At 66.2% G+C, this 115,343-nt stretch carries 92 protein-coding genes (2 of these 92 running past the window's edge); 57 read left to right on the plus strand and 35 right to left on the minus strand.

Annotated features, from left to right (window positions below; all coding sequences use genetic code 11):
• Positions 1–143, minus strand: partial view of an acyl-CoA dehydrogenase gene (locus ACPTTC_RS04250; protein WP_046545018.1) — the start only. 1,045 nt of this gene lie to the left of the window's left edge; 143 of the gene's 1,188 nt are visible here — the first part of the coding sequence; it begins with the start codon at positions 141–143; the stop codon falls past the left edge of the window.
• A 213-nt stretch (positions 144–356) separates the two neighbouring features.
• On the opposite strand from ACPTTC_RS04250, the gene ACPTTC_RS04255 reads away from it, so the two are divergent.
• Complete coding sequence (locus ACPTTC_RS04255) at positions 357–1,148, plus strand: IclR family transcriptional regulator (protein WP_423391643.1); 792 nt, start codon at positions 357–359, stop codon at positions 1,146–1,148.
• A gap of 141 nt (positions 1,149–1,289) precedes the next feature.
• Positions 1,290–1,700, plus strand: a complete 411-nt coding sequence (locus ACPTTC_RS04260; protein ID WP_423391644.1) for a GFA family protein — start codon at positions 1,290–1,292, stop codon at positions 1,698–1,700.
• Positions 1,701–1,884: 184 nt separating this feature from the next.
• Here the strand turns inward: ACPTTC_RS04260 and ACPTTC_RS04265 are convergent, their stop codons facing one another.
• Complete coding sequence (locus tag ACPTTC_RS04265; protein ID WP_175957954.1) at positions 1,885–2,688, minus strand: EAL domain-containing protein; 804 nt, start codon at positions 2,686–2,688, stop codon at positions 1,885–1,887.
• 364 nt (positions 2,689–3,052) lie between these two features.
• Between ACPTTC_RS04265 and ACPTTC_RS04270 the strand changes: the two genes are divergently transcribed.
• Genes ACPTTC_RS04270 through fahA form a run of 5 tightly spaced genes read left to right on the plus strand, consistent with a single transcriptional unit; the run spans position 3,053 to position 8,994 of the window.
• Positions 3,053–4,714, plus strand: coding sequence for an FAD-dependent oxidoreductase (locus tag ACPTTC_RS04270; RefSeq protein WP_423391645.1), 1,662 nt, complete (start codon positions 3,053–3,055; stop codon positions 4,712–4,714).
• Between the two features lie 40 nt (positions 4,715–4,754).
• The gene (locus tag ACPTTC_RS04275) at positions 4,755–4,985 is read left to right on the plus strand and encodes a DUF2783 domain-containing protein (RefSeq protein WP_021157152.1); all 231 of its coding nucleotides are present in this window, start codon (positions 4,755–4,757) and stop codon (positions 4,983–4,985) included.
• Positions 4,982–6,343, plus strand: coding sequence for an MFS transporter (locus tag ACPTTC_RS04280; protein ID WP_423391646.1), 1,362 nt, complete (start codon positions 4,982–4,984; stop codon positions 6,341–6,343). Before ACPTTC_RS04275 ends, ACPTTC_RS04280 begins: the two co-directional genes overlap by 4 nt.
• Before the next feature lie 15 nt (positions 6,344–6,358).
• Positions 6,359–7,693: a homogentisate 1,2-dioxygenase gene (gene hmgA / locus ACPTTC_RS04285; RefSeq protein ID WP_423391647.1), complete on the plus strand. Its 1,335-nt coding sequence runs from the start codon at positions 6,359–6,361 to the stop codon at positions 7,691–7,693.
• Positions 7,690–8,994 (plus strand): fumarylacetoacetase, encoded by a 1,305-nt coding sequence (fahA, locus tag ACPTTC_RS04290; protein WP_423391648.1) that lies wholly within the window; start codon positions 7,690–7,692, stop codon positions 8,992–8,994. The genes hmgA and fahA overlap by 4 nt, the downstream gene beginning before the upstream one ends.
• Positions 8,995–9,145: 151 nt before the next feature.
• Here the strand turns inward: fahA and ACPTTC_RS04295 are convergent, their stop codons facing one another.
• From ACPTTC_RS04295 to ACPTTC_RS04315, 5 genes are all read right to left on the minus strand, one after another.
• Entirely contained in the window at positions 9,146–10,306 is a 1,161-nt protein-coding gene (locus ACPTTC_RS04295; RefSeq protein WP_175957959.1) for an MFS transporter, read from the minus strand.
• A 93-nt stretch (positions 10,307–10,399) separates the two neighbouring features.
• Positions 10,400–11,569 (minus strand): MFS transporter, encoded by a 1,170-nt coding sequence (locus ACPTTC_RS04300; protein ID WP_423391649.1) that lies wholly within the window; start codon positions 11,567–11,569, stop codon positions 10,400–10,402.
• A 238-nt stretch (positions 11,570–11,807) separates the two neighbouring features.
• The gene (bluB, locus tag ACPTTC_RS04305) at positions 11,808–12,584 is read right to left on the minus strand and encodes a 5,6-dimethylbenzimidazole synthase (RefSeq protein ID WP_423391650.1); all 777 of its coding nucleotides are present in this window, start codon (positions 12,582–12,584) and stop codon (positions 11,808–11,810) included.
• 181 nt (positions 12,585–12,765) lie between these two features.
• Entirely contained in the window at positions 12,766–13,764 is a 999-nt protein-coding gene (locus tag ACPTTC_RS04310) for a 2-hydroxyacid dehydrogenase (protein WP_423391651.1), read from the minus strand.
• A 30-nt stretch (positions 13,765–13,794) separates the two neighbouring features.
• Positions 13,795–14,778 (minus strand): LysR family transcriptional regulator, encoded by a 984-nt coding sequence (locus ACPTTC_RS04315; protein WP_423391652.1) that lies wholly within the window; start codon positions 14,776–14,778, stop codon positions 13,795–13,797.
• Here ACPTTC_RS04315 and ACPTTC_RS04320 point away from each other — a divergent pair.
• Together ACPTTC_RS04320 and ACPTTC_RS04325 are read left to right on the plus strand one after the other, a co-directional pair.
• Positions 14,777–15,082: a hypothetical protein gene (locus ACPTTC_RS04320; protein WP_423391653.1), complete on the plus strand. Its 306-nt coding sequence runs from the start codon at positions 14,777–14,779 to the stop codon at positions 15,080–15,082. The two genes, ACPTTC_RS04315 and ACPTTC_RS04320, sit on opposite strands and share 2 nt — an antisense overlap.
• A 453-nt stretch (positions 15,083–15,535) precedes the next feature.
• Positions 15,536–16,747 carry a pyridoxal-phosphate-dependent aminotransferase family protein gene (locus tag ACPTTC_RS04325; RefSeq protein WP_175966747.1) on the plus strand — a complete coding sequence of 404 codons (1,212 nt, stop codon included), beginning with the start codon at positions 15,536–15,538 and terminating at the stop codon, positions 16,745–16,747.
• A 27-nt stretch (positions 16,748–16,774) separates the two neighbouring features.
• On the opposite strand, the gene ACPTTC_RS04330 is transcribed toward ACPTTC_RS04325, so the two are convergent.
• Positions 16,775–17,710 (minus strand): AraC family transcriptional regulator, encoded by a 936-nt coding sequence (locus tag ACPTTC_RS04330; protein ID WP_175966749.1) that lies wholly within the window; start codon positions 17,708–17,710, stop codon positions 16,775–16,777.
• A 137-nt stretch (positions 17,711–17,847) separates the two neighbouring features.
• Between ACPTTC_RS04330 and ACPTTC_RS04335 the strand changes: the two genes are divergently transcribed.
• Positions 17,848–18,738, plus strand: a complete 891-nt coding sequence (locus ACPTTC_RS04335) for a DMT family transporter (RefSeq protein ID WP_226195476.1) — start codon at positions 17,848–17,850, stop codon at positions 18,736–18,738.
• A gap of 121 nt (positions 18,739–18,859) precedes the next feature.
• Here the strand turns inward: ACPTTC_RS04335 and ACPTTC_RS04340 are convergent, their stop codons facing one another.
• Positions 18,860–20,074: an MFS transporter gene (locus ACPTTC_RS04340; protein WP_423391654.1), complete on the minus strand. Its 1,215-nt coding sequence runs from the start codon at positions 20,072–20,074 to the stop codon at positions 18,860–18,862.
• Between the two features lie 337 nt (positions 20,075–20,411).
• On the opposite strand from ACPTTC_RS04340, the gene xdhA reads away from it, so the two are divergent.
• The 4 genes from xdhA to ACPTTC_RS04360 all read left to right on the plus strand — a co-directional run bounded on the left by xdhA (position 20,412) and on the right by ACPTTC_RS04360 (position 25,660).
• Positions 20,412–21,962, plus strand: coding sequence for a xanthine dehydrogenase small subunit (gene xdhA / locus ACPTTC_RS04345; protein WP_423391655.1), 1,551 nt, complete (start codon positions 20,412–20,414; stop codon positions 21,960–21,962).
• Between the two features lie 18 nt (positions 21,963–21,980).
• Positions 21,981–24,344, plus strand: coding sequence for a xanthine dehydrogenase molybdopterin binding subunit (gene xdhB / locus ACPTTC_RS04350; protein WP_423391656.1), 2,364 nt, complete (start codon positions 21,981–21,983; stop codon positions 24,342–24,344).
• Positions 24,345–24,476: 132 nt separating this feature from the next.
• Positions 24,477–25,094, plus strand: coding sequence for a xanthine dehydrogenase accessory protein XdhC (gene xdhC, locus ACPTTC_RS04355; protein WP_423391657.1), 618 nt, complete (start codon positions 24,477–24,479; stop codon positions 25,092–25,094).
• Positions 25,095–25,258: 164 nt separating this feature from the next.
• A complete protein-coding gene (locus ACPTTC_RS04360; protein WP_423391658.1) occupies positions 25,259–25,660 on the plus strand; it encodes a polyketide cyclase in 402 nt (133 codons plus the stop codon).
• A 28-nt stretch (positions 25,661–25,688) separates the two neighbouring features.
• Here the strand turns inward: ACPTTC_RS04360 and ACPTTC_RS04365 are convergent, their stop codons facing one another.
• From ACPTTC_RS04365 to ACPTTC_RS04375, 3 genes are all read right to left on the minus strand, one after another.
• Complete coding sequence (locus tag ACPTTC_RS04365) at positions 25,689–26,636, minus strand: LysR family transcriptional regulator (RefSeq protein WP_423391659.1); 948 nt, start codon at positions 26,634–26,636, stop codon at positions 25,689–25,691.
• Positions 26,637–26,703: 67 nt separating this feature from the next.
• Entirely contained in the window at positions 26,704–27,342 is a 639-nt protein-coding gene (locus ACPTTC_RS04370) for a DsbA family protein (RefSeq protein WP_226195483.1), read from the minus strand.
• Between the two features lie 94 nt (positions 27,343–27,436).
• The gene (locus ACPTTC_RS04375; protein WP_423391660.1) at positions 27,437–28,882 is read right to left on the minus strand and encodes a TAXI family TRAP transporter solute-binding subunit; all 1,446 of its coding nucleotides are present in this window, start codon (positions 28,880–28,882) and stop codon (positions 27,437–27,439) included.
• A gap of 438 nt (positions 28,883–29,320) precedes the next feature.
• Between ACPTTC_RS04375 and ACPTTC_RS04380 the strand changes: the two genes are divergently transcribed.
• From ACPTTC_RS04380 to ACPTTC_RS04390, 3 genes are all read left to right on the plus strand, one after another.
• The gene (locus tag ACPTTC_RS04380) at positions 29,321–29,686 is read left to right on the plus strand and encodes a BON domain-containing protein (RefSeq protein ID WP_175957974.1); all 366 of its coding nucleotides are present in this window, start codon (positions 29,321–29,323) and stop codon (positions 29,684–29,686) included.
• Between the two features lie 136 nt (positions 29,687–29,822).
• A complete protein-coding gene (locus ACPTTC_RS04385; protein ID WP_423391661.1) occupies positions 29,823–31,913 on the plus strand; it encodes a D-(-)-3-hydroxybutyrate oligomer hydrolase in 2,091 nt (696 codons plus the stop codon).
• Positions 31,914–32,527: 614 nt separating this feature from the next.
• The gene (locus ACPTTC_RS04390) at positions 32,528–34,363 is read left to right on the plus strand and encodes a S10 family peptidase (RefSeq protein ID WP_423391662.1); all 1,836 of its coding nucleotides are present in this window, start codon (positions 32,528–32,530) and stop codon (positions 34,361–34,363) included.
• 157 nt (positions 34,364–34,520) lie between these two features.
• Here the strand turns inward: ACPTTC_RS04390 and ACPTTC_RS04395 are convergent, their stop codons facing one another.
• The 5 genes from ACPTTC_RS04395 to ACPTTC_RS04415 all read right to left on the minus strand — a co-directional run bounded on the left by ACPTTC_RS04395 (position 34,521) and on the right by ACPTTC_RS04415 (position 39,908).
• Positions 34,521–35,309 (minus strand): sulfite exporter TauE/SafE family protein, encoded by a 789-nt coding sequence (locus ACPTTC_RS04395; protein WP_226195487.1) that lies wholly within the window; start codon positions 35,307–35,309, stop codon positions 34,521–34,523.
• A 317-nt stretch (positions 35,310–35,626) separates the two neighbouring features.
• Positions 35,627–37,066: a DHA2 family efflux MFS transporter permease subunit gene (locus tag ACPTTC_RS04400; RefSeq protein ID WP_423391663.1), complete on the minus strand. Its 1,440-nt coding sequence runs from the start codon at positions 37,064–37,066 to the stop codon at positions 35,627–35,629.
• Between the two features lie 136 nt (positions 37,067–37,202).
• On the minus strand, positions 37,203–37,934 hold the full coding sequence (locus tag ACPTTC_RS04405) for a DsbA family oxidoreductase (protein ID WP_423391664.1): 732 nt from the start codon (positions 37,932–37,934) through the stop codon (positions 37,203–37,205).
• A gap of 208 nt (positions 37,935–38,142) precedes the next feature.
• Complete coding sequence (locus ACPTTC_RS04410; protein ID WP_423391665.1) at positions 38,143–38,937, minus strand: helix-turn-helix transcriptional regulator; 795 nt, start codon at positions 38,935–38,937, stop codon at positions 38,143–38,145.
• The gene (locus ACPTTC_RS04415) at positions 38,934–39,908 is read right to left on the minus strand and encodes an ornithine cyclodeaminase family protein (RefSeq protein WP_423391666.1); all 975 of its coding nucleotides are present in this window, start codon (positions 39,906–39,908) and stop codon (positions 38,934–38,936) included. Before ACPTTC_RS04415 ends, ACPTTC_RS04410 begins: the two co-directional genes overlap by 4 nt.
• 378 nt (positions 39,909–40,286) lie before the next feature.
• On the opposite strand from ACPTTC_RS04415, the gene ACPTTC_RS04420 reads away from it, so the two are divergent.
• The 6 genes from ACPTTC_RS04420 to ACPTTC_RS04445 all read left to right on the plus strand — a co-directional run bounded on the left by ACPTTC_RS04420 (position 40,287) and on the right by ACPTTC_RS04445 (position 47,775).
• On the plus strand, positions 40,287–41,066 hold the full coding sequence (locus tag ACPTTC_RS04420) for an ABC transporter substrate-binding protein (RefSeq protein ID WP_423391667.1): 780 nt from the start codon (positions 40,287–40,289) through the stop codon (positions 41,064–41,066).
• Between the two features lie 67 nt (positions 41,067–41,133).
• Positions 41,134–42,378, plus strand: a complete 1,245-nt coding sequence (locus ACPTTC_RS04425) for an NAD(P)/FAD-dependent oxidoreductase (RefSeq protein WP_423391668.1) — start codon at positions 41,134–41,136, stop codon at positions 42,376–42,378.
• A gap of 485 nt (positions 42,379–42,863) precedes the next feature.
• Entirely contained in the window at positions 42,864–46,112 is a 3,249-nt protein-coding gene (locus ACPTTC_RS04430) for a beta strand repeat-containing protein (RefSeq protein WP_423391669.1), read from the plus strand.
• A 63-nt stretch (positions 46,113–46,175) separates the two neighbouring features.
• A complete protein-coding gene (locus ACPTTC_RS04435; RefSeq protein ID WP_423391670.1) occupies positions 46,176–46,586 on the plus strand; it encodes a quinol oxidase in 411 nt (136 codons plus the stop codon).
• On the plus strand, positions 46,583–47,215 hold the full coding sequence (locus tag ACPTTC_RS04440) for a LolA family protein (protein ID WP_423391671.1): 633 nt from the start codon (positions 46,583–46,585) through the stop codon (positions 47,213–47,215). Before ACPTTC_RS04435 ends, ACPTTC_RS04440 begins: the two co-directional genes overlap by 4 nt.
• A 44-nt stretch (positions 47,216–47,259) precedes the next feature.
• Positions 47,260–47,775 carry an SRPBCC family protein gene (locus tag ACPTTC_RS04445; protein WP_423391672.1) on the plus strand — a complete coding sequence of 172 codons (516 nt, stop codon included), beginning with the start codon at positions 47,260–47,262 and terminating at the stop codon, positions 47,773–47,775.
• A 46-nt stretch (positions 47,776–47,821) separates the two neighbouring features.
• Here ACPTTC_RS04445 and ACPTTC_RS04450 read toward each other — a convergent pair whose 3' ends face one another.
• The 6 genes from ACPTTC_RS04450 to ACPTTC_RS04475 all read right to left on the minus strand — a co-directional run bounded on the left by ACPTTC_RS04450 (position 47,822) and on the right by ACPTTC_RS04475 (position 55,600).
• Entirely contained in the window at positions 47,822–48,871 is a 1,050-nt protein-coding gene (locus ACPTTC_RS04450) for an ABC transporter ATP-binding protein (protein WP_423391673.1), read from the minus strand.
• Positions 48,872–48,899: 28 nt separating this feature from the next.
• The gene (locus ACPTTC_RS04455) at positions 48,900–50,498 is read right to left on the minus strand and encodes an ABC transporter permease (protein ID WP_423391674.1); all 1,599 of its coding nucleotides are present in this window, start codon (positions 50,496–50,498) and stop codon (positions 48,900–48,902) included.
• A gap of 2 nt (positions 50,499–50,500) precedes the next feature.
• Positions 50,501–51,535, minus strand: a complete 1,035-nt coding sequence (locus tag ACPTTC_RS04460) for an iron ABC transporter substrate-binding protein (RefSeq protein ID WP_174939444.1) — start codon at positions 51,533–51,535, stop codon at positions 50,501–50,503.
• A 65-nt stretch (positions 51,536–51,600) separates the two neighbouring features.
• Positions 51,601–52,923, minus strand: coding sequence for an iron uptake transporter deferrochelatase/peroxidase subunit (gene efeB / locus ACPTTC_RS04465; RefSeq protein WP_423391675.1), 1,323 nt, complete (start codon positions 52,921–52,923; stop codon positions 51,601–51,603).
• 11 nt (positions 52,924–52,934) lie between these two features.
• Entirely contained in the window at positions 52,935–54,068 is a 1,134-nt protein-coding gene (locus ACPTTC_RS04470) for a hypothetical protein (protein WP_423391676.1), read from the minus strand.
• Positions 54,069–54,133: 65 nt separating this feature from the next.
• Complete coding sequence (locus tag ACPTTC_RS04475; protein ID WP_423391677.1) at positions 54,134–55,600, minus strand: carbohydrate porin; 1,467 nt, start codon at positions 55,598–55,600, stop codon at positions 54,134–54,136.
• 1,074 nt (positions 55,601–56,674) lie between these two features.
• On the opposite strand from ACPTTC_RS04475, the gene ACPTTC_RS04480 reads away from it, so the two are divergent.
• A complete protein-coding gene (locus ACPTTC_RS04480) occupies positions 56,675–58,243 on the plus strand; it encodes a tetratricopeptide repeat protein (protein ID WP_423391678.1) in 1,569 nt (522 codons plus the stop codon).
• 1,221 nt (positions 58,244–59,464) lie between these two features.
• Here the strand turns inward: ACPTTC_RS04480 and ACPTTC_RS04485 are convergent.
• Positions 59,465–60,175 (minus strand): response regulator transcription factor, encoded by a 711-nt coding sequence (locus tag ACPTTC_RS04485; protein ID WP_175966830.1) that lies wholly within the window; start codon positions 60,173–60,175, stop codon positions 59,465–59,467.
• 361 nt (positions 60,176–60,536) lie between these two features.
• On the opposite strand from ACPTTC_RS04485, the gene ACPTTC_RS04490 reads away from it, so the two are divergent.
• The 3 genes from ACPTTC_RS04490 to ACPTTC_RS04500 all read left to right on the plus strand — a co-directional run bounded on the left by ACPTTC_RS04490 (position 60,537) and on the right by ACPTTC_RS04500 (position 68,329).
• On the plus strand, positions 60,537–60,845 hold the full coding sequence (locus tag ACPTTC_RS04490) for an H-NS family nucleoid-associated regulatory protein (protein WP_423391679.1): 309 nt from the start codon (positions 60,537–60,539) through the stop codon (positions 60,843–60,845).
• A 609-nt stretch (positions 60,846–61,454) separates the two neighbouring features.
• Entirely contained in the window at positions 61,455–67,430 is a 5,976-nt protein-coding gene (locus ACPTTC_RS04495; protein ID WP_423393314.1) for a YadA-like family protein, read from the plus strand.
• 35 nt (positions 67,431–67,465) lie between these two features.
• Positions 67,466–68,329 carry an EAL domain-containing protein gene (locus tag ACPTTC_RS04500; RefSeq protein WP_423391680.1) on the plus strand — a complete coding sequence of 288 codons (864 nt, stop codon included), beginning with the start codon at positions 67,466–67,468 and terminating at the stop codon, positions 68,327–68,329.
• Positions 68,330–68,600: 271 nt separating this feature from the next.
• Here ACPTTC_RS04500 and ACPTTC_RS04505 read toward each other — a convergent pair whose 3' ends face one another.
• Positions 68,601–69,284: a GntR family transcriptional regulator gene (locus ACPTTC_RS04505; protein WP_423391681.1), complete on the minus strand. Its 684-nt coding sequence runs from the start codon at positions 69,282–69,284 to the stop codon at positions 68,601–68,603.
• 557 nt (positions 69,285–69,841) lie between these two features.
• Between ACPTTC_RS04505 and ACPTTC_RS04510 the strand changes: the two genes are divergently transcribed.
• From ACPTTC_RS04510 to groL, 3 genes are all read left to right on the plus strand, one after another.
• Positions 69,842–70,612 (plus strand): response regulator transcription factor, encoded by a 771-nt coding sequence (locus ACPTTC_RS04510; protein ID WP_423391682.1) that lies wholly within the window; start codon positions 69,842–69,844, stop codon positions 70,610–70,612.
• A gap of 489 nt (positions 70,613–71,101) precedes the next feature.
• Positions 71,102–71,395, plus strand: coding sequence for a co-chaperone GroES (gene groES, locus ACPTTC_RS04515; RefSeq protein ID WP_175951513.1), 294 nt, complete (start codon positions 71,102–71,104; stop codon positions 71,393–71,395).
• Between the two features lie 46 nt (positions 71,396–71,441).
• Positions 71,442–73,082, plus strand: a complete 1,641-nt coding sequence (gene groL / locus ACPTTC_RS04520; protein WP_423391683.1) for a chaperonin GroEL — start codon at positions 71,442–71,444, stop codon at positions 73,080–73,082.
• A gap of 191 nt (positions 73,083–73,273) precedes the next feature.
• On the opposite strand, the gene ACPTTC_RS04525 is transcribed toward groL, so the two are convergent.
• On the minus strand, positions 73,274–74,140 hold the full coding sequence (locus tag ACPTTC_RS04525) for a hydroxymethylpyrimidine/phosphomethylpyrimidine kinase (protein WP_175966839.1): 867 nt from the start codon (positions 74,138–74,140) through the stop codon (positions 73,274–73,276).
• Between the two features lie 254 nt (positions 74,141–74,394).
• Between ACPTTC_RS04525 and ACPTTC_RS04530 the strand changes: the two genes are divergently transcribed.
• From ACPTTC_RS04530 to ACPTTC_RS04565, 8 genes are all read left to right on the plus strand, one after another.
• A complete protein-coding gene (locus tag ACPTTC_RS04530; RefSeq protein ID WP_004186709.1) occupies positions 74,395–74,565 on the plus strand; it encodes a rubredoxin in 171 nt (56 codons plus the stop codon).
• 104 nt (positions 74,566–74,669) lie between these two features.
• Positions 74,670–75,971, plus strand: coding sequence for a hypothetical protein (locus ACPTTC_RS04535; RefSeq protein ID WP_423391684.1), 1,302 nt, complete (start codon positions 74,670–74,672; stop codon positions 75,969–75,971).
• A 182-nt stretch (positions 75,972–76,153) separates the two neighbouring features.
• Complete coding sequence (locus ACPTTC_RS04540) at positions 76,154–76,732, plus strand: YqgE/AlgH family protein (protein ID WP_011351143.1); 579 nt, start codon at positions 76,154–76,156, stop codon at positions 76,730–76,732.
• A complete protein-coding gene (gene ruvX / locus ACPTTC_RS04545; RefSeq protein WP_027788201.1) occupies positions 76,729–77,178 on the plus strand; it encodes a Holliday junction resolvase RuvX in 450 nt (149 codons plus the stop codon). The genes ACPTTC_RS04540 and ruvX overlap by 4 nt, the downstream gene beginning before the upstream one ends.
• A complete protein-coding gene (gene pyrR / locus ACPTTC_RS04550) occupies positions 77,165–77,677 on the plus strand; it encodes a bifunctional pyr operon transcriptional regulator/uracil phosphoribosyltransferase PyrR (RefSeq protein ID WP_175966846.1) in 513 nt (170 codons plus the stop codon). The genes ruvX and pyrR overlap by 14 nt, the downstream gene beginning before the upstream one ends.
• 73 nt (positions 77,678–77,750) lie before the next feature.
• Positions 77,751–78,782 (plus strand): aspartate carbamoyltransferase catalytic subunit, encoded by a 1,032-nt coding sequence (locus ACPTTC_RS04555; RefSeq protein WP_423391685.1) that lies wholly within the window; start codon positions 77,751–77,753, stop codon positions 78,780–78,782.
• 52 nt (positions 78,783–78,834) lie between these two features.
• The gene (locus ACPTTC_RS04560) at positions 78,835–80,112 is read left to right on the plus strand and encodes a dihydroorotase (RefSeq protein ID WP_423391686.1); all 1,278 of its coding nucleotides are present in this window, start codon (positions 78,835–78,837) and stop codon (positions 80,110–80,112) included.
• A 19-nt stretch (positions 80,113–80,131) separates the two neighbouring features.
• A complete protein-coding gene (locus tag ACPTTC_RS04565) occupies positions 80,132–80,989 on the plus strand; it encodes a lysophospholipid acyltransferase family protein (protein ID WP_423391687.1) in 858 nt (285 codons plus the stop codon).
• A 32-nt stretch (positions 80,990–81,021) separates the two neighbouring features.
• On the opposite strand, the gene ACPTTC_RS04570 is transcribed toward ACPTTC_RS04565, so the two are convergent.
• A complete protein-coding gene (locus ACPTTC_RS04570; RefSeq protein ID WP_423391688.1) occupies positions 81,022–81,861 on the minus strand; it encodes a symmetrical bis(5'-nucleosyl)-tetraphosphatase in 840 nt (279 codons plus the stop codon).
• 334 nt (positions 81,862–82,195) lie between these two features.
• On the opposite strand from ACPTTC_RS04570, the gene rfbB reads away from it, so the two are divergent.
• The 12 genes from rfbB to ACPTTC_RS04630 all read left to right on the plus strand — a co-directional run bounded on the left by rfbB (position 82,196) and on the right by ACPTTC_RS04630 (position 97,557).
• Positions 82,196–83,257: a dTDP-glucose 4,6-dehydratase gene (gene rfbB, locus ACPTTC_RS04575; protein ID WP_423391689.1), complete on the plus strand. Its 1,062-nt coding sequence runs from the start codon at positions 82,196–82,198 to the stop codon at positions 83,255–83,257.
• An 11-nt stretch (positions 83,258–83,268) separates the two neighbouring features.
• Positions 83,269–84,150 carry a glucose-1-phosphate thymidylyltransferase RfbA gene (rfbA, locus tag ACPTTC_RS04580; RefSeq protein ID WP_423391690.1) on the plus strand — a complete coding sequence of 294 codons (882 nt, stop codon included), beginning with the start codon at positions 83,269–83,271 and terminating at the stop codon, positions 84,148–84,150.
• A complete protein-coding gene (gene rfbC, locus ACPTTC_RS04585; protein ID WP_423391691.1) occupies positions 84,147–84,698 on the plus strand; it encodes a dTDP-4-dehydrorhamnose 3,5-epimerase in 552 nt (183 codons plus the stop codon). Before rfbA ends, rfbC begins: the two co-directional genes overlap by 4 nt.
• A gap of 10 nt (positions 84,699–84,708) precedes the next feature.
• The gene (rfbD, locus tag ACPTTC_RS04590) at positions 84,709–85,641 is read left to right on the plus strand and encodes a dTDP-4-dehydrorhamnose reductase (protein WP_423391692.1); all 933 of its coding nucleotides are present in this window, start codon (positions 84,709–84,711) and stop codon (positions 85,639–85,641) included.
• A gap of 55 nt (positions 85,642–85,696) precedes the next feature.
• A complete protein-coding gene (locus ACPTTC_RS04595) occupies positions 85,697–86,374 on the plus strand; it encodes a hypothetical protein (protein ID WP_423391693.1) in 678 nt (225 codons plus the stop codon).
• 178 nt (positions 86,375–86,552) lie between these two features.
• Positions 86,553–89,861 (plus strand): glycosyltransferase, encoded by a 3,309-nt coding sequence (locus tag ACPTTC_RS04600; RefSeq protein WP_423391694.1) that lies wholly within the window; start codon positions 86,553–86,555, stop codon positions 89,859–89,861.
• Positions 89,862–90,098: 237 nt separating this feature from the next.
• Positions 90,099–90,911: an ABC transporter permease gene (locus ACPTTC_RS04605; protein WP_423391695.1), complete on the plus strand. Its 813-nt coding sequence runs from the start codon at positions 90,099–90,101 to the stop codon at positions 90,909–90,911.
• An 18-nt stretch (positions 90,912–90,929) separates the two neighbouring features.
• Positions 90,930–92,324 carry an ABC transporter ATP-binding protein gene (locus tag ACPTTC_RS04610; RefSeq protein ID WP_423391696.1) on the plus strand — a complete coding sequence of 465 codons (1,395 nt, stop codon included), beginning with the start codon at positions 90,930–90,932 and terminating at the stop codon, positions 92,322–92,324.
• 26 nt (positions 92,325–92,350) lie between these two features.
• On the plus strand, positions 92,351–93,022 hold the full coding sequence (locus ACPTTC_RS04615) for an acyltransferase (protein ID WP_423391697.1): 672 nt from the start codon (positions 92,351–92,353) through the stop codon (positions 93,020–93,022).
• Complete coding sequence (locus tag ACPTTC_RS04620) at positions 92,994–94,166, plus strand: glycosyltransferase family 4 protein (RefSeq protein ID WP_423391698.1); 1,173 nt, start codon at positions 92,994–92,996, stop codon at positions 94,164–94,166. The genes ACPTTC_RS04615 and ACPTTC_RS04620 overlap by 29 nt, the downstream gene beginning before the upstream one ends.
• Positions 94,167–94,418: 252 nt before the next feature.
• Complete coding sequence (locus ACPTTC_RS04625; protein ID WP_423391699.1) at positions 94,419–95,327, plus strand: class I SAM-dependent methyltransferase; 909 nt, start codon at positions 94,419–94,421, stop codon at positions 95,325–95,327.
• A gap of 10 nt (positions 95,328–95,337) precedes the next feature.
• Positions 95,338–97,557, plus strand: coding sequence for a glycosyltransferase (locus tag ACPTTC_RS04630; RefSeq protein ID WP_423391700.1), 2,220 nt, complete (start codon positions 95,338–95,340; stop codon positions 97,555–97,557).
• A gap of 83 nt (positions 97,558–97,640) precedes the next feature.
• On the opposite strand, the gene ACPTTC_RS04635 is transcribed toward ACPTTC_RS04630, so the two are convergent.
• The 3 genes from ACPTTC_RS04635 to ACPTTC_RS04645 all read right to left on the minus strand — a co-directional run bounded on the left by ACPTTC_RS04635 (position 97,641) and on the right by ACPTTC_RS04645 (position 101,234).
• Positions 97,641–98,513 (minus strand): Stf0 family sulfotransferase, encoded by an 873-nt coding sequence (locus tag ACPTTC_RS04635; RefSeq protein ID WP_423391701.1) that lies wholly within the window; start codon positions 98,511–98,513, stop codon positions 97,641–97,643.
• A 74-nt stretch (positions 98,514–98,587) separates the two neighbouring features.
• Positions 98,588–99,706 carry a glycosyltransferase family 4 protein gene (locus ACPTTC_RS04640; protein WP_423391702.1) on the minus strand — a complete coding sequence of 373 codons (1,119 nt, stop codon included), beginning with the start codon at positions 99,704–99,706 and terminating at the stop codon, positions 98,588–98,590.
• Between the two features lie 82 nt (positions 99,707–99,788).
• Positions 99,789–101,234, minus strand: coding sequence for a mannose-1-phosphate guanylyltransferase/mannose-6-phosphate isomerase (locus ACPTTC_RS04645; RefSeq protein ID WP_423391703.1), 1,446 nt, complete (start codon positions 101,232–101,234; stop codon positions 99,789–99,791).
• Positions 101,235–101,637: 403 nt separating this feature from the next.
• On the opposite strand from ACPTTC_RS04645, the gene ACPTTC_RS04650 reads away from it, so the two are divergent.
• The 4 genes from ACPTTC_RS04650 (at position 101,638) to ACPTTC_RS04665 (ending at position 106,764) form a co-directional block, all read left to right on the plus strand.
• A complete protein-coding gene (locus ACPTTC_RS04650; RefSeq protein ID WP_423391704.1) occupies positions 101,638–102,822 on the plus strand; it encodes a glycosyltransferase family 4 protein in 1,185 nt (394 codons plus the stop codon).
• Between the two features lie 68 nt (positions 102,823–102,890).
• Positions 102,891–103,856, plus strand: a complete 966-nt coding sequence (locus ACPTTC_RS04655; RefSeq protein ID WP_423391705.1) for an NAD-dependent epimerase/dehydratase family protein — start codon at positions 102,891–102,893, stop codon at positions 103,854–103,856.
• A 4-nt stretch (positions 103,857–103,860) separates the two neighbouring features.
• Positions 103,861–104,877 (plus strand): MraY family glycosyltransferase, encoded by a 1,017-nt coding sequence (locus ACPTTC_RS04660; protein WP_423391706.1) that lies wholly within the window; start codon positions 103,861–103,863, stop codon positions 104,875–104,877.
• Positions 104,878–104,889: 12 nt separating this feature from the next.
• On the plus strand, positions 104,890–106,764 hold the full coding sequence (locus ACPTTC_RS04665) for a polysaccharide biosynthesis protein (protein WP_423391707.1): 1,875 nt from the start codon (positions 104,890–104,892) through the stop codon (positions 106,762–106,764).
• A 92-nt stretch (positions 106,765–106,856) separates the two neighbouring features.
• Here ACPTTC_RS04665 and ACPTTC_RS04670 read toward each other — a convergent pair whose 3' ends face one another.
• Genes ACPTTC_RS04670 through ACPTTC_RS04690 form a run of 5 tightly spaced genes read right to left on the minus strand, consistent with a single transcriptional unit; the run spans position 106,857 to position 112,294 of the window.
• Positions 106,857–107,963 (minus strand): MraY family glycosyltransferase, encoded by a 1,107-nt coding sequence (locus ACPTTC_RS04670; RefSeq protein WP_423391708.1) that lies wholly within the window; start codon positions 107,961–107,963, stop codon positions 106,857–106,859.
• Between the two features lie 27 nt (positions 107,964–107,990).
• Complete coding sequence (gene galE, locus ACPTTC_RS04675) at positions 107,991–109,013, minus strand: UDP-glucose 4-epimerase GalE (RefSeq protein ID WP_423391709.1); 1,023 nt, start codon at positions 109,011–109,013, stop codon at positions 107,991–107,993.
• A 15-nt stretch (positions 109,014–109,028) separates the two neighbouring features.
• A complete protein-coding gene (locus ACPTTC_RS04680; protein ID WP_423391710.1) occupies positions 109,029–110,165 on the minus strand; it encodes a glycosyltransferase family 4 protein in 1,137 nt (378 codons plus the stop codon).
• 51 nt (positions 110,166–110,216) lie between these two features.
• The gene (locus ACPTTC_RS04685) at positions 110,217–111,041 is read right to left on the minus strand and encodes a glycosyltransferase (protein WP_226195529.1); all 825 of its coding nucleotides are present in this window, start codon (positions 111,039–111,041) and stop codon (positions 110,217–110,219) included.
• A complete protein-coding gene (locus tag ACPTTC_RS04690; RefSeq protein WP_175951539.1) occupies positions 111,038–112,294 on the minus strand; it encodes a lipopolysaccharide biosynthesis protein in 1,257 nt (418 codons plus the stop codon). The genes ACPTTC_RS04685 and ACPTTC_RS04690 overlap by 4 nt, the downstream gene beginning before the upstream one ends.
• Positions 112,295–112,559: 265 nt before the next feature.
• Between ACPTTC_RS04690 and ACPTTC_RS04695 the strand changes: the two genes are divergently transcribed.
• The 3 genes from ACPTTC_RS04695 to ACPTTC_RS04705 form a co-directional block, all read left to right on the plus strand.
• The gene (locus tag ACPTTC_RS04695; RefSeq protein ID WP_423391711.1) at positions 112,560–113,954 is read left to right on the plus strand and encodes a phosphomannomutase/phosphoglucomutase; all 1,395 of its coding nucleotides are present in this window, start codon (positions 112,560–112,562) and stop codon (positions 113,952–113,954) included.
• A 174-nt stretch (positions 113,955–114,128) separates the two neighbouring features.
• The gene (gene waaC / locus ACPTTC_RS04700) at positions 114,129–115,124 is read left to right on the plus strand and encodes a lipopolysaccharide heptosyltransferase I (RefSeq protein WP_423391712.1); all 996 of its coding nucleotides are present in this window, start codon (positions 114,129–114,131) and stop codon (positions 115,122–115,124) included.
• A gap of 34 nt (positions 115,125–115,158) precedes the next feature.
• A protein-coding gene (locus ACPTTC_RS04705) for a Kdo hydroxylase family protein (RefSeq protein WP_089483544.1) crosses the window boundary here: on the plus strand, positions 115,159–115,343 show its 5' end (the start). Its footprint extends 700 nt past the window's final position; 185 of the gene's 885 nt are visible here — the first part of the coding sequence; the start codon lies at positions 115,159–115,161; the stop codon falls past the right edge of the window.

Here is a 115,343-nt window from a genome sequence, read left to right on the forward strand (position 1 = left end):
TCGTGGCGGAACGCTTCGGTGACGCGCGGTGCGAGCTTGTCCTGCGCGTACGCCTGCGCGGCATCGCGCACCATCCGCTCTTCTTCGGTCAGTTGCTGGTCGAGCAGCAGCGGATCGTCCCAATGAAAAGTAGCAGCACTCATCGTCTCATCTCCTGTCGACCCGAGTTAGCGCTTTAGCGCTTACTCGGGTCCCATGCTTTGCGGTCGTCCCGAGTTAGCGCTTTAGCGTTTGCCCGGATCCCATCCTTTACGGTCGGTCCCTGATTCAGCCGGGTTCCATGCCTGAGAGTTTGCTTGACTGAAGTTCCGCTGTGCGGAACAATGTTTTGCAAATCGACCTCAGTGTAGCACCAGATGACACTTTCAACCATCGACGAAACCACGATTGACGAACGCAAGTTCGTCGTCGCGCTCGCGCGCGGGCTCGACCTGCTGCGTGCATTCCGGCCCGGGGAGACGATGCTCGGCAACCGCGACTTCGCGGAGCGCACCGGACTGCCGAAGGCGACCGTGAACCGGCTCGCCTATACGCTGACCGTGCTCGGCTACCTGCGCTACGACGAGACGCTCGGAAAGTATGCGCTCGACGCCGGCGTGCTATCGCTAGGCTACGCGCTGCTGTCGGGCTCGGGGACGATCGACCTCGCGCGGCCGCACATGCAGGCGCTCGCGCGCGAGATCGGCGCGGCCGTGTCGCTCGGCTGCCGCGACGGGCTCGACATGATCTACCTGGAGACGATCCGCAGCGAGACCGCGCTGACGCTCGGGCTCGCGCCCGGCTCGCGGCTGTCGATGCTGACGAGCTCGATGGGGCGCGCGTACCTGGCCGTGCAACCGGAGGACGTGCGCCGCGCGCTTTATGCGGAGCTGCATCGAGCGGCCGGCGGCGCGGCCGACGCCGATGCGCTCGTCGCCGCCGCGCAGCAGGCAGTGGCCGAGTTCTCGGCGGGCGGCTGTTGCTATTCGTTCCGGGCGTGGCACATGGACGTCAACGCGGCGGCCGTACCGTTTCGCGAGCCGCGCGAGGGGCGCTGGCTGATCCTGAGCTGCAGCGGCCCGGCATCGTCGATGGACGAGGGCGTGTTCCGCACGCAGGTCGGGCCGAAACTGAAGGCGCTCGCGCAGCGGCTCGGGCAGACGGCCTGAGCCGTGCGGCGGGCGCTACGGGCCCGATTGCCGGTAGCAGGGGCGGGCGGTAGCGGACGAGGTGGCACCGCCACCGCGGGTTGTGCCACGGGCGAACCGCGCGCATGATCGATCGCCAGCTCATTCACGCAGAGGTTGGCCATGTCTCACGCAGAACCGATGGAAGGCGGATGCGCATGTGGGGCGATCCGGTACCGGATCACCCATGTTCCGGCCGACGCCGGTTTTTGCCACTGCCGGCTCTGCCAGCGCACGACCGGCGCGGCGGTCGTCGCGTCGGCATCGGTGCCGATCGACGCGTTCGAATACCTGCAAGGCGAGCCGACGGTCTATGCGTCGAGCGCGTGGGGCGAGCGGCGCTTCTGCGGCCGTTGCGGCGCGCAGCTCGAATATCGGCTCAGCGAGGCACCCAAGACGGTCGAGATCAATTACGCGACGCTCGACGAGCCGTCGCGGCTGCGTCCGGCCTGGCACGTCTGGTATGGGGATCGCTTCCCGGGCATCGAGATCGGCGACGATCTGCCCAAGTACGACGATGACGGAACGGCTTGAGCGGTAACCGCCGGCACTGACTGTGCCGGACACGAGGAGCGCACGCTTCCGTGAAGCCGGTCTTTCGACGAGGCCGGCAACCAATCGCCGGACATCGGATGGCGGGGCAGGCCAGGCGGGCCGATTCCCCTCCGCATCACCCGCATCCCGCATTCGGCACGCGGATCACCTCATCCACTCAGGCTCAGGCCGTCACGACCTTCGCAAACACGGGCCCCTGCATGAACCGCACGTCGTGCTGGCGCAGCAGCTCGCACTGCGTTTCGTCGACGACGCCGTCGAAGATCAGCGGAATCCGCACGCGCTGCGCATAGGCGACGAGCGCCTTGACCATCCCGTCGCGCAACGCGATGCCCGCATCCATCTTGATGTAGTCCGGGCGCGCCATCTCCGATTCGACCGCGAGGATGCGGCCCGGGTCCGGCAGCTTGTCCGCGACCTTGAAACCGTGATGCTGGTAGCTGCGCGTCAGGTAGCCGAGGAAGGTCTTGTGCGCGACGGCGACCGCCGGCAGCTCGATCACGATCCGCTCGGCCGGCAGCCCGAAGCGCTGCAGCACCGACGAGAAATGCTTGCCGTGGTCGTACTTCACGCTTTTCAGCAGCCGTTCGTGCACGCGCAGGAACAGCAGCCCATGGCGCTGTGCGCCAAAGAAATTGATCGCGTGCAGCGCGCGCGACAGGCGGTCGATCGCGACGAGCGTCTGGTCGTCGACGGCCGAGTCAACCGGATCGTGCGGCGCGCCCGTGACGACCGTGACGGCCTGGAAGCCGAGCTCGTCGCCGTAGCGCTCGATTGCGTCCGCGAACGACGTCGATTGCGGCGCACCGGGCATCGTCACGTCGTAGATCGGTTCGTAGGCGCTGCCGAGCGTGCGCTCGGGCAGGTTCGCGCTTGCGGTGCCGCCATCGGCGAGCGCGAGGTGATCCCGCAGGTACGGCAGTTGCCCGGCACGGGCGACCAGCTCGGGAATGGTGGGCGGAATCATCGGCGTAAGAAGGAAAAACGGCGGCCGAACGGGCCGCCTCGTAGCTTGATATTAGCAGTGCCGGCCAAGCTCGGCTCGGCGTTTCATTCATATGGTTATCCCGTCCTCGACGCGCCGCCTAGGGTTTACGTTTATTTCACTATTCGTAATTGATTTTACTATTCGTAAATTCAGGATTTGTCGCCGATCAAGAAATGCGGCATGCGGGCGCCGCGAAACGGCGCCGTTCACGAATCAACAGGAAGCAAGGAGCGAGACGTGGCGGTTGACAGGCATTGCACGCGGGAGAGCGGCGCGGCGCGCCGGCTGGCGACGAGCGGGATGACGGGCGTGCCGGCGAGCGCCCGGCGGGGCTGAGGGGCGGATGGCGACCATGAGCATCGATTACCAGACGCTGAAGTTCGAATACCGTCCGCGTGCGCAGGACACGATCGTTCACCCGGTGATCGTCGTCGGCGCGGGCCCGGTGGGCCTCGCGGCCGCGATCGACCTCGCGCAGCAGGGCGTGCCCGTCGTGCTGCTCGACGACGACGACACGCTGTCGACCGGCTCGCGCGCGATCTGCTTCGCGAAGCGCACGCTCGAGATCTTCGACCGGCTCGGCTGCGGCGAGCGCTTCGTCGACAAGGGCGTGAGCTGGCACGTCGGCAAGGTGTTCCTGCAGGACGAACAGCTGTACGCGTTCGACCTGCTGCCCGAGGAAGGACATGCGCGCCCTGCGTTCATCAACCTGCAGCAGTACTACGTCGAAGGCTACCTGGCCGACCGCGCGTTCGAGCTGCCGAACATCGACATCCGCTGGAAGCACAAGGTGACGGGCATCGACCAGTCGGCCGAACACGCGGTGCTGACGATCGAAACGCCGGACGGCGTCGCGACGCTGCGCGCGCAGTACGTGATCGCGGCCGACGGCTCGCGCAGCCCGATGCGCACGATGATGGGCCTCGAAAGCCACGGCCGCACGTTCAAGGACCGCTTCCTGATCGCCGACGTGAAGATGAAGGCGGAGTTTCCGACCGAGCGCTGGTTCTGGTTCGACCCGCCGTTCCACCCCAATCAATCGGTGCTGCTGCATCGCCAGCCCGACAACGTATGGCGCATCGACTTCCAGCTCGGCTGGGATGCCGACCCCGTCGCCGAGAAGCAGCCGGAGCGCGTGATCCCGCGCGTGCGCGCGCTGCTCGGGCCGGACGTCGAGTTCGAGCTCGAATGGGTGAGCGTCTATACGTTCCGTTGCCAGCGGATGGCGTCGTTCCGTCACGGACGCGTGCTGTTCGCGGGCGATTCCGCGCACGGCGTGTCGCCGTTCGGCGCGCGCGGCGCGAACAGCGGCGTGCAGGACGCCGACAACCTCGCATGGAAGCTGAAGCTCGTGCTCGACGGCCGTTCGGCCGACCGCCTGCTCGACACGTATGCGAGCGAGCGCGAGTTCGCGGCCGACGAGAACATCCGCAACTCGACGCGCTCGACCGACTTCATCACGCCGAAGAGCCCGGTGTCGCGCGTGTTCCGCGACGCGACGCTGAAGCTTGCGCGCGACTGCGAGTTCGCGCGCAAGCTCGTGAACAGCGGCCGTCTGTCGGTACCGGCGGTGCTGGCCGATTCGCCGCTGAACACGCCGGACCGCGAAGGCGACGCATTTGCGTGCGCGATGCGGCCGGGCGCGGCGGCCGCCGATGCGCCGGTGCGTGTGCAGGGCGTGTCGGGCTGGCTGCTGCAGCACCTGGGCGGCGGCTTCATCGGCGTGCTGTTCGGGTTGCCGGGCGATGCGGCCGCGCTCGCGCAGGCCGTCGACGGCCTCGCGCCGCCGGTGCGGCCCGTGCTCGTCGTGCCGGCCGGGCACGCGCAGCCGGTCGCGGGTGTCGACGTCGTGGAGGACGTCGACGGTTTTGCCGCGCAACGCTACGACGCGAAGCCCGGCACGTTCTACCTGCTGCGCCCCGACCAGCATGTCTGCGCCCGCACGCGCACGCTCGACCGTCAGGCGCTTGCCGACGCACTGGCGCGCGCGACCTGCGCACGCTGAAAACCGCATTGGACACGATAACGACATCGGAGACCCCGTCATGCCCTCACTCGACACCCGCCCGCGCCTGGCTGACCCCGACGCGTTCTACGAAGCGCTGATCGACATGCATCGCGACCTGTCCGACGCCGACAGCCAGCTCGTCAACGCGAAGCTGATCCTGCTGCTCGCGAACCAGATCGGCGACGCCGACGTGCTGCGCGAAGCGATGGCGCTCGCGCGCCAGGGCGTGACGCCGCCCGTGCATCCGGCCGCCGAGGTGGCGCAATGAGCGCGGCGCCGGCCGACGCGCGCGTGCTCGAAGTCGAGCGCGTGATCGACGAGACCCATCGCCCGGGCTTTCACTGGATGCTGCTCGCGTTGTGCGGGCTGTGCCTCGTGATCGACGGTTTCGATGCGCAGGCGATGGGCTACGTCGCACCGAGCGTGATCGCCGAATGGGGCGTGCCGAAGCAGGCGCTTGGCCCCGTGTTCAGCGCGAGCCTGTTCGGGATGCTGCTCGGCGCGCTCGGGCTGTCGGTGCTGGCCGACCGGATCGGGCGGCGCCCGGTGCTGATCGGCTCGACCCTGTTCTTCGCGGTGACGATGCTCGCGACGCCGTTCGCAACCTCGATTCCCGTGCTGATGGCGTTGCGCTTCGTCACGGGCCTCGGCCTCGGCTGCATCATGCCGAACGCGATGGCGCTGGTCGGCGAGTTCAGCCCGGCCGCGCATCGCGTGAAGCGGATGATGATGGTGTCGTGCGGCTTCACGCTCGGTGCGGCGCTCGGCGGCTTCATCAGCGCCGCGCTGATTCCGGCGCTCGGCTGGCGGTCGGTGTTCTTCGTCGGCGGCGCGGTGCCGCTCGTGCTGACCATCGCGATGGTCGCGCGGCTGCCCGAATCGCTGCAGTTCCTGGTGCTGAAAGGGCGCGTCGCGCAGGCGCGCGACTGGCTCGCGCAGTTCGCGCCTCAGGCGGGCATCGACGCGAACACGCGGCTCGTGGTGCGCGAGCGCGCCGCGACCGGTGCGCCGGTCGCCGAGCTGTTCAGCCACGGCCGCCTGCCGGTCACGCTGCTGCTGTGGGCGATCAGCTTCATGAACCTGATCGATCTGTACTTCCTGTCGAACTGGCTGCCGACCGTGATGCGCGACGCGGGCTATTCGCCGGGCACGGCGGTGATCGTCGGCACGGTGCTGCAGACGGGCGGCGTGATCGGCACGCTGTCGCTCGGCTGGTTCATCGAACGCTACGGCTTCGTGCGCGTGCTGTTCGCCTGCTTCGCGTGCGCGGCCGTGTCGGTCGGGCTGATCGGCTCGGTCGCGCATGCGCTGCCGTGGCTGCTGGTGGTCGTGTTCGCGGGCGGGTTCTGCGTGGTCGGCGGGCAGCCGGCCGTGAACGCGCTCGCGGGCCAGTATTACCCGACGTCGCTGCGCTCGACGGGCATCGGCTGGAGCCTCGGCATCGGCCGGATCGGCTCGGTGCTCGGGCCGCTCGTCGGCGGACAACTGATTGCGCTCAACTGGTCGAACGGTGCGCTGTTCCATGCGGCCGCGGTGCCCGTGCTGTGCTCGGCGCTGTTCGTCCTGGGCCTGGCCGCTGTAACGCGGCGCAACGGCGCGCAGGCGCCGAACGCCGCGATGAATTGAGGGAGAAAGGAAACGATGACGCTTGACCTGTCGAAACCGGCTACCGCCGGCTACCAGAGCGGTTTCGCGAACGAATTCGCGACCGAGGCGCTGCCCGGCGCGCTGCCGCACGGCCGCAACTCGCCGCAGCGCGCGCCGTACGGGCTGTATGCGGAGCAACTGTCGGGTACCGCATTTACCGCGCCGCGCGGCCACAACCGCCGCTCGTGGCTGTACCGCATCCGCCCGGCGGCCGTGCACCGGCCGTTCGAGCCGTATGCGGGCCCGCAGCGCCTCGTGTCGGAATTCGGCGACTCGGTTGACGTGCCGCCGACACCGCCGAACCAGCTGCGCTGGGATCCGTTGCCGATGCCGGTCGAGCCGACCGATTTCGTCGACGGGCTGGTGACGATGGCCGGCAACGGTTCGGCCGCCGCGATGAACGGCTGCGCGATCCACCTGTACGCGGCGAACCGCTCGATGCAGGACCGCTTCTTCTACAGCGCGGACGGCGAACTGCTGATCGTGCCGCAGCAGGGGCGGCTGTTCATCGCGACCGAATTCGGCCGGGTCGACGTCGAGCCGTTCGAGATCGCGGTGATCCCGCGTGGCGTGCGGTTTGCCGTCACGCTGCCGGACGGCGACGCGCGCGGCTACATCTGCGAAAACTTCGGCGCGCAACTGCGCCTGCCGGATCTCGGCCCGATCGGCTCGAACGGTCTCGCGAACCCGCGCGATTTCCTGACGCCGCAAGCCGCGTACGAGGACCGCGAAGGCGCGTTCGAGCTGATCGCGAAGCTGAACGGCCGCCTGTGGCGCGCGGACATCGGCCATTCGCCGCTCGACGTCGTCGCGTGGCACGGCAACTACGTGCCTTACAAGTACGACCTGCGCCTGTTCAACACGATCGGCTCGATCAGCTACGACCATCCCGATCCGTCGATCTTCCTGGTGCTGCAGTCGCAGAGCGACACGCCGGGCGTCGACACGATCGACTTCGTGATCTTCCCGCCGCGCTGGCTCGCGGCCGAGGATACGTTCCGCCCGCCCTGGTTCCACCGCAACGTCGCGAGCGAATTCATGGGGCTCGTGCACGGCGCGTACGACGCGAAGGCCGAAGGCTTCGTGCCGGGCGGCGCGAGCCTGCACAACTGCATGTCGGGCCACGGGCCCGACGCGGACACGTTCGAGAAGGCGTCGGCGAGCGACACGACGAAGCCGCACAAGGTCGACGCGACGATGGCGTTCATGTTCGAAACCCGCACGCTGATCCGGCCGACGCGCTACGCGCTCGACACCGCGCAGCTGCAGGCGGACTACTTCGAATGCTGGCAAGGCATCAGGAAACACTTCAACCCGGAGCAACGATGAGCGATACCCAAGACTGGCGTGCGACGCTCGACCCGGCCCGCAAGAGCTGGGTCGAGACGGCGAACGATCCCGCCTGCGATTTCCCGATCCAGAACCTGCCGTTCGGGATCTTCAGCGATGCGAAGCAGGCGTCGCGCCGTGCAGGCGTGGCGCTCGGCGACCAGATCGTCGACCTCGCGGCGCTCGCCCGCGCGGGCCTCGTGACGCTGCCGCCCGGCGCCGAGGTGTTCGCCGCACCGACGCTGAACGCGTTCATCGCGCTCGGCCGCGACGCATGGCGCGGCGTGCGCGTGCAACTGTCGGATCTCTTCTCGCGCGACAACGCGAGGCTGCGCGACGATGCGGCGCTGCGCGCGCAGGTGCTCGTCGCGCAGCGCGACGCGACGCTGCATCTGCCGGTCGAGATTCCCGGCTATACCGATTTCTATTCGTCGAAGGAGCACGCGACCAACGTCGGCTCGATGTTCCGCGATCCGAAGAATGCGCTGCTGCCGAACTGGTCGGAGATGCCGATCGGCTACAACGGCCGCGCGTCGTCGGTGATCGTGAGCGGTACGCCGGTGCGGCGTCCGAACGGGCAACTGAAGCTGCCCGACCAGGAGCGTCCGGTGTTCGGCGCATGCCGCAAGCTCGACATCGAACTGGAGACGGGCTTCATCGTCGGCCGGGGCAACGCGCTCGGCGAGCCGATCGCGTGCGAGGACGCGGAAGCGCATATCTTCGGGATGGTGCTGCTGAACGACTGGAGCGCGCGCGACATCCAGCAGTGGGAATACGTGCCGCTCGGCCCGTTCAACGCGAAGACCTTCGCGACGACGATCTCGCCGTGGATCGTCACGCTCGACGCGCTCGAACCGTTCCGCGTCGCGCAGCCGGAGCAGTCGCCGCAGCCGCTCGCGTACCTGCGGCACGCAGGCAAGCATGCGTTCGACATCGCGCTCGAAGTGACGCTGCGTGCGGAAGGGGCGGCCGAAGCAACGACGATCAGCCGTACGAACTTCAAGCACATGTACTGGACGATGGCGCAGCAGCTCGCGCATCACACGGTGGCGGGCTGCAACACGCGCGTGGGCGACCTGATGGGTTCGGGCACGATCAGCGGGCCGACGAAGGATTCGTTCGGCAGCCTGCTCGAGCTGACGTGGAACGGCAAGGAGCCGGTCGCGCTGAACGGCGGCGGCAGCCGCGCGTTCATCGAGGACGGCGACGAGCTCACGCTCGCCGGATGGTGTCAGGGCGACGGCTATCGCGTCGGCTTCGGCGCGTGTGTCGGCAAGATCCTGCCGGCGTTGAAGGCGTAACGCGTAACGTCGCGCGTTCGTGAGCACGACGGCCCGCATTGCGCGGGCCGTCGTCGTTTTTGCGGTGTGATCGATGTATCCGTGGCCGGGCGGCGCGTGTTCGCGCCGTCGTCGTTTGGGCGGAGCGCCATGGTGGGCTTGCGCGCCGGCATCAGACCGCGCGCTGCAGCGCAGTGCGGCGCTCCCACAGCGCGGCGGCGACGAACGCCGCGACGCAGACGACCAGCACGCCGACCAGCGCGTTGCTGCCCAGTTGCTCCATCAACGCGCCCGCGACCAGCGGGCCGCCGAAGCTCGCGGCGCTCCACGACGCCGACACGAGCGAACTCGCGGTGACGAGCGCCGCGCCGCGGAAGCGTTCGCCGCACGCGACGAGCGACAGCGTGTAGATGCTGCCGGCCGCCGCGCCGAGCACGAATAGCAGCGGCCAGCACAGCCACGGATTGGCGATCACGAGCGGCAGCAGCGGCAGGCCGGCGAGCACGATCCAGCCCGCGCCGAGGTGCACGCGTTCGCGGCCGAGCTTGTCCGCGAGCCAGCCGATCGGGAACTGCATCGCGGTATCGCCGAACAGCATGATCGACGCGAGCAGCACGGCGGTGGCGCTCGCGACGCCGTGATCCATCGCGTAGAGCGGCAGCAGCGACAGCGCGAGCGTGTCGAACAGTGCGAAGAAGCCGGTGCCGATGATCAGCGCGGGCATGCGCGGCAGTACGTCGAGCCAGCGGCCGTGCGCTTCGTGATGCGCGTCGTCGCCGGCGAGCGGCGCGCGCCGGATCGTCGCGAGCGTCGGCAGCGCGAGCAGGAACAGCGCGCCGCACAGCGCGAAGCGAATGCTCGTCGCACCGGCGATCTGGCTGACGAGCACCGGGCCCGCCATCTGGAACAGCGTGAAATTGGTCGCGTAGATCGCGACGACGCGGCCGCGCGTCGAATCGTCGGCGAGCTGGTTGACCCACGCCTCGCCGATCGTGAACAGCAGCATGAGCGCGGCGCCGCACAGCACGCGCAGCGCGCCCCACAGGATCAGGTTCGACGTGAACTGCATCAGCGCGGTGGCTGCGGCAAGCAGTACGACCGATACGACGATCGCGCGGCGCGAGCCGATGTGTCGCGCGAGCGCGGTGACGAACGGGACGATCGCGAGACCGCCGAGGGCCTGCGCGGCCGTCAGCATGCCGACGACGTTGGTGCCGTGTCCGGCCTCGGTCAGCGCGAGCGCGGTGAGCGGCAGTGTGGCGCCGGTGCCGAGACCGACGACCGCGACGCTCAGGATCAGTGCAAGGAAATCACGATTGAGAATGGCTTTCATCGGCGGGGATGCTACACCGCGGACCTTGAAAGGTCCATGAAGGCCATCAGGTCCGCGTGGCGTTGTGCGCGCAACGATTGCGGCAGGGTTGCGTTACACGTACTCGGTCGGCACGGCCACCGGCCGGCGTTCGAGCGACGCCGACCACAGCGTGAGCGCGAGCGCCGCGACGGCCATCGCGACGCCGACCCACGGCAGGTTCACGAGCGACACGCCCGAGCCGATCGCCATCCCGCCGAGCCATGCGCCGGTCGCGTTGCCGAGGTTGAACGCGCCCTGGTTCAGCGTCGACGCGAGGTTCGGCGCGTCGCTGGCGCGGTCGACGATCAGGATCTGCAGCGGCGGCACGATCGCGAACGCGAGGATGCCCCACACGAAGATCGTCGCGAGCGCGGCGAACGGCACGTGCATCGTGCCCGCGAACAGCGCGAGGACGATGCCGATCAGCGCGAGCGTCGCGATCAGCGACGGCATCCGGCGCCAGTCGGCGAGCTTGCCGCCGAGCGTGCCGCCAACCGTCAGCCCGAGGCCGAACAGCAGCAGCACGTAAGTGACCTGGCGCGGCGAGAAGCCCGTGACGTCTTCGAGGATCGGCGTGATGTACGTGAACACGCTGAACAGGCTGGCCGATGCGAGCACGCTGATGCCGAGCACCATCAGCACCTGCGGATGTTTCAACACGCTGAATTCGCGCGTGATGCTGGTGTCGGGCATCGCGAGGTTCTTCGGCAGGCAGACGGCCAGCGCGGCGGCCGCGGCGATGCCGATGCCGGTGACGGCCCAGAACGTCGCGCGCCAGCCGTACGCCTGGCCGAGCGCGGTGCCGAGCGGCACGCCGAGCACGTTCGCGAGGGTGAGGCCGGTGAACATCAGCGCGATCGCCTGCGCGCGACGGTTCGGTGCGACCAGGTTGCTCGCGACCACCGAGCCGATCCCGAAGAACGCGCCGTGGCAGAACGCGGTGACGACGCGCGCGGCCATCAGCACCGCGTAGCCCGGCGCGATCGCGCAGAACAGGTTGCCCGCGATGAACAGGCCGATCAGGCCCATCAGCGCGCGCTTGCGCGGCATCTTCGCGGTGACGATCGCGAGGATCGGCGCGCCGATCGTCACGCCGAGCGCGTAGCCCGACACGAGCATGCCGGCGGCCGGGATCGACACGCCGAGGTCGCGGGCGACATTGGGCAGCAGCCCCATGATCACGAACTCGGTGGTACCGATTCCAAACGCAGCGACGGCGAGGGCGAAAAGAGGTAGGGGCATCGCGGTAGGCTCGGGAAAAGCCGCCGCTCGGGCGGGCGCAGGATGCGCGGAACGGGCGGACGGTAAGGCGAACGACAGCCGCGATTCTACTTCAGTGAAAACCCCTATGCTTGGGGCCAAAACGGGTGTTGCCGGCGTGCGACGGGGCCGTGCGCGTGAAGCTCACAGTGTGGGATTCGGCGGGGATTGCGGCGCTGAATGGGTTGGGGGCGCAACGGCGGCGGCGGCGAGGTGCGCGTCAGGCGATGCGTTCGGGCGAGCCGTCGACGCTTGTGGTCGATGCGCTTGCCGGGTCGGCGCCGGTTGCCATTGCCGTGTCCGTGTCCGCGTCCGTCACGCCCGCGCGCGCCGACGGCGAGCCTGCAGCATCGATCGCGGCCGGATCGTCCCAGCCGTTTTCGAACAGGCACGCGTCGATCGGCATCCGCGCCGCCCAACGCTCCTGCTCGAGCATCGGCTTCGCGTAGAACGCGTCGACGTGCCCGACGCACAGCACGGCGATCGGCTTCGCGCCGTCGGGCATCCGCAGCAGCGCGCGCAGCGCGTCGACGTCGAACAGCGATACCCAGCCCATCCCGAGCCCTTCGGCGCGGGCCGCGAGCCACATGTTCTGGATCGCGCACGCGGCGGACGCGAGATCCATCTCCGGCAGCGTGCGACGGCCGAACACGTGGCGCTCGCGGCCGTCGGCGAGCGCGACGACCAGCAGCTCGCCGCATTCGCGCACGCCTTCGACCTTCAGCCGCATGAATTCGTCCTGGCGCTCGCCGAGCGCGTCGGCGGTCGCGCGGCGCTCGGCCTCGACCAGCGCATGGATCGCGGTGCGCAGCGTCGGATCGGTGATGCGGATGAAGCGCCACGGCTGCATGAAGCCGACACTCGGCGCGTGATGCGCCGCGCGCAGCAGGCGTGCGAGCACGGCAGGATCGACGGGCGCCGGCGTGAAGTGGCGCATGTCGCGCCGTTCGAAAATGGCGCGGTAGACGGCGGCGATGTCGGAGTCGTCGAAACGCATGGGCGGCACAAGCAGGGGATGACGTCGGCGCAACGATATCAGACCGCGCGCGGGCCGCGTTACATCATTCGAAACAAAATGCGGAATTGTTGATGTAAAAGATCGCGTTTTCAGCGTTGATCAAAAGCAAACGATTGCGGTCGCGCCGGCAACCATGAAATGAGCCGGTTTCGTCGATTTCTCAGCGATTCGCCGTCACGACGTTCTGCGGCGTGCCCGCATGCCACGCCTCGATGTTCAGCAATGTGGTGTGCGCGATCTCGGCGAGCGCCTCGCGCGTGAAGAACGCCTGGTGCGACGTGACGATCACGTTCGGGAACGTCAGCAGGCGGGCCAGTACGTCGTCCTGCAGCGGCAGGTCGGAGTGATCCTCGAAGAAAAGCCCGCTTTCCTCTTCGTACACGTCGAGCCCGAGATGGCCGAGCTGGCCGCTCTTGAGCGCGTCGACCAGCGCCTGCGCATCGACGAGGCCGCCGCGGCCGGTGTTGATCAGCATCGCGCCGTGCTTCATCCGCGCGAGTGTCCGTTCGTTGATCAGGTGGTGCGTCGACGGCAGCAGCGGGCAGTGCAGGCTGACGATGTCGGCGTGGTGCAGCAACGCGTCGAGCTCGACATAGCGCGCGCCGAACGCGATCAGCTCGTCGTTGTACGGCGGCACCGAGTGCGCGAGCACATGCATCCCGAAGCCCATCATGATCTTCGCGAACACGCTGCCGATGATGCCGGTGCCGATCACGCCGACGGTCTTGCCGTGCAGATCGAAGCCGAGCAGGCCGTTCAGCGAGAAGTCGCCTTCGCGGGTGCGCGCGACGGCGCGCGGCAGGCGGCGGTTGAGTGCGAGGATCAGCGCGACCGCGTGCTCGGCAACTGCGTGCGGCGAATAGGCGGGCACGCGCACGACCGTCATGCCGAGCCGCTCGGCGGCGGCCAGGTCGACATGGTTGAAGCCCGCCGAGCGCAGCGCGATCAGGCGCGTGCCGCCGTCCGCCAGCCGTTCGAGCACGGCCGCATCGACGGTGTCGTTGACGAACGGGCAGACGACGTCATAGCCATGCGCGAGGATCGCGGTTTCCGCGTCGAGGTGCGACGGCTGGAAGTGCAGCCGATAGCCGAACTGCCGGTTGGCGGCGACAAACGAATCGTCGTCGTACTGCCGGCTGCTGAACAGGATCACGCGCACGCTGCACCTCCAAAGGCTGACGCGCGCAGTTTACTGCAGCCCCGTGACGATGTCGGAGCGGTCGGGCCCGCGCGGCGGCCGCAGGAAGCCGTAGTCGGTGCGTTCGCGGGCCGGCTGCGCGCTGAAGTGATCGAGCGCGTGCTCGACGAAGCTGCGCGTGCGGGCCGGCACGTACTGGCGATTCGGGTAGACGAGCGACAACTGCGTGTCGGGATCGTCGATCCGGTAGCCGGCCATCAGCCGCACGAGCGTGCCGCTGGCGAGCGCATTGGCGACGCACGGCTCGGGCAGCACCGCGATACCCGCGCCGGCCACGGCGGCCGCATGGACGAGCGCGAGCTGGTTGACCGTGCAGGCCGGGCGCACCGTGACGGAATGCGCGACGCCGTCGTGGCCGACCAGCTGCCACGCGGGCGCATGCTGGTGCGGCGCGAGCGTGACCCAGTCGTGGCCCGGCAGGTCGTCGGGCAGGCGCGGCTCGCCGCGTCGCTCGAGATAGGCCGGCGCCGCGACCGCGACGAACGGGTTCGGTGCGAGCGCGTGGCCGATCAGCGCCGGGTTGCCGTCGAGCCGGTTGCCCGTGACGATGCCGACGTCGTAACCCGAATCGAGCACGTCGAGCGGCGCCTCGGCGACGGTCAGCTGCACGCGCAATTCCGGGTAGCGGTGCCGGAAGCTGCTGACGAGCGGCGTCAGCGCAAGCGGCGACAGCAGGCCCGACGCGACGACGCGCAGCGTGCCGGCCGGTTCGCGCACGGCATGCGCGACGGACGATTCGAGATGGTCGAACTCCTCGAGCAGCGCCCGGCACCCGTCGAGGTAGCGTACGCCGGCCTCGGTGAGCGACAGGTTCCGCGTGGTGCGGTGGATCAGCCGGGTGTTCAGGTGGCCCTCGAGCATCGCGATCGAACGCGTGACGAGTGCATTGGACACGCCGAGATGGTGCGCCGCGCGCCGGAAGCTCTGTTGCTCGGCGACGCAGACGAATACACGCATGGTCTGAATCTGGTTCATGGCTTGCGTATTTCTGGCCCGGTTGATTGATTATGGTTGTGGTTTTACGCCGCGCAACCTCGTAAGCGCATCGAGCGGCCCCAAGTTTTTCCTTCGTATCGAAAAATCGTTTTTTTCGATTCCGCAGACGATTGTTGAATACAGAAGCGATATCCGTCAACCTGAGAAAAGGGGCGGGTTGCGAAAAATCGAAATCGGGGGTAACGGGTTAAACGTTGCGCTGTCTTGCATGCCTGCCGTTCAAAGGCGGTGGAGTATTCGAATAAGCATGGCCGGTGCGAATATTTCTGATGATAATCAATAAGTTGTGAACTATTCGAGCAGGCTTGTTCCGGTATTTAAGGGAAGCGTACCCCAATAGATGCCGAAATAATGGATGTTTTTTGGTGATGCGGGAATTTTGCGTATCCGATTCCGTGCGGCGATTTTTAGCGGGGATCCGGTCTATTTCTTTCGATGCAGAAGTCATGCTGAAGCGGCGATGTCGGCGAATCGTGGTGTTATTGACGGAGAAAATCGTGCGCTTGACGCACGAATGGAACCGTTTCACAACCTGGCCGGCAATCCTATTTCAATCCGGACGACTGGCGTGCGCTCCGCGCACGGCTGGCTGGCCCGGTCCGGCGGCCGGGCCACCATCGCGCTGTCCGGCCGCGCGTGCCTCTTGCGCGAGGCGGCGGAACACGGAATGATCGATCAGTTCGCCATGCAGCGCGGCGGGCGTCCGTGCACTTCCTTTCCTCACCTGTTACCAACCATGTCCATCGATTACTCGCCGATTCCCTGTCCCGTCGTCGTGCCGCTCGACGCGATCCTGCCCGAAGAACCGCTGCTGATGATGGGGGCCGGCCCGGTTCCGATCCCGGCCGCCGTCGCGAAGGCGAACACGATCGTGATCAACCACCTCGGCGCGACGATGGCGAAGATCATCGAGCAGGTGAAGGAGATGGCGCGCTACGTGTTCCAGACCCGCACGAAGTGGGTGCTCGGCGTCGCGGGCCCCGGTTCGGCTGCGATGGAAATGGCGATCTCGAACCTCGCGTGGCGCGGTACGCGCGTGCTGTCGATCCGCAACGGCTTCTTCAGCGCGCGGATGGCCGAGATGGCCACGCGTGTCGGCGCCGACGTCGCGACGCTCGAAGTGGCCGACCGCGCGGTCGCGAGCCTCGACGAGATCGCGGACGCAATCGCGCGCGAGCGGCCCGAGATCGTCACGATCGTGCAGGGCGAGACGTCGAATACCGTGTGGAACCGCGACCTGCGCGACATCGCGGCGCTCGCGAAGGCGGCCGGCGCGCTGGTCGTGGTCGACGCGGTGTGCACGCTGTCGACGATGCCGCTCGAGATGGACGCGTGGGGCATCGACGCGGTGATCACCGGCGGCCAGAAGGGGCTGTCGTCGATTCCGGGCGTGTCGCTGATCGCGTTTTCCGACGCCGCGTGGGATCGCATGAAGCGGCGCCCGGAGCCGAATGCGCACTGGTGCCTCGACATGGCGCTCGCCGAGAACTTCTGGCACAACGCGGGCTATCACTACACGGCGCCCGTGTCGGGCGTGCTCGCGCTGCACGAGGCGCTGCGGCTCGTCTGCGCGGAAACGCTCGAAAGCCGCTTCGCGCGCCACCTGCGCTGCTCGCTCGCGCTGCAGGCGGGCGTCGAGTCGATGGGGCTCAAGCTCTATGCGCCGAAGGACTGCCGGCTGAATTCGGTGGTCGGGATCGAGACGCCGGAAGGACTCACGCCGGGGATGGTCTGCGGCCATATCTCGAAGCACTACCAGGTCGAGATTTCGGGCTCGTTCGGCTTGCCGATCGTACGGATCGGGCAAATGGGCGAGCAGTGCCGCGAACACAACCTGTTCCGCACGCTGCATGCGTTCGGCCGCACGATGGTCGACCTGAAGGTGCCGGTCGACCTGCCGGCCGGCGTCGCGGCGCTCGAACAGGAACTGTCGGGGCGCGGCGCGTAAGCAGGAAGACGAGGAAAGGGGCCGCGCTCAGCGGCCCTGCATCGCGCGCCGGTACGTATTCGGCGTCGTGCCGTGTGCGTCGCGAAAGCGATGGCTGAAATGGCCGGCGTTCGCATAGCCGCAGTCGGCCGCGATCTGCGCGAGCGGCAGCGCCGTCGTGCGCAGCAGCTCGCGCGCCCGCGCCAGCCGTTGCTCGGCCACCCACGCGTGCGGCGCGCGGCCGAACGACAGCCGGAACATCCGCGAGAAGTGGTATTCGGACAGTGCGGCGACGTCGGCGAGTTCGCCGAGCGTCAGCGGCTGCGTCAGGTACGTGTCGATGTAGTCGCGCACGCGGCGGCGCACGGCCGGCGCGAGCCCGCCGCGGAACGTCGTGTCGGTGCGGGCCGTGCTCTGCCCGCGCAGCAGCAGGCTCAGTACCTCGTGCGCGGTCTCGTTCACGCGCAGCCGCTCGTCGGCATCGTCCCAGCCGTCCAGCGCGAGCGAGCGCAGCAGCGCGGCGACGCGCGCATCCTCGAAATAGGTGCGGTCGGCAAGCTTCAGCTCGCGCGGCTCGCGGTCGAGTTCGCGGATCGCGCGCTGCGTGAAGTGCTCGGGCAGGAAATACAGGTGGATGAAGTGCATCTCGCCGCGCACCCACCAGCGCGATTCGTGGTCGCCCGGCAGCGCGCACAGCAGGCTCGGCGCGCCGTAGCGCGGCACGCGCTGGCGTTCCGTCCGGTAGCCGCCGTCGAGGTAGCACGACAGCGTGTGGTGGCCGGGCTGCTCGTAGACCGTCTCGCTTTCGTCGGTGATCCGGGTCCATTCGGCGATCGCCAGATGGTCGCCGAGCCATGCGAAGCGCTCGAGCGTCGCGTTCGCGTCGGCGAGCGTGCGACAGACCGACTGCAGGCCGAACGGCAGATCGCCGCCAGCCAGCGCGGCGGGGTGGTCGACGGGGGGCGCGGAGAGGGAGAAGCTCATGATGGGCCGAGTATAAGCGGGCGCGCCGCGCCGCGTGCGGCGGCCCGAAAAAGACCGCAATTCCGGACAATCGGCGCGCGCCGGGCGGCGGCATAGTCGGGATCCCGTTTCACCCGTTCTTTCGGATCGTTGCCGCCATGAACCTGTCGCTTTATTTCGTCACCGTGCTGATCTGGGGCACCACCTGGATCGCGATCAAGTGGCAGCTCGGCTCTGTGCCGCCGCCCGTGTCGATCGCATGGCGCTTCTGGCTCGCGGCCGCCGTGCTGTTCGCGCTGCTGCGCGTGATGCGCCGGCCGGTGCGCCCGCCGCGCGAAGCGTGGCGCTTTCTCCTGGCGCAGGGCTTCGCGCTGTTCTGCCTGAACTTCCTGTGCTTCTACTATTCGGAGCAGGTCGTGCCGAGCGGCCTCGTCGCGGTGATCTTCTCGACCGCGCCGCTGTTGAACTCGATCAACGGGCGGCTGTTCATGGGCCGTCCGCTGCGGCCGTCGGCGATCGCCGGTGCGCTGCTCGGGCTGGCCGGCATCGCGTGCCTGTTCTGGCAGCAGATGGCGGGCCACCTCGACGACCACGCGACCTGGATCGGGCTCGCGATCGCGTTCGCGGGCACGATGTGCTTCTCGGCCGGCAACCTGCTGTCGAGCCGGATGCAGTCGATGGGGCTGCACCCGCTCGTCACCAACGGCTGGGCGATGCTGATCGGCGCGACGATCCTGACCGTCGGCAGCGCCGCGGCCGGATTGCCGTTCACGCTCGACACGAGCCCGCGCTATCTCGGCGCGCTCGTCTACCTGGCCGTGCCGGGCTCGGTGATCGGCTTTACCGCGTATCTGACCCTCGTCGGCCGGATCGGGCCGGAGCGCGCCGCGTACTGCACGGTGCTGTTCCCGATCGTCGCGCTGGCCGTGTCGACGGTGTTCGAGGGCTATCAGTGGTCGCCGCTCGCGGTGGTCGGGCTGCTGCTGGTGGTCGCCGGCAACCTGGTTGCGTTCGACCTGACGCGGCGGTTGTTTCTCCGGGCCGCGTGACCGGCTGGCCCGCCGCACCGGCCTCGCCCGGATACAAAAACGCCCGCGCGATGCGGGCGTTTCTTTTGGGTGGCCGGCGGCGCGATGCCTGCGACCGGCTTGCTTGCAACGCGCCGCGCGATCAGGCCGCCGCGCCGCTCCCTGCGACCCGCGCCTGCCGCTGGTACAGCACCATCGACAGCGCGACGCCCGCGGCAGCCGCCACCGCCGCGAACAGGAACACCTGCGGATAGCCGAACGCACCCGCGACATAGCCGGCGAGCGGGCCCGTGATGCCGAGCGACAGGTCGAGGAACACCGAGTACGCGGACAGCGCCGCGCCGCGGCTCGCGGGCGGCACGAGCGCGACGGCCTCGACGCCGAGCGCCGGGAAGATCAGCGCGAAGCCGAAGCCCGTCAGCGCGGCGCCGACGAGCGCGACGTGGGGCACGGGCGCGAGCCACAGCAGCACGAGGCCCGAGCATTCGAACGCGAACGACACGATCGCGACGCGAAAGCCGCCGTAGGTCTTGATCGTGTTCGCGAACAGCAGGCGTGCACCGATGAACAGCGTGCCAAAGACGGTCAGCGACAGCGCGGCGTTCGGCCAGTGGCGCGCCGCGTAGTACAGCGTGACGAAGGTCGCGATCGAGCCGAAGCCGGCCGAGCCGAGCGCGAGGCCGAGGCCGTGCGGCAGCACGCGCGTGAACACGCTCGCATACGACATCCGTTCGCCGTGCACGAGCGGCACGGAAGCGATCAGGCGCGCGAGGTAGAAGCCGGTTGCGGCGAGTGCGATCACGATCACGCCGATCAGCGCCGGATTCAGCGTATGCGCGATCGCGACGCCGACCGGTGCACCGATCGCGAGCGCGCCGTAGGTCGCGATGCCGTTCCACGAGATCACCTTCGCGTTGTGCGTGACGCCGACCCGGCCGATGCCCCACAGGATCGCGCCGGTGCCGCACAGGCTTTCGCCGACGCCGAGCACGAGCCGGCTCGCGACCAGCAGCACGAGGCTCGCGACCGGCCAGTGCGCGAGCAGCAGCGCGACGAGCAGCAGCACGCCCGACACACCGCAACCGACCAGCCCGCGCAGCACCGTCTGCTTCGGCCCGAGCGTATCGGCCAGGCGCCCGGCGAGCGGACGCGACGCGAGCGTCGCGAAATACTGGACGCTGATCGCGCCGCCCGCGACGATCGCGGAAAAACCGAGGTCGTCATGGACGAAGCCCGGCAGCACCGCGAGCGGCAGGCCGATGGTCAGGTAGCAGATGAACGTGAAGCAGACGACGGACACGATTTGCAGCGTGACCGCGAACCCGCTGCGCGGCGGTATGGCGGAATCGGTGGACATGGGGACGGAACGAATGAACGAAACGAACGGAAGACGGCGAAAAAGGGAATCGGGATTTTCCCATGGAACCGGTTTTCACGCAGGTACCGTTTAGTTAATCGCGCCCTGTTTTCGACGCCGGCGGACGGTTGCGGCGGCGCAGGGAATGGGCCGTGAGCCCCGTGCGGAAAGGCCGCCGGGCGGCCCCGGCACTCATATCGCGGCAGTTATATGGGCCCCATGCGTGATGGGCTATGGGTTGAGGAATTTGATGGTGATAGCGTGCAAACTGTCAGAAAAACGTCGGTCAAGCGCACTGCGCACGCCGCCTTGCCCCCATTTGAAGAAACATCGAGACATGAGTGAGCCGATCCGCTTCTACCATCGTCACGCGATCCGCGAAGTCAGCGGCGCGGACGTTACCCGCACCGTGCTGCAGTACCTGCGCGAGGACGCGCATTGCACCGGCACCAAGGAAGGCTGCGCGGAAGGCGACTGCGGCGCGTGCACGGTCGTCGTCGGCGAGCTGACCGACGCCGGCGCGGTCGAGTTCAAGGCCGTCAACGCATGCATCCAGTTCCTGCCGACGCTGGACGGCAAGGCGCTGCTGACGGTCGAGGACCTGCGTCAGCCGGACGGTGCGCTGCATCCGGTGCAGCAGGCGATGGTCGATTGCCACGGTTCGCAATGCGGGTTCTGCACGCCTGGCTTCGTGATGTCGATGTGGGCGCTGTACGAGAAGCACGGCCACGAAGGCTGCGGCAGCGCCGGCACGTGCGCGAAGGCGAAGGACGTGCCGACGCGTACCGAAATCGCCGATGCGCTGACCGGCAACCTGTGCCGCTGCACCGGCTATCGCCCGATCGTCGATGCGGCCGTGCAGATGTTCGACGCCCCGGCGCCGTCGGCACCGGTCGACACGGCCGCGCTGGCCCGCACGCTCGCGTCGCTCAAGCGCGACGAGACGTTCGACTACACGACGATCGACGGCGCGCGCTTCGCGGCGCCGCGCACGCTCGACGCGCTGGCCGCGCTGAAGGTCGAGCGGCCCGACGCGCGCATTCTCGCGGGCAGCACCGACATCGGCCTGTGGGTCACCAAGCAGATGCGCCGGCTCGACGACCTGATCTACGTCGGCCAGATCGCCGAACTGCAACGCATCGCGGAGCGCGGCGACTGGATCGAGATCGGCGCGGGCGTGACGGTCGAGAAGGCATATGCGGCGCTGGCCGGCCAGTATCCGGAACTGACCGAGATGTGGAAGCGCTTTGCATCGCTGCCGATCCGCAACGCGGGCACGCTCGGCGGCAACGTCGCGAACGGCTCGCCGATCGGCGATTCGATGCCGGGCCTGATCGCGCTCGGCGCGCGCGTGGTGCTGCGCGGCGGCGACACGGTGCGCGAGCTGCCGCTCGAGGCGCTGTACACGGGCTACCAGCAGAAGGACATGGCGCCGCACGAATTCGTCGTCGGGCTGAAGGTGCCGACCCGCACCGGCGCGCGCGAGAAGCTGCAGTTCCGCACGTACAAGCTGTCGAAGCGCTTCGACTCCGACATCTCGGCCGTGTGCGCGGCGTTCGCGTTCATCGCGGACGGCGACACGATCCGCGAGCCGCGCGTCGCGTTCGGCGGGATGGCCGCGACGCCGAAGCGTGCAGCGCACACGGAAGCCGTGCTCGACGGCGCGCAGTGGCACGAAGCCACCGCGCAGGCCGCGATGCAGGCGCTCGAGCGCGATTACCAGCCGCTGTCCGACATGCGCGCGACGAGCACGTACCGCCTCGATACCGCGAAGAACCTGATGGTTCGCTTCTGGCTGGAGACGCGCCCGCATGACCCGCTGCCGCCGCAAGCGCTGAATGTGCGTGAAGTGGCCGCCGAACCCGGCACCGACGCGGCGCGCGTCTGAAGACGGAGAACACCGAACATGAACCAGCAAGCAGAACCGTTCCTGAGCACCCTCGACCCGCAAGCCGACGCCGCGCAGGTCCACGTATCGCGCGCGCACGAATCCGCGCATCTGCACGTGAGCGGGCGTGCCACCTACACGGACGACATCCCGATCGTCGCGGGCACGCTGCACGCGGCGCTCGGCCTGTCGGCGAAGCCGCACGCGAAGATCGTGTCGATGAACTTCGACGCGGTGCGCGCGACGCCGGGCGTGGTCGCCGTGTTCACGGCCGACGACATCCCGGGTGTCAACGATTGCGGCCCGATCATCCACGACGACCCGGTGCTCGCCAAGGGCATCGTGCAGTTCGTCGGCCAGCCGATGTTCATCGTCGTCGCGACGTCGCATGAAACCGCGCGGCTCGCCGCGCGCCGCGCACAGGTCGACTACGAGGAGCTGCCGGCGATCCTCACCGCGCAGGAAGCGCGCGCGGCCGAAACCTACGTGATCCCGCCGCTGAAGCTCGCGCGCGGAGACGCGGCCGCGCGGCTCGCCGTCGCTGCGCACCGCGAGTCGGGCGAAATGCTGCTCGGCGGCCAGGAGCAGTTCTACCTCGAAGGGCAGATCGCGTACGCGGTGCCGAAGGACGACGACGGGATGCACGTGTACTGCTCGACGCAGCACCCGAGCGAGATGCAGCACCTCGTCGCGCACGTGCTCGGCGTCGCGTCGCACAACGTGCTCGTCGAATGCCGCCGGATGGGCGGCGGGTTCGGCGGCAAGGAATCGCAGTCGGGCCTGTTCGCCTGCTGCGCGGCGCTCGCGGCGTGGAAGCTGCTGTGCCCGGTGAAGCTGCGTCCGGACCGCGACGACGACATGCTGATCACCGGCAAGCGGCACGACTTCCATTACCGCTTCGACGTCGGCTACGACGACGACGGCCGCATCGACGGCGTGGCGCTCGAGATGACGTCGCGCTGCGGTTTCTCGGCCGACCTGTCGGGCCCGGTGATGACGCGCGCGGTATGCCACTTCGACAACGCGTACTGGCTGGGCGACGTCGATATCGCCGGTTATTGCGGCAAGACCAACACGCAGTCGAACACCGCGTTCCGCGGCTTCGGCGGCCCGCAGGGCGCGTTCGCGATCGAGTACATCCTCGACGACATCGCGCGTTCGCTCGGTCGCGATCCGCTCGACGTCCGCTATGCGAACCTGTACGGCAAGACCGAACGCAACGTTACGCCATACGGGCAGACGGTCGAGGACAACGTGCTGCCCGAGCTGCTCGGCGAACTCGAAGCGACGAGCGATTACCGCGCGCGGCGTGCGGGCGTGCGCGCATTCAACGCACGCAACACGGTGCTGAAGAAGGGCATCGCGATCACGCCGGTGAAGTTCGGCATTGCGTTCAACGTCACGCACTTCAACCAGGCCGGCGCGCTGGTGCATATCTACACCGACGGCTCGGTGCTCGTGAACCACGGCGGCACGGAGATGGGGCAGGGGCTCAACACGAAGGTCGCGCAGGTCGTCGCGCACGAGCTCGGCATCCGCTTCGGCCGGATCCGCGTGACGGCGACCGACACCAGCAAGGTCGCGAACACGTCCGCGACGGCCGCGTCGACGGGCTCGGACCTGAACGGCAAGGCCGCGCAGGACGCGGCACGGCAGTTGCGCGAGCGGCTCGCGGTGTTCGCGGCGAAGCAGTTCGGCGACGGCAAGGTCGATGCGGCCGACGTGAAGTTCGGCAACGACGTCGTGTGGGTCGGTGGCAACGGTATTCCGTTCGGCGAAGTGATCGCGAAGGCGTACCTCGCGCGCGTGCAGCTGTGGTCCGACGGCTTCTACGCGACGCCGAAGCTGTACTGGGACCAGTCGAAGCTGCAAGGCCGGCCGTTCTACTACTACTCGTACGGCGCGGCCGTGTCGGAAGTCGTGATCGATACGCTCACGGGCGAGATGCGCACGCTGCGCGTCGATGCGCTGCACGACGTGGGCGCATCGCTGAACCCGGCGCTCGACATCGGCCAGGTCGAGGGCGCGTTCATCCAGGGGATGGGCTGGCTCACGACCGAGGAGCTGTGGTGGAACAAGGGCGGCAAGCTGATGACGCATGCGCCGTCCACGTACAAGATCCCGACGGTGAACGACACGCCGCCCGAATTCAACGTGCAACTGTTCAAGAACCGCAACGTCGAGGACAGCATCCACCGTTCGAAGGCGGTCGGCGAGCCGCCGCTGCTGCTGCCGTTCTCGGTGTTCTTCGCGGTGCGCGACGCGATCGCGGCGGTCGGCGACTACACGGTGAACCCGCCGCTCGACGCGCCGGCCACCGGCGAGTCGATCCTGCGCGCGATCGGCGCGGTGCGAGCGGCACGCGCCGCGCAGGCTGTCTGAGATGAAACGGCCCCCACGTTCGCTTCGTTCGCTGTCGACCGGAATTGGCGCTTCAGCGCGTACTCCGGTCCCGTGCACGGCTCCCTTCGTGGGGGCGGTCGGCCTCCTTCGGGCGGCCCGGCGGAGGCTGGCATGAACGGCCCCGCACGCACGCTCCGCAGCGCGTCAACCCCGGCGTTCGCGCAGGGCACCGGCCAGCGCAACCGCGCGACCGGTACGCCGGCGCCGATGCACATCGTGCTGTTCGGCGCCGGGCACGTCGGTCACGCGCTGGTCACGCTGCTTGGCGCGCTGCCGTGCGTCGTGCAGTGGGTCGACACGCGCGACGAGCTGTTCCCGGACGAATGTCCGCCGAACGTGCAGCCGGAGCCGACCGACACGCCGGAGGCCGTCGTCGACGCCGCGCCGCCCGGCGCGTACTTCCTCGTGATGACGCACAACCACGCGCTCGACTTCTCGCTCGCCGCGCAGATCATGCGGCGGCGCGACTACGCGTACTTCGGGATGATCGGCTCGCGCACCAAGCGCGTGAAGTTCGAGCGCCGGCTTGCCGCGCGCGGCGTCGATCCGGCGCGGCTCGTGGAGATGGTGTGCCCGATCGGCGTCGCGGGCATCGTCGACAAGGCGCCGGGCGCGATCGCGGTGGCCGTGTGCGCGGAGTTGCTGCAGGCGCGCTCGGGCATGCCGGTGGCCGATGCGAAGGCCGTCGCTTCGGGGCGTGCGCGCGACGACGTGTCCTGCTCGCGGTAACGCGGAGTGGGCAGCGCACGCTCCCCCGTTTGGAGAAAATCATTCGTGGGGCCGGCGCAAGCCCGTGATTAGCTGGACCCGCCCCTGGGGGCACGGCCGCGCGTTTTTGCATACACTGCACGACGACGCGCGGCACCGGGCCGCGCCTTTCCGTGCACACCACCATGTCCGATCACCAGATTTATCTCGACGCGCTGGATGCCAGCCTCGTCGCCATCGAGCGCTGGCTGTCCGGCGTCGATACCGCGCCCGAGGCGCTCGATGCGCTGCTCGCCGCGTTTTCCGCTGAATTCACGATGATCCTGACCGACGGCCGTGTCGTCGATCATGACGGTACGCGCGCGCTGTTCGCGAAGCTCGCCGGCGCGAAGCCGGGACTGCGCATCTCGCTGTCGGACACCCGCGTGCTCGCGAGCGGCGCGTCGCATGCGACGCTCACCTATCTCGAAGCACAGCACGCGGCTTCGGGCGAGCTGCCCGCGCGCCGTGCAACCGCCGTGTTCGAGCGCGACGCGGCGGGCATCGTGCGCTGGACCCATCTGCAGGAAACCTTCTGCACGGCCTGAGCGGCCGCACCCCGTCGTGTGCCGCGGCTCAGCGCCTGCGGCTGCGGGGAACCGTCAACTCGTCGGACACGCTCTGCATCAGCGCGCACAGCCACGCGATGTCGGTCGGGCGGTCGGGCTGCGGATGCGTGAGCAGGTAGCTCTTGATGCGCGGGAACGGCACGGGCGGCGCGACGACCACGAGCGGCAGCAACTGCGCATAGTGCGTCGCGAAGCGGCGCGTCGTCGTGAAGATCAGGTCCGACTGCAGCAGCACCTGCGGCACGATCCCGAAGTACGGCAGCGTCGTCACGATGCGCCGTGTGAGGCGCGCGCGGGCCAGGCCGATCTCGATCGCATTGCGCTTGTCGCCGGTGTACGGCGTCGGCGCGACGTGCGCGGCCGACGCGTACGCTTCGCGCGTGAGCGGCACGCGTGCGAGCGGGTGCGCATCGCGCATCAGGCACACGATCGTGTCGGAGAACAGGTCCTGGCGCGCGAACTGCGGATCGGGCTTCGGCCAGTTGCCGATCACGAGATCGAGCGCGCCCGATTCGAGTGCGCCCGCGTGATCGAGTGCGGGATTCAGCGAATCGATTTCCAGATGGGCATGCGGCGCCGCGTCGCGAAAGCGCTCGATCAGCGTCGGCATGAAGAAATCGTTCAGGTAATCGGGGGCGGCGACGCGGAACGTGCGCCGTGCGGACGACGGATCGAAGTCGCCGTGCGGCGTCGCGATGAAGTCGACCTCGCGCAGCGCGCGCTGCGCGGCCTCGAGCAGCGACGCGCCGTATTCGGTCGGCACCATCCCGGATTTGCCGCGCACGAGGATCGGGTCGTTCAGCGTCTCGCGCAGCTTGCGCAGCGCGGTGCTGATCGCGGGCTGGGTCTGGTTCAGCCGCAGCGCGGCCTGCGTGACGCTGCGCTCGAGCAGCAGCGTGCGCAACACGCGCACGAGCCAGATATCGAGCGAGGCGGTACGGTCGTCTTCTTCCATCGTTGGGGGGATTCGGGTGAAGCGTAACCTTACCGCAGCCGCGCGTTGGCGTGCGTGATACCGGCCATCACACACGGCCCTTCGGCAGCGTGCTGATCCGCTTGACCTCGCGCGATTCGAGCCAGTTCGGCGTGCGTGCGCAATACAGCACCATCGGCAGCGCGTCCTCGCCCCAGAACAGCTGCTGGTTCATCCAGAACGTCGGCACGCCGAACACACCGAGCGCGATCGCGTCGGCGTTGTTGCGGGCCAGTTGCGCGGTGGTCTCCTCGAATTCGATCAGCTCGTCGCCATGGCCGACGCCGACGCGCTCGCACAGTGCCGCGAAACCTTCCGGCGTCGACGGATCGTTGCCGTCGCGCCAGATGAAGCGGTACATCTCCAGCACCGTCGCGATATCGGCGCGCAGCGCGATCGCGAGGCGCAACACCTTGTCGGAATCGAACGGGTGCGCGGGCGGCATCTTGAAGCGGATGCCGAGCTGCTCCGCGCGAAACAGCGCGTGACGGTACGTGAACACGCGCTTGGCCGGCACGTCCGCGCTAGGGCGTTGGCCCCAGTGGCGCTGCAGGTCGAGCAGCGACACGGCGATGGGTTCGAACGGCACGTCCGGCCACTTGTCGTGCTGTTCGAGCAGCAGATAGGAGAACGGCGACACGAAGTCGAAGAACCAGGCAGGCTGGGCGGTGTCGAGGCCGGTTGTCATGACGATCTCCAGAGGGTGGGGCGTGCGGCGCCTGGCGGCGGCCTTCATGTTACGCGGCGGCGCGCGCATGCGGCAATGATCGCGGATCGTCCGCTCACGCGGAACCGGGAGTCGCCCGGGGGGGATCGCCGGCCGGTGTCGGTGCCGCGTCGGCGCGTGCCTGCGGCTGGCCGCTGGTGCCAGGCGGGGCCGCCGGCGTGTCCTGGTCGTGCGCGGTGAGCCGTTCGCGCACGAAGCCGATGTGCTCGCGCAGCACGTAGAACTGCCCGGCATAGGCCAGCGGCATCTTCATCCGGTTCACGGCTTCCTCGATGTCGTCGAGCTCGTCGAGCAACTGCACGCGTTCCTCGGCCGTGTGTTCGCCGAGCGCGCTGCGCTCGAGCGCGATCAGCGCGCCGTACCAGCGGTAGATGCGCGAACGCACGCGCCAGCCGTACAGCGACGGCACGAGCCGCAGCCCGGGGATCAGCACGACGATCAGCGGCACGACCACGACGAGCAGCCGGTCGACGAGGCTCGCGACCCAGAACGGCAGCCGCCGGTACAGGAAGGTCTTGCCTGATTTGTAGTAGCGCGCGGCATCGTCGGACAGCGGGAACCCGCGGGTGACGGACGACGGGAATTCGCCCGCGTGCTGCAGGATCGTCGCGTGGCCGTGCACCTCGCGCGCGGCCTCGATCAGCAGGTCGGACAGCGCGGGGTGCAGCGAATCGCGCGCGACGAGTTCGATGGTCGGCGCAACCGTGTGGATGTCGGCGGGCGGCAGGTTGCGGCCGAGATCGTAGACCCCCATCGGCAGCGTGATCGCGGTCAGGTACGGAAAGCGCCGCGCGTACGCCTCGGCCTGCGTGAACGAATACACATGCACGCCTGGCGCGCGGAACAGCTTCGCCATCACCGGGATCTGCGTCGAGTCGCCGGACAGGAAGGCCGCGTCGATCTTGCCGTCGAGCAGCGCGGTGGCCGCGTCCTCGCCGGCGGTCGGCAGCAGTTCGGTCGAGCCGCCCGGCACGATGCCGTTCATCTTCAGCAGCGCGAGGCTCAGCTCGCGCGCGCCGCTGCCTTCCGCGCCGAGCGCGAGCCGCTTGCCCTTGAAGTCGGACAGGCGCGCGACGACCGGGCCGCGATACATGATCGCGAGCGGCACGTAGCCGATGCTGCCGAGCGACACGAGGTGTTCGTCGCGCTCCTTCGGGCCGATGCCGCTCTGCACGAAGCCGACGTCGACCGGCGCGTTCGGGTTCGACAGCCGCGCGAGGTTCTGGGCGGACCCTTCGGACGACTGGACGTCGAGCGTGACGCCGTTCTTCGCGAGGATCGTCTTGTATTTCTGCGCGGCGTTCCAGTATGTGCTGCCGGGCGGCCCGGCCGAGATCACGAGCGTGGACGGCGGTGCCGGCTGGATCAGCTTGACCGCGAGCCAGACGGCCGCGGCCGCGAGCAGCACGGTGGGGCCGATCGACAGCGCGAGGTCGCGCCACGACACCGCGACGAAGCGGGCGAGGATGCGGCGGGGCGGGCGAGGGCGGACTGGCTTCATGGGGGCGGCGGATGACGCTGGCGTGACGTATCGGTGACGGCCGGACGGTTGTCATGGACGATGCCGATGCTCGCGGCGATGGTACCCGGTTTCGCCGTGCGTGCGCGAGTGGGGCGGCCCGGCGCGGCCCCGCGGCGACAGCGGCGGGCGGCCCCGCGTCAAAAACTTTGCGCTTCCGCGGGCGCTGGATTACATTGTGCGACGCAGCCGCGCCCGATTTGTGCGCGACCCGGCACGCAAGCAGACCGGGCGCGTCCGGCCGGCGGCTGTCCGGCGCGGCCGGCCCGCTTTCGCGTGCGCCGGCCGCCAGCCCGCCTTGCCTCTCTCGTATCGCCGTGGAAAACACCGGCTGTCCCGCCCGTTCGCGCGCGGGCCGGCTGTTTTTGGGGGTATTCGGCCGTACTGTGCACGGCCGTTCCGGAGTGATAAGGAGATAGCATGAAGTCGATCGTGTTGAGAGCGTTGGGCGTCGCCGCCGTGGCGGCCTGTCTGTCGGGCAGCGTGTATGCGCAGTCGAGCGATGCCGCGGCAATGGAAGCGCCCGCGGCCGCGACCAGCGCGCCGAAGGCCGCCGCGAAAACCGCGAAGAAGGCGAACCGCAAGCTCGGCTACGCGGTGCGCAAGGCGATTTCGAAGGAATCCGGCGTGAACGTGTCGAACCTCGTCGTGCGCTCGAAGGGTGGCGCGATCACGCTGGAAGGCACGATGCCGGCCCAGGATCAGATCGACAAGGCCGAAGCCGCAGCCAAGGGCGTGAAGGGCGTGACGTCGGTCACGAACAAGCTGACGGTTCAGCAGCAGTGATGCCGGGCAGCGGCGCGTGAGCGCCGCATGCGCCCGTTTTCAGGCGGGCCCCGGTACGCCGGGGCCCGTTTGCGCTTGAGAGGCCGCAAGCCGCACGAAGCGGTGGCGGACCGATAACGATATCGAGAGGGCGGCGATGACGAGGCTCGGGTGGGGCAGGCGGATGGTTTTCGGCGCGGCGCTGGCCGCGGTCGCGATACTCGGCGCCTGCAATGGCGACGAGTCGGCCGAGCGCAACCGGTTGCCCGGTTTCGTGTCCGGCAACGTGCGCACGACGGCCTATGACGGCACGAGCGACGACCTGCTGACGGCCGGCCTCGGCAAGACGGGCCTCGGCTCGGCGAGCGCCCCCGGCTTTGCGAATGCCGCCCGGCCGACGAGCGCCGAGCTGCGCCGTCTCGCGATCTGGTCGAACTACCGCGCGCTCGTCGACATGAGCGCGAACGGCGGCTACGGTCGCTTCTGGGGGCCGAACGTCGACCTCGACGGCAACGACACGCTCGGCGAAGGCAAGATCCCCGGCACCGAATATCTCGCGTACTCCGACGATGGCAGCGGCAGCAAGAACGTCACGCTGCTCGTGCAGGTGCCCGCCAGCTTCGATCCCGCGCAGCCGTGCATCGTCACCGCGACGTCGTCGGGCTCGCGCGGCGTATACGGCGCGATTTCCGCGGCCGGCGAATGGGCGCTCAAGCGCGGCTGCGCGGTCGCCTATAACGACAAGGGCGGCGGCAATGGCGCGCACGAACTCATGTCGGACACCATCACGCTGATCGACGGCACGCTCGCCAACGCGGTGCTGGCCGGCACCGCGAGCCTGTTCACCGCGAACGTCACCAGCGGCGATCTCGCCACGTACAATGCCCGCTTCCCGAACCGCTACGCATTCAAGCACGCGCATTCGCAGCAGAATCCCGAGCAGGACTGGGGGCGCGTGACGCTGCAGTCGGTCGAGTTCGCGTACTGGGCGCTCAACGAGCAGTTCGGGCCGCTGATCGACGGCTCGCATCACGGCGTGCGCTATCGCGCGGGCGACATCACGACGATCGCCGCGTCGGTCAGCAACGGCGGCGGCGCGTCGCTCGCGGCGGCCGAGCAGGATAACCGCGGCTGGATCACCGCGGTCGTGGTCGGCGAGCCGCAGATCAACGTGCGGATGGCGCCGAACGCGGTCGTGCGCTCGGGCGGCCAGCCGGTGCCGTCGTTCGGCCGGCCGCTGGCCGACTACGCGACGCTCGCGAACCTGCTGGAGCCGTGCGCGGCGGCATCGGCGTCGCTCGCCGGCGCGCCGTACCTGAGTGCGCTGCCGGCGGCGACCACGCAGTCGATCCGCACCCAGCGCTGCGCGACGCTCGCCGCGGCCGGGCTCGTGTCGGGCGCCGATACGCAAAGCCAGGCCGCCGACGCGCTCGCGCAGCTTCACGCGGCCGGCTACCTCGCCGATTCCGACCTGCTGCAGGCACCGATGTGGGATTCGCAGGCGATTCCGGCGATCGCGGTGACCTATGCGAACGCGTACACGCGCTCGCGCGTGACCGACAACCTGTGCAATTTCAGCTTCGCGACGACGAACCCGGCGACGGGTGCCGTGGCCGCGCCCGCCACGTCGCCGATGCCGGCCGTGTTCGGCGTCGGCAACGGCGTGCCCCCGACGGCCGGCATCGACCTCGTGTTCAACACGGGCGCGGGTGTCGACCACCGGCTCGCGACGCCCGATGCGAGCTTTGCGGGTGCGCTGTGCCTGCGCCAGCTCTGGACGAACGGGATGCTCGGAATGCCCGCGAACGTCGACGCGGTGCGCGTGAACGCGAACCTGCAGGGCAAGCCGGCGATCATCGTGCAGGGCCGCAGCGACGCGCTCGTGCCCGTGAACCACGCTTCGCGCGCGTACGTCGCGCAGAACGGCATCAGCGAAGGCGGACGCAGCCAGCTCGTGTTCTACGAGGTGACGAACGGCCAGCACTTCGACGCGTTCCTGCCGGTGCCGGGCTTCGACACGCGCTTCGTGCCGGTTCACTACTACAACCTGCAGGCGCTGAACCTGATGTGGAAGCACCTGAAGAACGGCGCGCCGTTGCCGCCGTCGCAGGTGATCCGAACGGTGCCGCGCGGCGGCACGCCGGGCGCCGCGCCCGCGCTGATGAGCGCGAACCTGCCGTCGATCTCGGCCGCGCCGGGCGCGAACGCGATCACCGTCGGCGCCGGCGCGATCGACGTGCCGCTCTGACGGCACCCGCCGCGCCGCCGTCACGAAGCCGGACAGTCGTCCGGCTTTTTCGTTTGGGCGCCGTGGAATCGGTCCCGTGGTGCCTTTTTTTTGAATGGCGAGCGCTGTAACAAATTATTACTTTACGGCGGTAAATCAGGACCCTAATATGCGCCGGTATTTTAACTTAATTTAATAAATTCCAGATACGAGATATTCCTTTCCGTTTAGTTAATCGATCCTTTCGATTTTATTAAATCGGCTCGAGTCGCGATTGATCGTCGTTTTGCGATTAATCGGCATCTCGCCGAGGGGGATTGTTCGTCTGTTCGAAGCGAGGCGCCCTGGTCTGGCGGGCCTGGCGGGGCATGTGTTTGCCGTCGATTTTGTGCGGATGCAAATTCGCGCAATGAATTCGTCTGGCTGCGGATTATTGAATTGTCGTTCGCAATGGAATTGATTCCATTGTGCGGTCGCAAAAAAATATGGGTGGGGTAAATCATGCCGATCGGCATTCGCTGATTCGGTAAAAAACTCGGAGTGCGTCGCATAACGAATGCATTCCTGGTGCGGAGCGTCGGCGCAAATGATCCTTTGCGGCCGGCGGTATTTATCGTTCTGTTCGAGAGGCAATAATGACGACACGGAAGTCCTTGAAAGACGGTTTCGCGCTATTCGGAACGACACTGAGCGTGCCGCTCGCCGCCGCCGCGGCCGCGGCGCTGCTCGTCACGGGGTGCGGCGGCGACGACGGGTCGAGCCCCGCCGCTTCGGCCGCCGCCGCGGCCGCGACGTCGGCCGGCGCCAGCACGTCGGCGAACACCAGTACCACGGCCGCGGCGGCCGACCAGCCGTACGTCGACAACGACGTGTACGGCACCGGGCCGAACGACGCGGTCACGGATGCCACGGAAGGGGCAGCCGTCGTGCACCGTACGGTCACGATCGGCGGCAAGTCCATCAAGTACACGGCCACCACGGGCCACCTGACGACGATCGACCCGACCACGTCGGCGCCGAACGCGAAGATGTTCTACGTCGCGTACACGCAGGACAATCCGGACCCGTCGAAGCCGCGCCCGGTCACGTTCTTCTACAACGGCGGCCCCGGCTCGTCGTCGGTCTACCTGCTGCTCGGCTCGTACGGGCCGAAGCGCCTGCAGTCGTCGTTCCCGAACTTCACGCCGCCCGCGCCGTACAAGCTGCTCGACAACCCGGACAGCCTGCTCGACCGCACCGACCTCGTGTTCATCAACCCGGTCGGCACCGGTTACTCGGCGGCGATCGCCCCGGCGAAGAACAAGGACTTCTGGGGCACCGACCAGGACGCCCGCTCGATCGACCGCTTCATCCAGCGCTACCTGACCAAGTACTCGCGCTGGAATTCGCCGAAGTTCCTGTACGGCGAGTCGTACGGCACCGCGCGCAGCGCGGTCGTGTCGTGGGTGCTGCATGAGGACGGCATCGACCTCAACGGGATCACGCTGCAGTCGTCGATCCTCGACTACGCGAATGCGCTGTCCGCGCCGGGCACGTTCCCGACGCTCGCGGCCGATGCGTTCTACTGGAAGAAGACCACGCTCAACCCGACGCCGACCGATCTCGACGCGTACATGGTCCAGGCCCGCAATTACGCGGACAACACGCTCGCGCCGCTGGCGCAGAAGCCGAACCCGCAGGACGGCGGCTTCGTGAACGTCCGCCTGAACCTGAACCTGCAGACCGCGCAGCAGATGGGTTCGTACATCGGCACGGATCCGACGTCGCTGATCCAGACCTTCGGCAACCCGGCGGCGCTCGGCAACGTGCCGTCGTCGGACGACAACCCGCCGTACACGTTCTTCCTGACGCTCGTGCCGGGTACGCAGATCGGCCAGTACGACGGTCGCGCGAACTTCACGGGCAAGGGCATCGCGCCGTACATCCTGCCGAACTCGGGCAGCAACGATCCGTCGATCACGAATGTCGGCGGCGCGTACACGGTGCTGTGGAACAGCTACATCAACACCGACCTCAAGTACACGTCGACGTCGTCGTTCGTGGACCTGAACGACCAGGTCTTCAACAACTGGGACTTCAGCCACACGGACCCGACCGGCGCGAACAAGGGCGGCGGCAATACGCTGTACACGGCCGGCGACCTGGCGTCGACGATGAGCGTGAACCCGGACCTGAAGGTGCTGTCGGCGAACGGCTATTTCGACGCCGTCACGCCGTTCCACCAGACGGAGCTGACGCTCGCGCAGATGCCGCTCGACCCGACGCTCAAGGCGCAGAACCTGACGATCAAGAACTACCCGTCGGGCCACATGATCTACCTGAACGACGCGTCGCGGACCGCGCTGAAGGGCGATCTCGCCAACTTCTACGACGGCATCCTGGCCAACCGCACTGCGCTGCAGCGCGTGCTGAAGCTGCAGATGCGCACGCAGCAGCTCAAGCAGCAGAAGTTGCAGCAGCAGGGGCAGTAAGCGCCGAGGGCGGCTTGCGCCGCCCCGGATGAACGACAGCCCGATCGGCGCAGGCCGGTCGGGCTGTTTTCATGAGTGGCGGGCGATGCGCCGGCGCGTCATGCGCCGGCAGCGAAATGGCGTCAAACCGTCGAGGACGCGGCGTTCGCGTCGCGTGTTACGCGAGCACGAGCCGGATGCCGACCGCGACGAGCGTCGCGGCGAGCAGGTTGCGCAGCAGCCGCTCGGGCGCGCGCGCCGACAACAGGCTGCCGAGCACGATGCCGGGCAGCGAGCCGAGCAGCAGCGACAGCAGCATCGACCAGTCGACCGAGCCGAGCAGCCAGTGGCCCATGCCCGCGACGAGCGTGAGCGGCACCGCGTGCGCGATGTCGGAGCCGACGATGCGGGTGGTCGCGAGCGCCGGATACAGCAGCAGGAGCACGGTCACGCCGATCGCGCCGGCGCCGACCGACGTCATCGACACGAGCACGCCGAGCACGGCGCCCGTCAGCACGGTCGACCACAGCGTGCGCGCGGGGCTCGGTGCGAGCGGGTTGCGCGCGGCGAACGCGGCGAGCTGCGGCCGGAAGATCAGCGCGAGCGACGTGAGCAGCAGCGCGACGCCGAGCACGAGCTGGATCATGCGCGCGGTGCCCGGCGCGTTCATCCCGTGCGTATGCAGCCACCACAGCGTGACGGCCGCGGCCGGGACGCTGCCCGCCGCGAGCCGGCCCGTGATGCGCCAGTCGATCGAACCCTTCAGGCCGTGGACGAGCGTACCGGTGGCCTTGGTCGCGGCCGCGTACAGCAGGTCGGTACCGACCGCCGTTGCGGGGTGGACGCCGAACAGCAGCACGAGGATCGGCGTCATCAACGAACCACCGCCAACGCCCGTCAGGCCGACGAGGATGCCGACGAACAGGCCGGACAACGAGTACAGCAGATCGATATGGGGAAGCGACATCGGAAGCAGGCGGTTATGCGGCGTTCGGCGGCGGCGCGCGGCCGCTGCGCGCGCGTCAAAGTCCGCCATTGTCGCAAATGTGGCGGGTGGATGTACGACTGCGTTAAAAATCGGCCGCGAAGGCCCGTGCGGCCGGCGGCCGGCCTGACGTAAAACAGGCGTTTGAGCGGAGCGGGGCGGGGTAGCAGGCCTCCTCGCGGCGATCGGTCCGAGACGCCTGATGGAACGGGCGCGCGTGCCGGCCCGGCACGCGTAAAAAAGGGCGCGACGGTGCGCGCCCCGGTTCGACGGTGGCGGTGGGCGCCGCCGGCTGCCGGTCAGTGCATCGCGGGGCCGACGCCTTCAACCGCATCCAGCCGCCGGATGCGCAGCGCAAGGCCGATCAGCGCGGCCGCGGCGGCGAACGCCGCGCCGAACGCGAAGGCCGCATGGTAGCCGCCGTTCAGTGCGTCGAGCGGCGTGGCCTGCGCGGCCGCGAGCGCGTCGGTGCGGGCGGCCGCGAGGCTCGCGAGCACGGCCAGGCCGAGCGCCCCGCCCATCATGAACGCGGTGTTGACGATCCCCGACGCGAGCCCGGAATCGGCCGGATCGACGTCGTTCATCGCGGCGAGCAGCACCGGGTTGAACGCGATACCCGCACCGATGCCGAGCAGCGTCATGCCGGGCAGCACGTGCCAGACGAAGCCGCCGTCCGCCGGGGCACGCGAGAACAGCGCGAGGCCGCAGGCCGCGATCAGCAGGCCGGCCGCGATCGGGCCGCGGATCCCGAAGCGCAGCACGATCCGCGCGGACAGTCCGAGCGAGAACGCGGCCATGATCAGGTTCGCCGGCAGGAACGCGAGGCCAACCTGCAACGGCCCGTAGCCGAGCACACGCTGCATGTACAGCGCGGACAGGAAGAACCACGCGAACATCGCGGCCGCCCACAGCACGGCGATCGCGTTCGCGAGCGCGACGTTGCGCGAGGCGAACAGCGAGAGCGGCATCAGCGGGTGCGCGGCGCGCGCCTCGATCGCGATGAACAGCGCGAGCAACGCGACGGCCGCGCCGATCAGCGCGACGGTCTGCGTCGACAGCCAGCCGGCTTCGTTGCCGCCGACGATCCCGTAGACGGCCAGCATCAGCGACGCAGTCACGGTGACCGCGCCCGCGACGTCGAGCCGCGCGGGGCCGGCCGGCGCGCGTACGCGCGGCAGCAGCGCGACGCACATCGCATAGACCGCGATGCCGATCGGCAGGTTGACGAGGAAGATCCAGTGCCACGACAGCGAACTCGTCAGCAGGCCGCCGAGCAGCACGCCGATGCTGCCGCCGCCCGCGCAGACGAACCCGTAGACGCCCATCGCACGCGCGCGCTCGCCGGGCTCGGTAAACAGGTTCATGATCAGCGACAGCGAAACGGCCGACACGACCGCACCGCCGAGCCCCTGCACCGCGCGCGCGGCGATCAGCATCGTCTGCGATGGCGCGAGGCCGCACGCGAGCGACGCGAGCGTGAACACGACGAGGCCGGCGAGGAACATGCGCCGCTGGCCGTACAGGTCGCCGAGCCGGCCGCCGAGCAGCAGGCAGCCGCCGAACGTCAGCAGGTACGCATTGACGACCCACACGAGGGCCGTCTCGGTGAAATGGAGGTCGGTGCTGATCGACGGCAGCGCCACGTTCACGATCGTGCTGTCGAGCACGATCATCAGCACGCCGAGGCAGAGCACGATCAGCGCGTACCAGCGCTTCTCGCCGTGAATCCCGTGGGTCATGGGCTTGCAGCCTTCCGATGGTGATTCGAAGGGATGCATTGTAGACCTCGTCCGCGCGGGTTTCCTGCCGGTTTGTGGCAGCAGCGAAGCGGGGTCGCGCGTCTGGTCGGCACGCGCGCGATGGATGCGACGCGCGTTACGAGCGCGCCGGCAGTTCGCAGCCGTCAGGGCCGCATGCGGCCGCGTCGCCGCCGTCGAGTTCGACGATGCCGTCGCGCCACGCCTGGTCGAGCGCCTGCGCGAACGCATCGGCCGGTTGCGCGCCCGACACCGCGTAGCGGCCGCCGAACACGAACAGCGGCACGCCGCGCCCGCCGATCTGCTCGGCGCGCGCGATGTCGGCTTCGACTTCGTCGCGGTACAAGTCACTGCGCAGCACGGCTTCGACGGCCGAACGCTCGAGCCCCGCTTCGACCGCGAATTCGGTCAGCTCGGCGTGATCGAACAGCGAGCCATGCTCGCAGAAATACGCGCGGTACAGCCGCTCGGTCAGCGCGTGCGCGCGGCCGGTCGATTCCGCGAGCTTCACGAGCCGGTGGCCGTCGAGCGTATCGCCGACGAGCGTGCCGGGCAGGTCGTAGCGCAGCCCGACGCTCGCGGCCGCATCGGTCACCTGGCGCAGCATCTGGTGGACCTGCGCGGGCGCCATCCGGTATTTGCCGGCGAGCATCGCCTCGACCGGCTCGACGGGCTGGCCGGGCATCAGCCGGTACGCGCGCAGCGCGACGTCGACGCGGTCGGCGTGCGCGAACGCGGCGAGCGCTTCGTCGAAGCGGCGCTTGCCGATCCAGCACCACGGGCAGATCAGGTCGGACCAGATTTCGACGGTGAGGGTCGGGCGGGCAGTCGGGGCGGGAGCGGTCGTCATGGGCGATTCCGGGCAGCAAAAAAATGTAACCGGGACTATATCATTTTGTGCATCGACGCTTGGTCTTGGCCGGACCCTGGCGGAACGGGCCCGCGCCCGACGTATCACGAAGCATAGACACGGACGGCACGGACCGATAGCGATTGCCGATGCCGGACGCGGCGAAAGGGTCCGGCGAACCGGTCCGCGGGGGCACGCCGCTTACCGCTTACGCGTCACCCTGCGTTTCCTTCAGGTGCTTGAGGTGCTTGTAGACGGTCGCGCGGCCCATCCCGAGCACGTTCGCGACGTAGTTCGCCGCGCTCTTGCCCCGGAACGCACCTTCCGCGTAAAGCGCTTCGACGAGCTCGCGCCGGTGCTCGCGCGTGAGCCCGTTCAGCCCGACCTGCCGCTCGCGCAGCCAGCCGTGCAGGAACGTGTTGATGCGCTCCTGCCAGTCGTCGCGGAACAGCTCGTCCGGCTGCGCGACGACGCCCGCGCCCTTGATGAACAGGTCGAGCGTCGCGCGCACCTCGTCGAACACCGCGATGTTGAAGTTGATGCACATCATCCCGGCCGGGCGGCCTTCGTCGTCGAACAGCACGTTGCTCACGCAACGCATCCGCCGGCCGTCCCAATTCAGTTTCTCGTACGGGCCGATCACGCGCTCGCGCGCGGAATGATCGATTTCCTCGAGCGCGGAATCGTCGCCGACCTCGCGCTTCGACAGGTTGTTCGCGAGATACAGCACGGTCTGGTCGTGCAGGTCGTGGATCACGACTTCCGCGTACGGGAAGAACAATGCGGCGATACCGTCGGCGATCGGCGCATAGCGGGTGAGCAGCAGGTCTTTGACGGGGGATTTCTTCTTGCGCATCGGATTCGCCATCTCGGGTGGGCGGGGGGCGGGCGGCGCATCGGGCCGGCGCGCCGGCGCACCGGTGGCCGGCATGCCCGTGCGCCCGCGCGCGGCCGCCGCGGCGGTTGCGCCATTGTATCGGCCCCGCGCGCGCGTGACGCTCATGCGCGCGTCAGGTGCGTGTACAGCGCGTGCGCGATCGCAATGTCCTCGAGCCCGAGGCCGATCGAGCGGAAGAAGGCGTGACGCGCGTACGACGGAGCCGGACAGGTGCCGGCGACGAGCGCGGGCAGGTCGCCGACGATCCGCGCGGGGTCCCAGCCGTGCTCGGCCACGGCGATCTGCATCTCGCCGGCGCTCGTGGGCGTCGTGTGCCGGTAGTCGCAATACACGTCCAGGTCGGGCAGCCAGGCGGGCGGGATCTCGTGTGCGCGCGCGACGTTCGTGCTGATCGACGTGACGAGCGCGGGGCGCGTGAGCATCCCGTCGCCGAGCACGGGCGTGCCCGACGACGTGCACAGCATCACCACGTCCGCGTCGTGCACGCAGGCTTCGACGCTCGCCGCGGCCCGTGCGCGCGGATCGCGCTGCGCGAGCGTCGCCTGTTGCGCCGCGTCGCCGGCGAGCGCGGGCGAGTACACGCGGATCGTCTCCCAGTCGCGCAATCCCGCCGTGTGCCGCAGGTGCGCGAGGCCGACCGCGCCCGCGCCGACGATCGCGAGACGGCGCGCGTCGCGCGGCGCGAGGCAGTCGACCGCGAGTGCGGTCGTGCCAGCCGTGCGCTCGACGGTCAGCAGGCCCGCGTCGCACCACATCAGCGGTTGCCCCGTGCACATCGACATCAGCGTGGTCCACGCGGTGACGATCGGTCTCCCGTCGGGCTTGCCGCCCGTCACGACATACGGCGACAGCTTCGCGCCGAACACCTGCGCGTCGGCGAGCGCGCCGAGATACGTGATGAAGTCGCCGGCCTGGTCGGGAAACAGCGTGAGCGTTTGCGGCGGCTGCACCGCGCGCGCCTCGGCGAGCGACGCGAACATGCTGCGCAGCGTGCCGAGCACGTCGAGCGACGGCAGGGCCGCGCGCACCGCGGCTTCGTCGACGGTCAGCGGCAGGGTCGGGGCGGTTTGCGTCATGCGGACATCTCCGGTCGGGGCCGGACAGGACAGTCTCGATCGACGGTGCCCGGCAATGTTTGTGATGGACGAAAAGTCTAATATAGACAAACGAAATCGGGATAATTTTTCTTTTCGAGACTTCGTATCGTCGCGTGGTTCGGAAAAAACGCCGGTAAATCAAGGAAATTTCTGGCGTGCGGCGAATTTTTGACGTCGCGTATCGGGCGCGATTCTCGTATCCCCTATAGTCTATAGTAGACTTTGAGTCTATATTTCGCGTGCAGGACACGACGCGTCGCCGCGTGGCGGCCGCCTGCTTCGAATGCCGACCCGGCGCGCGGCCGGGGCCGTCGTGTACCGATCTTCATCGCCTCAATCCGGAACGGAAGGACCGTCATGAACTGGAAGCTCTCCCTTTGCGCCGTTGCGGCGCTTGCCTGCGCGGCCGTCACGGCCCATGCGGAACAGACCACGTTGCGCTTCGGGATCGAAGCCGCCTATCCGCCGTTCGAGAGCAAGACGCCGGCCGGCCAGTTGCAGGGTTTCGACGTCGACATCGGCAACGCGGTGTGCGCGAAGCTGAACATGAAATGCGTGTGGGTCGAGAATGCGTTCGACGGCCTGATCCCGGCGCTGCAGGCGCGCAAGTTCGACGCGATCGACTCGGCGATGAACATCACGTCGAAGCGTCGGCAGAGCATCGATTTCACGCCGGCGATCTACGTGGTGCCGATCGTGATGATCGCGAAGCACGGCTCGCCGCTGCGGCCCGACGTCGCGAGCCTGCGCGGCAAGCACGTCGGCGTGCTGCAGGGCTCGTCGCAGGAGGATTTCCTGAAGGCGCACTGGGCCGATGCGGGCGTGGCCGTCGTGTCGTACCAGGATCAGGACCAGATCTACGCCGATCTCGTCGCGGGGCGCCTCGACGCGGCCGTGCAGGAAGCGCAGACCGCGCAGGACGGTTTCCTCGACAAGCCGGCCGGCCGCGACTACCAGATCGTCGGCGAGCCGCTGAAGGATCCGGCGACGCTCGGCGAGGGCACGGGCTTCGGGATGCGCAAGAACGACAAGGCACTGCAGGCGAGGATCGTCGGCGCGCTCGACGCGCTGAAGAAGGACGGCACGCTCAGCGCGCTGTCGCGGAAGTACTTCAAGCGCGACATCGTCGCGAAGTAATCACCGCCGCGCGCCGGCCGCCGCGCCGGCGCGTGTCGCATCGAATCTCGACGCAGTACGGGGAACCATGGATTTCGACGTCATCGTTCTGGGGGCCGGCATCGTCGGCGTGTCGTCGGCGCTGCATCTGCAGGATCGCGGGCTGCGCGTCGCGCTGGTCGACCGGCGCGCGCCCGGCGAGGAAACGAGCCACGGCAATGCGGGGCTGATCGAGCGCTCGTCGGTCGTGCCGTACGCGTTTCCGCGCCGGCTCGGCACGCTGCTGCGCTATGCGCGCAACCGCTCGGTCGATCTCTACTGGGACTACCGCGCGCTGCCCGCCTATGCGGGCTGGCTCGCGCGCTTCTGGCGCGAATCGTCGCCGCAGCGGCTCGCGGCCGCCGCGCGCGACCTGCTGCCGCTCGTCGCGGCGAGCGTCGTGGAGCACGACGCGCTGCTCGCGCGCACCGATGCCCAGCCGCTCGTGCACGACGGCGGGTGGATCGAGGCGTTCCGTTCGCCCGCGCTGTTCGATGCGGAAGCCCGTGCTCAGCAGCGCGTGGCCGACGCGCACGGGCTGCGAATGACCGTGCTCGACGCCCATGCGTTGCGGGCACGCGAGCCTGGTATCAGTGACGCGTTCTGCGGCGCATTCCACTGGCAGGACCCGAAGACCGTGTCGAGCCCGGGCGGGCTGACCAAGGCCTACGCGCGGCTGTTCGAGCGCGACGGCGGCAGGTTCGCGCTGGGCGATGCCAGGACGCTCGTGCAGGTGGATGGCGGCTGGCAGGTCGGCACCGAACACGGGCCGATTTCGGCGCGCTCGGCCGTGGTTGCGCTCGGGCCGTGGTCCGATCACGTCTTCGCGCCGCTCGGCTACCGGATTCCGCTGCGCGCGAAGCGCGGCTATCACATGCATTACCGGCCGACGCGCGCGCCGTTGAATGTGCCCGTGTGCGATACCGAGGCAGGTTTCGTCGTCGCGCCGATGGAAGGCGGCCGCCTGCGGCTCACGACGGGCGTCGAGATCGCGCTGCGCGGCGCACCGCCGACCGGCGTGCAGCTCGCGCGCGCCGAGCCGCTGGCGCGCGATGCGTTCGGCATCGGCGAGCGGCTCGATCCCGAGCCGTGGCTCGGGATGCGGCCGTGCACGCCCGACATGCGCCCGGTGATCGGGCCCGCGCCTCGCCATCGCCACCTGTGGTTCGCATTCGGCCATTGTCATCACGGGCTCACGCTCGGCCCCGCAACCGGACGCCTGCTCGCCGAAATGATGACGGGCGCGCCGACCTATATCGATCCCCGTCCGTACCGGCCCGCGCGCTTCGGCTGATCCGGCGGCGCGCGCCGCGTCACGTGCGCCGGTTTTCACAATGTTTCAATCTGCCATCCGAATGACCGGAAATCGCGCGATCGGAAATCATCTGCGTAATCGGCAAGAAAGATAATCGCGAAATAAAGAAAATAAGCAAATCGGCGATTTATCAATGCATTTTCATATTGCTGAAATGCGTAATAGGCGGTCGCTGATGACGGTGCGGCATGCCGTCGTGGCGGGTGTTCCGGTGTTACGCGGAATGTACCGGAACACGTTACCGCGGGGCTCGCAAACGTTACGTTACATCCGCGCTTCGTCGGCGTTTTTTCGTCAGATGATTGCGGTGTCCGGGCCGTGTATTTCGTCTGAAATCGATTAAAAAAGCGTTATTGCCCGCCAATAGGCAGACGAATCAATCCTGTTTTTTGAATTGGCACACTTCGTGCAATCCGTCCCCATGCTTTATCAACGTTGTGCCAACCGAGATGGGGAAAATAAAGATGGGACACAATCTGAAATTGACGGGTGTGGCGCTGTCGGTCGCGACGGTGTTCGGGGTGCTGGCTTCGGGTTCCGCGATGGCGGGGGCACTTGATTCGCTGCCGATTCCGCAAGTGATCGTCAACCCGCCGACGAACAGCGTGTCGGTCGGGTTGGTCGCGACGGGTACGTCGCCGCTGGGCTCGGTCACCGTGGCGGCAGGCGGGGCGGGCGCGATCCAGACGTCGCTTGGCGATCCCGGCCAGGTACTGTCGGGCGCAGTGGGGGCGGTGACGGGCGCACTCGGTGGTGGCGGCGGCACGGTGCAGCCGCTCGCGCCGGTCCAGGGCGTGCTGAATCAGGTGACGGGCGCGCTGAGCGGCGGCAACGCGGCGGGTGCGTTGACCGGTGCGCTGAATACGGCGACGGGGACGCTGAGCAATGCGGTTGGCACGGTAACGGGGGCACTGGGTGGTGTCGGCGGTGGGTCGAACCCGCTGGCGCCGGTTCAAGGCGTCGTCAATCAAGTGACGGGCGCGCTCGGTGGCGGCAACCCGGCGGGCGCGTTGACGGGTGCAGTCGGCACGGTGACGGGCGCACTGGGCGGTGTCGGCGGTGGGTCGAACCCGCTGGCGCCGGTTCAAGGCGTCGTCAATCAAGTGACGGGCGCGCTCGGTGGCGGCAACCCGGCGGGCGCGTTGACGGGTGCAGTCGGTACGGTGACGGGCGCACTGGGTGGCATCGGCGGTGGCTCGAACCCGCTGGCGCCGGTACAAGGTGTCGTGAATCAAGTGACGGGTGCGCTGGGTGGCGGCAACCCGGCAGGCGCGTTGACGGGTGCAGTCGGTACGGTGACGGGTGCATTGGGCGGTGTCGGCGGCGGCTCGAACCCGCTGGCGCCGGTTCAAGGTGTCGTGAATCAAGTGACGGGCGCGCTCGGTGGCGGCAACCCGGCAGGCGCGTTGACGGGGGCGCTCGGCACGGTGACGGGCGCACTGGGTGGCATCGGCGGTGGCTCGAACCCGCTGGCGCCGGTCCAAGGCGTAGTGAATCAGGTCACGGGCGCGCTCGGTGGCGGCAACCCGGCAGGCGCGTTGACGGGGGCGCTCGGCACGGTGACGGGCGCACTGGGTGGCATCGGTGGTGGCTCGAACCCGCTGGCGCCGGTTCAAGGTGTTGTGAATCAAGTGACGGGCGCGCTCGGTGGCGGCAACCCGGCGGGCGCACTGACCGGCGCACTCGGTACGGTGACGGGCGCACTGGGTGGTATCGGCGGTGGTTCGTACCCGCTGGGGGCGGTTCAAGGCGTCGTCAATCAAGTCACGACGGCCCTCAACAACGGCAACCCGGCTAGTGCATTGACGGGCGCACTCGGTACGGTGGCGGGTGAACTCGGTGCGGGCAATCCGGCAGGCACGGTGACCGGTGCGATCGGCAACGTGACGGGGGCACTGGGCGCATTGGGCGCTATCGGTGGCGGCGCGGATCCGCTGGCGCCGGTGCAGGGCGTCGTGAACCAAGTGACGGGCGCCCTGAGCGGCGGCAATCCGGCGGGTGCGCTGACTGGCGCGCTGAACACGGCAACCGGGACGCTAAGCAATGCACTCGGTACCGCAACGGGCGCGCTTGGCGGTATCGGCGGCGGTTCGAATCCGCTGGCACCGGTACAAGGTGTCGTGAATCAGGTCACGGGTGCGCTCGGTGGTGGTAACCCGGCTGGCGCGTTGACGGGTGCACTCGGTACGGTGACGGGCGCGCTGGGCGGTATCGGCGGCGGTTCGAACCCGCTGGCGCCGGTCCAAGGCGTCGTCAATCAAGTGACGGGCGCGCTCGGTAGCGGTAACCCGGCTGGCGCGTTGACGGGTGCACTCGGCACGGTGACGGGCGCACTGGGCGGCATCGGTGGTGGCTCGAACCCGCTGGCGCCGGTTCAAGGTGTCGTCAATCAAGTGACGGGTGCGCTTGGCGGTATCGGCGGCGGCTCGAACCCGCTGGCGCCGGTCCAAGGCGTCGTGAATCAGGTCACCGGCGCGCTCGGCGGTGGCAACCCGGCACGCGCACTGACCGGCGCACTCGGCACGGTAACGGGCGCTCTGGGCGGCATCGGTGGCGGCTCGAACCCGCTGGCGCCGATCCAGAATGTCGTCGACCAGGTCACGGGTACGCTCGGCAGCGGCAACCCGGCCGGCGCGCTGAGCAATGCCGTCAACACGATCACGGGCACGCTCGGCAACGTCGGCGGCGCGGGGAGCCCGCTCGCACCGGTGCAAGGTGTCGTCACGCAACTCGCGGGCACGCTCGGCAACGATCCGGCCGGTGGGCTGACGAACGCGCTGAACTCGGTGACGGGGGCACTCGGCGGCTCGAATCCGCTGGCGCCGGTGCAAGGCGTCGTGAACCAGGTGGTCGGCACGCTGTCCGGCGCCGGTGGCGGCAGCCCGATCACGCCGATCACGAACCTCGTCAACGGCCTGCAGAACGCGCTGCCGACGGGCGGCAACGCAGCCGGCGCGCTGACCGGCGCGCTCGGCTCGGTGACGGGCGCACTCGGCAACCTTGGCGGCTCGAACCCGCTGGCGCCGGTGCAAGGCGTCGTGAACCAGGTCGTCGGCACGCTCGGCAACAGCAACGCGGTCGGCACGGCCACGAACGCACTGGGTAATGCGGTCGGCTCCGTCGTGGGCGCACTCGGCAACCTTGGCGGCTCGAACCCGCTGGCGCCGGTGCAGGGCGTCGTGACCCAGGTTGTCGGTACGCTCGGCAACCTCGGCGGCTCGAACCCGCTGGCGCCGGTGCAAGGTGTCGTGAACCAGGTCGTCGGCACGTTGTCGGGCGCAGCGGGCAACAACCCGATCGCGCCGATCACGAACCTCGTGAGCGGCCTGACGGGCGGCAGCAACCCGGCCGGCGCACTGACCGGCGCACTCGGTTCGGTGACGGGCGCACTCGCGAATGGTCCGGTGGCCCTCGGGCAGGCGGCCGGCGCGCTGTCGGGCGCGGCCGGTTCGACGGCAGCGGCGGGCGGCAGCCTGCTCGGCTCGGGCGCGAACGCGGCCGGCGGCACGGCGGGTGCAGTCGGCTCGCTGCTGACGACGGGCGCCAACGCGACGGCGACGGTCGTCAACGCGGTCGGCACGACGGTGGGCACGGCACTCGGCTCCGCGCCGGGCCTGTCGGTCACGCCGCACTCGGGCAACAGCGCGCCGGGCAACCCGCTCGCACCGGTGTCGTCGCTGCTCCAGTCGCTGACGGGCGCACTGCCGAGGTAACCGGCCGGACACGCACGGCGGCGCCCGATTGGCCACCGTGCGCAACGGGTCGCGCAACGCGGCATGACAGGAATGTCATGCCGCGTTGTCTTTTTGGGGTGCGGCTTTTCTTTTGTCGCGCTACCGGACGCAGCGCGATGCACTGCAGGCGCTGTTCCCGCTGCCGGGCGTCGCGCCCGCGCTGTCGGCGGCAGCTATTTCTTCCGGCCGAACCACGTGATCGTGCATGCGCACGTGCCGGTCGAGCAGACCGTGTCGGCCGAGCCCGGCCTGCTGCCGCACAGCTTCGAGATCGATGCGCCGCAGGCCGGCATCGCGGTGCACACCGAACTCGGCACGACGCCGAAGACGTTTCGCTTCATGCCGGCACAGCCGGGCCGGTTCGCCTACTATTGCACGCATCGGCTGCTATTTTTCAGGAGCCGTCGCGAGCGCGGGGTGGAAGGCGTGATCGATGTCGAGGCGGCGCCGTGATCGCCGCGTTGCTGGCCGCGAGCCTGATAGGAGCGAGCATGACCGCCGATCCCGTGACCGTTGCGCAGGCGCATTTCGACCACGTCCGCTCGTACCGCGCGACGATCCGCTCGTCCGCGCGCAGCGGCGAACGGACGGAAATCCGTTACGCGTACCTGAAACCGGGCTTCGTCCGGATGGATTTCGTGTCGCCGCATCACGGCGCGGTGCTCGCGTACGATCCCGGCGACGGCAAGGTGCGGCTGCGCCCGTTCGGCGCGCATGCGCCGCCCGCGCTGACGCTGTCGCCGTCCAATCCGCTCGTGCGCGACCGCAGCGGCCACCGGGTCGACCGGTCAGACGTCGGCGAACTGCTGCGCAACGTCCATGCGCTGCAGGAAGGCGGCGCGACGGTGACCGAAGGCGAGGAGGCCGTCGGCGGCCGGACCGCGCTGCGCGTGTCGGTCACGGGCGCGCCTGCACATGCGGTCGACGGCGTGCATCGCTACCGGTTGTGGCTGGATACCGAGGACGGCTTTCCGCTGAAGGTCGTCAGCTTCGCGGACGATGACGACGTGCCGCTCGAAACCGTGACGCTCGACGACATCGAGATCGACGTCGCGTTTCCCGAACGCTTCTTCGCGCCCTGAACGGTGCGCTGACTCCTGCCCCTGACGGGCATGCCGGAGGCTGCATGGCGGAATACCGGTTCTCGACGATCTGGCGCGTGGACGCGCCGCTCGCGGTGGTGTGGGACGCGATCTACCAGGTCGACCGCTGGCCCGGCTGGTGGAAGGGCGCCGTGCGTACCGTCGAGATCGAACCGGGCGATGCGCGCGGCGTCGGCGCGCTGCACCGGTACACGTGGAAGGGGGCGCTGCCGTACCGGCTGACCTTCGACATGCGCGTGCGACGCGTCGAGCCGCCGCATGCGCTCGAAGGCCGCGCGAGCGGCGCGATCGAAGGTGACGGATGCTGGTCGTTCGTTGCCGACGGCGCACGTACGATCGTGCGCTACGACTGGCACATCCGCACGCACGCGCGCTGGATGAACCGGCTGGAGCCGTTCGGCCGCCCGCTGTTCCGTTGGAACCACGACGTCGTGATGCGTGCAGGTGCGAAGGGGCTCGCGCGGCTGCTGGGCGCGGCGGTCGAGACGGAGGGCCGGACGTTCCGGCCGTTGTCGGATGCGGGCTGCGCCGATGCCTGAACGCGTGTGAACGCGAGTAAAAGCGCGCAACGGCGGGCCGCGCCGCTCAGCGCGCGTACGCCATCACCGCGCCATCCACCACCAATGCGACGCGTTCGCCGACGGCCGGGCACCGGTGTCCCGGCACGCGTACGCGCACGAGTCCATCGAGATCGGCATCGAGGCGCACGAGCACGTCGGCGTCCTGGCCCGCGAACTGTGCGGCTTCGACGCGCGCCGTATGGCCGCGCGCCGCGTCGGCGTGCGTGACGGGCACGATGCCGATCTGCTCGGGGCGCAGCATCGCATCGGCCGGCCCGTCCGGCAGCGGCGCGACGAGCGGCAGTTCACCGAGCGCGCAGGCGATGTGCGTGCCGCGCACGTGACCGGCGAGCAGCACGGCCTGCCCGACGAACGACGCGACGTCGCGCGTGACGGGCTGCCGGTACAGCGTCTGCGGTGCGGCCGTCTGCACGAGCCGACCGTGCCACATCACCGCCACTTCGTCGCCGAGCGTCATCGCCTCGGGCTGGTCGTGCGTGACGAGCACCGATGTCGCGCCTGCTGCCGCGAGCGCATCCGCGACCGCGCTGCGGGTTTCGTGGCGCAGCGACGTGTCGAGCGCGGAGAACGGTTCGTCGAGGATCACGAGCGACGGCTCGGGTGCGAGCGCGCGAGCCAGCGCGACGCGCTGCTGCTGTCCGCCGGACAGCTGCTGCGGCGCACGGCTCGCATACGACGCGGGCAGCCCGACCATCTCGAGCAGTTCGTCGACGCGAAGATGGCGCCGCCGCGCCGCGCGCGGCAGACCGAACGCAATGTTGTCGGCCACCGACAGATGTGGAAACAGCGCGCCTTCCTGCGGCACGTAGCCGATCCGCCGCTGTTCGGGCGGCAGGTGCACGTCGGGCGCGGCCACGCGGCGGCCATCGATTTCGACGGTGCCGCGCTCGGCGCGCTCGAAGCCGCACAGCACGCGCAGCAGGGTGGTCTTGCCGCTGCCGGACGGGCCGAGCAGCGCGAGGCGCGAGCCGCGTCGCACCGTGAGGTCGATGTCGTGCAGGACGGTATGCGATCCGAACGATTTCGACAGGCCGTGGATGCGTAGTTCGCTCATGGGCGGTTCCGGGGAAAAAGGGCGGCGCTCAGTCGCGCACCGACGCGCGGCCGAGCAGCAGGAACAGCAGTCCCGATGCGCCGAGCGACAGCGCGACGAGCAGCGCCGCATAGGGTGCCGCGGCGGCGAACGCAAGCGTCGCCGTATCGCTCCACACCTGCGTCGCGAGCGTGCGGGTGCCGATCGGCGACAGCAGCAGCGTCGCGTTGAGTTCCGTCACGACCGAGACGAACACCATCGTCGCGGCCGCGCCGAGGCCGGGCGCCGCGAGCGGCAGCACCACGCGCGTGAGTGTCGCGCGCCAGCCGAGGCCCAGCGAGCGCGCGGTTTCCTCGAGCCGGACCTGCACGTGCGACAGCGCGGCGCGCACGCTGACGACCGCGAGCGGCAGGAACAGGATCGCGTAGGCGGCGACGAGCGCCGGTGCGCTCTGGTAGAGCGGCTGCAGCAGCCGCACCGTGATCGACACGATCGCCAGCGCGACGACGATGCCAGGCACGCCCTGCACGGTCATCGCGGTGCGCTCGAGGAGTGTCGCGACGCGGCCCGGATAACGGACCAGCAGGAACGCGAGCGGCAGCGCGAGCAGCGTCGTGACGGCTGCCGCCATCAGGCCATAGCCGGACGACGCAAGCGTGGCCTGCCACAGCAGCTCGGGCGACACGTCGGCTGGCGTGACGGCGGCCGCGCCCTGTTGCGTGAGCCAGTAGCCGATCATCGCGAGCGGCACGCCGAGCGTCGCCGCTGCGAGTGCGGCGAACGCGACGGTGACGGGGCCACGCAGAGGGCCGAGCGGATAACGCATCGCGACGCGGCGTGCGGCGCGGTGCGTATGACCGTAACGCGCATGGCCGCGAGCGCGTGCCTCGATCGCGAGGCACAGCAGGCACAGCGCGATCAGCACGCAGCCGAGCAGCGATGCGCCGCCGCCGTCGAACGCGGTGCGGTATTCCGCATAGATCTCGGTCGTGAACGTGCGAAAGCGCAGCAGCTGGAATGCGCCGAACTCGGACAGCACGCCGAGCGCGACGAGCAGCATCCCGCCGCACAGCGCGGGGCGCAACTGCGGCAGCACGACGCGAAAGAAGGTATGCCACGGCGAGCAGCCGAGCGTGCGCGCGCTTTCCTCCAGCGCGGGGTCGAGCTCGCGCAGCGCGGCGGCCACCGGCAGGTAGACGAGCGGGAAGTACGCGGAAGTCAGCACGATCAGCGCGCCGAGGAAATCCTGCAGGTCGAGGCTCAGCGACACCCACGCATAGCTCGTGATGAATGGCGGCACCGCGAGCGGCGCGGCCGCGAGCGCGGTCCACAGCGGCCGGGCGGGCAGGTCGGTGCGCTCGATGAACCACGCGAGCGCCGTGCCGAGCAGCGCGCACGCGAGGGTCGCGGCGAGCGTGATCGACAGCGTGTTGACCAGCAGTTCACCGACGAGCGGGCGCCACAGCAGCTCGATCGCATCGTCGATGCCGAAGGTGGCCGCGCGGTACAGCGTGAAGCCGAGCGGCAGCAGGATCGCGAGCGGCCCGCACGCGGCTGCGGCAACGAGCGCGCGCGACGGGCGCCGCCGTGTCGCGGTGCGCTCGCCGTCGCGCGCGGTGCTCGCCGTGCGGGACACGGCGTCGCTCATGGTCAGAGCAGGCCTGCCTGGCGCAGCAGCTTGCCGGCCTGGCTGTCGTCGCCGAGCTGTTCGAACGTCAGCGCCGGCGGGCTCAGTTCGTTGAACGGCTTCAGGATCGGATCGGGCGCGACGCCCGGATGCAGCGGATACTCGAAGCTGATATGGCCGCCGGCCATCAGTTTCTGCGCACGCTCGCTGACGAGATACGCGACGAACTTCTGCGCTTCCGGCTGGTGCTTCGATGCCTTCAGCACCGCGGCGCCCGATACGTTGACGGCGCCGCCGACGTCGCCTTTGCCGAAATGGTAGATCGCGCTGCGGGTCGACTTGTCGCCGAGCTCGGCGTGCAGGCGGTCCCAGTAGTAGTTGTTGATGATGCCGGTCAGCACGCCGCCGCGGTTGACGGCCGCCGTCACGCCTTCGTCGTCGTCGAAGATCTGCGCGTTGGCCTTCAGGCCCTTCAGCCATTGCAGCGTCGCGGCTTCTCCGTGCAGCGCGAGCACCGCGCTCACGAGCGGCAGGAAGTCGGCATCGCTCGGCGCGACGCCGACCTTGCCCTTCCATTCGGGCTTCGCCAGATCGAGCAGCGATGCGGGCAGTTGCTGCGGCTGGATTTTCGCGGTGTTGTAGACGAGCACGTTCTCGCGCGCGAGCACGCCGACCCAGTTGCCGTCCGCCGGGTTGAAGCGCGCGGGCACCGATTGCAGCGTGGCGCCGTCGGTCTTCGCGAACAGGCCCTTGCGGTCGAGCAGCACGAGTTCCGGCGAGTTCTCGGTGAAGTACACGTCGGCCGGCGTGCGGTCGCCTTCCGCGACGAGCTGCGCGGCAAGCGCGGGGCCCTCGCCCGAGCGCACCTTCACGGTGATGCCGCTTTGTGCTTCGAAGTCCTTGACGAGCTGGTTGACGACCTGCTCGTGCTGCGCGTTGTACAGCGTGAGCGTCGCGGCGTGTGCGCGCGCGGCGTGCAGTGCGCCGGTCAGCATCAGCGCGGCGGCCGCCGCGGAAATCAGGTGCCGCAGCGGGCGGCTAACGGGTGAAGTATTCATGTGGTTTCTGACAGGTTGCACCCGGACGCGCCGGGAAGATATGCGTTGGCTTGCGTTGTGCGTCGTCATGCCTCGAACAGCGCGGCGCCGATGTACGAACCCGGTTGCGCGCCCGGCGGGCACGCGAAGATCGCGCTGCCGACGTGCGTGGTGAACTGGTTCATGATGTCCATTTTCGAGAGCTTCTCGTTGATCGGAATGAAGCCCTTGCGCGGGTCGCGCTGGTGCGCGACGAACATCAGCCCCGCGTCGTACTCGGTCTGCTGGCGCCACGGCGGCCAGCGCTCGATGTAGAAGTTCGTGCTGTCGTTGTACGAGTACGCGCGGCGCAGGATCTGCGCGCCGTTGTTCAACTGCGGCGACGCGAGGCGCGCGTGCGAGTTGTCGGGGATCACCGGGTTGCCGTCCTTGTCGGTCGCATCGAGATCGAGTGCCTCGAACTCGTTCTTCTGGCCGAGCGGCGCGCCGCTGTACTTGTGACGGCCGACCACCTGCTCCTGGAAGCCGAGCTCCGTGTTGTCCCAATGCTCGAGCGTGATGCGGATCCGGCGCACGACCGTGTAGGTGCCGCCGTTCATCCAGGCCGGGCCTTCGCTGCCGGCCCACACGAATTCGTTCATCGCCGCCGGATCGGACATCGGCGGATTCATCGTGCCGTCCTTGAAGCCCATCAGGTTGCGCGGCGTCTCGCCGGGCTTGCCCGACGTGAAGCCGGCCTGGCCCCAGCGCATCTGCGTCGCCTTCGCGCCGAGGCGCACGAGCTGGCGCACCGCGTGGAACGCGACCTGCGCGTCGTCCGCGCACGCCTGGATGAACAGGTCGCCGCCGGTCTTCTCGGGCAACAACTGGTCGCCGTTGAAACGCGGCAGGTCGACGAGCGCGGCGGGGCGATGCTTCGCGAGGCCGTAGCGGTCCTTGCCGGCGAGCGCGAACAGGCCGGGGCCGAAGCCGAACGTCAGCGTCAGGCGCGCGGGGCCGAGGCCGAGCGCGTCGCCCCCGTCGGCTGGCGCGACTTCGTCGCCGCCCGTCGCGGCGAGCGGCAGCGCGGTGTCGCCGCGCGTCATCCGCGCGGCGGCTTCGGTCCAGGTCTTCAGCAGCGCGATGACGTCCGCGCGCTGGGCCGTCGTCAGGTCGAGCGCCGCGAAATATGCGTGGCGCTGCTGCGGCGTCGCGATGCCGCTCTGGTGCTGGCCGTAGAACGGCTCGACGGCGTCGTGCGCGGATGCGGATGCGGATGCGGGTGCGGGTGCGGGTGCGGTGGCGGGCGCATCCGCGGCCTTCGCGGCCGGGATCGACGCCGCCGCGAGGCCGGCGGCCACCGCGGCGCCGCCCGCCTTCAGGAAGCCGCGCCGCGCGGGGCGTGGCGGCTGCTTGGAATCGTCTGACATGGTGGCCTCCGTTACTTCGCGAGCAACAGCGTGTTCACGTCGTCCGCGACGTAGTAGAAGCCGTCGCCTTCCGGCGTCATGGCGATGCCGAACAGGTTGCCGTTGCCGGGGGGCGTCTGCGCCTTGTCGGTATTGATCCAGCGCGCGTAGATCTGCTTGCCGGCGACCGGGTCGATCTCCACGACCTGGCCGTTCTGCGCGTTGGTCGCGAGCAGGTGGCCGTTCGGTGCGGTCGCGAGCGCGAGCGGGCGGCGCAGGAAGCCGTCGGCGGTGACCTGGCGGCCGACGCCCGCGCTGGTGTCGCGCGTGAGCGGGTCGTCGATCTCGACGATGCGGTTGCCGATCGCGTCCGACACGTACAGCTTCTTCTGGTCGCCGGACAGCGCGAGGCCGGTCGGGCCGACCAGGAACACGCCCTTGTCGGCCTGCGCGCCGAGGCCGCTCGCGACGACCGTTTCCTGCTTGATCACGGGCGGCTTGCCCGCCGGCACGTCGAGGTCGAGACGCAGCACGGTCGCCTGCTTGTAGACGGGCGGATTGCCGTCCGCGCCGCCGACGCCGAAGCCGGCCATGCTGACGAACAGCGTCGCGCTGTCGCCGCGGTCGACCACGGCCATGTTGCCCCACGGGTCGTTGATGTTCGGCGTCGACCACGTCGAGGCGATCTTGCCTTGCGGATCGAGCACGATCAGGCAGCCGGCGCCCTTGGTGTTGGTCGTGCCGTCGTTGCTCGGCGTGCTGCCGACGATCACCCAGCCGGATTTCAGCATCGTCATCGCCGTCGACAGGCCGACGCCGCCCGGGCACGCCTTCAGGTCGCGCGGGATCGACGCGAACAGGCTCAGCTGCTTCGTCGACGGGCGGTAGTTGACGATCGTGCTGCCGGTGCCTTGCAGGTTCGCCGAGTTGTTGAAGTTGTCGACGAGCACGTCGCCCGCCTGGATCGTGCCGGCCGACACCGGCGCGACCGCGATCGCGTACGGGTTCTGGTCGCCGTTGTCCGGCACCGTGTTGACGAGCGTGATGTGGCGATGCAGCGTTTCGAGGAAACCTTGCGGCTCGGCCAGCGCGCCGGCGGCGGCCGTCAGTGCGGCGGCGGCCAGTGCGCCCGTCGCGAGGCGGCGAAGCGGGGCGGATGGATTCATGTGAGTCTCCTGGGGAGCGCGCCGTCCGGGCGGCGCGCGAAAAATGGGCAGCGTGGGCGCGTCGCTCAGAACGTGATCGTCGTACGCGCGCCGAGCACGAACGTGTTGCGCAGCGGCTGGGTCGCGTCGCTCGGGTTCTGGCCGGCGCCGGCGTTGAACGTGTACTGCGCGTCGGCCTGGACGATCCACCACGGGTTGACCTGGTACTGGTAGGTCGCCTCGAGCGTCGTCTCGCGGGTGCGCACGCCGTACGGGCCGGTCGCGAACGTCCGCGCGGCCTGGTCGAGGTCGGTCACGTGGCTGCCGACCTGGATGTACGTGACGCCGAGGCCGACGCTGTCGTTGTCGCGGCCTTCGAACGGCGCCTTCAGCACGATCCCTGCGTTGGCCGAGAAGCTCACCAGGTTGCGGTCGCCCGGCGCACCCATCACGCGTGCGAACACGCCGAGGCTTTTCGCGCCGCTCGGGTCGGGGCGCCAGATCATCTGGTCGGCCACCGCGTAGAAGCTGTAGTTGCCGTGGTGTTGCTGCGCGTCGCCGTTCGATGCGGGATCCGAGAGCGACAATCCGTCGGTGCCCACGTTCTGGTCCGCGAAGCGGCCGTTGTGATACCAGACGCCGATCTTGTAGGTGCCCGGCAGCCCGTTCGAGCGGCCGGTGTCCATTTCGCCGTCGGCCGGCTGGTTCAGCGCGTACTGCAGCTCGCCGATGTAGAGCGCGCCGTTGTGCAGGTTGAAGTTGGTGCCGCTGAGGTTGCTCGGGTTGTTGCCGAGCGGATCGCCGTCGAACACGCCTGCGAGCGCAGTGAGCTTCGGCGTGATCTGCGCGCGCACGCGCATGCCGAGGCCGGCGAGCGGGTACGCGGGACCGCCGTTGGGCAGGTCGTACGAAGGCAGTGCGGGCCAGCCGAACATCGTGTTGACGAACGTGTTCGCATACGTGCTGACCATGAATTCCTGGTCCAGGCTCTGCTGGCCGATCTTCACGTCGACGCGCTTGTCGAGGAACGACTGCTGGTACCACAGCTCCCACAGGCGCGTCGTGCCCTGCGCCTCGATGCCGCTCGCGGTATTGAGCGTGCCGAGGTTCCGTGCACTCAGGTTGGTGCCGTGGATCTGCAGCGCGCTGACGTTGAAGGTGCCGCCGGCCAAGCCGATCGCTTTCTGCGTGTCGACCGTCAACGTGGCTGTCGTCAGTCCGTCGTAGGCACCGCCGCGGTTCAGGCCGCCGCGCAGGTTCGCGAGGTATTCGCTGGTTTCGGTGATCTGCAGCGTCGCGCCGTACTTGCCGAGCCACGGGCGGATGCCGCCCATGTCGCCGAGCAGGTTCTGGCGGGTCCAGACGCCGGTCCACATGTTGGTCGGCTTCGCCTGGATCGCCAGGTCGGCCTCGGGTGCTTCGGGCTGCGCGTCGACCGGCACTTCGGCGAAAGCCGTGCCGCTCGCGAACGACGCGCACGCGAGGATGGCCGCACAGGCGGCGGGGCGCATCCGGGCGCGGACGCTGTCTCCCTGGGACGACGCAAACTTCATATCAAATCCGTGGTTCTATTTAGTGTGGAATCCTGCTTGTCGGTCGCTGTCCGGACGCTCGGCGCCGATTGGCCGGAGCATGAAGATGAACGCAACGCGGCGCATCGTAGGAGTGTCAAATGGGAAAGTCAATGTAAACGAGAATGATTCGCATTAAATTACTGAATGTAATCCAAGGGCTTACGGACAGCGGGTATTACGCGTTTAGCAGAGAATTGAAACGTAAATATCGGCGTAATGAAAATGAATGGTCTGACGCGGATCGATAGATTAGCGAGGGGCGGCGCTAGAGACATCCGGCGCGCGCCAAGTGGCGCGTTCCAGAGGACGGAATCGGCGTCGCTATTGAGGTTCATTATGCGATGTCACCGGCCGCACGAACTCCGTGCTTTCCCGGTGCGCAAACAGGCCGGGTGAAATTCGCGAACCGTGCGAGCCCGCCGGCTGTGCGTGCGGCCGTTCGTCAGGGTTTGCGTTGTAAGGGTTTATTTGTCGTATTCGTGCGGGGTTCCGACGGTTGATGTTGAGGCTCGTTCAGATTCGGACGGACCTTGTTGCCGAAGCGAGGCTTCCGGACGAGGCGCGCTTCCGTCGTTGAGCCGATCGTTCGCTTGCTTTTGAATGGCCGGTTCTCGCAGGCCGGTGACGATGATCGCCGAAGGCCGCAAATGATCCCTCTTTCTGAATGTGACAATCGTTCAAATCTCGCCGTGTGCGGACGCGTACCATCGTCAGTGCTCTGTTACCGGAGCACTTCCCCTCGGATTTGACGCCAAGCTCGCGCTTGGCTTTTTTTCCCATCGGGGATTCAGCGGAGCGGGATGCCGTTTGTCCGCGTTCGGGCACAACCGATCTCGGAATATTGTTTGTCTAGCCAAGCACTGAGGCACGCTTGTCTTCGACCTGACACGTCGACGTTAGAAGGATCCCCGCGGAAATTGCGGGTTTCCGACGCGCGCGCCGCGCAGCGCGGGAAATCAGCATTTGTTCGATGGTGGATATCCAGTGGCTATGTTCTGATTCCGGGTCGTGCTGCGGAATGCTCGCTACCGCGGGTTGCTGATCGGAGTTCCTATGGGATCGAGTATCGACGATGTCCAGTTGTGCTATGAAAAGTCCGTTGACGCTTATAACGCTGGCCAATTTGAACTTGCTCTTCATCTCGTCAATGACGTTCTGAAGGCATACCCCTCAAGCGGTGACGTCCTGCATCTGAGAGGGCTGATCGCTTTTTCATTGGGCAACGCCGAGGAGGCCGAGGACTGGTTCAAGCGGGCTATCGACGTGTCTCCCAACGCCGTCTTCTACAACAGCCTGAGCGTGGCGCAAGTCCGATTGAAGGCGTTTCAGCAGGCGGCAGCAAGCGCGCGAAGCGGTCTGGCGTTTGCCGAAGATCACCAGCCGGACCTCGACACTTCGAAGCTGTTGTACAACCTGTGTATGGCCTTGGTGCTGGACGACAAGCCGGAAGACGCCATCGATATTTGCCGACGCACGATCGAACGAAATCCGGCACGTTCGGATGCCCATACCAATATGGGAGTGTGTCTCAGACTGTTAGGCGAGACCGACCTTGCGATCAATGCGTATCGTCGAGCAATCGAGTTGGATCCCAGAAATCTCGCAGCCCACGGCAATCTCGGATATGCACTGCTTCGCGCCGGTGAATATAGGGAAGCCTGGCCATATTTCGAACACCGGTGGGCAACCATGCAGGCGGACGATTCGCCTGCCGGGGTCAAGCCTCCGGCCCTGCCGATCCGTCGGTGGCTGGGGCAAGGGCTGCCGCCTGGCGAAAACCGCCTGCTCGTGCTGGCCGAGCAGGGCTTTGGCGATACATTGCAATTTTGCCGATATCTCGAAATGGCACTCCGGCAATTCACGGCAGTTGGTTTCTTATGCCCGAAGCCGCTGCGCCGGTTGCTGACCGATTCGCTCTGCTCCCGGTGGCCAAATCTGACACTGCTCGACGACAAGCCATTCAACGCACTTCGGTGGGACTGGTATTGCCCGCTCCTGTCGCTGCCGATGGCCTACGGAACGCGAGTAGACAACATCCCCGCCGGCCTGCCTTATTTGTACGCCGATCGGCGGCGTTCACAAAAATGGTCATTGAAAGTGGCGACGTTGCGGCCAGGCACCTTGCCACGGATCGGGGTGGTCTGGGCGGGAGGGCATTCGGGCACGCCCGATGATCGCCGGCGTAGTATCAACCTGGAGACGATGGCGCCATTGCTTGCGTGGCCTCACGCGCACTGGATCAGCCTGCAGAAGGCGGATGACAGTTCGAAAGCGCTATCCCGCGAGAAGTATCCACACGTGGTCGACTGGATGCACGAGGTGAGGGATTTTGCCGATACCGCGGCCCTCATCGACACGCTGGATCTTGTCATTTCCGTTGACACCGCGGTCGCCCACCTGGCCGCAGCCATCGGCAAGCGCGTGTGGTTACTGAACCGGTACGCGGGCTGCTGGCGCTGGTTGCGCGATCGCGACGATAGTCCGTGGTATCCCGGCATGCGAATCTTCACTCAGGCCACGCGTGGAAACTGGACCGAAGTAATCGAACGCGTCTTGTCTGAGCTGGCGTTCACCGCCACGACTTCGTCGACGGAGATGAAGTCAAATGTTGCTGTTGCGTGAGGCGTATCGGCGTGAGTAGTTGGCAAGTAGAACAATCGGAACGGCTACCCGGATCATGCCGAATGACGGCTTCCAGGCGTTTCTGACGACCGTGTCGGGCGACTGCTGGCCAGTTGTGACTGTTCGACGCAGCGCATGGGTCGTCGGCATTCCGATCCAATCAGCCGATGTTTCGATGTCTTTGGCAGAGTCAAATTCGTGAGTAATGTTATCTGTATTCCTAATAAAAAATGGGTGGAACATTAAATCTGGCCTCATCCATGGAAGTCTACGACGAACCTATTTGGGGACAACGGGTGGCCCCACGGGAGATGCGTTCAGGCATCGTCGAAAGGTCGGGGCAGCCGTTGGGCATTGGAATCGAGTCGACGCTTCGACGCGTGGTTCGAGCGTTCGTACGTGGATTTCCCGGTGCGGATCGATCGGCACATTCGGACCAACGGTGCAGTGGTGGCGCTGACGTGAATAGAGCGATATTCGGCATGTGCGGTCTGCTGATCTGCGGACTTGTCGTGGTACTGGTGATCGTTCTGGAAACGGCGCCGAAGCCGCAGGAAAAGATCGCGCAAGCGGCAAAGCCAGCGAAGGTGAAGTGAAGATGCGTGTTCTGTTGACATTGTGGGGGAGCGCGATCGCACTGGCTGTCTGCGTGGCCTGGCTTGCCGATCGCCCCAAACATGGTGAGCCCGTGCCGCTTGCGTCTCGACTGATTCAGGGCTCGACGAAGTCGATCATCACGCCGTCGCGCGAGCCGGCTCGGTAACGATGGCTCGAGCCGTCTCCAGTCCCGGTCGCGATCGATGCGACTCGTGGCTTCCGATTTGAGGTTGAAAAATGAAAGATTCCCTGTATCGAATTCTGAGCGTCACGGCACTCGCCTGGAGGTTGACGGTACCCGAAGGGAGGGAAGCGATGGTCAAGGGCACGTCGATTACTGACCGCTGTATCTTGCAACCGGCGTAGGGCTTGCGCGGTGGCACGATCGCCTGACTGCAGACGCGCCGTGCTTGCCGGTCAGCCGAACTAGCTGCGACAGCATCATGATCACGGCGCGCTGCAGTCAGTCCCGGTTGCTTGCGGCTCGCAGTTGGATTCCTCGATCGCGTATGGCGTCTGCCGTATCGGTCGTTGAGGCGTGTTGAGTTCGAACCGCCTATGTCGTTGCTGTAATGGCGTCGGAGGGTACGCGGCGCCAAGTGTCGAGAGCGTTGCGGTAAGCCGCTATTCCGCATCGTCCGGGGGGCTGGGATCGAGCAACTCCAGCCGATAGCCGTGATTGTAGACAGCGCGAAGTCGAACACCGTTCTCGGGGCCGATTCGCAGCTTGGAACGCACCCGATAGATGTGTGTATCGAGCGTCCGGGAAATGTGGTCGCTATGGCGCCCCCATATCGACTTGATCAATGCGTCGCGTGGCATCGCGCGACCGCAATTTTGAAACAGCGCAACGGCGACGTTGAATTCTCTCGACGTCAGTTTGATCGGCTCGTCACTCAGGAATACGGTTTCGGTCAGGAGATCCAGACGATAGCGACCGATGCTGATCGATGTCGGCGTCGAGTTCACCGGATAGGCCCGCCGCAGGAGCGCACGGACTCTTGCGACCAACTCATGGCGACGGACGGGTTTGACCATATAGTCGTCAGCGCCTGCATCAAGCGCAACGACAAGTTGCTCTTCGCGCACTCGATTCGTCAGGAACAACACGGGGAGGTCTCTGCCGACGCGTGCGCGAATCCAGGCAAGGACCTCCAGCCCGGAAATATCCGGCAAGTTCCAGTCGAGCACGATCAGGTTGAAGGTATCGGTTTCGAGGAGGCGTATGGCTTCCGCGCCGCGGGTGGCGCTTCGGACATCGAACCCTTCGCCGATCAGGGAATCGCGGATAAACGCCGCCTGTGCTGGCTCGTCGTCAACGGCAAGAATTTTCATTGGCACCATTTTTGTCGTGTTGCTCAAATCCGTGCATGCCCTCGTGCATGGGTCGGCCTGTATTTCGGATTTAAGCGAAAGTGAATTGAAATATTCTGCTTGGGCGTTGTATGGCCGGATGGCAGGATTGATTTGCGAAATAGAGTGACATTCTTGAGCGCTTTTTTTGTCAACTTTTATGAACGGAACGGATATTGGGGTGCGATTGATGTGTGACAAATGTTGTCAATCTCTACTCGGCATCGATATAGCATGTTCCATATAGATTGTCGGGCGGCTGCGAGTTCAGGTGGCGGAATGTTTTCGTGTTGTCGACTCGAACGTTGCTAATTTTTATGTTTTACGAGATGTAATTATATAAATGCGCAACCTGGAGTCTCATCGGCGTTATTTGGAGAAAATGGCGAAGCTGGAGTCTCGAATTGCTGAAGAGCGGCGAGCGGCCGCCGAGGCGATTTTGCTCGAGATTAGATATTGCGTCCGTGAGTTCGGATTTTCTCCTGAGGATATTTTTACGGTCGATATCCTGCGCCGTGCGACCAAACGGCGGCCGCGTTATTTCGATCCGGTCAGCGGGGCGACATGGTCCGGGGTAGGGCGCGCGCCCGAGTGGATTCGCGATAAGGATCGAAAGCAGTTTGAGATATCCAATTTCGAGCGTGACGATTGAGTACGCGGGTTTTCACGATGATACGAAGGTCGCGTGTGCATGTTTCCAGGTGTTGCGCCGGCAAGTGTGACGGTATGAAGGGCTGCCGATCTCTGAGGTGTTTCGATCATGATCCATCTTTTAATGAAGATCGGTATTGATGTTGGTGTCGGGAAGTAAATATATGTTCTCGGAATGAAGCGTGCGGCAAGTTTCTCTGCTGTCGCGTGCTTGATGGGATTGCCCGTCGAGACGATTAATTCGTTTCCAGATATATAGAAATAATTCTCGTGATTTTCACGCGATGGAAATGGCGTGCCTGCAAGGCAGGGATGAGAGTCGCCGATTGCCAAGCGTGGTCGTTCCAGCAGCAAACACTTTTTGTGTCTTTGTCAGTAGTCGATGAAATAAGCATTCGGCATGCCGTATAGCGCTATGCCGGCATGGCACTGCACGACATTTTCGGCAACGGCCTGACGGGCGAAGGGCGGGTGCCGGGTGCAGAGGCATAAAAGTCGCCCGCGATGAACTTCCCCGCGGGGCCGTGGGGAAGTGTGTTTCTTTCACAAGAGCCGCAGTTGTTTTGGGTGCGAATTCAGATCGGCCGGACAGAACAACAGGGAGATCAAAATGAACAAGATTTACAAGAGTGTCTGGTGTGAGAAGACGGGTACCTATGTGGCCGCGTCGGAAATTGCGAAAGGGCGAAGGGCTGGCGGGACGAGCGCCGTAGCGGGGGTGTTGGCTGCTGTGGTGTTGGTGGGTGGGGGATTCTTCACGCCGTCGGCCGTGTATGCCGCTGCATTTGTCGTTTGTGGCAATGCATCGACCACTGGCTACACTCCGACGGGCGAGCAAACCAGCTATAACATGGGTTGCGTCACTGGCAGCGACGTGCTTTTCATGGGCGGCACTTCAGCGGGGCCTGGAGCCAATTCGGCTGCTAGCACGTCGTCCACATGGATCACTGTCAACAACGCCACGACAGCAAGTCCGAGCCTCACCGGCTCCATACCGGGGCAGTCGATCGAACTGTATGCACCGGGAAACATCATCCTGAATGGCAGTAACGTCAGCGTATCCGGTTACAAGATCACCAACCTTGGGGCGGGGTCCATTTCCGCTACCAGTACGGACGCGGTCAACGGCAGTCAATTGTTCTCGCTGTCGACGTCGACGTCGACGGGCTTGTCGTCGGCGAATAGCTCGATTACCTCGCTGTCCACCTCCACGTCGACAGGCCTGTCGTCGGCGAACAGCTCGATCGGTTCGCTGTCCACCTCCACGTCGACAGGCCTGTCGTCGGCGAACAGCTCGATCGGTTCGCTGTCCACGTCCACGTCGACAGGCCTGTCGTCGGCGAACAGCTCGATCAGCTCGCTGTCGACTGGCTTGAGCTCGACGGTTAGTACGGTGTCGTCGCTGTCGACGTCGACCTCGACGGGGTTGTCGTCGGCCAATAGCTCGATCACGTCGTTGTCCACGTCGACGTCGACGGGTTTGTCGTCGGCGAATAGTTCGATCACGTCGCTGTCCGCGTCGACGTCGACGGGGCTGTCGTCGGCGAATAGTTCGATCTCGTCGTTGTCGACGTCGACCTCGACGGGCTTGTCGTCGGCTAACAGTTCGATTTCTTCGCTGTCCACGTCAACCTCGACGGGCTTGTCGTCGGCGAACAGTTCGATCTCCTCGTTGTCCACCGGCCTGAGCTCGACGAATAGCACGGTGTCGTCGCTGTCGACTTCGACGTCGACCGGTCTGTCGTCGGCCAACAGCTCGATTTCTTCGCTGTCCACGTCGACGTCGACCGGCCTGTCGTCGGCTAACAGTTCCATCTCCTCGTTGTCCACCGGTCTGAGCTCGACCGACAGCACGGTGTCGTCGCTGTCGACTTCGACGTCGACCGGCTTGTCGTCGGCGAATAGCTCGATTACGTCGCTGTCCACGTCGACCTCGACCGGCTTGTCGTCAGCGAACAGTTCGATCTCCTCGTTGTCCACGTCGACCTCGACGGGCATCAGCTCGTTGTCGACCGGCTTGTCGTCGGCCAACAGCTCGATTTCTTCGCTGTCCACGTCGACGTCGACCGGCCTGTCGTCGGCTAACAGTTCGATCTCCTCGTTGTCCACGTCGACCTCGACGGGCATCAGCTCGCTGTCGACCGGCTTGTCGTCGGCCAACAGTTCGATCTCCTCGTTGTCCACATCGACTTCGACGGGCATCAGTTCGTTGTCGACCGGCCTGAGCTCGACCGACAGCACGGTGTCGTCGCTGTCGACGTCGACGTCGACCGGCTTGTCGTCGGCCAACAGCTCGATTTCTTCGCTGTCCACGTCGACGTCGACCGGCCTGTCGTCGGCTAACAGTTCGATCTCCTCGTTGTCCACCGGTCTGAGCTCGACCGACAGCACGGTGTCGTCGCTGTCGACTTCGACGTCGACCGGCTTGTCGTCGGCGAATAGCTCGATTACGTCGCTGTCCACGTCGACCTCGACCGGCTTGTCGTCAGCGAACAGTTCGATCTCCTCGTTGTCCACGTCGACCTCGACGGGCATCAGCTCGTTGTCGACCGGCTTGTCGTCGGCCAACAGTTCGATCTCCTCGTTGTCCACATCGACTTCGACGGGCATCAGTTCGTTGTCGACTGGCCTGAGCTCGACCGACAGCACGGTGTCGTCGCTGTCGACCTCGACCTCGACGGGCCTGTCATCGGCCAACAGTTCGATCTCCTCGCTGTCCACGTCGACCTCAACGGGCATCGGCTCACTGTCGACTGGTCTGAGTTCGACCGACAGCACGGTGTCGTCGCTGTCGACTTCGACGTCGACGGGCCTGTCGTCCGCGAACAGCTCGATCACGTCGCTGTCGACTTCCACATCGACCGGCTTGTCGTCGGCCAATAGCTCGATCTCCTCGTTGTCCACGTCGACTTCGACGGGCATTAGCTCGCTGTCCACTGGCTTGAGCTCGACCGACAGCACGGTGTCGTCGCTGTCGACGTCGACATCGACGGGCCTGTCGTCCGCGAACAGCTCGATCACGTCGCTGTCGACTTCCACATCGACCGGCCTGTCGTCGGCCAATAGCTCGATCTCCTCGTTGTCCACGTCGACTTCGACGGGCATCAGCTCGTTGTCGACCGGCCTGAGCTCGACGGATAGCACGGTGTCATCGCTGTCGACGTCGACGTCGACCGGCTTGTCGTCGGCTAACAGCTTGATCTCTTCATTGTCCACGTCGACCTCAACGGGCATCAGCTCGCTGTCGACCGGCCTGAGCTCGACGGATAGCACGTTGTCATCGCTGTCGACGTCGACCTCGACCGGCCTGTCATCGGCCAACAGTTCGATCTCGTCGTTGTCCACATCGACTTCGACGGGCATTAGCTCGCTGTCCACTGGCTTGAGCTCGACCGACAGCACGGTGTCGTCGCTGTCGACGTCGACATCGACCGGTTTGTCGTCGGCTAACAGCTCGATCTCTTCGCTGTCCACGTCGACCTCAACGGGCATCAACTCGCTGTCGACCGGCCTGAGTTCGACCGATAGCACGGTGTCGTCGCTGTCGACGTCGACGTCGACCGGGTTGTCGTCGGCCAACAGTTCGATTTCTTCGCTGTCCACGTCGACCTCGACGGGCATCAGCTCGTTGTCGACCGGCCTGAGCTCGACCGACAGCACGGTGTCGTCGCTGTCGACGTCGACAGCGACCGGGTTGTCGTCGGCCAACAGTTCGATTTCTTCGCTGTCCACGTCGACCTCGACGGGCATCAGTTCGCTGTCGACCGGCCTGAGCTCGACCGATAGCACGGTGTCGTCGCTGTCGACGTCGACATCGACCGGGTTGTCGTCGGCCAACAGTTCGATTTCTTCGCTGTCCACGTCGACCTCGACGGGCATCAACTCGTTGTCGACCGGCTTGAGCTCGACAGATAGCACGGTGTCGTCGCTGTCGACATCCACGTCGACCGGTCTGTCATCGGCGAATAGCTCGATTTCGTCGCTGTCCACGTCAACCTCGACGGGCCTGTCGTCGGCGAACAGCTCGATTACGTCGCTGTCTACGTCGACCTCGACCGGCTTGTCCTCGGCAAACAGCTCGATCTCCTCGTTGTCGACGTCGACTTCGACGGGCATCAGCTCGTTGTCAACGGGGCTGAGTTCGACCAATAGCTCGGTGGCATCGCTGTCGACTTCGACGTCGACCGGCTTGTCGTCGGCCAACAGTTCGATCTCCTCGCTGTCGACGTCAACCTCGACGGGCATCAACTCACTGTCCACCGGCCTGAGCTCGACCAACAGCACGGTGTCGTCGCTGTCGACCTCGACATCGACAGGCTTGTCGTCGGCCAACAGTTCGATTTCTTCGCTGTCCACGTCGACCTCGACCGGCCTGAGCTCGACCGACAGCACGGTGTCGTCCCTGTCGACGTCGACGTCGACCGGGTTGTCGTCGGCAAACAGCTCGATTTCTTCGCTGTCGACGTCAACCTCGACGGGCATCGGCTCGTTGTCGACCGGCCTGAGCTCGACGGATAGCACGGTGTCGTCGCTGTCGACTTCGACGTCGACCGGCTTGTCGTCGGCCAACAGCTCGATTTCGTCGCTGTCGACGTCAACCTCGACGGGCATCAGCTCGTTGTCGACCGGCCTGAGCTCGACCGACAGCACGGTGTCGTCGCTGTCGACTTCGACGTCGACTGGCCTGTCATCGGCGAACAGCTCGATCTCCTCGTTGTCGACGTCGACTTCGACGGGCCTGTCGTCCGCGAACAGCTCGATCACGTCCCTGTCGACTTCGACATCGACAGGCCTGTCATCGGCCAACAGCTCGATCTCCTCGCTGTCCACGTCGACCTCGACGAGCATCGGCTCGCTGTCCACCGGCCTGAGCAGCACGAACAGCACGATCCTGTCCCTGTCCACCTCGACGTCGACCGGCATCGGCTCGCTTTCCACGGGCCTCAGCTCGACCAACAGTTCGATGACGTCGCTGTCCACGTCGACCTCGACCGCGATCGAAGCCGCGAAGACGCACTACTACAGCGTCAACGATGGCGGTACGGCAGGGGCGAACTACGCGAACAGCGCCGCGACGGGTATCTACTCGCTGGCCGCCGGCGTCGCCGCAACTGCCGCGGGCGCCAGCAGCGTCGCGGTCGGTAACGGCTCGAACGCGCAATCGGACGGCGCGGTCGCGATCGGTCAAAGCGCTTCGGCCACCGGCGGCAAGGCCGTGTCGATCGGCTCCGGCAACACCGCGAGCGGCGACGGCGCGGTCGCGATCGGCGACCCGAGCGTCGCGACGGGCACCGGCGCAGTCGCGATGGGTGCAAACGACACGGCGACCGGCACCGGTGCAGTGGCGCTCGGCAACGCGAACACGGCAACCGGCAACGGCGCGCTCGCACTGGGCAGCTCGAGTCAGGCCACCGCGGACAACACGATCGCACTGGGCAACCAGGCCACGGCCAGCGCCATAGGCGCACAGGCCTACGGCTCGGGCGCCACGGCCAGCGCCACCAACGCGCTCGCGTTCGGTTCGAACGCCACCGCGAACGTCGCCAACTCGATCGCGCTCGGCGCGAACTCGGTCACCGGCAACGCGATCGCGGTGTCGAGCGTCACGGTCGGCGGCGTCACGTACCCGGTCGTCGGCACCAATCCGGTGGGCGTCCTGAGCGTCGGTGCGCCGGGCGCGGAACGCCAGATCACGAACGTCGCTGCCGGCCAGGTCTCGGCCACCAGCACGGATGCGATCAACGGCAGCCAGTTGAACGCGACGAACCAGGCGGTCAACAACCTGTCGACGTCGACCGCGACGAACGTCGCATCGCTGTCGACGGGGATCAACTCGCTGTCGACGGGCCTGAGCGCGACCAACAGCAACGTGTCCTCGCTGTCCACATCGACGTCGACTGCGATCAACGCGCTGTCGACATCGACGGCGGCCGGCATCGGTTCGCTGTCGACCGGCCTGAGCACGACGAACAACAACGTGGCCTCGCTGTCGACCGGCGTAACGAACATCAACAACCAGTTGAGTCAGCTTTCCACGTTGATGACGACGAATACGACGAACGCCGCCGGCGTCGCCGCCGACATGAACGGCACCGGCACCGACAAGCCGACCGTCACCGCCGGCTCGAACTCGGTGGCGATCGGCGCGAATTCGACGGACGGCGGCCGACAGAACGTGGTGTCGGTCGGCAGCGACACGCAGCAGCGCCAGATCATCAATGTGGCCCCGGGTACGCAGGGCACCGATGCGGTCAACGTGAACCAGCTCAATGCGGTGCAGTCGACGCTGTCGACGGCACTGTCGGGCCAGCAGGCGCAGATCAACTCGCTGGGTTCGCAACTGCAGCAGACCGACCAGATGGCGAAGCAGGGTATCGCGGCCGTCGGCGCGATGGCGTCGATCCCGCAGCTCGATCGCGACGCCAACTTCGGGGTGGGGTTGGGTACGTCGACCTTCCTCGGCCAGAAGGCGATGGCGGTCAACATGCAGGCCCGCATCACGGACAACCTGAAGGCGTCGCTCAACGGCGGCTTCAGCGGCGGTCAGCGGGTGATCGGCGCCGGCATGCTGTACCAGTGGAAGTAGTCGCATGTTGACGCACGGCCGACGGAAAGGACGGTGTGGGAGCGACGCTGTATCGGCAGGCACTGCGATGCCGAGCGTGTGCATGGGAGATCGCGGTGGATGCTATGGCCGTGCATTGCAGTACTGATGATCTTGTCGAAGACGCGGAGCGTGGATTGGCTCGGAAAGAGTTCTTTTTCGTCTATCAGCCCAAGCTCCGCCTTCAATCGGGATTGCTGTCCGGATTCGAGTCGTTGATACGCTGGCATCATCCGGAACGTGGTGTGTTGATGCCGGCAGCGTTTATCGACCTTGTCGAGAATTCGCATCTGACACGCCGATTTACGGATTACGTGATCGATGAGTCTGCGCGGGTGCTTGCTGGTTGGGCTGCACTCGGATACGAGAACTTGTCTCTGTCTGCAAATTTTCCTGCTCGTGAGATTACCCGGGAGGGGTTGGCAAAACGCTTGTCTTTTATTCTGGATTCGCATGCCGTGTGTGCCGCGAATTTCCAAATTGAACTGACGGAATCCATCGATCCGGGTCCGATCGACACACTCGCAGCAGCTATCGCTCCGATTCGGAGGATGGGAGTGAGCGTTGCAATCGACGATTTTGGTTCGGGGTGTTGGTCGCTGAGCAAGTTGCATCGTCTCGAAGTGGATACGCTCAAGCTGGACCGGTCTTTCATGCGCGACGTCCACGAGAACGTCGAATCGAGAACCATGGTCGAAACGCTCGTCGAGCTCGGGACCCGCTTGGGAAAGCATGTTGTCGTCGAGGGCGTTGAAACCGAGGCTCAATTTTCGTGGCTGCGAGCGATGCCCCAAATTGATTGTCAGGGCTACTATATTTCGGAACCCGTTCGAGAGGCGCAGGTGGAAGGGCTGATCGAGCGGTGCGGAATCGCGCGTTGATGGCACGGCGACGCAAGTGCGGGTTGCGACGGGCGTGATCCCATCAATATCAGAACAGGATCGTCGTCTTCACATCGCAGTCATCGCGTTGCACGCGCCAATCGTCAGTCGTGACGTCGAGGCGCTGACGTATGTGCGGCGTTGAGTTTGCGCGGCATACGCCAGGCGTGGCGGCCTGCTCGCTTCATCGAGCGTGTGAAATAAGAACGCGATGTAAAGATGAGAAGGCACCGCCCAGGTCAATGCGTTGAATGGCGGCAGCGGCGCGTTGTCAGACCGCGATTCGCGGATGATTCGGCTCGAAATCGCGGGTGAAACAGTCTCGGGTGAATGCGTCTATATAGTCCATCATCAAGTCTGATGAAACCCCGGCTTGCTGCTCGTCGCCGTCGGCTATCGCGCGTGCGACCCGCGTGTGCTGCAGGCTTGCGGTCGGCAAGTCATTCAATTGCTTGTGATACATGAAGTAAAAGCGGCGCGACAACGCATGTAATGGCGCAATGGCCTCGGCGGCGAAGCGATTTCGCGAAAACTGCGCGGTAAGTTGATTGGCCACGTATACGCGCCTCAAGTAGGCGACGACGTCGCGCGATTCGCCTGCCACGTCGAGTTCGTCAGCGACGTCGCGGATCTGCGCGCGTTCCTCGGGCGAGGCGCGCCGCGCAGCGCGCTGCGCGATGAGGCGTTCCAGTTCACGGCGTGTTTCGAGCACGAGCAACTGATCGTGAATGTTCGGCACGGTAATCATGATGCCGTGACGCGGAACGACCTGAACGAGATGCGAAGCAGCCAATCGTTGTACGGCCTCTCGAACGGGCGTTCTCCCGGTATTCAGCTTCTCCGCAAGCGACGCCTCCGACCAGACACTGCCGGGCGCGAGTTCCAGCGTCACGATGAGTTCTTCCAGTTTCTGGTGAGCCTGTTCGGCAAGGGTGTTACCCGTCAGTCCGTTCATGTGCCTAAGCGATCGCCAAAAGAATATTACTAACATATTAGAGCGGGCGTCCCCTGTTTTCAACTCGAGGCTAAAAGGGTCAAGGTTAGGGAACGGGTTTACCCCCTTTGATCTCGGGCAAGTGCTTCGATATTCTACTGATATGTCAGTAACATCTGACTGACATGCTGACGCGGGATGGGTCGCGTTGCATCCAGCGACGACGAATCGGTTCGACTCATTGCCGGCTCGAGGGCGGGATTGAAGGTCGTCAACAAGGGTGCCGGAGTGCTTGGCAGTTTCGCGATGAGACGCTTGTGACGTTCTGCTAACCGGTATCGCCCGTGCCGTTCGTCGGCGCCAGGTGCATGGCGGGGAGGCGTACTTTTGAAAATAGGGTGGCGGATCAGGTTGGAAGGCTGTGGACTGATCGGGTTTTGAGGTTGGTGTTGAGGTGAGGCTGGTTTCAATCGATCGGCAGTGGTTAAAAATAAGACGTCAAGTTTGTACTGGTGTATCCGTGCGATCGATTTGGTGTGCGATGTAAATCATTCGAGTCGACGAAGGCTGGGGGTGTTATGAGTATCTTGTTGGTGGAAGGGGATCCGGGTCAGGCGTCAGCCTTTGAAAGGGCGCTGCGAGGGACGAATCGGGAAATTTTCCGGGTGTGCGATAGCGCGAGAGCCGTCCGGTATCTTAAAAGGGAGATGGTCGAACTCATCGTGCTCGATTGGCGAATTCCGGATGCCGATGGCCTGAATTTGTTGCACTGGATTCGGGCTAACGTCGGAGCCGAACCGGCCGTCTTGTTCCTGGCTGCGAGAACGCTTGAAGCAGATGTCGCTGCCGCGCTGGACGCAGGCGCCGACGAGTACATCGGTAAGCCGTTCCGCGAGATCGAGTTGGCCGCTCGCGTCAATGCGCTGTTGCGTCGAAAGGGCCGCAACAAAAAACTCGATGGCAGGGTCGAGATCGGCGCGTATGTTCTGAATCCGCTTGCGCGTACTATCACGCTACACGGAAAGATCATCGATTTGACGGCAAAGGAATTTGCGCTGGCAAATTTCTTGTTCAATAACATCGGGAACGTGCTTTCCCGGGATTTGTTGTCGACGCTGGCGTGGGGGCGGGCGCTGGATGGGACATCCCGGAGTCTCGACACCCACATCTATCGACTCCGACAAAAACTGGTGCTTCGTCCGGAAAACGGGCTGCAGTTGTGTGCCGTGTATACGCATGGCTACCGGCTGGATACGGTCGACAAAGGTTCGACGGTGGAACGTTTTGCGGTCCCTGGCCATGTGTCGCAGCGTGCCGTTTCCGAGCGTCCGGTGCCTGCGCTGCTGTAGAAAATTCAGGTGGATTCGTCGGTCCAACGGGGCGAGGGGGCTGCCGCGCGTTCGCATCGCGAGCGCAACGGAGCGTCCGCGCCCCATTTAATTTGTTTGGATGCGGCTTGTTGTACGGGATTTCCCTGAGGTACTGTGGCCGCTGCGGGGGATCCGTGACGGCGGCTCGGGCAAGCGGCTCGAGGCGCCTTCTCAGCTCACATCGGCTCTCACGTGTGGGCCTCTGTAAGTCATTGTTTTTGTGGAACATATCTCCGCTCCTCCTGCATCGTCCTGATCGTCCCGGGCACGCGGCCAAGTGATCAAGGCTCAAAGCCGGGCGCGCCTCGCCGGCCCGAAAAAAAACCGCCGATCCCCCTTCTTGAATTTGTCAAAACCCGTCCATATAATTAGCACTCGCTGCACGAGAGTGCTAACAATTCTCTGCCAGGCGCCAAGCCGGGCAGATTCCCTAAGCGTTCTTCAATCTCAGTCAAGAGAGGAGTGAATATGAACCTTCGTCCTTTGCACGATCGCGTGATCGTCAAGCGCCTGGATCAAGAAACCAAGACCGCCTCGGGCATCGTGATCCCCGACGCCGCAGCTGAAAAGCCGGATCAGGGCGAAGTCCTGGCCGTCGGCCCGGGCAAGCGTGACGACAAGGGCGCGGCAATCGCGCTCGACGTGAAGGTCGGCGATCGCGTCCTGTTCGGCAAGTACGCAGGCCAGACCGTGAAGGTCGACGGCAACGAACTGCTGGTCATGCGCGAAGAAGACATCATGGCCGTGGTCAACGCCAAGTAAGCGTCCACCGACGGTACATATTCCCAAGAATTCAAGGAGTTAGAAGATGGCAGCTAAAGACGTCGTATTCGGCGATTCCGCCCGTTCGAAGATGGTCGAAGGCGTGAACATTCTCGCCAACGCAGTCAAGGTCACGCTGGGTCCGAAGGGCCGCAACGTCGTGCTCGAGCGCAGCTTCGGCGGCCCGACGGTCACCAAGGACGGTGTGTCGGTCGCGAAGGAAATCGAGCTGAAGGACAAGCTCCAGAACATGGGCGCGCAAATGGTCAAGGAAGTGGCTTCCAAGACCAGCGACAACGCAGGCGACGGCACGACGACGGCAACCGTCCTCGCGCAATCGATCGTCCGCGAAGGCATGAAGTACGTCGCATCGGGCATGAACCCGATGGACCTGAAGCGCGGCATCGACAAGGCAGTCGCAGCGGCTGTCGAAGAGCTGAAGAAGATCAGCAAGCCGTGCACGACGAACAAGGAAATCGCACAGGTCGGCTCGATCTCGGCGAACAGCGACACGTCGATCGGCGATCGCATCGCTGAAGCGATGGACAAGGTCGGCAAGGAAGGCGTCATCACCGTCGAAGACGGCAAGTCGCTGGCCGACGAACTCGACGTCGTCGAGGGCATGCAGTTCGATCGCGGCTACCTGTCGCCGTACTTCATCAACAATCCGGAAAAGCAAGTCGCCGTCCTCGACAACCCGTTCGTGCTGCTGCACGACAAGAAGGTGTCGAACATCCGTGATCTGCTGCCGGTGCTCGAGCAAGTCGCGAAGGCAGGCCGTCCGCTGCTGATCATCGCTGAAGACATCGAAGGCGAAGCGCTCGCAACGCTGGTCGTCAACAACATCCGCGGCATCCTGAAGACCGTTGCGGTCAAGGCGCCGGGCTTCGGCGATCGTCGCAAGGCGATGCTGGAAGACATCGCGATCCTGACCGGCGGCCAGGTGATCGCGGAAGAAACCGGCCTGACGCTCGAGAAGGCAACGCTGGCAGAACTGGGCCAGGCGAAGCGCATCGAAGTGGGCAAGGAAAACACGACGATCATCGACGGCGCAGGCGAAGCCGCGAGCATCGAAGCACGCGTGAAGCAAGTGCGCGCGCAAATCGAAGAAGCGACGTCGGACTACGACCGTGAAAAGCTGCAAGAGCGCGTGGCCAAGCTGGCCGGCGGTGTTGCAGTGATCAAGGTCGGCGCAGCGACCGAAGTCGAAATGAAGGAAAAGAAGGCACGTGTCGAAGACGCACTGCACGCAACGCGCGCAGCTGTGGAAGAAGGCATCGTGGCAGGTGGCGGCGTTGCGCTGATCCGCGCTCGCACCGCGATCGCAGGCCTGACCGGCGCTAACGCCGACCAGAACGCCGGCATCAAGATCGTGCTGCGCGCCATGGAAGAGCCGCTGCGCCAGATCGTCACGAACGGCGGCGAAGAAGCCAGCGTCGTGGTGGCGGCAGTTGCTGCAGGCCAGGGCAACTACGGCTACAACGCGGCGACGGGCGAGTACGTCGACATGGTCGAAGCCGGTGTTGTCGACCCGACCAAGGTCACGCGTACCGCACTGCAGAACGCAGCTTCGGTTGCAGGCCTGCTGCTGACGACGGACGCAGCTGTTGCTGAACTGCCGAAGGAAGACGCTCCGATGCCGGGCGGCATGCCGGGCGGCATGGGCGGCATGGGCATGGACATGTAATCGACTTCGGTCGATGGTGTCCGGAGCGCGCAGCGATGCGCGTTCCAGCCAAAAGAAAAGACCCGCAGCGATGCGGGTCTTTTTTTATGTGCGCACATTTCGATGCATGCGCGGGGTGGCCGAAGATGCCGCGCCCCAAGGCCGTGACACGGGCAGCGGGCAGCGGCGGGGCATGCACCGCCGTGCTCACCTCAATGCCGGTGCGACGTCCTCGGCACCGTGTCGGCCTTCACGGCCGGCGGCGTATCCGAGTCTTCGTTGCTGCGCGCCCAGAAGAACCGGTCGGGCAGGTACGCACCCATGCCGGGCCGGAACGCGTCACGTACGGACTGGTACAGGTATTCCTGCGCCTCGCGAACGGCTTCGGGCGGCTCCTGGCCGTTCGCGAGCAGTGCCGCGATGGCCGCGCCCAAGGTATCGGTGATGCCCATCAGCCGGTGCGGCGAGCGATCCCACATGTCCTCGCGGAGCTGGCCCTCCTCGCCGTACAGTGTGTTGACGAGCCGGTGCGAGCCCGTCTCGGACGACAGGATGTACTCGCAGCCCTGCGACAGCAGGTGCGAGACGGCCGCGTCGAGATTCGGCGCCTCGGCGTCGCCGTCCGGCTGCGCGAGCGCGATCAGCGTCGCGTAGTCGGCGACCAGCAGCGTGGTTTGCGGCGCCAGCAGGTCGGCGATCGATTCGCGCAGGTCGTCGGCTGCGAGCACGTGCTCGTCGTCGAGCGTGAAGTCCGGCGCGAGCACGAGCGGCACGCCGTCGTAGTCGGCGACGACCTCGGCGATTGCGCTCACGACTTCCGCGCGCGTCGCCGCGCCGATCTTGAACGCTGCAACCGGCATGTCTTCGAGCAGCATGCGCGCCTGGGCGGCGACCACGTCGGGATCGAGGCCGGTCACTTCGTCGCAGGCGGCCGAGTCGCGCACGGTGTAGCCCGTCAGGACGGACACACCGTGACAGCCCATGCTCGCCAAAGTCATCAGATCGGCTTGAATGCCGGAGCCGCCGGTGGGATCGGACAGGCCGAAGGTGAGGACGATCGGAGGGGCGTTGCTGGACATGTAAAAATGGGGCAAGAGAAAAACGGGAAAGCGACGGGCATGCGGACGGCGAGGCGAAATGGGCATTTTTGGCCCTGTGTTGCCCGGCAGGCCGCACTTTTCAGTCATTATGCGGCGGAATCCGGCCTGCACGATGGATTTTTTAGCGCGGCGCAACGTAGTCGCGTTACTCCAGCGCGATTGCTAGGCAGTCCGGCCCCGACACGGTACCATCATGGCTCCCGAATTTACCGACTTTCCCGACGCGGCTTAAGATGGAATACAAGAGCTGGATGTGCCTGATTTGTGGCTGGATTTACGACGAAGAAGCCGGGCTGCCGGAAGAGGGCATTGCCCCGGGCACGCGCTGGGAAGACGTCCCGATCAACTGGACGTGTCCTGAATGCGGCGCCCGCAAGGAAGACTTCGAGATGGTCCAGATCTGACCGGACCCTTGGCCCACGGACACACCGCTCAGGCCTCGCATCGGCCCGGCGCTCGCGCGTCGAGGTTCGCGCGAGCGACTTGACGATGACAGGCGCGCGTGTGCATGAGGCCCGAACCGGCGAACGTTCCCCACCCTGACGCACTGCCCAACCCGCGCGGCGGGGCCGTGCGTGCCGCCGACGCATGGCTTGCGGCGGCCGCCGACGCTTTCGAGCATCGCGACGACGCAGCCGCGCCGCTGTCCGCTGCGGCGGCCGTGCTGGCGGAGGCCGGCTGGCTGCCGGCCGCGCGTTTCGCGGGGCAGTTGTCGGCCGCGGTGCCGCTCGTCGCCGTCGAGCCGACTTCGGCCGGCTGGCGTGCCGCGCTACGCGATTTCCGCGCGGCCGTCGCACGCCACAACCTGCGCGAGCTCGCCTGCTCACCCGTTCTCTTCGAACATTTCCGTGCATTGCGCGCGCAAAGCGCCGCCGACCTGCGCGCCAACGCGCCGCTCGACGCGCTCGCGCTCGTCGGCCGCGCGGTACCGCCGGCCACGCTGCGCGCGCTGCCCGATGCGTTCGCGACCCGGATTCGCGCCCGCTACGAACAGGCGCTGCTTGGCGTGCTGCGTGCGGAACATCGCACGCCCGATGCGGCACTCGATGAACTCGATACGGTGCTGGCCGCGCTCGCCGATGACGATCCATACGATTTCTGGCGGCTCGCGGCCGCGTGCGTGCGCGCGCTGCGTGCCAGCGGCGCGCCCGAGCTGAAGCGCTTTCTCGCGCGGATGAACCTGCTGCTCGGCGAGCACGCGCAGGGCCGACGCAGTGCGCCGCCCGAACTCGTGCGCGAGACGGTGGCGTTGCTGTGGCGCGATTTCGCGCTGTTCGGCGCCGCGGCCGAGGATGTCGCGCTCGTCGACGTGCTGCACGACTACGGGCTGACGGTCGACTGGCACGTCGCCGGCACGCCCGCGTCCGAAGCGCTGTGGGAGGCCGATGCCGCCCGGGCCGAGCACGATGCGGTCGCCGCCGCGCCGACTCGCGCGCTCGGCGTCGTGACGGTCAATGCGCATGCCTATGAGGATTTCCTGCAGACGGCCGATGCGTCGATGGCCGACCTCGCGGCCGATCCGGCCGGGGCCGACGCGGGTGCCGCATGGCATGCGTCCGGCGCGGCCTACCGGGTCGGCGCGGCAGCATGTGCGCTCGGGCTCGGTCACGCGGCGCTTCTGGCCGACACGCTCGGCCTGGCGTGGCGGCGTGCGGCGCACGGCGTGCCGCTCGCCGACGGCGGCCTCGATGCACACGGCCACGCGTCCGACATGCTGCGCGCGGCGCTGCTGAAGATTGCCGCCGGCGTTGCGCCGCCGGACCTCACCGCGGTGTCCAGCGCGCTCGGCGCGGCGCTCGGCCGGGCCTGACGAACGAGGGGGCGAACATGCGGCGGCAGCCCTTGCCGCGCGGGCCCGCAACACGCTGCCGACAGCGCCCGCGCGCGTGTTAGAGTGCCGTGTGATCCGTGCGCGCCGTTGCCAGCGCGGTGCGGCGTTGCTTGTTGATCGCGGCCCGGTCAGGCCGCGGCGTCTTTGCTAAAATTCAAACCATGTCAAAGCCTTCCGATCGCATCAATCTCACCAACCAGTTCCTGATCGCCATGCCGAACATGGCCGATCCGACGTTCTCGGGAACGGTGGTCTATCTTTGCGATCACAGCGAGCGCGGTGCGCTCGGCCTCGTCATCAATCGTCCTACCGACATCGATCTCGAATCGCTGTTCAACCGCATCGACCTGAAGCTCGACATCGAGCCGCTGTTGCACATCCCGGTGTACTTCGGCGGCCCGGTCCAGACCGAGCGCGGTTTCGTGCTGCACGAGCCGGTGGAGGGCGCGAGCTACAACTCGTCGATGTCCGTCGAGGGCGGGCTGGAGATGACCACGTCGAAGGACGTGCTCGAGGCGGTCGCGACGGGCACCGGCCCGAAGCGCTTCCTGCTGACGCTCGGCCATGCGGGCTGGGGGGCAGGGCAGCTCGAGGAAGAAATTTCCCGCAACGGCTGGCTGACCGTGGCCGCCGATCCGCGCATCGTGTTCGATACGCCGGCCGAAGAGCGCTTCGAAGCCGCACTCGGCCTGCTCGGCGTCAGTTCGTCGATGCTGTCCGGCGAAGCAGGGCACGCATGAGTGGCGCGAGCGCGCGCGATGCGACGCTCCTCGCGTTCGACTACGGCGAAAAGCGTATCGGCGTCGCGATCGGCAATGCGCTGACGCGCTCGGCCCGTGCGCTCGTCGTGATCCAGAACCTGAACCGCGAACACCGCTTCAAGGCGGTCGGCGACCTGCTGGCCGAATGGCGGCCGGACGCGCTCGTCGTCGGCCTGCCGATGCACCCTGACGGCACGCCGCACGACATGACGCAGCAGGCGAAGCGCTTCGGCAATCAGCTGAACGGCCGCTTCGGGCTGCCGGTCACGTGGGTCGACGAGCGCTATTCGTCGGTCGAGGCCGAGGCCGGGCTGCGCGAGCGCAACGTGCGCGGCCGCGCCCGGGCCGAGATGCTCGATGCCGAGGCGGCGCGCGTCATCCTTCAACAGTATCTCGATCAATTGTCCGACCATGAGCACCATTGACGCCGAGGCGCTTTACCGCGTCCTGCTCGACCAGATCCGCGCCGCGTACGGCTCGGCTTTCGCCGAACCGGGCGGCCCGCGGCTCGCCGGCATTTACAGCGGCGGCGCATGGCTTGCCGAGCGCCTCGCGCGCGATCTTGGCGCACCGGCGTTCGGCGTCGTGAACGTCGCGCTGCACCGCGACGATTACGCGAAGAAGGGGCTGCACAGCCAGGCCAGCCCGACGTCCCTGCCGTTCGAGGTCGACGGCGCGCGCATCGTGCTCGTCGACGACGTGCTGTACACCGGGCGCACCGTGCGCGCGGCGCTCAACGAGCTGTTCGACTACGGCCGTCCGGCCGCGGTCGAGCTCGCGGTGCTCGCCGATCGCGGCGGCCGCGAATTGCCGGTCGCCGCGCGCTTCGCCGGCGGCGCACTCGACGTGCCGGCCGGCGCGACGCTCGTGCTCGCGCGCGACGATGCGCAGTTCACGCTGCGCGTCGAGGCGCACGGCGCCTGAACGACACGCGAACCGTATCCCGGGCCGCTGGTTTGCACCGCGGCCCGTTTGCATAGTTGGAATCACGCACATCATGACCACCGACACCACTGGCCGCACCGGCAATCCCGCTGCGGCCGCGAGCCCCGACCGGTTCCGCTACGGCTTCCTGAAGGGCAACCCGCAGCTCACGAAAAACGGCGAGCTGAAGCACCTGCTGTCGATCGAAGGCCTGCCGCGCTCGATCGTCAACCACGTCCTCGATACGGCCGAGCAGTTCGTCAGCGTGACGGACCGTGAAGTGAAGAAGGTGCCGCTGCTGCGCGGCAAGTCCGTGTTCAACCTGTTCTTCGAGAACTCGACGCGCACGCGCACGACCTTCGAGATCGCCGCGACGCGCCTGTCGGCCGACGTGCTGAACCTGAACATCAACGCGTCGTCGACGAGCAAGGGCGAATCGCTGCTCGACACGATCAACAACCTGTCGGCGATGCATGCCGACCTGTTCGTCGTGCGTCACGCGTCGAGCGGCGCACCGTACCTGATCGCCGAGCACTGCGCACCGCACGTGCACGTGATCAACGCCGGCGACGGCCGCCATGCGCACCCGACGCAGGGCCTGCTCGACATGTACACGATCCGTCACTACAAGCGCGACTTCACGAAGCTGCGCGTGGCGATCGTCGGCGACATCCTGCATTCGCGGGTCGCGCGCTCCGACATTCACGCGCTCACCACGCTCGGCGTGCCGGAAGTGCGTGCGATCGGCCCGCGCACGCTGCTGCCGGGCGGGCTCGAGCAGATGGGGGTGAAGGTGTTCCACAACCTCGACGAAGGGCTGAAGGGCGTCGACGTGATCATCATGCTGCGCCTGCAGAACGAACGGATGAGCGGCGCGCTGTTGCCGTCGGCGCAGGAATACTTCAAGACCTGGGGCCTGACGCCCGAGCGCCTCGCGCTCGCCGCGCCCGACGCGATCGTGATGCACCCGGGCCCGATGAACCGCGGCGTCGAGATCGATTCGCAGGTCGCCGATGGCCCGCAGTCGGTGATCCTCAACCAGGTCACGTTCGGCATCGCCGTGCGGATGGCCGTGATGGGCATCGTCGCAGGCAACAGCGACTGAGCCCGCTTTCGCGCATCCTTATTCACGCAATCAACGCATTCACAGACAGCGCATGAAGATTCATATCAAAGGCGGCACGCTGATCGACCCGGTCGCCGGCACCGAGCAGCAGGCCGACGTATTCGTCGCGGACGGCAAGATCGCCGCGCTCGGCACGGCGCCGGCCGGTTTCAACGCGGACCGGACGATCGACGCGTCGGGCCTGATCGTCGCGCCCGGCCTGGTCGACCTGTGCGCACGGCTGCGCGAGCCCGGCTACGAGCACAAGGCGACGCTCGCATCCGAGATGGCCGCGGCCGTCGCGGGTGGCGTCACGACCCTCGTGTGCCCGCCGGATACCGACCCCGTGCTCGACGAGCCGGGCCTCGTCGAGATGCTCAAGTTCCGCGCGCGCAACCTGCACCAGGCGAACGTGCATCCGCTCGGCGCGCTGACGGTCGGCCTCAAGGGTGAAGTGATCACCGAGATGGTCGCGCTGACCGAGTCCGGCTGCGTCGGCTTCACGCACGCCAACGTGCCGGTGCGCGATACGCAGGTGCTGCTGCGTGCGCTGCAGTACGCGAGCACCTACGGCTACACCACGTGGCTGCGCCCGCAAGACGCATTCATCGGCCGCGGCGGTGTCGCCGCGAGCGGTGCGCTGGCGTCGCGGCTCGGGTTGTCCGGCGTGCCGGTCGCGGCCGAGACGATCGCGCTCCACACGATTTTCGAACTGATGCGCGTGACGGGCGCACGCGTGCACCTCGCGCGGCTGTCGTCGGCGGCTGGCCTCGCGCTCGTGCGCGAGGCGAAGGCCGAGGGGCTGCCCGTGACCTGCGACGTCGGCGTGAATCACTTGCATCTGATCGACGTCGACATCGGCTACTTCGATTCGCAGTTCCGGCTCGATCCGCCGCTGCGCAGCGAGCGCGATCGTGAAGCGATTCGCGTGGCACTCGCCGACGGCACGATCGACGCGATCTGCTCCGACCACACGCCGGTCGACGACGACGAGAAACTGCTGCCGTTCGGCGAAGCGACGCCGGGTGCGACGGGGCTCGAACTGCTGCTGTCGCTGACGCTGAAGTGGGCCGATGAAACGCGTACGCCGCTCGCGCAGGCGCTGCGCCGCATCACGTCCGCGCCGGCCGACGTGCTGCAGCTGCCGGCTGGCCGCCTCACCGAAGGCGGCGCGGCCGACCTGTGCGTGTTCGACCCGCGTGCGCACTGGCGCGTCGAGCCGCGTGCGCTGAAGAGCCAGGGCCACAACTCGCCGTTCCTCGGCTACGAACTGCCCGCCTGCGTGCGCACGACGCTCGTCGCCGGGCAGATCGCGTTCGAGCGCCCCTGAACCACGCCGGACTTTCGCCATGATTGCCTTTCGCAAGCTGCGTCTCGTCTTTCACCTGTTGCGCGGCATGGTGATCGTCGCGCTGCGTTTTTCGCACGTCACGCCCGCGCGGCGTGCCGAGATGACGCGCCGCTGGTCGCTCAAGCTGCTGCGGATCTGCGGGATGCGCCTCGTCGTCCATAACGACGGCGCACGGCTCGACGCGAGCGCGCTCGTGGTCGGCAATCACGTGTCCTGGCTCGACATCTACACGGTCAACGCGTGGCGGCCGACGCCGTTCGTGTCGAAGGCCGAGGTGCGGCAATGGCCGGTCGTCGGCTGGCTCGCCGAAAAGCTCGACACCGTGTTCCTGCAGCGGGAGAAGCGCACCGAGGCGATGCGGGTCATGCACGAGATGGCCGAGCGCCTGCGCAACGGCGGGCTGATGTGCGTGTTTCCGGAAGGGACGACGACCGACGGGCAGGAGCTGCTGCCGTTCCATGCGAACCTGTTCCAGGCTGCGGTATCGGCCGGCTGCGCGGTGCAGCCGATCTGCCTGATGTACGAGGATGCGCAGCAGCGGCAGTCGGTCGCGCCGGCCTATACGGGCGAGGTGGCGCTCGGCAGGTCGCTCGACATGGTGTTGCGCGGCGGCCCGATCATCGCGCACCTGTACGTGTGCGAACCGATCGCACCGGGTGGCGACCGGCGGGCGACGTCCGCCGCGGCGCGCGACGCGATCGCGGCTGCGCTCGCGACGCTACAGGCCAAGGTCGGCAAGCCGACGGCCGAGTCGCTTGCGGAGTTGCAGAAGCATGCGTATCCGGCGACCGAGGTTGGTGCCGCAGCGGCAGGCAGCGAGGCGGCCGATGCGCCCGTGCCGGGGCGCGAGGGCTGAAGCGCTTTCCGGCGGCGCGAATCAGCCTTTGATCACTCTCCGCCCGGCGCGCGGCACGCTTCGCACTGCACCTGCGTGACCGTGCGCTGCGCCGGATCGGCCGTCAACCGCACGGCCGACAGCTGGTTACCCCACACACACCCCGAATCGAGCGCAACGATGTTCTCGCGCAGCATCAGGCCGAGCGCGGCCCAGTGGCCGAACACGACCGTCACGTCCTCCGTGCGGCGCCCCGGTACGTCGAACCACGGCAGGTAGCCAGGCGGCGCGCTGTCGGGGCCGCCGTTCGCCTTGAATTCCATCGCACCGTCGGGTGTGCAGAAGCGCACGCGCGTGAATGCGTTGAACGCAACGCGCATCCGGTCGCGTTTATTTAGGTTCGGGTTCCATTGGTTCGGTTCGTTGCCGTATAGGCCTTGAAGCGTGTCGCGCCAGTCGGGGGCGCGCAGCGCGCGCTGGAGTTCGTCGGCAAGCTCGAGCACGAGCGTGGCATCCCATTGCGGCAGCACGCCCGCATGCACGAGCAGCATCCCGTTCTCCGCATGCACGAACGGGCGGTGGCGGACCCAGTCGAGCAGCGCGTCGGCGTCGGGTGCGTCCAGGATCTCGCCGATGGTGTCGCCCGGGCGTTCGGTGCGCAGGCCGGCTGAGACCGCAAGCAGGTGGAGGTCGTGATTGCCGAGCACGACGGTCGCGCGCGGGCCGAGGTCGACGAGTGCACGGAGCGCCGCGAGCGAGGCCGGGCCGCGGTTGACGACGTCGCCGGCGATCCACAGCGGCGTGTCGGCGGGCGCTGAAAGCTTTTCGAGCAAAGCCTGGAAAGCGGAATGACAGCCTTGGATGTCGCCGATGGCGATGGGGGATGGATGCATGAGGGTCAGGTTGTCACGTTTTGATCGGCGTGAAGAACAGCCATCGCGAAAATGGGCGCCGTGCACAATTGTATTCTGTCTGAATCGGCCTTGCCGGCATGCCGTTTCCCTTTCGCGTCAGGGATTTGCCGTGCTGTTTCAAGTTGTTAGCAGCGTAGCTTTTACCGAAAACGCTTTCCTATAATGAGGGGTTGCCTTCTGAAAATTAACACCAGATTGCATTGTCCGACTTGGCGACCGGGTAGAATGCCGGCCCTAGGGCCGCACATGGCCACTGCGACTTGACGTTCGGTCGGCCCCCTTGTGGCTGTCGCACATTTCTAGAGGGAGCTACATGATCCTGGTTACGGGTGGCGCAGGCTTTATCGGTGCCAATTTCGTGCTCGACTGGCTGAATCGGTCCAATGAGGCCGTACTCAACGTCGACAAGCTGACCTACGCAGGCAATCTTCGCACGCTGGAGCCCCTGGATGGCCATCCGGGGCACGTGTTCGCGCGCGTGGACATCTGCGACCGCACGGCGCTCGATGCGCTCTTCGCGGAGCACCGGCCGCGCGCGGTCGTGCACTTCGCGGCAGAGAGTCATGTCGACCGCTCGATTCACGGCCCTGCCGATTTCGTACAGACCAACGTGGTGGGCACGTTCACGCTGCTCGAGGCCGCCCGTACGCACTGGAACGCGCTCGGCGAGGCTGACAAGGCGGCATTCCGCTTCCTGCATGTGTCGACGGACGAGGTGTTCGGCTCCCTGTCTGCCGCCGATCCGCAGTTTTCCGAGACGACGCCCTATGCGCCGAACAGTCCGTACTCGGCGACCAAGGCCGGCTCCGATCATCTCGTGCGTGCGTATCACCATACGTATGGAATGCCGACGCTCACCACGAACTGCTCGAACAACTACGGACCGTACCAGTTTCCCGAGAAGCTGATCCCGCTGATGATCGCAAATGCGCTCGCGGGCAAGCCGCTGCCAGTCTACGGCGACGGGCAAAACGTGCGCGACTGGTTGTACGTGAGCGACCACTGCAGCGCGATTCGCGAGGTGCTTGCGCGAGGCGTGCCGGGCGAAACGTACAACATTGGCGGCTGGAACGAAAAGAAGAATCTCGACGTCGTGCATACGCTGTGCGATCTGCTCGATCACGCGCGGCCGAAAGCGTCGGGCTCCTATCGCGACCAGATCGCCTACGTGACGGATCGACCCGGTCACGACCGCCGATACGCGATCGATGCGCGCAAGCTCGAGCGCGAACTGGGCTGGAAGCCGGCCGAGACATTCGAATCGGGACTCGCGAAGACTGTCCGGTGGTATCTCGACAACCAGGCGTGGGTGAACGACGTCGTGTCGGGCGAGTACCGCAATTGGGTCGAGACCAACTACGCGCAACGCGCTTGAGGGCTTCCGAGATGGCACGCAAGGGCATTATTCTCGCCGGCGGTTCCGGCACGCGCCTGTACCCGATCACCCATGCGGTGTCGAAGCAGCTCCTGCCGGTGTACGACAAGCCGATGATCTACTATCCGCTGTCGACGCTGATGATCGCGGGCATCCGTGACGTGCTGATCATTTCCACGCCGCAGGACACGCCGCGTTTCGAGGCGATGCTTCGCGACGGCAGCCAGTGGGGGATGAACATCCAGTACGCGGTGCAGCCGTCGCCGGATGGGCTGGCCCAGGCATTCGTGATCGGTCGCGATTTCATCGGTCACGACCCGTCCGCGCTGATCCTCGGCGACAACATCTTCTACGGCAACGATCTCGTGAAGCGGCTCGATCGTGCGAGCGAGAAACCGTCGGGTGCGACGGTATTCGCCTATCACGTGCAGGATCCCGAACGTTATGGCGTCGTCGAATTCGACAGTGCGTTCCGGGCGCTGTCGATCGAGGAGAAGCCGGCAAAGCCCCGGTCGAATTACGCGGTGACCGGCTTGTATTTCTATGACAACCGTGTGTGCGACATCGCGGCGGAGATCACCCCGTCCGCGCGCGGAGAACTCGAAATCACCGACGTGAATTCGCGCTACCTTGGCGAAGGCGCACTGGACGTCGAGATCATGGGGCGCGGCTATGCATGGCTCGACACCGGAACGCACGATTCGCTGATCGATGCGGCGGTGTTCATTGCGACGCTGCAGAAGCGGCAGGGGCTCGTTGTCGCATGCCCGGAAGAGATCGCGTATCGCCAGAAATGGATCGACGGCGATCAGTTGCTCAAGCTCGCGGCGCCACTGTCGAAGAACAGTTACGGGCGCTATCTCCAACAGATTCTGTCGGACAGGATTGCATGACCATCCAGGTAACGGCAACGGCGTTGCCGGAAGTCAAGATCATCGAGCCGAAGGTGTTCGGTGACGCGCGCGGCTATTTCTACGAAAGCTTCAACGCGCGCGCGTTCGCGGAGCATGTCGAGCCGGACGTCGTGTTCGTGCAGGACAATCATTCGCGCTCGGTGAAGGGCGTGCTGCGCGGTCTGCACTATCAGATCGACCATGCGCAGGGCAAGCTCGTGCGCGTGATCGAGGGCGCCGTGTTCGACGTTGCCGTCGATATCCGCCGCGATTCGTCGCGATTCGGGCAATGGGCGGGCGTGATGCTGTCTGCCGAGAACCAGCGGCAGATGTGGGTGCCGCCGGGGTTTGCGCACGGCTTTCTGACGTTGTCCGATGCGGCCCAGTTCCTCTACAAGACGACCGACTACTGGTATCCGGAATTCGAGCGCTGCATCCTGTGGAGCGACCCCGACATCGGTATTGAATGGCCGGTCGACGGTGAGCCGCTACTGGCGGCGAAAGATGCCGCCGGCAAGCGGCTGGCGCAGGCGGAGGTCTATCCGTGAAGGTGCAACGATGAACACTGCGACCGGCGATCACCCGCGGATTCTCGTGACGGGGGCGAACGGGCAACTCGGGTTCGAGCTCGCGCGAACGCTGGCGCCGCACGGGCACGTGATTGCGGCGGACCGTACGGTCGTCGACCTCGCGGATCTCGACCAGCTGCGCGGCGCGATCCGCGACCTCCGCCCCGATCTGATTGTCAATGCGGCGGCTTATACGGCGGTGGACAGGGCGGAAAGCGAGTCCGATCTCGCGATGCGGGTTAATGGCGAGGCGCCTGGCACGATTGCCGACGAGGCAGTGCGGGTGGGTGCGATGGTGATCCATTATTCGACCGACTACGTGTTCGACGGCCGCAAGGACGAACCGTACAACGAGACCGATCCGACCGGGCCGCTGAATGTGTACGGCCGGACCAAACTGGCCGGAGAGCAGGCGATCGCACGGGCCGGCGGCAGGCATCTCGTGTTTCGCACGAGCTGGGTCTACGGCACGCGAGGGAAGAATTTCCTGTTGACCATGCGAGCGCTGGCGGAGAAGCACGACACGTTGCGCGTCGTCGCGGACCAGATCGGTGCGCCGACCTGGTCGGAAACGCTGGCTGATCTCACGTCGCACGTCGTGGCGCAGCTGTTCGCGCAGCGACGCGACGATGCGCAGTGGTGGGCGGCGCATTCGGGCGTCTATCACATGACAGCGGCTGGCGACACGAGCTGGGCCGGGTTCGCCGACGCGATATTCGCGGAAAGCCGCCTTGCCCGTCGGCCGCGGGTGGTGCCGATTCCGTCCGACGAGTATCCGACGCCCGCCGCGCGGCCACGTAATTCACGACTGTCGAACGCGAAGCTCGAGCGTGTGTTCGGCGTACGCGTGCCGCATTGGCATGACGCGCTGAAGAAGTGTTGTCGACGTCTCGACACAGAGGACAGTCTCGTCCGCGCATGAGCGTGGTGCGAGAAGGGACGTCGGCCTGATCGACGCAAGGAATGGTGTAGGACTCATGGATTCAAGCAATCGTCATCGTGCCACTGAAGCGGAGCCGGAGCATCTCGCCGATGCCGAAGCGCTTCGCGCACGCATTGCCGAGCTCGAGGCGGAATTCGAGCGGGCGCGGGCACTGGCGCGTGACACCGCTGCTCGCCTGCGCCGCACGAGCTATGACATGTCGGCGGCGCAGGCCCGTGCGGACGCGACCGAACGGCAGTTGAACGACGTGCTGTCGAGCATGTCATGGAAGGTCACGGCGCCGTTGCGCGTCGCCGTGCGCGTCACGCAATCGGCCATCACGTTCGCGCGCGATCCGTCGTGGGCCGTGCTGAAGCGACGCAGCATGACGGCGCTTCGCGAGATGGCGCGACGGAGCACGCTCGCACGCAAATTGGTGTTCTGGGTTCGCGACAACCACCCGGGGATCTGGGCGCGTGTGGCCCATCTCGCAGCTCCGCGTTTTGCCGGCACGCAGTCCATTTCGGTTACACGCTGGAAGGAAGGGAGCGTGTCGCGTCGATACTACGCCGAGCGCATGGCCGCACGCGTGCCGCATTGCGACCGCGCGACTGTCGAGGGCTTCCTCGATGCGCGGGTGGTCGGTGTCGACACTCGCAAGCTCGCCGCGCGGCTGACCGAGATCTGCGCGGCGACGGCACCGGCGCGCGACGACGCTGCGTCCGGGCGTTGAGCATGCCGGCACGGATTTCAGCCTGAACCTTATGCAGAACGGAGCAACTGCCGCCGTGGCTTCCCCAAATATCGCACTACAGAGCACGTCCGACGCAACGAATTCAGGGCAGGGCGCTCGTTCGAGACGTGTCCGCTCGATTAGCCAGTTTCACTCCGGAAGCGCGATTGCGGACGCAGTGACGAACAGCATGTTCATGATCCAGGCGCTGTTGCGCGAGCTCGGTTTCGAATCCGAGATATTCGCGGAACATGTTGCGCCGGAGCTGGTTGGCCGCATTCGCTACTTCCGGGAATACGACGGATCGGCGGACGACGTGATGCTGCTGCATCACTCGATGGGACACGATCAGGACGAGTGGATTCTGGGTCTCCCGTGTACGACGGTCCTCATCTATCACAACATCACGCCTGAATCGTTCTTCGACGAACGATCGCCGTTCCGGCATTACTCGGTAAAAGGGCGGGCGCAACTCGATACGTTCCGCGAGCACTTCGCGGCCGCGATCGCAGTGTCCGATCTGAATGCCCAGGAGCTTCGCGAGCGCGGTTACGAGAAGGTCGAGACGATTCCGCTGCTGATCGACGCCGCACGCATTCGCACGGCGGAGTGGAACGATGCGTTGGTCCAGGAGCAGTCGCAGATTCCGACCGTCCTGTTCGTCGGACGCATTTCCCCGAACAAGGCGCATCGCGATCTCGTCGAGGCCGCCGCCCAGTTGCGCGCGATCCTGCCGAGTCCGTTCCAGTTCGTGTTCGTCGGCGGATACGGCGAAGAGGAGCCGTACTATCTCGAGTTGCGCAAGCTGATCGACGAGCTCGAGCTGGGCGAGATCGTCCGTTTCGCGGGAAAGGTGTCCGACGCCGATTTGTACGGGTGGTATCGCTCCGCGGCTGCGTTCCTGTGCCTGAGCGACCACGAGGGGTTCGGCGTCCCGCTGATCGAGGCGATGACCTTCGACGTTCCCGTGATCGCTTACGCAAGCAGCAATATCGAATCGACGCTCGGCGGCGCCGGATTGCTGGTGCACGACAAGCATCCGCAGGCGGTTGCTGCGCTCGTACGGACGGTGATGGAGGATCGTGCGCTGCGTCGCGCAGTCGTAACCGAACAGCGTAAGCGGGTTCGGCAGTTCGAGCGGCCCGCGCTGCTCGATCAACTGCAGCACTTTCTGCGGAAGGAGGGCATCGAGATTCCCCGGCCGATCACGGCGGAAACCGCAGACGACCGCGTGCTCGCGCCGCGCTACCAGGTCGAAGGGCCGTTCGAAACGTCGTACAGTCTCGCGTTGGTGAACCGCGAACTGGCGTTTGCGCTTGACCGCGCGAGCCCCGGCGAAGTCGGTCTGTTCGCAACGGAAGGCCCCGGCGACTACGCGCCCGACACGCAGCGGATCGCTGCGATCCCGGGATTGTCGAGTCTGGTGGCGCGCGGCAGCAAGCGCAGCGGTGCCGACGTCGTCATTCGCGATCTCTATCCGCCGCGCGTGCACGACATGGACGGGTTGTTCAACTTCCTGCACTTCGCGTGGGAGGAGTCAGAGCTGCCGGGCGCGTGGGTCGCTTCGTTCAACGAGAATCTCGATGGCATTGCGGCGACGTCGTCGTTCGTCGCCAAGGCCGCGCGCGACAACGGCTTTGCCGGCACGATCGCGAACGTCGGCCTTGGTGTCGACCACGTCGCACGCACGCCGCGTCGCGAGTACCGCGGCCCGCTCGGCAAAGGCTTCCGTTTCCTGCACGTGTCGTCGTGTTTCCCGCGCAAGGGTGTCGATGTGCTGCTCGATGCCTTCGCGAAGGCGTTTACCGCGCGCGATGACGTATCGCTGATCATCAAGACGTTCCCCAATCCGCACAACACGGTAGCCGAACAGATCGCCGCGTTGCGTCGGCGCCATCCCGACTGTCCGGAGATCGTTCTCATCGACGCCGACCTCGATGCCGGCGAGATCGTCGATCTGTATCACCGCTGCAATGCGTTCGTGGCGCCGTCGCGCGGCGAAGGCTTCGGGTTGCCGATGGGCGAGGCAATGTGGTTCGGGCTGCCGGTGATCACGACGGCATTCGGCGGCCAGACCGATTTTTGCACCGACGAAACCGCATGGCTCGTCGACTATACGTTCGAGGGGGCCAAGTCGCATCTTGGCCTGTTCGATTCGGTGTGGGCCGAACCGAGCGTGGATAGCCTGGTTGCCCAGTTGCGGGCGGTACACACTGCGACGGATGAAGTGCGCCGCACGAAGGTGGAGCGCGGCCGCGCACGCCTCGAAGCGGCGTTCACGTGGGATCGCTGTGCCGAGCGTTTCGCGGCGCTGCAGGCGGCGGTGGGTGCGGTCGAGCCGGTTGCGTCGGGCCGCACGCGGCTGGCGTGGATTTCGTCGTGGAACACGAAGTGCGGGATTGCCACTTATTCGTCGTTCCTGGTCGCGGGCCTCGATCCGGCGCAGTTCGACGTGCGCATTCTGGCGTCGCGCGATCCGGCCGTCGTCGTGGCGGACGGCCCGGAGGTTACCCGCTGCTGGACGGACCAGCGCGGACGCATCGACGAGCTGCTCGCGGCGCTCGACCAGTGCAAGCCGGACGCGATCGTGCTGCAGCACAACTATGGGTTCTTCAGCATGGAGTCGACGGCGCGCCTCGTCGAGTACGCACATGCCCGCGCGATCCCGATTGTCGTCACTTTCCACTCGACGAAGGATGTCGATACTCCGGAGCTGCGTGCATCGCTGTCGGAGATCGCCGATGCGCTGCGCGTCGCGGATCGCCTGCTGGTGCACGGTGTCGACGATCTGAACCGGCTGCGTGCGCTCGGGCTGGCCGGCAATGCCACGCTGTTTCCGCACGGCGTGCATGCGCGGGAGTCGTCGGACCGGCTTGCCAGCCGGTCCACGCTGGACATTCCGGCGGACGCGCCGGTGATCGCGACTTACGGGTTCCTGCTGCCGCACAAGGGGCTCGAGGAAGTCATCGAAGGGTTCGCGCTGCTGTCGCAGGACATGCCGGAAGCGCGTCTGCTGATGGTGAACGCGCTCTATCCGGTTGCGGATTCGGAGGCGGTGGCACTTCGCTGCAGACAGCGGATCGAGGCGCTCGGCCTTGGCGACCGCGTGCGGATGATCACCGATTTCCTTCCGGACCGCGAAAGCTTCGCGTACCTGGACGCGGCGGATCTGGTCGTGTTCGCGTACCAGGATACGGCCGAATCCGCGAGCGGCGCCGTGCGGTACGGCATCGCGGCCAATCGCCCGGTCGCCTGCACGCCGATCCCGATCTTCGACGATCTCGGCGAGATGGTGCACCGCTTTGCCGGGACCGATGGGCATGCGATCGGGACCTCGTTGTGTGAACTGCTTGGCGATCGGGCCTTGCTCGGCAGCAAGGCCGACGCGCAGGCGGCGTGGATTCGGGCGCGTTCGTGGGACGAGATGTCGGCGCGGCTGGGAGGGATGGTGCGCGGGCTGGTCGTCACCCGAAATGGGGGCAAATGACTGCCTGATAAAATATGCGTTTGTTCCTGGCCGGCATCGCCGCCGCAACTGCCGGTGTTTCGATGCTTCGGCAGACAGCCGGTCGATTGGCCGATGCTCCTCGCCGCTGTCCGGCGCCGCCGCCGGATCGGCAACGGATGTCTTGTTTCGCGACCGGCTGCGAGGCGGCTGCAGGGCCTCGGGTCGTTTGCGCGACGGTGCGCGAGCGGTTTCCTATTTAATTGGGTGTTGAAATCAATGCGTGACAAGACGCAATACTCGAATACCAACTCGCTGAGCCTGGCCTGGATGCTGGCAAAGCGGGATCTGAAGAATCGCTACGCCAGCTCGTACGCCGGCGTGGCATGGAACGTTGGGGTACCGCTTCTGTACTCGCTGATCAACGTTGTCGTCTTTTCGATCCTGATGAAGGGGCGGATGGGGGATCACTACGGCAACGTACCGTTCGCGCTGTTCTATTTCGTGCCGTTCTCGCTGTGGACCGTGTTCACCGAGGTCACCAGCCGCAGTACGGGTATTCTTCGCGAATATCACTACCTGATCAGCAAGATTGCGTTTCCGGCATGGGTGCTGCCGCTGATTCCGCTCGCGTCTGCGATGATCAGCCAGGCGATCATCTTCTTCTTCATCGTCGTGCTGCTGATCGTCAAGGGCATCGTGCCGGGCGGAATGGCGTGGGCGTTCGTGATCGTCTGGATGCTGTCGATGGCGATCACGATCGGCAGCGCGTACGCGATTTCGGCCATCTCGGTCTACGTGCCGGACATGGTTCCCGTCGTTCCGCTGTGTACCAACATCATCTTCTGGCTTACGCCGATTCTGTATCCGGCGACCGTCGTCGAGTCGTCGCGCATGATTTGGGTACGCAACGTGGTCATGACACTGAATCCGTTCTATTACATGGTCGAGTCGTCGAGGCAAGCGATATTGCCGGGCTTGCCGTTCGAATGGGGCTATGTCGGCGTGCTGGCAGTAGTCGCGGCCCTGGCGGTGGCGATCGGCGCCTATATCTTCCGGAAGCTGAAACCCGGCTTCGCAGACGTCCTGTAACTCGATAGGCGATTCACCATGATGAAAGACAGTGCAAACGCGATTGAGGTCGGCAACGTCAGCAAGATCTACCGCTCCTATTCCTCACCGAGGCACCGGCTGCTTGAGCTGATGTCGGCCGGGCGCAAGCAATATTTCCGCGAGACGCGCGCGCTCGACGACGTGTCCTTCACGCTCGAGAAAGGCGGGCGTTTCGGGATCGTCGGCGAGAACGGCAGCGGCAAGAGCACGCTCCTCAAGGTGCTGGCCGGCGTGCTCAATCCGTCGACAGGTTCGGTCAATGTCAGCGGCCGCGTATCGGCGCTGCTGGAGCTTGGCGCGGGTTTCAATCCGGAGCTGACCGGGCGCGAGAACATCATCCAGTTCTGCATGCTGCATGGCATGCACTACGAGCAGGCACTTGACGCGCAACCGGAAATCATCCGGTTCAGCGAACTGGGCGACGCGGTGTCTCACCCGGTCAAGACTTACAGCAGCGGGATGTCGGTGCGCTTGGGTTTCGCATGTGCGGTGTATGTGCAGCCCGATATCCTGATCGTCGACGAGGCGCTGAGCGTCGGCGACGCGTATTTCCAGAACAAGTGCTTGCACAAGATCCGCACGATGCTGGATCAAGGCACGACCTTCATCTACGTGACGCACGCGGCCGATTCGATCCGGTCGCTGTGCACGCGCGGGCTGTGGCTCGAGAAGGGGCGCGTGCGATTGCTCGGAGCTTCGACCGAAGTCGGTGCGGCTTACCAGAGCGAAGTGTTCAGCCGCATGGTGCGGGCCGGCATCGGTGCTGAAACGACGGCCGACGATACCGATGACCGTGCCGACGTCGTAGGCGATACCGCTGGTGTCGATGCTCCCGGAAAGCAATTGAAGGAGTCCGCGCAGGTCGACGTTGCGCGCACGCGCGCTTTCTCGTCACGCGTCGAGCCGCTTCGCACCGGTAGCGGCGAGATCCGGATCGACGACATCTGCCTGATCGACGCGGACGGAAAGGAGTGCGACTCGGTCGACATCCTGAGGCCGCTGCGTGTCCGCGTGTTCTTCCATGTCGAGTCCAATCCGCCGGAGCGCAGCACGCTGTCCCTCGGGATCACCGACTCATCCGGACGCCAGATCATGCATTTCAGTTCTGCGGTTCAGGACCTCTACGCATCGGATGCTGCACCGCACATACAGCACATGATGGAGTTCACGTTCGCGAATCCGCTGTGCCCGGGCGAGTACGGCTTGATTGCCGGCGTTGGCGTGACGGCCGAGCATCCTGAAAACCAGGGGCAGAGCCTCGTCACGAGCGTGATCGACTACTGTGTCGGCGGCGCACGGTTCTCGGTGCGGTTCCCGGCCGAGCCGGTGAAGCGGGATCTGTGGGGAATCGTGCATGTCGACTACGATGTCGCGTTGCATGCGCTGGATTGAATTCGCGATGCCGACCGGACGTTTCCATGCTCAGCGCGTTTAAGAGCCGGCTCATAGACCGCCTCGCGGCGGCAGTCGCGCACAGGCTCGGCGACCGGCTCGTGCCTTCTCTCGACGTGCTCGCCGATCGCCTTGCCGGCCCCGTTGCGGACAGGCTGTGGCAGCAGCCGGCGTTTCGTGCGCGTCTGGACGAGATCGAGCGGGCCGTACGCGAGCGAGCCGCGGCCGAGCCGGTCGACGACGATGCGTGGGCCGATCGTCTCGCGCCGTTGCTGGCGCAGCGTCTGGCAACGACCCCGGTGTTGTTTGGCGGTGATTGGTCGCGAGTGGAAACCGGCGAGAATGTGCACTTGGTCAACACGCTTCTGAACGTCTCGTCCGGACGCATCTCGATCGGCGAGCAGACGTTCTTCGGCCATAACGTCAGCCTGATTACGGGCACGCACGATCTGGCAACGGTCATGGCGGACCGGCACGATTATCCTCGTGACGGGCGCGACATCGTGATAGGCAAAGGGGTCTGGATCGCATCGAATGCGATTGTCCTCGGCCCGTGCACGATCGGCGATCACGCGGTGATCGCGGCCGGCGCCGTGGTGACGGGGGGGCAGCTTGAAAGCGGGTGCCTGTACGCCGGCGTTCCGGCGAAGCGGGTGAGAACTCTGATCGGTGAAGAAAGCGCCGACGATCAACGATGACGGGGACTCGATTGGAATATTACTTGTCCTGATGAAGATTTCTTATGTAAACGGCATTTGCGTCCGCAACGACGCGATCTCGAATGACATTCGTGACGAGATGCGCGCGCTCTGGGCTGCTGGCATCGATGATATTCGTCTGTTTTCATATCGTTGTGACTACGACGATCTTTCGGCGAAGAATGTGTCGGAGTCGAGGGACGTCGCGTTCGACAGCCATTTTCTCGAGAGCGACGTCATCGTTTTTCATTTCGGGATTTTCTATCCGCTGTTTGATCTGCTTGCGCTTGCACCCGTCCGCGCGCGCAAGCTGGTGGTGTTCCATAATGTCACGCCAAAGGAGTTGGTGAAGCGAAAGGACCGGGAGGTCATCGACAAGTCGTTCGCGCAAATGACGAACATCGCGTGGGCCGACCACGTCGTCTGCAAGAGCGAACTGAATCTCGAGGTTCTCCGCGACGCGGGCGTGCGCACGCCGGCGACGGTCCTGCCGCTTGCGATCCACGCACCGGCGCCACCGCCCGATCGTAAGCCGAGCTTTACGGACGATGTCATCCGTATTGCGTTCGTCGGACGGTTCGTCAAGCCGAAGGGGCCCGAGGAACTGCTGGCCGCGTTGAAGCAGGTACGGTTGCCGAATGAACACTGCGCGCTGCGCATCGATTTCGTCGGCAATACCGCGTTCTCGGACGCGGAGGTGCTGCGCAACGTGCGTGACGCGATTGACGGGCTGAACAACGACGCTGAAGCCCGGATTACCGCCGAGATCCATGGCGATGCGGACGATGTAACCAAGAACGCGATTTTGCGAGACGCGGACGTATTCGTGCTGCCGACCTATCATGAGGGGTTCGGCGTGCCGATCGTCGAGGCGATCGCCGCCGGGTGTCACGTCGTGGCGTACGATAATTCGAATACCCCGTCGGTCGCGGGCGGGCTCGGTACGCTGGTCCCGACCGGCGACGTGGTCGCGCTTCGCGATGCGCTGTCAGGCGTGCTGGAGAAGGTTTCGGCCGCGGAGTGGCGGGGCGGCCCTCAGGGTTATTCGGCGTATGTTGTCCGCGCGCGGGCTCATGCGGGAAAATTCGCGCCTGAGAAGGTGGCGCGTGATTTCGTCGAGCTGGTGACGCGGCTCGCGAACTGATGAACGCTACGTATCGCGCGCCGGTGTGCGGGAGGAGCGCGCCTGTCGGGGGCTGTCGTCGACGACGGCAGCGGCGGGACCGGCGTGCAGCGGTGGGTAGCGGATTCGATTATTTATTTCTTATTGCGTTGTGATCAGATGAAAGAACGACTTAGAAAAGTTGCCCGAAAAGTGGCGGGTTGGCCCGTGATCGGACGGTTGGTTCATATCGGCGTCGGGATTGTTCGCCTGCCGCAGATACGGGAATCGGTCGTGAGTATCAGCCACCGTCAGCACGTGTTCGAGGTCGACCACATGCCTGCGTTGCTGCGTACGCTGTCGTCGGCCAACAACCATCAGGTGGATCTCGACAATCTCGTGCACGCGATGCCGATGACGTTGCGCAAGCACACGCGCGATCTCACCGAACTGACGGCGAAGGTCGAGGCGCTGCTGTCGGACGTGTCGTCGCTGCGAGACCGGATCGCACATAACGAAGCGACGCTGGACGGCCGAACGCAGTCGATCGACTATCTGCTCGGCCGGGTCGAGTTCGTGCGCCGGGAGCTGATGTTCGAAATGCGTTACGGGGCGCGGGAGATCCAGCCGGAAGGCGATGCGATCGAGGTCAAGGCCGAGATCCTGTCGCAGGACAAACTGGAGGCCGCGCGTCGCGATGGCATCCGGTTGAATCTCGGTTGCGGCCACGTTCCGCTGGAAGGCTACCTGAACGTCGACCGGCGCGCGCTGCCGGGTGTCGACGTCGTGTCGGAAGTCAACGGATTGCCGTTCGGCCAGAGCGAGTTGGCCGAGATCTTCTCGGCGCACCTGCTGGAACATTTCCCCGAGGAGCAATTGCGTCGCGAACTGCTGCCGTATTTCTTCGGCCTGCTCAGGAATGGTGGCGAACTGAAGGCGATCGTGCCCGATGCGGAAGCGATGATCCGAGAGTACACGAACGGCACGTACCCGTACGAGGACCTGCGCGAGGTGCTGTACGGTGGACAGGATTACGACGGCGACTTCCACTTCAACATGTTCACGCCGGACTCGATGGTCAAGCTGCTGACTGAAGCGGGTTTCGAGACACCGACGATTATCGAGCGCGGCCGCAAGAACGGCCGATGCTACGAGTTCGAAATTGCGGCAAGAAAACCCGCCACGAGCGGGCAGGCAAGCTAAGGATTCGTTCATGTATCCAAGTATTTCCATTGTCATCAACACGTTGAATCGGGGGCCGGTGCTCCAGAAGACGCTCGAGAGCTTTCGATGGCTCAGGTATCCGGGTGAGTTCGAGGTCATCGTCGTCAACGGCCCGTCCACCGATAATTCGGACGAGGTCATCGCATCGTGGCTGCCGAAGATCCGCGCAGGAAAGTGTGACTTTGCGAACCTGTCGATTTCGCGCAACGTCGGGATCTGCATGGCACAGGGTGACATCGTCGCGTTCATCGACGACGACGCGATTCCGGAACCCGAGTGGCTGATGCAACTCGCTGAGCCGTATCTCGATCCGATCGTTGGCGCGGTCGGCGGATTCGTCTACAACCATACGGGCTACGATTTCCAGTACAAGTACGGGGTAGTAGATCGCTACGCGCATGCCTATCTGGACATGACGGAGGCGACGCCGCATCTCTCGTTCCCGAAGAGCATGCGCTTTCCGCACCTGCTCGGCTGCAACTCGTCGTTCCGTCGCTCTGCGTTGCTGGAGATCGGCGGGTTCGATGAGGAGTTCGAGTATTTCCTGGACGAGACCGATGTCTGCCTGCGCATCGTTGACGCGGGCTACCTGATTGCGCAGCTGCCGTGCGCGTATGTGCATCACAAGTACGCGCCGAGCAACATCCGTGGCGAAAACAAGGTGGTGCGCAACCGCTATCCCGTCATCAAGAACAAGGTCTACTTCTCGCTGAAGCATGCGCGCGAGTTTTTCCCGACCGACCGCGTGATGGACGAGATCTCCAAGTTCATCGAGAAGGAGCGCAGGGAAGTAATCTGGGCCGAAGGCGAGGGCCTGCTGACCCGAGCAGATGTCACGAAATTCGAGGAAGACGTCGTGCGCGCTTACGACACGGGCGTGCAGCGCGGCTTCGAGGGCGTCAAGCCCGATGCGATGATCGACGCGCAGAAGCTCGAACGTTATGCAGGCGAATTCCTGCCGTTCGACACCTTCAATAACGGGCGCACGATCGTGCTGACCTCGCGCGATTTTCCGCCGAATCACGGTGGGGGCATTGCGACGTTCACGAAGGACTTGGCCGAAGCACTTGCCGCACAGGGCAGCATGGTGCACGTCATCACGCAGAGTCCCGATACGAATCGGGTCGACTTCGAGAACGGTGTCTGGGTTCACCGGATCGTGCCACGCGAAATCAACCGGACGCCGGCGGCAGTCGAGCGGAACGTGCCGCAACACATCTGGAACTGGTCGGCGACCGCACTGGCGGAAGCGCGCCGGATCGCCGAGCATCGCGACATCGACATTGTCGAGTCGCCGATCTGGGACTGCGAGGGCATTGCGTTCCTGCTCGACGGCAAGTGGCCGCTCGTCACGAGCCTGCATACGACGCTGCACTTCTGGCTCGAATCCCATCCGGAACACCGGCAGGATGCCGCGTGGATGGCGTCGTTCGGTACACCGATGCTCGCGCTGGAGCGCGAACTCATGACAAAGGCCGATGCGGTGCGGGCAAACAGTCGCGCGATCGTACGCGAGATCGAACGGATGTACGACATCTCGTTCGGTGCGGCGAACATGCGCGTCGTTCCGCACGGAATGGCCGAGCCGGCCGGTATTCAGCCGGATGCGAAACGCGCGGCGGGCATCGAAGTCCTGTTCGTCGGCCGGCTGGAGCCGCGAAAGGGGATCGACGTGTTGCTCGAAGCGATGCCGGTCGTCCTGGATGCGGTGCCGGACGTCCGGTTCCGGATCGTCGGCGACGATTCGCTGAAGCTGCCTGATGGCCGCACCTACAAGGAAGCGTTCCAGAAGCAGCACGGCAAGTCGCGCTGGCGTGATCGGATCAGATTCGACGGACGAATCGACGACGCTGCGTTGCACGAAGCGTATGCGACGTGTGATGTATTCGTTGCGCCGAGCCGGTTCGAGTCCTTCGGGCTCGTGTTCCTGGAGGCGATGCGTGTCGGCAAACCGGTGATCGGATGCTCGGCAGGCGGAATGCCGGAAGTCGTCGAGCATGACGTGAACGGTCTGCTGGTGCCGCCGGGCGACGCCGATGCGCTCGCGCAGGCGATCCTGCGCCTCGTGCGCGATCCGGCCGAGCGCGTCGCGATGGGCGAGCGTGGCCGACAGATCTTCGAGACGCGGTTTACCGCTGACGAGATGGCCGGCAAGAGCTTGGAATTGTACGAACTGGCGAGTAGCGGCGCCGCCGCACGCGCGGCCTGACGGGCATGGTCCCTGCCGGCGGCGGCAGGGACCGGGATGCAATGGCGGGCGCTCCGGGCATCATGGCCGGGGCGCCCGTATCATTATTGGCCCTCGCTTCCCCGCCACCGCCGGTTGCCGAAAAAATCGGCCCAACGGTCGAGATCGGCGCCGTACGTCGCTCGGTTGTCCCGGCGGCCAATTGCGAGAAAATCGTCTGTAAACCGCTCCCGGACGGTTCGATACACACCGTTGAAACGGTCCGAAATCTTGTTCAGCCCTCCCGTTCTCGTCAATTCGACGCCGGCCAGTCGACCGGCCGGGAGGCCCAAATGCACGGCGACCGCGTCGAGCAGTTGGGACGGTGCGCCGGACAACGCTTCATAGCTCGTGCGCAGCGGCTGGATGCCCGTCTTGCGGAAATAGGCATCCCAGTTCGCTTCGTGCGAATGCAGCATCATCAGTTTGGCGAGAATCCCGAGGAAGTCGTAACGAACGTCGGGCGCCGGCATGTCCGCATCGGCGTCGGCCGGCATGTGCCAGGTACCTGTTTCGTCTGCGATATACAGCGACACCGCCTGTGCGATCGAGTCCTCGCGGCGCACGTAGATCCAGCGATGATTCGGCAGTACGTCGTCGAGCGTCGTGTAGCCGTTCACGCTGCTTGCGAGCCAGTCGTCGAGATGGGCACGGTGGTCGTGCATGATCTTCGCGCCGAAGATGCCGTTCGCACTTCGATCGCGGATCAGCGCTTCGAGGTCGCGGCTGAAATCTTCGGATGGCGTGCGTCCGAACGGCGACTGGACATCGTAGGGATACTGAAAATATTCGGTTGGGCGGCCCACGCCGGCGTGGGTCAGTGCGTTTGACAGCGCAGTGCTGCCGCAACGCGGCGTGAATGCGATCGTGTAGGTATGTTCGACACCCGCCTGTTCGAGGCGGGTGCGAAGGGTAGCGGTATCGATGAACTGCGGCATGTCGCGTAATGCAAGAAAGGGCTGGAGCCGATGCGGGCGTCGCCCGGAATGGCCCAGCCACTGCACGACACGTGCTATGCCCGGCCGTTTCCGGCGAGTCGCCTGTAGAGATCGACGTAACGTTCGATCATCTGCTCGGACGTGAGGTTCCTTTCGAACCGGACGCGCGCATTACGACCCAATACAGCGGCGCGTTCCGGGTCGTCCCACAACGTCGTCATGGCGCCGCGGAACGCGGCGGGATCTTCAGGTGGTACGATCAGCCCGGTTTCGTTTGCGATGTTCACGAACGACGTGCCGGTGCCGATCTCGGTGGAGATCAGCGGCTTGCCGAACATCGCGCCCTCGACCAGCGAGATGCCGAACGCCTCGGCGCGCAGATGCGACGGGAAGGTCAGCCCGTGGCACAGGCTTAGCAGCGCGACCTTGTCCTCGTCTGGCACAGCGCCAACGAAAATCGCACGATCGCCGAGCGCAAGTCGCGCGGCCTGAGCCTTCAGCTCGCTTTCGACCGGGCCGGCACCGATGATCACGGCCTTCATCGACGAGCCGGCAAGTGCGTCGAGCAGCACGTGCAACCCCTTGTAGTAGCGGAGGTTGCCGACGAAGAGGAAAAACTTCGGTCCTACGCGGTCGTGCCAGTATGCAATGCGTGCCGGATCGGGGGCAGGGTAGCGCTGCTCATCGAGGCCGATCGGAATGACCTCGACCTTATCCTTGTACCGCCGGAGCACCGGGCTCGTCTCGAGATAGTTGGGCGACGTCGCGACGATGCGGTCGACATCGCTCAGGAAGCGATGCTGCAGCGGCTTGTATGCCTGGAGGAGGAACTTCTGCCGCGTGATGTCGGCATGATAGGTGACGAGCGACGGCTTACCCGAGCGGGTCGCGAAATGCACGACGTCCATGAACGGCCACGGGAAGTGGTAGTGGATGACGTCGGCCCGTTTCGCGAGCTCGGCGAAGCGGCGGAATGCGGCCATCGAGAACGGCGACGACGCAACCTGAAGGTCGACCTTCGCACGGTGATGAACGTGATCGCCGAAATCGACGGATGTCGTATCGGGGCTGACCGTCAGGACTTCGCTCGTGACGCCGCGCTTGCTTGCCCCCGAGCAGACCTGGCCGATGAGTTCCTCGACGCCGCCCATCGAGTCCGGGCGATAGGTCTTGTAGAAATGTAAAACGTGCATAAGGCTTCAGAGTGCCGGGCCGGCGCAGGCGAAACAGGGAAGGGGCGGTTGTGCCGCCCCGGATTTTTCTGTCGCTCTGCGATCAGGCGGCAGGCGCACGACCGTAGACATCCTCGAAGCGAACGATGTCGTCTTCGCCGAGGTATTCGCCGCACTGCACCTCGATCAGAATCAGGTCCACGACACCCGGATTGATCAGGCGGTGCTTGTGACCGGCCGGGATGTAGGTCGACTCGTTCGGCTGCAGCGAAATGACTTGTTCGCCATTGACCACGTCGGCGCAACCGCGCACCACGATCCAGTGCTCGCTGCGGTGATGGTGCATCTGCAGCGAAAGCGACGCGCCTGGCTTCACGACGATGCGCTTCATCTTGAAGCGGTCGCCTTCCTCGAGCACGGTATACGTACCCCACGGGCGGTGCACGGTGCGGTGAATCCGATAGGCGTCGTGATTCGAAAGCTTCAATTGAGAGACGATCTGCTTGACGTCCTGCGCGCGGTCGCGTTTCGCGATCAGCAGTGCGTCGGGCGTATCGACGACAACCAGATCTTCGATGCCGACGGCGCCGATCGTCCGCTCGTCGGAGCGGAAATAGCAGTTGGACGTGTCGTGCAGCAGCGCCGTGCCTTCGATCCGGTTGCCGTGCTCGTCGGGCTGAGTCAGGTCGCTGATCGCAAGCCACGAGCCGATGTCGCTCCAGCCGATGTCGCACGGCACCACGGCTGCGCGGTCCGTACGCTCCATGACTGCGTAGTCGATCGAGATGTCCTTTGCCGTACCGAATTCGGCACTCGTCAACTCGACTGCATAGTCGTCGTTGACGCTCGACCAGCTGCCGGCAGGGATTGCCTGCTGCACGGGGCCTGCGACTTCCGGTGCATGGACTTCCATTTCGTCGAGCATCGTCTGGGCCGCGAAGCAGAAGATGCCGGCATTCCATGCGTGCTTGCCGTCGACCGCGAGCCGCGCTGCGACTTCTGCATTCGGCTTCTCGACGAAGCTCACGATGTCGTAGACGCTGGCGGTATCGCCGCCCTGTTCGTACTGAATGTAGCCGAAGCCCGTTTCTGCACGCGTGGGCTTCACGCCGAATGCGACGACCTTGCCGGCCGCTGCTGCCTGAGTGGCTTGCAGAACCGCCGCGTTGAACGCGTCGAGATCATTGATCAGGTGATCGGCGGGCATCACGAGCATGACCGCTTCCGGTCCGTGCCGTTCGCGCACGACGGCCGCCGCTGCCTCGATTGCCGCGGCCGTATTGCGGGAAACGGGTTCGAGGACGAAGCCCATCCGCACGTCGCGCTGCCGGACTTCCGTGCAGTCGTCTTTCGTCAGAAAGTACGTATCGCGATTGGTCACGAAGAGGACTTCGTCGACGCCGGGGATGCCGCAAGCGCGCAGATAGGTTTTCTGAAGCAGCGACTGGCCGTCGGCCAGCTTGAGCAAGGGCTTCGGAAACGCTTCGCGGGACACCGGCCAGAGGCGGGTGCCTGCGCCCCCGCAGATGATGACAGGAATGATGTTCATGAGACTGAGCGGCGCCATTCAGTAAGCCAAACGACGATTTTAGCCGATTTCGTCGCCCCAGAAATCGGCCTCAGTACACTCAGTACATATGGTTACCGAATTTTCACCGTTTTCGACTGGATGCTCCCCATTATTTCTCCGGCGCACCGGCATGGGCAGCGAGCATGGTCTTTGTCGGTGTTTGTCGGCATAATGACGCCACTTTTATACCGGCGCCCTGACGGGACGTCGGCCGGGCCGGCCGCCGCCGCCGTGCCCCGACGCTGCATGCGGGTGCGATACCCTCTTCAGACGGCTCCGCCGGCGCCGGCGGCCCACCTTCGAACCGGCTGGGGCGTTCCCCGCGGCGCGACGGCCTACCGGTCCATCGCCGATTTCCATCCTTCGCTTGTGCGTCGACTGCATGAAGTTGCTTTTTGACCTGAATTCCCTGCGGCCGCCGCGTAGCGGCGTCGGCTATTACACGCAGCATCTGCTTGAGGGGTTGTGGCAGCGGCCCGATGTCGACGCGCTTGCCGGATGGGCTGGCGCGGCTGTCCACGAAGGTGACGAACTGCAGGCGCTGCTGCGGGACGACGCTGCGCCTGCGAACGTGGCGCGTACCACGCGCGGGCCGACGGCCGCCGCAATCCGCATCGCGCGCAACATTCCCGGCGCGTATCAGGCACGCACCTTCTTGCGCGATCGTTCGTCTGCAAGCCTGCGCGACGACTTCGCGCGCCGCGGGTACCTGTACCACGAAACCAATTTCATCGCGTCCCGCTATCGCGGGCCGACGATCGTGACGATTCACGACCTGTCGCACCGGCCGTATCCGGAATTCCATCCGCGCGAGGCCGTCAGGTATCTTGACGAAGGCTTGCCGCGCACGCTTGCGCAGGCGCAGGCGGTGATTGCGGTGAGCGACTACACGAAGCAGGCGATTCACGACCTATTCGGACTGCCGGACGAGAAGGTCGTCGCGATCCACCTTGGCGTCGAGCCGTCGTTCCGCCCGTACGACGCGGCGGAATGCCAGGCTGCGCTGGCGACGCACGGCCTGCGCCGTCGCGGTTTCATCCTGTCGGTTTGCACCTTGCAGCCGCGCAAGAACCTGCCGCGTCTAGTCGAGGCCTTCAGCCGATTGCCGGGCGGCGTGCGCGACGCGTTTCCGCTCGTGCTGGTCGGTGCCGACGGCTGGATGAATTCGACGCTGATGCGTGCGATCGCACCGCTCGTCGAGGCTCGGCAAGTGATCGTGCCCGGCTACGTATCGCGTCACGATCTGGCTTGCCTGTTTGCGTCCGCGGTGCTGTTTGCGTATCCGTCGCTCTACGAAGGCTTCGGCCTGCCGGTGCTCGAGGCCATGGCGAGCGGCACGCCGGTACTGACGTCGAACGTGACGTCGCTTCCGGAGGTGGCGGGCGGCGCGGCGCTGGAGGTCGATCCCCGCGAGGTCGATGCGATCGCCGACGGGCTCGCGCGCCTGGCCGACGATGACGCCTTGCGCGGAGCACTGGCCGCGAAAGGGCTGCTGCGGGCGGCGGAGTTCACGTGGGCGTCGACGGTGGAGAAGACTTGCGGTGTTTACCGTTCGCTGGGCGCATGAATGCTGACTGGCGACTGCACATTGCGGTTGTGCGGTAAACCGAACGGACGAATGAGTGGATGGGTGATATGCGAATCGTGATTAGCGGTGCGAATGGATTTGTCGGGCGGGCCGTCAGCGAGTTGTCGGTCGGCCGCGGGCACGAGGTGGTCGCGCTTGTACGTCGTCCCGGGACCTGCTACCCGGGGGCACGAGAGTGCGTGATCGGCGACGACAATTTCGCGGGCATCGCGGAGGATGCAGATGAGCGGATCGGCCCGTGCGATGCATTCATCCATCTTGCGGCCCGGGTCCACGTGATGCATGACCAGGCCGCCGATCCGCTCGCAGCGTTCCGCGCGGTGAACGTCGACGGTGCGTTGAATGCGGCGCGCGCCGCTTCGCGGGCCGGTGCGCGCCGCTTCGTATTCGTCAGCAGTATCAAGGCGCTGGGCGAGACGGAGCCGGGCAGACCGTGGCGCGAGAACGATCCGCCGGCACCGGCCGATCCATATGGCGTGTCCAAGCTCGAGGCGGAAGCGGCTTTACAGGCGTTTGGCCGCAGTCACGGTCTCGCCGTGACCATCGTCCGGCCGCCGCTCGTCTACGGTCCGGGCGTCGGGGCCAACTTTCTCGCATTGATGCGGGCGGTAGACAAGGGCGTACCGCTTCCGCTTTGCGCCATTCCGGCCCGCCGCAGTCTCGTCTACGTCGGCAACCTCGCAGATGCATTGCTGCGATGCGCAATCGATTCTCGTGCCGCCGACGATTGCTTTCACGTCGCCGATGATGATCCGCCGACCGTGCCCGGGTTGCTGCGCATGACGGGCGCTGCGCTCGGCAAGCGTGCCCGGCTGTTTCCGGTTCCGGTCGCGGCGTTGCGGCTGGTTGGCGTGCTGACGGGGCGGCGCGGTGCGATCGAGCGGTTGACGTCCGATTTGCGGCTTGATACCAGCCGCATCGGCGACGTGCTCGGCTGGCGGCCGCCGCATACGACCGAAGCGGGGCTCGATGCGACAGCCGTGTGGTATCGTTCGCGCGATACTCGACGATAAACACATGCACCTCGCAATAACGACGTGGACGGCGGCGGTGGTGGTGGGGCTGGTCGCCGGCGCTGTTTCGGCCGCGATCCTGCGCACGCTGCTGGCGACCGGACTCGCATGGCGGCTCGCCACCGACATTCCGAATGATCGTTCGCTTCACACGCTTCCCACGCCACGCGTCGGTGGCTGGGGCATCGTCCCGGTCTCCGTGATCGCCTTGGGGTGGCTGGCGCCGGAACTGTGGCTGATCGCCGTGAGCGCCGCCGGCCTGGCGGCAATGTCGCAGATCGACGATCGCCGCGGGCTGCCTGCCCGGGTCCGCTTCACGGTGCATGTTCTGGCGGTGGCCGTGCTGGTGGTCGCGTATCCGGTCGATGCGCCGTGGTGGGCCTTGGTCGCAGCCGGCTTTGCGATGGTCTGGCTGACCAACCTCTACAACTTCATGGATGGCTCCGACGGACTGGCCGGCGGGATGGCGGTCTTCGGATTCGGTGCACTGGCCGCTGCGGCGCTGCTCGGTGCGCAACCGTCGCCCGGCCTGCTGGCGGGCGGCGCGGCGGTTGCCGGCGCGTCGCTTGGCTTTCTCCTGCTGAATTTCCATCCCGCGCGGTTGTTTCTCGGCGACGCCGGTTCGATCCCGCTCGGCTTCATGGCCGGCGCGTTCGGCTACTGGGGCTGGCGCAGTGGCGTCTGGCCCGTCTGGTTTCCGATTATGGTGTTCTCGCCCTTTATTGCCGATGCATCTGTAACCTTGCTGAGACGTTTGTTACGCGGAGAAAAGTTCTGGCAGGCGCACCGCGAGCATTATTATCAGCGGATGGTCCGCTCGGGCGTCGGTCACCGGCGGACGGCTATCTGCTGGTACCTCGTGATGCTCGGGGGCATAATTCTGGCCCTGTGGGCATTGAGTCGCCCGGCAATGCAGCAGTGGGGGCTGTGCGTCGCCTGGTGCGGCGTTCTTGCGTGTATCGGATGCGTGATCGACGCACGCTGGCGCCGGGTTGGACCGGCCGCCGAAAACAATTCTTGAGGTCTCCCGCCGATGTTGCGATCCAAAGCATCTTGGCTGTCATTGAGTGCGTTCCTGTTCGACCTGACGGCGGTTGTTGCCGCGTGGTTGTTCGCCTATCTCGTTCGTTTCAACGGTGGCGTTCCGCATGATTTCCTGGGCGGTGCGCTGGCGGCGCTCGTCTGGGTGCTGCCTGTCTACGCGCTGATGTTCCACTGCTTCGGCCTGTATCGCGGGCTGTGGGTATTCGCGAGCCTGCCCGACCTGATGCGCATCTCGAAGGCGGTGGCAGGCGGCGGCGTGATCGTGATGATCGGCGCCGTGATGTTCCAGCCGCAGCCGATCATTCCGCGCTCGGTGTTGCTCGTGTCGCCGTTGATGCTGTTCCTCGCGATGGGCGGCGCGCGTGCGCTGTATCGTGCGACGAAGGAGTACTACCTGTACGGCGGGCTCGTCGGGAAGGGCAAGCCGGTGCTGGTGCTCGGCGCCGGCACGGCCGGCGCGAACCTCGCGCGTGAACTGTCGCGCTCGGGCGAATGGCGCCTCGTCGGCCTGCTCGATGACGATGCGACCAAGCAGGGTCGCGAGGTCTACGGTTACAAGGTGCTGGGCTCGTTCAACGACCTCAAGCACTGGACCGACGCAATGAAGGTCGAATACGCGATCATCGCGATTCCGTCGGCGTCGGTCGAGACACAGCGTCGCGTCGCGACGCTGTGCGTGCGTGCCGGCGTGAAGGCGATGGTGCTGCCGTCGCTGACCGCGCTGATGCCGGGGCAGGCCTTCCTGTCGCAGGTGCGGAACATCGATCTCGAGGATCTGCTCGGCCGCGATGCCGTGACGATCGACACGCCGCACGTCGAGGCGCTGCTGCGCGGCCGCGTCGTGATGGTGACGGGCGCGGGCGGGTCGATCGGCTCCGAGCTGTGCCGGCAGATCCTGCGCTTCGCGCCGGCGCAACTCGTTGCGTTCGACCTGTCCGAGTACGCGATGTACCGGCTGACCGAGGAACTGCGCGAGCGCTTCCCCGACCTCCCGGTCCTGCCGATCATCGGCGACGCGAAGGATTCACTGTTGCTCGACCACGTGATGTCGCGCCATGCACCGCACATCGTGTTTCACGCGGCCGCCTACAAGCACGTGCCGCTGATGGAAGACCACAACGCATGGCAGGCGCTGCGCAACAACGTGCTCGGCACGTATCGTGTGGCGCGGGCGGCGATCCGCCATGACGTGCGCCATTTCGTGCTGATCTCGACCGACAAGGCCGTCAATCCGACCAACGTGATGGGCGCAAGCAAGCGCCTCGCCGAAATGGCCTGCCAGGCGTTGCAGCAGACGAGCGGGCGTACGCAGTTCGAGACCGTGCGGTTCGGCAATGTGCTCGGCAGCGCCGGCAGCGTGATTCCGAAGTTCCAGCAGCAGATCGCGAAGGGCGGTCCGGTCACGGTCACGCACCCGGAGATCACGCGTTTCTTCATGACGATCCCGGAAGCGTCGCAGCTCGTGCTGCAGGCGTCGAGCATGGGGCATGGCGGCGAGATCTTCATTCTCGACATGGGCGAGCCGGTGAAGATCGTCGATCTCGCATGCGATCTGATCCGCCTGTACGGCTTCTCGGAAGAGCAGATCCGGATCGAGTTCACCGGGCTGCGGCCGGGCGAAAAGCTCTACGAGGAGTTGCTTGCGGACGACGAGGCGACGACGCGCACCCCGCATCCGAAGCTGCGGATCGCGCGGGCGCGGGAAGTGCCGGACAATTTCCTCGACGAGCTGCTGCCGTGGCTGATGCAGCATCGTGTGCTGTCCGACGACGAAGTGCGGCGCGACTTGCGGCGCTGGGTGCCCGAGTATCAGACGGCCGCTGTTCCGGCGCTGAAGAGCGTTCGGGTCGCGTCGAACCGCTGACGCCGAGGTCGTTGCGTCGCCACGCGGAGGCCAGCCGGTCCAAAAGAAAAGCGCCCCGAGGGGCGCTTTTTTCATGTGCGGCTGCCGACGGTTCAGCGACTGTGCCGATGCTTCCTCACCACCATCCACCTCGGCGCCCTGAACCGCACGATGCTGAGGTACAGCCACACATAGGTCAGCGCGAACAGCACGACGAACACGAACAGATGCACCGTGTGCCGCCAGAACAGCGTCGCGGGTATTACCGCGACGAGGCACAGCAGCCACAGGTACGGCGATGTCAGCGAATTGCGGCGCGTCAGGTCGTGCGCGTGCTTCGTGCCGACGGCCCAGCGCATCAGCCGCTTGTACACGAGCATGTGCAGGTGCACGCCGTCCGGAATGCCGGGTGACATTCCGCGGATGAATTTCTTCCGGTAGATCGAGAAGCAGGTCTCGAAGATCGGGTACATGAACAGCAGCACCGGGTACCACGCGGACACCTCGCGGTTGCGCATCACGAGCATGATCGCGAGTTCCGCGAGCATGAAGCCGATGAAATACGCGCCGCCGTCGCCGAGGAAGATCAGCCCGGCCGGGAAGTTCCACAGGAAGAAGCCGAGCACGGCGCCCATCATGATGATCGACGCGGACATGACGACCGGGTCACCAACCTGGAACGCGACGTACGCAAGCGACGCGAACATCATGAAGCTGACCATCGACGCGAGTCCGTTGAACCCGTCGATGATGTTGATCGCGTTCGCCAGCGCGGCCACCGCGAGCACCGTGATGAACGCGGAGATGGCCACGTAGCCGAGCAGGAAATCGAGCGGCGGCACGCTGATGCGCTTGACCGCGATACCGAGCAGCCAGAACGCCAGTGCGGCCGCACCCATCGTGCAGAGCAGCCGCGCGCGCGGCGACACGCGCTTGGTCAGGTCCTCGACGAGGCCGGACAGGAACGCCGGCAGCCCGCAGGCGGCGATGCCGAGTATGCTGCCGGCGATCGTCGGGTAGCGCCGGGACAGCACCAGCGCGGCAACGACGACCCCGGCAAGGATCCCGATGCCCCCGACCCGCGGCACGGGCCGCACGTGGAATTTCTGCACGCCGGCCAGGTCGCTGTCGATCGAGAATTTCTCGTGAAGGTGCGCGTAGCGCACGATGAACAGCGTGACGAGCAGGGAGACGATGAAGCCGGACGCGAAGCTGAGCATGGGATCGCTCGAAAAATGGACAGCGGATTATACAAAACCGCGCGGGTTCCCCTCCTGCCATCGCCAGTGATCGGCACACATTTCCTCGATGCCGAGCGTCGCGCGCCAGCCGATGATGTCGGCCGCGGCCTGCGGGTTCGCGTAGCACTCGGCGATGTCGCCCGGGCGGCGTGCGACGAGTTCGTACGGCACCGGGCGGCCCGATGCCTTCTCGAACGCGCGTATGACTTCCAGCACGCTGTAGCCCTGGCCGGTGCCCAGGTTGACGACGAAGCTCGCATCGCGCTTCGCCAGCGCATCGAGCGCGGCGATGTGGCCCTTCGCGAGATCGACGACGTGGATGTAATCGCGCACGCCCGTGCCGTCCGGCGTCGGGTAGTCGGAGCCGAACACGCGCAGCTTTTCCAGCTTGCCGACCGCGACCTGCGCGACATACGGCATCAGGTTGTTCGGGATGCCGGCCGGATCCTCGCCGATCAGCCCGCTCGCGTGCGCGCCGACGGGGTTGAAGTAGCGCAGCGTGGCGATTCGCCACGACGGGTCGGAAACCTCGAGATCGCGCAGGATCTGCTCGGCGATCAGCTTCGACTGGCCGTACGGGTTCGTCGCGGACAGCGGGAACGATTCGTCGATCGGCGAGCGCTCGGGCACGCCGTACACGGTCGCGGACGAGCTGAACACGAACTGCTTGACGTTGCGCTCGCGCATCACCTTGAGCACGGCAAGCAGGCCGCCGAGGTTGTTCTGGTAGTACTCGAGTGGCTTCGCGACCGATTCGCCGACGGCCTTGAGCGCCGCGAAATGGATCGTGCCGGTGATCGGGTGTGCGTCGAATACCTTGCCGAGCGCGGCTTCGTCGCACACGTCGACCTGATGGAACGCGGGCGTCTTGCCTGTGATCCGCTCGATGCGGCGCACGGATTCGGCCTTGCTGTTGACGAGGTTGTCGACGATCACGACGTCGTAGCCGTTGTCGAGCAGCTCGACGGCCGTGTGCGAGCCGATGTAGCCCGCGCCACCGGTAACGAGGATGGTGCCTTTAGCGGTCATTGCGGATGCGCTCCTTCAGAGGGGGATGCCGGTTAACGAATGAATGGTACGCCGGTAGCGTTCGACGACCTGCTGCTCGTCGAATTCCACCGTAACCTTCTGCCGGCCGCGTGCGCCCATTGCGTCGCGGCCGGCCGTTCCGAGTTCGATCATGCGGAGCAACTGCTCCGCGAGACTCCCGCTGTCGCGCACGCGGCACAGGAAGCCCGTTTCGCCGTCGGCGACGACGTCGCGGCAGCCCGGCACGTCGGTCGCGACGATCGGGCGGCCCATCGCCGACGCTTCCATCAGCGTGCGCGGCACGCCTTCGCGGTAGGACGGCAGCACGACGCAGTCGGCCGCCGCGATATGCGGGCGCACGTCGTGCGCCTCGCCGAGATATTCGATTACGCCTTCGCCGATCCACGCATCGACGTCCGCGCGGGCGATCGCGCTTGGATTGTCGACGCCGAGCGGCCCGAGCAGCTGGAAGCGCGCGTTCGGGAAGCGTGCGCGCACGATGCGCGCGGCCTCCACGTATTCGCGCACGCCCTTGTCCCACAGCAGCCGGCCGATCAGGATGAAGACGGGCGCGTCGCCAGCGGGCAGCGGCACGGGCGCGAACTGTTCGAGATCGACGCCTTCGCCGTGCAGCAGCCGCGCGCGTTCGGGGTGCGCGAGCAACTGCTCGTCGGTGAAGGTCGCGAGATCGTCGCGGTTCAGGAACCACACTTCACGGGGGAAGCGGAATGCGAACCGGTACAGGCGCTTCGCGACGCTTGCCGCGCGGCTCTTCTGGATGAAGACGTAGCCGAGCCCGGTCGTCACCGCGATCGACGGCACGCGCGCGAGCCACGCGGCGACCGAGCCGTAGATGTTCGGCTTGATCGTGTAATGGAACACGAGATCGGGCTTCAGCGCGCGGTAGTGACGCAGCAGCGCGGCGAGCGTGCCGAGATCCTCGCGCGGGCTCGTGCCTTTCGACGCGACCGCGAGCGCTACGTAGCGGCAGCCCATCTGCTCGAGCAAGGGCACCGTGCGGTCGTGCGGCGCAATGACGATGACCTCGGCGCCGCGCGCGACGAGCGCACGGATCAGCCCGTGGCGATACGTGTAGATCGCCCAGGCCGTGTTGCAGACGAGCGCAATGCGCAGCGGGGAGGTGGCGGCCATGAAAAAAAGAATAAATAAAGCGTCGTAAATGCCGGATACGCCGAATGGGCGTCACGCGGACGGCCGCGCGGCGAACAGCGTCTGCTTGATCCGCTGCAGCGTGCGGTACGGCGTCACGAAATGCAGCAGGTTCTTGGCGAGGCCGGCCCAGTCGTACGGGTTCAGCACGTTGAAGTGGCTCAGCAGCAGCGTGAGCGTCGACACCAGTTGGCGCCGGCGCTTGGTCGCACTGATCCCGCCCTCGTTCAACTCGTAATAGAGGCCGAGTTCCGGCAGGTTCGCGCAATCGTAGCGTTGCATTAACCGTAAAAAAAGATCGAGATCCTCGGCCGCGCGGTACTTTGCACGATAGTTGCCCACTTCGCGCACGGCGTCGATGCGCAACATCACAGAAGGATGCACGAGCGGCGAGCGCAGGAAGCGCGTGCGGCGCAACGTCTGCGGATCGGCGGGCGGCGTCAGCATGAAGCGCGGCTCGCCGGCGCGCGACACGACCTGCGTCCACATGCCGACACAGGCCACGCGCGGGTGGGCGGCGAGATACGCGCGTTCCTTCGCGAGGCGCTGCGGCGCGGCGAGATCGCCCGCGTCGATGCGCGCCGCATAGCGGAAACCGCGCGCGGCGAGCGCGTCGATGCCGGCCGCGAGCGCACGCTCGATGCCGCCGTTCACCGGCATGCGCAGCACGTCGATCGTGAGGCCGGGCAGGTCGGGCGCGACGATCGGCGGCGTGCTGCCGTCATCGACGATCAGCACGTGCACGGGCGTGTCCTCGCGAAACGATGCGAGGGTCCGAACGACGTCGTCGTGCCCGTTGTAGGCCGGCATCAGCACGGCCACGTCGTCGAGCGGGGTCGGGCAATCAGGGGACGTCATGGTCGCAGCTTGAAACGGATGTAATAAAAATTGACGGCGGCGGCGGCCAGATAGCCGGCCGCCAGCCCGACGAGCGCGCCGTACAGGCCGAGCCGCGGGATCGCGAACAGGTTGACGAGCGCGGCGATCGCCAACGCGAGCAGCCATTTCGACAGCAACACGAATTTTGCTTGATATTTGAGAACGATAAGATTGCCTATCGCCTCGATGCCGGCGGGCACCGACAGCCAGACCGCCCAGCGGAAGATGTCGACCGACGCCTCGTAGCCGTGGCCGAACACCTTGCCGACGATCAGCGGGGCGGCGGCGTCGAGCACGAGCGCGCCGGCCGTCATCAGGCAGGCCGTCATCGCGATCAGCCGGACGATGTTGCGGCGCAGCCGCGCGACGTCCTGCACGCGGTAGACGAAGGCGGGCGCGATCGTCTGCGCAAGCATCAGCGCGAGCGTGATCCAGTTCTCGTTGAGCTGCTGCGCGGCCGAGTAGCGGCCGAGATCGGCGAACGATACGTGACGCTCGAGCATCAGGCGGTCGAGCTTCAGGAACAGGTACATGCAGATGAGGCCGAGCCAGAACACGGTGCCGGCCGTCGCAAAGTGCCTGAACAGCGGTTTGTCGAACGTCCAGCCGAGCGCGCCGCCGTTACGATGCCGGTAGTACAGCAGCAGCGCGAAGCCGATTGCGGCGGCCTCGAGCGCCCATAGCCACGCGAAGCGGGCGGGGCCCGCGGCCGCGCGGACCAGCAGCCAGACGAGCAGCGCCTTCGCCAGCGCGGTGACCATGCTGGTGACGAGCTGCGGCTTGCTGTAGGTCATGCTCTGCAGCCACGCGTTGATGACGCCGACGAAAGGCTCGCGGAACACCATCGTGACCGCGAGGCCCGCGAGCATCGCGCCGACCAGCGGATCGAAGGCGCCCGCGGCGATCGCGATCCAGGTCGCGACGAGCGCGGCGGCGGAGACGGCGATGCGCAGCGCGAAGGCGCTGCCGAGCACCGCGCCGAGCTGGGCGGGCGGGCGCTGGACGATGGTCGGGACGAGGATTTCCGCGCCGCACACCCAGGTGAGCGGCGCCAGTACCAGGAGGAGCGTATTCGCATACTGCCATTTGCCGAACACATCTGGCCCGAAATAACGGGCCAGCAGGCCGCTGATCGCGATCGCGACGCCGATCTGCGTGAGCCGTTCGAGCCCCAGCCAGACGAGATTCGCGACGGCCTTCGCGACATCCGGGTTGCCGAAGCGCTTCAGCATGCGCGGCAGCGGCGTGTGCGCAAGGCGGCCGGCAGGGCGCCCGGGGGCTGCAGGTTGGCGGCGGCGGGACGGCTAGGCATTAAAATGGGCGGCATGCGCGTCATCGAAACCCGCGATTATAAGTGGGATCGGGGTCGCTCCCGCCGTTGCGTACCTGCGGTTTCGCTCCGTGCCGGCCAGGCATGTATCATGCGCGGCACCGGCGAGAGGCCGCCACGCAGGCCAGACAATTTTCCATGCACGCAACTGAGAGAGAAGAGAATCGATGATCTCCCAATCCATCTTCAAGGCATATGACATTCGTGGCGTGGTCGGCAAGACGCTCGACACCGACACCGCGCGCGGGATCGGCCGGGCATTCGGCAGCGAAGTGCGCGCGCAGGGCGGCGATGCGGTCGTCGTCGCGCGCGACGGCCGCCTGTCCGGTCCGGACCTCGTCGGCGCGCTGGCCGACGGCCTGCGTGCGGCGGGCGTCGATGTCGTCGACGTCGGCATGGTGCCCACGCCGGTCGGCTATTTCGCGGCGAACGTCCCGCTCGCGCTGAAGGGCGGCGAGCGTCGCGTCGATTCGTGCATCGTCGTCACGGGCAGCCACAACCCGCCCGACTACAACGGCTTCAAGATGGTGCTGCGCGGCGCCGCGATCTACGGCGAGCAGATCCAGGCGCTGTACCAACGCATCGTCGACGAGCGTTTCGAGACGGGCAACGGCTCGTACGAACAGTTCGACGTGGCCGATCAATACATCGCGCGCATCGTCGGCGACATCAAGCCGGCCCGCCCGATGAAGCTCGTCGTCGACGCCGGCAACGGCGTGGCCGGCCCGCTCGCGACGCGCCTGTTCAAGGCGCTCGGCTGCGAGCTCGTCGAGCGCTTCACCGATATCGACGGCACGTTCCCGAACCACCACCCCGATCCCGCGCACCCGGAAAACCTGCAGGACGTGATTCAGGCGCTGAAGGACACCGACGCCGAGATCGGCTTCGCGTTCGACGGCGACGGCGACCGCCTCGGCGTCGTCACGAAGGACGGCCAGATCATCTATCCGGACCGCCAGCTGATGCTGTTCGCGGAAGAAGTGCTGTCGCGCAACCCGGGCGCGCAGATCATCTATGACGTGAAGTGCACGCGCCACCTCGCGCAATGGGTGAAGTCGAAGGGCGGCGAGCCGCTGATGTGGAAGACGGGCCACTCGCTCGTGAAGGCGAAGCTGCGTGAGACGGGTGCGCCGCTCGCCGGCGAAATGAGCGGCCACGTGTTCTTCAAGGATCGCTGGTACGGCTTCGACGATGGTCTCTACACGGGCGCGCGCCTGCTCGAGATCCTCGCGAAGACGGCCGATCCGAGCGCGCTGCTCAACAGCCTGCCGGACGCGATGAGCACGCCCGAATTGCAGCTCTGGCTCGACGAAGGCGAGAACTTCCGCTTGATCGACAAGCTGCAGAAGGAAGCGAAGTTCGACGGCGCCGAGGAAGTCGTGACGATCGACGGCCTGCGCGTCGAGTACCCGGACGGCTTCGGCCTCGCGCGTTCGTCGAACACGACGCCGGTCGTCGTGATGCGATTCGAGTCGGAGACGCAGGAAGGCCTCGAGCGCATCAAGGAGGACTTCCGCCGCGTACTGACGGCCGCGAAGCCGGACGTCAAGCTGCCGTTCTGAGCGCCGGCGGCCAGTGGCCGCCTACCGGACGACGGCCCGTTCGTCGGCCGTGCTTGCCCCGAAAAGCGGCGCGCGCCCCAGGCGCGCGGCCGCTTTTTGTCTGTCCGGCCCCTCGGGCGGGATAAAATCCCCCCTTTCTGCTTGTCGCCGGCTGCCTGCCGGCGTTTTTTCAGCGTGCAAAAGATCCTGATCGTACGCGTGTCGTCGCTGGGCGACGTCGTGCACAACATGCCGGTGATCGCCGATATCCGGCGCCGCCACCCCGATGCGCAGATCGACTGGCTCGTCGAGGAAAGCTTCGTCGACCTGGTCAAGCTCGTCGACGGCGTGCGCAACGTGCTGCCGTTCTCGCTGCGCCGCTGGCGCAAGAAGCCGTTTTCGGGCGCCACGTGGCGCGAGATTCGCACGTTCCGCCGGCGCCTTGCGGCCGAGCAATACGACCTCGTGATCGACTGCCAGGGCCTCATCAAGACGGCCTGGGTCGCCAGCTGGGCGCGCGGCCCGCTCGTCGGGCTCGGCAATCGCACCGACGGCGCCGGCTACGAGTGGCCGGTGCGCTTCTTCTATCGCAAGCGCGTGCCGATCGCGCCGCGCACGCATGTCGTCGAGCGCTCGCGGCAACTCGTCGCCGCCGCGCTGGGCGACCCGGCGCCAACGCCGGCCGATCCGGTCGACTTCGGCCTCGATACGCGCGCGGCGGCGCTCGCGGTGGCCGCGCTCGGCCTGAACCTGCCGGTGCCGTACGTGGTGTTCGTCCATGCGACGTCGCGTGCCGACAAGCAGTGGCCGGACGCTGCGTGGATCGAGCTCGGCCAGGCGCTCGTGCGGCGCGGAGCGTCGCTCGTGCTGCCGTGGGGCAACGACGCGGAGCGCGCGACCAGCGAGCGGCTCGCGAAGGAGTTCGGCGCGGCGGCGATCGTGCCGCCGCGGCTGTCGCTGCCGGCGGTGGTCGGGCTGATCGACGGCGCGGCCGCGACCGTCGGGGTTGATACAGGTCTTGTTCACATCGCGGCCGCGCTGAAGCGTCCGACGGTCGAACTGTACAATTTCGCGACGGCCTGGCGGACCGGCGGCTACTGGTCGCCGAACGTCGTCAATCTCGGCACGGCGGGGCACCCCCCGTCGATCGCGCAGGTGAAGTCGGCGCTCGCAGGCTTCGGTCTGCTGTAACGCTGTCACACGCGCGAACCCACGCGAACCGAACATGAGCGAATCCCAGATCATCGAAGTCCCGTCCGCCGACTGGAGCGGACACAACCTGTCGGCGCCGCGCGAGCAGCTGCTGGCCGCCGTCGAGGAAGGCAAGGTGCTGTATTTCCCGCACCTGCGCTTCGCGATCGAAGGCGGCGAGGAAGCGCTGCTCGATCCGGCGCTCGCCGACCCGAAACG

This window comes from Burkholderia mycopellens, assembly GCF_964265025.1.
Lineage (GTDB): Bacteria > Pseudomonadota > Gammaproteobacteria > Burkholderiales > Burkholderiaceae > Burkholderia.

Coding starts and splice junctions, on each gene's coding strand:
- ACPTTC_RS04255 (WP_423391643.1), top strand. CDS start 357: ATGACACTTTCAACCATCGACGAAACCACGATTGACGAACGCAAGTTC.
- ACPTTC_RS04260 (WP_423391644.1), top strand. CDS start 1,290: ATGTCTCACGCAGAACCGATGGAAGGCGGATGCGCATGTGGGGCGATC.
- ACPTTC_RS04265 (WP_175957954.1), bottom strand. CDS start 2,688: ATGATTCCGCCCACCATTCCCGAGCTGGTCGCCCGTGCCGGGCAACTG.
- ACPTTC_RS04270 (WP_423391645.1), top strand. CDS start 3,053: ATGGCGACCATGAGCATCGATTACCAGACGCTGAAGTTCGAATACCGT.
- ACPTTC_RS04275 (WP_021157152.1), top strand. CDS start 4,755: ATGCCCTCACTCGACACCCGCCCGCGCCTGGCTGACCCCGACGCGTTC.
- ACPTTC_RS04280 (WP_423391646.1), top strand. CDS start 4,982: ATGAGCGCGGCGCCGGCCGACGCGCGCGTGCTCGAAGTCGAGCGCGTG.
- hmgA (WP_423391647.1), top strand. CDS start 6,359: ATGACGCTTGACCTGTCGAAACCGGCTACCGCCGGCTACCAGAGCGGT.
- fahA (WP_423391648.1), top strand. CDS start 7,690: ATGAGCGATACCCAAGACTGGCGTGCGACGCTCGACCCGGCCCGCAAG.
- ACPTTC_RS04295 (WP_175957959.1), bottom strand. CDS start 10,306: ATGAAAGCCATTCTCAATCGTGATTTCCTTGCACTGATCCTGAGCGTC.
- ACPTTC_RS04300 (WP_423391649.1), bottom strand. CDS start 11,569: ATGCCCCTACCTCTTTTCGCCCTCGCCGTCGCTGCGTTTGGAATCGGT.
- bluB (WP_423391650.1), bottom strand. CDS start 12,584: ATGCGTTTCGACGACTCCGACATCGCCGCCGTCTACCGCGCCATTTTC.
- ACPTTC_RS04320 (WP_423391653.1), top strand. CDS start 14,777: ATGGCTTGCGTATTTCTGGCCCGGTTGATTGATTATGGTTGTGGTTTT.
- ACPTTC_RS04315 (WP_423391652.1), bottom strand. CDS start 14,778: ATGAACCAGATTCAGACCATGCGTGTATTCGTCTGCGTCGCCGAGCAA.
- ACPTTC_RS04325 (WP_175966747.1), top strand. CDS start 15,536: ATGTCCATCGATTACTCGCCGATTCCCTGTCCCGTCGTCGTGCCGCTC.
- ACPTTC_RS04330 (WP_175966749.1), bottom strand. CDS start 17,710: ATGAGCTTCTCCCTCTCCGCGCCCCCCGTCGACCACCCCGCCGCGCTG.
- ACPTTC_RS04335 (WP_226195476.1), top strand. CDS start 17,848: ATGAACCTGTCGCTTTATTTCGTCACCGTGCTGATCTGGGGCACCACC.
- ACPTTC_RS04340 (WP_423391654.1), bottom strand. CDS start 20,074: ATGTCCACCGATTCCGCCATACCGCCGCGCAGCGGGTTCGCGGTCACG.
- xdhA (WP_423391655.1), top strand. CDS start 20,412: ATGAGTGAGCCGATCCGCTTCTACCATCGTCACGCGATCCGCGAAGTC.
- xdhB (WP_423391656.1), top strand. CDS start 21,981: ATGAACCAGCAAGCAGAACCGTTCCTGAGCACCCTCGACCCGCAAGCC.
- xdhC (WP_423391657.1), top strand. CDS start 24,477: ATGAACGGCCCCGCACGCACGCTCCGCAGCGCGTCAACCCCGGCGTTC.
- ACPTTC_RS04360 (WP_423391658.1), top strand. CDS start 25,259: ATGTCCGATCACCAGATTTATCTCGACGCGCTGGATGCCAGCCTCGTC.
- ACPTTC_RS04365 (WP_423391659.1), bottom strand. CDS start 26,636: ATGGAAGAAGACGACCGTACCGCCTCGCTCGATATCTGGCTCGTGCGC.
- ACPTTC_RS04370 (WP_226195483.1), bottom strand. CDS start 27,342: ATGACAACCGGCCTCGACACCGCCCAGCCTGCCTGGTTCTTCGACTTC.
- ACPTTC_RS04375 (WP_423391660.1), bottom strand. CDS start 28,882: ATGAAGCCAGTCCGCCCTCGCCCGCCCCGCCGCATCCTCGCCCGCTTC.
- ACPTTC_RS04380 (WP_175957974.1), top strand. CDS start 29,321: ATGAAGTCGATCGTGTTGAGAGCGTTGGGCGTCGCCGCCGTGGCGGCC.
- ACPTTC_RS04385 (WP_423391661.1), top strand. CDS start 29,823: ATGACGAGGCTCGGGTGGGGCAGGCGGATGGTTTTCGGCGCGGCGCTG.
- ACPTTC_RS04390 (WP_423391662.1), top strand. CDS start 32,528: ATGACGACACGGAAGTCCTTGAAAGACGGTTTCGCGCTATTCGGAACG.
- ACPTTC_RS04395 (WP_226195487.1), bottom strand. CDS start 35,309: ATGTCGCTTCCCCATATCGATCTGCTGTACTCGTTGTCCGGCCTGTTC.
- ACPTTC_RS04400 (WP_423391663.1), bottom strand. CDS start 37,066: ATGACCCACGGGATTCACGGCGAGAAGCGCTGGTACGCGCTGATCGTG.
- ACPTTC_RS04405 (WP_423391664.1), bottom strand. CDS start 37,934: ATGACGACCGCTCCCGCCCCGACTGCCCGCCCGACCCTCACCGTCGAA.
- ACPTTC_RS04410 (WP_423391665.1), bottom strand. CDS start 38,937: ATGAGCGTCACGCGCGCGCGGGGCCGATACAATGGCGCAACCGCCGCG.
- ACPTTC_RS04415 (WP_423391666.1), bottom strand. CDS start 39,908: ATGACGCAAACCGCCCCGACCCTGCCGCTGACCGTCGACGAAGCCGCG.
- ACPTTC_RS04420 (WP_423391667.1), top strand. CDS start 40,287: ATGAACTGGAAGCTCTCCCTTTGCGCCGTTGCGGCGCTTGCCTGCGCG.
- ACPTTC_RS04425 (WP_423391668.1), top strand. CDS start 41,134: ATGGATTTCGACGTCATCGTTCTGGGGGCCGGCATCGTCGGCGTGTCG.
- ACPTTC_RS04430 (WP_423391669.1), top strand. CDS start 42,864: ATGGGACACAATCTGAAATTGACGGGTGTGGCGCTGTCGGTCGCGACG.
- ACPTTC_RS04435 (WP_423391670.1), top strand. CDS start 46,176: ATGACAGGAATGTCATGCCGCGTTGTCTTTTTGGGGTGCGGCTTTTCT.
- ACPTTC_RS04445 (WP_423391672.1), top strand. CDS start 47,260: ATGGCGGAATACCGGTTCTCGACGATCTGGCGCGTGGACGCGCCGCTC.
- ACPTTC_RS04450 (WP_423391673.1), bottom strand. CDS start 48,871: ATGAGCGAACTACGCATCCACGGCCTGTCGAAATCGTTCGGATCGCAT.
- ACPTTC_RS04455 (WP_423391674.1), bottom strand. CDS start 50,498: ATGAGCGACGCCGTGTCCCGCACGGCGAGCACCGCGCGCGACGGCGAG.
- ACPTTC_RS04460 (WP_174939444.1), bottom strand. CDS start 51,535: ATGAATACTTCACCCGTTAGCCGCCCGCTGCGGCACCTGATTTCCGCG.
- efeB (WP_423391675.1), bottom strand. CDS start 52,923: ATGTCAGACGATTCCAAGCAGCCGCCACGCCCCGCGCGGCGCGGCTTC.
- ACPTTC_RS04470 (WP_423391676.1), bottom strand. CDS start 54,068: ATGAATCCATCCGCCCCGCTTCGCCGCCTCGCGACGGGCGCACTGGCC.
- ACPTTC_RS04475 (WP_423391677.1), bottom strand. CDS start 55,600: ATGAAGTTTGCGTCGTCCCAGGGAGACAGCGTCCGCGCCCGGATGCGC.
- ACPTTC_RS04480 (WP_423391678.1), top strand. CDS start 56,675: ATGGGATCGAGTATCGACGATGTCCAGTTGTGCTATGAAAAGTCCGTT.
- ACPTTC_RS04485 (WP_175966830.1), bottom strand. CDS start 60,175: ATGAAAATTCTTGCCGTTGACGACGAGCCAGCACAGGCGGCGTTTATC.
- ACPTTC_RS04490 (WP_423391679.1), top strand. CDS start 60,537: ATGCGCAACCTGGAGTCTCATCGGCGTTATTTGGAGAAAATGGCGAAG.
- ACPTTC_RS04495 (WP_423393314.1), top strand. CDS start 61,455: ATGAACAAGATTTACAAGAGTGTCTGGTGTGAGAAGACGGGTACCTAT.
- ACPTTC_RS04505 (WP_423391681.1), bottom strand. CDS start 69,284: ATGAACGGACTGACGGGTAACACCCTTGCCGAACAGGCTCACCAGAAA.
- ACPTTC_RS04510 (WP_423391682.1), top strand. CDS start 69,842: ATGAGTATCTTGTTGGTGGAAGGGGATCCGGGTCAGGCGTCAGCCTTT.
- groES (WP_175951513.1), top strand. CDS start 71,102: ATGAACCTTCGTCCTTTGCACGATCGCGTGATCGTCAAGCGCCTGGAT.
- groL (WP_423391683.1), top strand. CDS start 71,442: ATGGCAGCTAAAGACGTCGTATTCGGCGATTCCGCCCGTTCGAAGATG.
- ACPTTC_RS04525 (WP_175966839.1), bottom strand. CDS start 74,140: ATGTCCAGCAACGCCCCTCCGATCGTCCTCACCTTCGGCCTGTCCGAT.
- ACPTTC_RS04530 (WP_004186709.1), top strand. CDS start 74,395: ATGGAATACAAGAGCTGGATGTGCCTGATTTGTGGCTGGATTTACGAC.
- ACPTTC_RS04535 (WP_423391684.1), top strand. CDS start 74,670: ATGAGGCCCGAACCGGCGAACGTTCCCCACCCTGACGCACTGCCCAAC.
- ACPTTC_RS04540 (WP_011351143.1), top strand. CDS start 76,154: ATGTCAAAGCCTTCCGATCGCATCAATCTCACCAACCAGTTCCTGATC.
- ruvX (WP_027788201.1), top strand. CDS start 76,729: ATGAGTGGCGCGAGCGCGCGCGATGCGACGCTCCTCGCGTTCGACTAC.
- pyrR (WP_175966846.1), top strand. CDS start 77,165: ATGAGCACCATTGACGCCGAGGCGCTTTACCGCGTCCTGCTCGACCAG.
- ACPTTC_RS04555 (WP_423391685.1), top strand. CDS start 77,751: ATGACCACCGACACCACTGGCCGCACCGGCAATCCCGCTGCGGCCGCG.
- ACPTTC_RS04560 (WP_423391686.1), top strand. CDS start 78,835: ATGAAGATTCATATCAAAGGCGGCACGCTGATCGACCCGGTCGCCGGC.
- ACPTTC_RS04565 (WP_423391687.1), top strand. CDS start 80,132: ATGATTGCCTTTCGCAAGCTGCGTCTCGTCTTTCACCTGTTGCGCGGC.
- ACPTTC_RS04570 (WP_423391688.1), bottom strand. CDS start 81,861: ATGCATCCATCCCCCATCGCCATCGGCGACATCCAAGGCTGTCATTCC.
- rfbB (WP_423391689.1), top strand. CDS start 82,196: ATGATCCTGGTTACGGGTGGCGCAGGCTTTATCGGTGCCAATTTCGTG.
- rfbA (WP_423391690.1), top strand. CDS start 83,269: ATGGCACGCAAGGGCATTATTCTCGCCGGCGGTTCCGGCACGCGCCTG.
- rfbC (WP_423391691.1), top strand. CDS start 84,147: ATGACCATCCAGGTAACGGCAACGGCGTTGCCGGAAGTCAAGATCATC.
- rfbD (WP_423391692.1), top strand. CDS start 84,709: ATGAACACTGCGACCGGCGATCACCCGCGGATTCTCGTGACGGGGGCG.
- ACPTTC_RS04595 (WP_423391693.1), top strand. CDS start 85,697: ATGGATTCAAGCAATCGTCATCGTGCCACTGAAGCGGAGCCGGAGCAT.
- ACPTTC_RS04605 (WP_423391695.1), top strand. CDS start 90,099: ATGCGTGACAAGACGCAATACTCGAATACCAACTCGCTGAGCCTGGCC.
- ACPTTC_RS04610 (WP_423391696.1), top strand. CDS start 90,930: ATGATGAAAGACAGTGCAAACGCGATTGAGGTCGGCAACGTCAGCAAG.
- ACPTTC_RS04615 (WP_423391697.1), top strand. CDS start 92,351: ATGCTCAGCGCGTTTAAGAGCCGGCTCATAGACCGCCTCGCGGCGGCA.
- ACPTTC_RS04630 (WP_423391700.1), top strand. CDS start 95,338: ATGTATCCAAGTATTTCCATTGTCATCAACACGTTGAATCGGGGGCCG.
- ACPTTC_RS04635 (WP_423391701.1), bottom strand. CDS start 98,513: ATGCCGCAGTTCATCGATACCGCTACCCTTCGCACCCGCCTCGAACAG.
- ACPTTC_RS04640 (WP_423391702.1), bottom strand. CDS start 99,706: ATGCACGTTTTACATTTCTACAAGACCTATCGCCCGGACTCGATGGGC.
- ACPTTC_RS04645 (WP_423391703.1), bottom strand. CDS start 101,234: ATGAACATCATTCCTGTCATCATCTGCGGGGGCGCAGGCACCCGCCTC.
- ACPTTC_RS04650 (WP_423391704.1), top strand. CDS start 101,638: ATGAAGTTGCTTTTTGACCTGAATTCCCTGCGGCCGCCGCGTAGCGGC.
- ACPTTC_RS04655 (WP_423391705.1), top strand. CDS start 102,891: ATGCGAATCGTGATTAGCGGTGCGAATGGATTTGTCGGGCGGGCCGTC.
- ACPTTC_RS04660 (WP_423391706.1), top strand. CDS start 103,861: ATGCACCTCGCAATAACGACGTGGACGGCGGCGGTGGTGGTGGGGCTG.
- ACPTTC_RS04665 (WP_423391707.1), top strand. CDS start 104,890: ATGTTGCGATCCAAAGCATCTTGGCTGTCATTGAGTGCGTTCCTGTTC.
- ACPTTC_RS04670 (WP_423391708.1), bottom strand. CDS start 107,963: ATGCTCAGCTTCGCGTCCGGCTTCATCGTCTCCCTGCTCGTCACGCTG.
- galE (WP_423391709.1), bottom strand. CDS start 109,013: ATGACCGCTAAAGGCACCATCCTCGTTACCGGTGGCGCGGGCTACATC.
- ACPTTC_RS04680 (WP_423391710.1), bottom strand. CDS start 110,165: ATGGCCGCCACCTCCCCGCTGCGCATTGCGCTCGTCTGCAACACGGCC.
- ACPTTC_RS04685 (WP_226195529.1), bottom strand. CDS start 111,041: ATGACGTCCCCTGATTGCCCGACCCCGCTCGACGACGTGGCCGTGCTG.
- ACPTTC_RS04690 (WP_175951539.1), bottom strand. CDS start 112,294: ATGCTGAAGCGCTTCGGCAACCCGGATGTCGCGAAGGCCGTCGCGAAT.
- ACPTTC_RS04695 (WP_423391711.1), top strand. CDS start 112,560: ATGATCTCCCAATCCATCTTCAAGGCATATGACATTCGTGGCGTGGTC.